This is a genomic window from Paenibacillus sp. strain BS8-2 (assembly GCF_054483835.1).
The window spans coordinates 2,581,371-2,696,713 of record NZ_CM137010.1 but is presented as its reverse complement, the minus strand read 5'-3'; the positions used below and the strand labels follow the sequence as shown (position 1 = coordinate 2,696,713).

90 protein-coding genes and 1 other annotated feature (2 of these 91 cut by a window edge) are annotated in these 115,343 nt (G+C 52.1%); of the genes, 22 read left to right on the top strand and 68 right to left on the bottom strand.

Features of this window, described 5'->3' with window-relative positions; all coding sequences use genetic code 11:
* A protein-coding gene (locus ACX1C1_RS11680; RefSeq protein WP_458957245.1) for an ABC transporter ATP-binding protein crosses the window boundary here: on the bottom strand, nucleotides 1-385 show its 5' end (the start). 1,352 nt of this gene lie to the left of the window's left edge; the window shows 385 of its 1,737 coding nt (coding positions 1-385); its start codon is at nucleotides 383-385; its stop codon lies beyond the left edge, outside the window.
* 216 nt (nucleotides 386-601) lie between these two features.
* On the opposite strand from ACX1C1_RS11680, the gene ACX1C1_RS11675 reads away from it, so the two are divergent.
* From ACX1C1_RS11675 to ACX1C1_RS11660, 4 genes are all read left to right on the top strand, one after another.
* Nucleotides 602-2,047 carry an ABC transporter permease gene (locus ACX1C1_RS11675; RefSeq protein ID WP_458957244.1) on the top strand — a complete coding sequence of 482 codons (1,446 nt, stop codon included), beginning with the start codon at nucleotides 602-604 and terminating at the stop codon, nucleotides 2,045-2,047.
* Between the two features lie 85 nt (nucleotides 2,048-2,132).
* Nucleotides 2,133-3,641, top strand: a complete 1,509-nt coding sequence (locus tag ACX1C1_RS11670) for an ABC transporter permease (protein ID WP_458957243.1) — start codon at nucleotides 2,133-2,135, stop codon at nucleotides 3,639-3,641.
* A 123-nt stretch (nucleotides 3,642-3,764) separates the two neighbouring features.
* The gene (locus tag ACX1C1_RS11665; protein ID WP_458957242.1) at nucleotides 3,765-5,594 is read left to right on the top strand and encodes an ABC transporter substrate-binding protein; all 1,830 of its coding nucleotides are present in this window, start codon (nucleotides 3,765-3,767) and stop codon (nucleotides 5,592-5,594) included.
* A 111-nt stretch (nucleotides 5,595-5,705) separates the two neighbouring features.
* Nucleotides 5,706-6,152, top strand: coding sequence for a hypothetical protein (locus ACX1C1_RS11660; protein WP_458957241.1), 447 nt, complete (start codon nucleotides 5,706-5,708; stop codon nucleotides 6,150-6,152).
* Nucleotides 6,153-6,207: 55 nt separating this feature from the next.
* Here the strand turns inward: ACX1C1_RS11660 and ACX1C1_RS11655 are convergent, their stop codons facing one another.
* Nucleotides 6,208-6,348, bottom strand: a complete 141-nt coding sequence (locus ACX1C1_RS11655) for a hypothetical protein (protein ID WP_458957240.1) — start codon at nucleotides 6,346-6,348, stop codon at nucleotides 6,208-6,210.
* Nucleotides 6,349-6,570: 222 nt separating this feature from the next.
* Nucleotides 6,571-7,509: a phosphotransferase family protein gene (locus ACX1C1_RS11650; RefSeq protein ID WP_458957239.1), complete on the bottom strand. Its 939-nt coding sequence runs from the start codon at nucleotides 7,507-7,509 to the stop codon at nucleotides 6,571-6,573.
* Nucleotides 7,510-7,753: 244 nt separating this feature from the next.
* Here ACX1C1_RS11650 and ACX1C1_RS11645 point away from each other — a divergent pair, with 244 nt between their 5' ends.
* A complete protein-coding gene (locus ACX1C1_RS11645) occupies nucleotides 7,754-9,502 on the top strand; it encodes a methyl-accepting chemotaxis protein (protein WP_458957238.1) in 1,749 nt (582 codons plus the stop codon).
* Between the two features lie 59 nt (nucleotides 9,503-9,561).
* Here ACX1C1_RS11645 and ACX1C1_RS11640 read toward each other — a convergent pair whose 3' ends face one another.
* From ACX1C1_RS11640 to ACX1C1_RS11570, 15 genes are all read right to left on the bottom strand, one after another.
* On the bottom strand, nucleotides 9,562-10,926 hold the full coding sequence (locus tag ACX1C1_RS11640) for a glycoside hydrolase (RefSeq protein WP_458957237.1): 1,365 nt from the start codon (nucleotides 10,924-10,926) through the stop codon (nucleotides 9,562-9,564).
* A 217-nt stretch (nucleotides 10,927-11,143) separates the two neighbouring features.
* Nucleotides 11,144-12,235, bottom strand: a complete 1,092-nt coding sequence (locus ACX1C1_RS11635) for a response regulator transcription factor (protein ID WP_458957236.1) — start codon at nucleotides 12,233-12,235, stop codon at nucleotides 11,144-11,146.
* Between the two features lie 25 nt (nucleotides 12,236-12,260).
* Nucleotides 12,261-14,045, bottom strand: a complete 1,785-nt coding sequence (locus ACX1C1_RS11630) for a sensor histidine kinase (RefSeq protein ID WP_458957235.1) — start codon at nucleotides 14,043-14,045, stop codon at nucleotides 12,261-12,263.
* A 177-nt stretch (nucleotides 14,046-14,222) separates the two neighbouring features.
* A complete protein-coding gene (locus ACX1C1_RS11625) occupies nucleotides 14,223-20,477 on the bottom strand; it encodes a fibronectin type III domain-containing protein (RefSeq protein ID WP_458957234.1) in 6,255 nt (2,084 codons plus the stop codon).
* Between the two features lie 79 nt (nucleotides 20,478-20,556).
* On the bottom strand, nucleotides 20,557-22,125 hold the full coding sequence (locus ACX1C1_RS11620) for an extracellular solute-binding protein (protein ID WP_458957233.1): 1,569 nt from the start codon (nucleotides 22,123-22,125) through the stop codon (nucleotides 20,557-20,559).
* 151 nt (nucleotides 22,126-22,276) lie between these two features.
* Complete coding sequence (locus ACX1C1_RS11615) at nucleotides 22,277-23,158, bottom strand: carbohydrate ABC transporter permease (RefSeq protein ID WP_458957232.1); 882 nt, start codon at nucleotides 23,156-23,158, stop codon at nucleotides 22,277-22,279.
* Nucleotides 23,159-23,174: 16 nt separating this feature from the next.
* Nucleotides 23,175-24,140, bottom strand: a complete 966-nt coding sequence (locus ACX1C1_RS11610; RefSeq protein ID WP_458957231.1) for an ABC transporter permease — start codon at nucleotides 24,138-24,140, stop codon at nucleotides 23,175-23,177.
* 503 nt (nucleotides 24,141-24,643) lie between these two features.
* Nucleotides 24,644-26,248, bottom strand: a complete 1,605-nt coding sequence (locus tag ACX1C1_RS11605; RefSeq protein WP_458957230.1) for a response regulator — start codon at nucleotides 26,246-26,248, stop codon at nucleotides 24,644-24,646.
* 19 nt (nucleotides 26,249-26,267) lie between these two features.
* Nucleotides 26,268-28,055, bottom strand: a complete 1,788-nt coding sequence (locus ACX1C1_RS11600; protein ID WP_458957229.1) for a cache domain-containing sensor histidine kinase — start codon at nucleotides 28,053-28,055, stop codon at nucleotides 26,268-26,270.
* Between the two features lie 13 nt (nucleotides 28,056-28,068).
* Entirely contained in the window at nucleotides 28,069-29,385 is a 1,317-nt protein-coding gene (locus ACX1C1_RS11595; protein WP_458957228.1) for an ABC transporter substrate-binding protein, read from the bottom strand.
* Between the two features lie 46 nt (nucleotides 29,386-29,431).
* Nucleotides 29,432-31,183 (bottom strand): family 43 glycosylhydrolase, encoded by a 1,752-nt coding sequence (locus ACX1C1_RS11590; protein WP_458957227.1) that lies wholly within the window; start codon nucleotides 31,181-31,183, stop codon nucleotides 29,432-29,434.
* 18 nt (nucleotides 31,184-31,201) lie between these two features.
* Nucleotides 31,202-32,035: a carbohydrate ABC transporter permease gene (locus tag ACX1C1_RS11585; RefSeq protein ID WP_458957226.1), complete on the bottom strand. Its 834-nt coding sequence runs from the start codon at nucleotides 32,033-32,035 to the stop codon at nucleotides 31,202-31,204.
* A 1-nt stretch (nucleotide 32,036) separates the two neighbouring features.
* Complete coding sequence (locus ACX1C1_RS11580; protein ID WP_458957225.1) at nucleotides 32,037-32,936, bottom strand: carbohydrate ABC transporter permease; 900 nt, start codon at nucleotides 32,934-32,936, stop codon at nucleotides 32,037-32,039.
* Nucleotides 32,937-33,069: 133 nt separating this feature from the next.
* Entirely contained in the window at nucleotides 33,070-34,347 is a 1,278-nt protein-coding gene (locus tag ACX1C1_RS11575; RefSeq protein WP_458957224.1) for an ABC transporter substrate-binding protein, read from the bottom strand.
* A 116-nt stretch (nucleotides 34,348-34,463) separates the two neighbouring features.
* Nucleotides 34,464-36,422, bottom strand: coding sequence for a glycoside hydrolase family 43 protein (locus ACX1C1_RS11570; RefSeq protein WP_458957223.1), 1,959 nt, complete (start codon nucleotides 36,420-36,422; stop codon nucleotides 34,464-34,466).
* A 252-nt stretch (nucleotides 36,423-36,674) separates the two neighbouring features.
* Here ACX1C1_RS11570 and ACX1C1_RS11565 point away from each other — a divergent pair, with 252 nt between their 5' ends.
* Nucleotides 36,675-37,559, top strand: a complete 885-nt coding sequence (locus ACX1C1_RS11565; RefSeq protein WP_458957222.1) for a pirin family protein — start codon at nucleotides 36,675-36,677, stop codon at nucleotides 37,557-37,559.
* Nucleotides 37,560-37,844: 285 nt separating this feature from the next.
* Here the strand turns inward: ACX1C1_RS11565 and ACX1C1_RS11560 are convergent, their stop codons facing one another.
* Both ACX1C1_RS11560 and ACX1C1_RS11555 read right to left on the bottom strand, forming a co-directional pair.
* On the bottom strand, nucleotides 37,845-38,045 hold the full coding sequence (locus ACX1C1_RS11560; RefSeq protein ID WP_458957221.1) for a type II toxin-antitoxin system RelE/ParE family toxin: 201 nt from the start codon (nucleotides 38,043-38,045) through the stop codon (nucleotides 37,845-37,847).
* A 32-nt stretch (nucleotides 38,046-38,077) separates the two neighbouring features.
* Nucleotides 38,078-38,326, bottom strand: a complete 249-nt coding sequence (locus tag ACX1C1_RS11555) for a type II toxin-antitoxin system Phd/YefM family antitoxin (protein ID WP_458957220.1) — start codon at nucleotides 38,324-38,326, stop codon at nucleotides 38,078-38,080.
* A gap of 884 nt (nucleotides 38,327-39,210) precedes the next feature.
* On the opposite strand from ACX1C1_RS11555, the gene ACX1C1_RS11550 reads away from it, so the two are divergent.
* Nucleotides 39,211-39,456, top strand: a complete 246-nt coding sequence (locus ACX1C1_RS11550; protein ID WP_458957219.1) for a hypothetical protein — start codon at nucleotides 39,211-39,213, stop codon at nucleotides 39,454-39,456.
* A gap of 7 nt (nucleotides 39,457-39,463) precedes the next feature.
* Here the strand turns inward: ACX1C1_RS11550 and ACX1C1_RS11545 are convergent, their stop codons facing one another.
* Nucleotides 39,464-40,609 (bottom strand): MFS transporter, encoded by a 1,146-nt coding sequence (locus ACX1C1_RS11545; RefSeq protein ID WP_458957218.1) that lies wholly within the window; start codon nucleotides 40,607-40,609, stop codon nucleotides 39,464-39,466.
* Nucleotides 40,610-40,890: 281 nt separating this feature from the next.
* On the opposite strand from ACX1C1_RS11545, the gene ACX1C1_RS11540 reads away from it, so the two are divergent.
* On the top strand, nucleotides 40,891-41,091 hold the full coding sequence (locus tag ACX1C1_RS11540) for a DUF378 domain-containing protein (RefSeq protein ID WP_458957217.1): 201 nt from the start codon (nucleotides 40,891-40,893) through the stop codon (nucleotides 41,089-41,091).
* Nucleotides 41,092-41,226: 135 nt separating this feature from the next.
* Here ACX1C1_RS11540 and ACX1C1_RS11535 read toward each other — a convergent pair whose 3' ends face one another.
* The 5 genes from ACX1C1_RS11535 to ACX1C1_RS11515 all read right to left on the bottom strand — a co-directional run bounded on the left by ACX1C1_RS11535 (nucleotide 41,227) and on the right by ACX1C1_RS11515 (nucleotide 47,559).
* Entirely contained in the window at nucleotides 41,227-41,514 is a 288-nt protein-coding gene (locus ACX1C1_RS11535; RefSeq protein ID WP_458957216.1) for a hypothetical protein, read from the bottom strand.
* Between the two features lie 144 nt (nucleotides 41,515-41,658).
* Entirely contained in the window at nucleotides 41,659-42,798 is a 1,140-nt protein-coding gene (locus ACX1C1_RS11530; RefSeq protein WP_458957215.1) for a toxic anion resistance protein, read from the bottom strand.
* 43 nt (nucleotides 42,799-42,841) lie between these two features.
* Nucleotides 42,842-44,536, bottom strand: a complete 1,695-nt coding sequence (locus ACX1C1_RS11525; RefSeq protein ID WP_458957214.1) for a vWA domain-containing protein — start codon at nucleotides 44,534-44,536, stop codon at nucleotides 42,842-42,844.
* Between the two features lie 12 nt (nucleotides 44,537-44,548).
* Complete coding sequence (locus tag ACX1C1_RS11520) at nucleotides 44,549-45,223, bottom strand: hypothetical protein (RefSeq protein ID WP_458957213.1); 675 nt, start codon at nucleotides 45,221-45,223, stop codon at nucleotides 44,549-44,551.
* Between the two features lie 386 nt (nucleotides 45,224-45,609).
* On the bottom strand, nucleotides 45,610-47,559 hold the full coding sequence (locus ACX1C1_RS11515) for an ABC transporter substrate-binding protein (RefSeq protein ID WP_458957212.1): 1,950 nt from the start codon (nucleotides 47,557-47,559) through the stop codon (nucleotides 45,610-45,612).
* Nucleotides 47,560-47,692: 133 nt separating this feature from the next.
* Here ACX1C1_RS11515 and ACX1C1_RS11510 point away from each other — a divergent pair, with 133 nt between their 5' ends.
* The 3 genes from ACX1C1_RS11510 (at nucleotide 47,693) to ACX1C1_RS11500 (ending at nucleotide 49,707) form a co-directional block, all read left to right on the top strand.
* Nucleotides 47,693-48,466 (top strand): DUF975 family protein, encoded by a 774-nt coding sequence (locus tag ACX1C1_RS11510; protein WP_458957211.1) that lies wholly within the window; start codon nucleotides 47,693-47,695, stop codon nucleotides 48,464-48,466.
* Between the two features lie 248 nt (nucleotides 48,467-48,714).
* Nucleotides 48,715-49,128, top strand: coding sequence for a hypothetical protein (locus ACX1C1_RS11505; protein WP_458957210.1), 414 nt, complete (start codon nucleotides 48,715-48,717; stop codon nucleotides 49,126-49,128).
* Between the two features lie 30 nt (nucleotides 49,129-49,158).
* Entirely contained in the window at nucleotides 49,159-49,707 is a 549-nt protein-coding gene (locus ACX1C1_RS11500) for a DUF1697 domain-containing protein (RefSeq protein ID WP_458957209.1), read from the top strand.
* Nucleotides 49,708-49,783: 76 nt separating this feature from the next.
* Here the strand turns inward: ACX1C1_RS11500 and ACX1C1_RS11495 are convergent, their stop codons facing one another.
* The 5 genes from ACX1C1_RS11495 to ACX1C1_RS11475 all read right to left on the bottom strand — a co-directional run bounded on the left by ACX1C1_RS11495 (nucleotide 49,784) and on the right by ACX1C1_RS11475 (nucleotide 54,003).
* Nucleotides 49,784-50,539: a YheC/YheD family protein gene (locus tag ACX1C1_RS11495; protein ID WP_458957208.1), complete on the bottom strand. Its 756-nt coding sequence runs from the start codon at nucleotides 50,537-50,539 to the stop codon at nucleotides 49,784-49,786.
* Between the two features lie 80 nt (nucleotides 50,540-50,619).
* Nucleotides 50,620-51,510, bottom strand: coding sequence for an ADP-ribosylglycohydrolase family protein (locus tag ACX1C1_RS11490; RefSeq protein WP_458957207.1), 891 nt, complete (start codon nucleotides 51,508-51,510; stop codon nucleotides 50,620-50,622).
* A 34-nt stretch (nucleotides 51,511-51,544) separates the two neighbouring features.
* Nucleotides 51,545-52,534 carry an AAA family ATPase gene (locus ACX1C1_RS11485; protein ID WP_458957206.1) on the bottom strand — a complete coding sequence of 330 codons (990 nt, stop codon included), beginning with the start codon at nucleotides 52,532-52,534 and terminating at the stop codon, nucleotides 51,545-51,547.
* Nucleotides 52,531-53,175 carry a nicotinamide riboside transporter PnuC gene (gene pnuC / locus ACX1C1_RS11480; protein ID WP_458957205.1) on the bottom strand — a complete coding sequence of 215 codons (645 nt, stop codon included), beginning with the start codon at nucleotides 53,173-53,175 and terminating at the stop codon, nucleotides 52,531-52,533. Before pnuC ends, ACX1C1_RS11485 begins: the two co-directional genes overlap by 4 nt.
* Before the next feature lie 57 nt (nucleotides 53,176-53,232).
* The gene (locus tag ACX1C1_RS11475; protein WP_458957204.1) at nucleotides 53,233-54,003 is read right to left on the bottom strand and encodes an NUDIX hydrolase; all 771 of its coding nucleotides are present in this window, start codon (nucleotides 54,001-54,003) and stop codon (nucleotides 53,233-53,235) included.
* 190 nt (nucleotides 54,004-54,193) lie between these two features.
* Between ACX1C1_RS11475 and ACX1C1_RS11470 the strand changes: the two genes are divergently transcribed.
* A complete protein-coding gene (locus ACX1C1_RS11470; RefSeq protein ID WP_458957203.1) occupies nucleotides 54,194-54,529 on the top strand; it encodes an ArsR/SmtB family transcription factor in 336 nt (111 codons plus the stop codon).
* Nucleotides 54,530-54,545: 16 nt separating this feature from the next.
* Nucleotides 54,546-55,052, top strand: coding sequence for an SRPBCC family protein (locus ACX1C1_RS11465; protein ID WP_458957202.1), 507 nt, complete (start codon nucleotides 54,546-54,548; stop codon nucleotides 55,050-55,052).
* Here the strand turns inward: ACX1C1_RS11465 and ACX1C1_RS11460 are convergent.
* On the bottom strand, nucleotides 55,049-56,479 hold the full coding sequence (locus ACX1C1_RS11460) for a hypothetical protein (RefSeq protein WP_458957201.1): 1,431 nt from the start codon (nucleotides 56,477-56,479) through the stop codon (nucleotides 55,049-55,051). The two genes, ACX1C1_RS11465 and ACX1C1_RS11460, sit on opposite strands and share 4 nt — an antisense overlap.
* A 131-nt stretch (nucleotides 56,480-56,610) precedes the next feature.
* Nucleotides 56,611-57,315, bottom strand: a complete 705-nt coding sequence (locus ACX1C1_RS11455; RefSeq protein WP_458957200.1) for an aspartate/glutamate racemase family protein — start codon at nucleotides 57,313-57,315, stop codon at nucleotides 56,611-56,613.
* 124 nt (nucleotides 57,316-57,439) lie between these two features.
* On the opposite strand from ACX1C1_RS11455, the gene pdxR reads away from it, so the two are divergent.
* Both pdxR and ACX1C1_RS11445 read left to right on the top strand, forming a co-directional pair.
* Nucleotides 57,440-58,849, top strand: a complete 1,410-nt coding sequence (gene pdxR / locus ACX1C1_RS11450) for a MocR-like pyridoxine biosynthesis transcription factor PdxR (RefSeq protein WP_458957663.1) — start codon at nucleotides 57,440-57,442, stop codon at nucleotides 58,847-58,849.
* Nucleotides 58,850-58,930: 81 nt separating this feature from the next.
* Nucleotides 58,931-60,520 carry a sensor domain-containing diguanylate cyclase gene (locus tag ACX1C1_RS11445; RefSeq protein WP_458957199.1) on the top strand — a complete coding sequence of 530 codons (1,590 nt, stop codon included), beginning with the start codon at nucleotides 58,931-58,933 and terminating at the stop codon, nucleotides 60,518-60,520.
* A gap of 221 nt (nucleotides 60,521-60,741) precedes the next feature.
* Here the strand turns inward: ACX1C1_RS11445 and ACX1C1_RS11440 are convergent, their stop codons facing one another.
* The 14 genes from ACX1C1_RS11440 to asd all read right to left on the bottom strand — a co-directional run bounded on the left by ACX1C1_RS11440 (nucleotide 60,742) and on the right by asd (nucleotide 77,581).
* Nucleotides 60,742-61,098 (bottom strand): nucleotide excision repair endonuclease, encoded by a 357-nt coding sequence (locus ACX1C1_RS11440; RefSeq protein WP_458957198.1) that lies wholly within the window; start codon nucleotides 61,096-61,098, stop codon nucleotides 60,742-60,744.
* A gap of 204 nt (nucleotides 61,099-61,302) precedes the next feature.
* The gene (locus ACX1C1_RS11435) at nucleotides 61,303-61,515 is read right to left on the bottom strand and encodes a hypothetical protein (protein WP_458957197.1); all 213 of its coding nucleotides are present in this window, start codon (nucleotides 61,513-61,515) and stop codon (nucleotides 61,303-61,305) included.
* Nucleotides 61,516-61,611: 96 nt separating this feature from the next.
* Nucleotides 61,612-64,161 carry a choice-of-anchor I family protein gene (locus ACX1C1_RS11430; protein WP_458957196.1) on the bottom strand — a complete coding sequence of 850 codons (2,550 nt, stop codon included), beginning with the start codon at nucleotides 64,159-64,161 and terminating at the stop codon, nucleotides 61,612-61,614.
* Between the two features lie 367 nt (nucleotides 64,162-64,528).
* The gene (locus tag ACX1C1_RS11425) at nucleotides 64,529-65,026 is read right to left on the bottom strand and encodes an SRPBCC family protein (RefSeq protein ID WP_458957195.1); all 498 of its coding nucleotides are present in this window, start codon (nucleotides 65,024-65,026) and stop codon (nucleotides 64,529-64,531) included.
* On the bottom strand, nucleotides 65,026-65,370 hold the full coding sequence (locus ACX1C1_RS11420; RefSeq protein ID WP_458957194.1) for an ArsR/SmtB family transcription factor: 345 nt from the start codon (nucleotides 65,368-65,370) through the stop codon (nucleotides 65,026-65,028). Before ACX1C1_RS11420 ends, ACX1C1_RS11425 begins: the two co-directional genes overlap by 1 nt.
* A 233-nt stretch (nucleotides 65,371-65,603) precedes the next feature.
* On the bottom strand, nucleotides 65,604-68,432 hold the full coding sequence (locus ACX1C1_RS11415) for a glycoside hydrolase family 2 TIM barrel-domain containing protein (protein ID WP_458957193.1): 2,829 nt from the start codon (nucleotides 68,430-68,432) through the stop codon (nucleotides 65,604-65,606).
* Nucleotides 68,433-68,465: 33 nt separating this feature from the next.
* Nucleotides 68,466-70,055 carry a response regulator transcription factor gene (locus ACX1C1_RS11410; RefSeq protein WP_458957192.1) on the bottom strand — a complete coding sequence of 530 codons (1,590 nt, stop codon included), beginning with the start codon at nucleotides 70,053-70,055 and terminating at the stop codon, nucleotides 68,466-68,468.
* A complete protein-coding gene (locus ACX1C1_RS11405) occupies nucleotides 70,052-71,845 on the bottom strand; it encodes a cache domain-containing sensor histidine kinase (protein ID WP_458957191.1) in 1,794 nt (597 codons plus the stop codon). The genes ACX1C1_RS11410 and ACX1C1_RS11405 overlap by 4 nt, the downstream gene beginning before the upstream one ends.
* Before the next feature lie 94 nt (nucleotides 71,846-71,939).
* Nucleotides 71,940-73,613, bottom strand: a complete 1,674-nt coding sequence (locus ACX1C1_RS11400) for a type 2 periplasmic-binding domain-containing protein (protein ID WP_458957190.1) — start codon at nucleotides 73,611-73,613, stop codon at nucleotides 71,940-71,942.
* Between the two features lie 97 nt (nucleotides 73,614-73,710).
* Nucleotides 73,711-74,604: a carbohydrate ABC transporter permease gene (locus tag ACX1C1_RS11395; RefSeq protein WP_458957189.1), complete on the bottom strand. Its 894-nt coding sequence runs from the start codon at nucleotides 74,602-74,604 to the stop codon at nucleotides 73,711-73,713.
* Between the two features lie 3 nt (nucleotides 74,605-74,607).
* Nucleotides 74,608-75,501, bottom strand: coding sequence for an ABC transporter permease (locus ACX1C1_RS11390; RefSeq protein WP_458957188.1), 894 nt, complete (start codon nucleotides 75,499-75,501; stop codon nucleotides 74,608-74,610).
* Between the two features lie 353 nt (nucleotides 75,502-75,854).
* Complete coding sequence (locus tag ACX1C1_RS11385; protein WP_458957187.1) at nucleotides 75,855-76,067, bottom strand: hypothetical protein; 213 nt, start codon at nucleotides 76,065-76,067, stop codon at nucleotides 75,855-75,857.
* Nucleotides 76,068-76,126: 59 nt separating this feature from the next.
* Nucleotides 76,127-76,429 (bottom strand): RNA polymerase alpha subunit C-terminal domain-containing protein, encoded by a 303-nt coding sequence (locus ACX1C1_RS11380; RefSeq protein WP_458957186.1) that lies wholly within the window; start codon nucleotides 76,427-76,429, stop codon nucleotides 76,127-76,129.
* Nucleotides 76,430-76,489: 60 nt separating this feature from the next.
* On the bottom strand, nucleotides 76,490-77,581 hold the full coding sequence (asd, locus tag ACX1C1_RS11375) for an aspartate-semialdehyde dehydrogenase (RefSeq protein WP_458957185.1): 1,092 nt from the start codon (nucleotides 77,579-77,581) through the stop codon (nucleotides 76,490-76,492).
* Nucleotides 77,582-77,718: 137 nt separating this feature from the next.
* Nucleotides 77,719-77,987: a binding site (T-box leader), on the bottom strand.
* 183 nt (nucleotides 77,988-78,170) lie between these two features.
* Here asd and ACX1C1_RS11370 point away from each other — a divergent pair.
* Nucleotides 78,171-78,896 carry an AfsR/SARP family transcriptional regulator gene (locus ACX1C1_RS11370; RefSeq protein ID WP_458957184.1) on the top strand — a complete coding sequence of 242 codons (726 nt, stop codon included), beginning with the start codon at nucleotides 78,171-78,173 and terminating at the stop codon, nucleotides 78,894-78,896.
* Nucleotides 78,897-79,103: 207 nt separating this feature from the next.
* Complete coding sequence (locus ACX1C1_RS11365; RefSeq protein WP_458957183.1) at nucleotides 79,104-80,528, top strand: S-layer homology domain-containing protein; 1,425 nt, start codon at nucleotides 79,104-79,106, stop codon at nucleotides 80,526-80,528.
* A gap of 79 nt (nucleotides 80,529-80,607) precedes the next feature.
* On the opposite strand, the gene ACX1C1_RS11360 is transcribed toward ACX1C1_RS11365, so the two are convergent.
* The 5 genes from ACX1C1_RS11360 to ACX1C1_RS11340 form a co-directional block, all read right to left on the bottom strand.
* A complete protein-coding gene (locus ACX1C1_RS11360; RefSeq protein ID WP_458957182.1) occupies nucleotides 80,608-81,342 on the bottom strand; it encodes an ATP-binding cassette domain-containing protein in 735 nt (244 codons plus the stop codon).
* Nucleotides 81,343-81,356: 14 nt separating this feature from the next.
* Nucleotides 81,357-82,676, bottom strand: a complete 1,320-nt coding sequence (locus ACX1C1_RS11355; RefSeq protein WP_458957181.1) for a hypothetical protein — start codon at nucleotides 82,674-82,676, stop codon at nucleotides 81,357-81,359.
* A complete protein-coding gene (locus ACX1C1_RS11350) occupies nucleotides 82,673-83,440 on the bottom strand; it encodes a hypothetical protein (RefSeq protein ID WP_458957180.1) in 768 nt (255 codons plus the stop codon). The genes ACX1C1_RS11355 and ACX1C1_RS11350 overlap by 4 nt, the downstream gene beginning before the upstream one ends.
* Nucleotides 83,441-83,536: 96 nt before the next feature.
* On the bottom strand, nucleotides 83,537-83,911 hold the full coding sequence (locus ACX1C1_RS11345) for a GntR family transcriptional regulator (RefSeq protein WP_458957179.1): 375 nt from the start codon (nucleotides 83,909-83,911) through the stop codon (nucleotides 83,537-83,539).
* Nucleotides 83,912-84,053: 142 nt separating this feature from the next.
* On the bottom strand, nucleotides 84,054-85,334 hold the full coding sequence (locus ACX1C1_RS11340; RefSeq protein ID WP_458957178.1) for an adenylosuccinate synthase: 1,281 nt from the start codon (nucleotides 85,332-85,334) through the stop codon (nucleotides 84,054-84,056).
* A gap of 103 nt (nucleotides 85,335-85,437) precedes the next feature.
* Between ACX1C1_RS11340 and ACX1C1_RS11335 the strand changes: the two genes are divergently transcribed.
* Complete coding sequence (locus tag ACX1C1_RS11335; RefSeq protein ID WP_458957177.1) at nucleotides 85,438-86,322, top strand: LysR family transcriptional regulator; 885 nt, start codon at nucleotides 85,438-85,440, stop codon at nucleotides 86,320-86,322.
* A 166-nt stretch (nucleotides 86,323-86,488) separates the two neighbouring features.
* Here ACX1C1_RS11335 and gdhA read toward each other — a convergent pair whose 3' ends face one another.
* The 12 genes from gdhA to ACX1C1_RS11275 all read right to left on the bottom strand — a co-directional run bounded on the left by gdhA (nucleotide 86,489) and on the right by ACX1C1_RS11275 (nucleotide 106,160).
* A complete protein-coding gene (gene gdhA / locus ACX1C1_RS11330) occupies nucleotides 86,489-87,856 on the bottom strand; it encodes an NADP-specific glutamate dehydrogenase (protein WP_458957176.1) in 1,368 nt (455 codons plus the stop codon).
* A gap of 97 nt (nucleotides 87,857-87,953) precedes the next feature.
* On the bottom strand, nucleotides 87,954-88,931 hold the full coding sequence (locus ACX1C1_RS11325) for a diaminopimelate dehydrogenase (protein ID WP_458957175.1): 978 nt from the start codon (nucleotides 88,929-88,931) through the stop codon (nucleotides 87,954-87,956).
* A gap of 761 nt (nucleotides 88,932-89,692) precedes the next feature.
* Nucleotides 89,693-90,493, bottom strand: coding sequence for an undecaprenyl-diphosphate phosphatase (locus ACX1C1_RS11320; RefSeq protein ID WP_458957174.1), 801 nt, complete (start codon nucleotides 90,491-90,493; stop codon nucleotides 89,693-89,695).
* 110 nt (nucleotides 90,494-90,603) lie between these two features.
* Nucleotides 90,604-92,328: a putative bifunctional diguanylate cyclase/phosphodiesterase gene (locus tag ACX1C1_RS11315; protein ID WP_458957173.1), complete on the bottom strand. Its 1,725-nt coding sequence runs from the start codon at nucleotides 92,326-92,328 to the stop codon at nucleotides 90,604-90,606.
* Between the two features lie 204 nt (nucleotides 92,329-92,532).
* A complete protein-coding gene (locus tag ACX1C1_RS11310) occupies nucleotides 92,533-94,128 on the bottom strand; it encodes an ABC transporter substrate-binding protein (protein ID WP_458957172.1) in 1,596 nt (531 codons plus the stop codon).
* Between the two features lie 75 nt (nucleotides 94,129-94,203).
* Nucleotides 94,204-95,112 carry a carbohydrate ABC transporter permease gene (locus ACX1C1_RS11305; RefSeq protein ID WP_458957171.1) on the bottom strand — a complete coding sequence of 303 codons (909 nt, stop codon included), beginning with the start codon at nucleotides 95,110-95,112 and terminating at the stop codon, nucleotides 94,204-94,206.
* Nucleotides 95,113-95,135: 23 nt separating this feature from the next.
* Entirely contained in the window at nucleotides 95,136-96,005 is an 870-nt protein-coding gene (locus ACX1C1_RS11300; RefSeq protein WP_458957662.1) for an ABC transporter permease, read from the bottom strand.
* Nucleotides 96,006-96,114: 109 nt separating this feature from the next.
* On the bottom strand, nucleotides 96,115-98,970 hold the full coding sequence (locus tag ACX1C1_RS11295; RefSeq protein ID WP_458957170.1) for a beta-galactosidase: 2,856 nt from the start codon (nucleotides 98,968-98,970) through the stop codon (nucleotides 96,115-96,117).
* A gap of 329 nt (nucleotides 98,971-99,299) precedes the next feature.
* Nucleotides 99,300-100,364, bottom strand: a complete 1,065-nt coding sequence (locus ACX1C1_RS11290) for a LacI family DNA-binding transcriptional regulator (RefSeq protein ID WP_458957169.1) — start codon at nucleotides 100,362-100,364, stop codon at nucleotides 99,300-99,302.
* A gap of 171 nt (nucleotides 100,365-100,535) precedes the next feature.
* Entirely contained in the window at nucleotides 100,536-103,022 is a 2,487-nt protein-coding gene (locus ACX1C1_RS11285) for a pullulanase X25 domain-containing protein (protein ID WP_458957168.1), read from the bottom strand.
* A 234-nt stretch (nucleotides 103,023-103,256) separates the two neighbouring features.
* Nucleotides 103,257-104,816: an ABC-F family ATP-binding cassette domain-containing protein gene (locus ACX1C1_RS11280; RefSeq protein WP_458957167.1), complete on the bottom strand. Its 1,560-nt coding sequence runs from the start codon at nucleotides 104,814-104,816 to the stop codon at nucleotides 103,257-103,259.
* A 96-nt stretch (nucleotides 104,817-104,912) separates the two neighbouring features.
* The gene (locus tag ACX1C1_RS11275; protein WP_458957166.1) at nucleotides 104,913-106,160 is read right to left on the bottom strand and encodes an MFS transporter; all 1,248 of its coding nucleotides are present in this window, start codon (nucleotides 106,158-106,160) and stop codon (nucleotides 104,913-104,915) included.
* A gap of 808 nt (nucleotides 106,161-106,968) precedes the next feature.
* On the opposite strand from ACX1C1_RS11275, the gene ACX1C1_RS11270 reads away from it, so the two are divergent.
* Entirely contained in the window at nucleotides 106,969-108,084 is a 1,116-nt protein-coding gene (locus ACX1C1_RS11270; protein WP_458957165.1) for a metallophosphoesterase, read from the top strand.
* On the opposite strand, the gene ACX1C1_RS11265 is transcribed toward ACX1C1_RS11270, so the two are convergent.
* Nucleotides 108,057-108,962, bottom strand: coding sequence for a helix-turn-helix domain-containing protein (locus ACX1C1_RS11265; RefSeq protein WP_458957164.1), 906 nt, complete (start codon nucleotides 108,960-108,962; stop codon nucleotides 108,057-108,059). The genes ACX1C1_RS11270 and ACX1C1_RS11265 overlap by 28 nt on opposite strands.
* Before the next feature lie 130 nt (nucleotides 108,963-109,092).
* On the opposite strand from ACX1C1_RS11265, the gene ACX1C1_RS11260 reads away from it, so the two are divergent.
* Together ACX1C1_RS11260 and ACX1C1_RS11255 are read left to right on the top strand one after the other, a co-directional pair.
* Nucleotides 109,093-110,082, top strand: a complete 990-nt coding sequence (locus ACX1C1_RS11260) for a Gfo/Idh/MocA family protein (protein ID WP_458957163.1) — start codon at nucleotides 109,093-109,095, stop codon at nucleotides 110,080-110,082.
* Nucleotides 110,075-111,061 carry a Gfo/Idh/MocA family protein gene (locus tag ACX1C1_RS11255; protein WP_458957162.1) on the top strand — a complete coding sequence of 329 codons (987 nt, stop codon included), beginning with the start codon at nucleotides 110,075-110,077 and terminating at the stop codon, nucleotides 111,059-111,061. Before ACX1C1_RS11260 ends, ACX1C1_RS11255 begins: the two co-directional genes overlap by 8 nt.
* Nucleotides 111,062-111,146: 85 nt before the next feature.
* Here the strand turns inward: ACX1C1_RS11255 and ACX1C1_RS11250 are convergent, their stop codons facing one another.
* From ACX1C1_RS11250 to trpB, 3 genes are all read right to left on the bottom strand, one after another.
* Nucleotides 111,147-112,142: a phosphotransferase enzyme family protein gene (locus tag ACX1C1_RS11250; RefSeq protein ID WP_458957161.1), complete on the bottom strand. Its 996-nt coding sequence runs from the start codon at nucleotides 112,140-112,142 to the stop codon at nucleotides 111,147-111,149.
* Entirely contained in the window at nucleotides 112,135-113,178 is a 1,044-nt protein-coding gene (gene rsgA / locus ACX1C1_RS11245) for a ribosome small subunit-dependent GTPase A (RefSeq protein WP_458957160.1), read from the bottom strand. The genes ACX1C1_RS11250 and rsgA overlap by 8 nt, the downstream gene beginning before the upstream one ends.
* Before the next feature lie 319 nt (nucleotides 113,179-113,497).
* Nucleotides 113,498-114,658, bottom strand: a complete 1,161-nt coding sequence (trpB, locus tag ACX1C1_RS11240) for a tryptophan synthase subunit beta (RefSeq protein ID WP_458957159.1) — start codon at nucleotides 114,656-114,658, stop codon at nucleotides 113,498-113,500.
* Nucleotides 114,659-114,839: 181 nt separating this feature from the next.
* On the opposite strand from trpB, the gene ACX1C1_RS11235 reads away from it, so the two are divergent.
* Nucleotides 114,840-115,343: the 5' end (the start) of a glycosyltransferase family protein gene (locus ACX1C1_RS11235; protein WP_458957158.1), read on the top strand. Its footprint extends 504 nt past the window's final position; 504 of the gene's 1,008 nt are visible here — the first part of the coding sequence; it begins with the start codon at nucleotides 114,840-114,842; its stop codon lies beyond the right edge, outside the window.

Genomic DNA, 115,343 nt, shown 5'->3' with positions numbered 1-115,343 from the left:
CCTCTGCTTTGTCCATCTTGCGATGTTTGACAAGGCTCTCCTCGATCTGTCTGCCAATACGCATCGTCGGATTAAGCGACGACATCGGATCCTGGAAGATCATCCCGATCTCCTTGCCGCGAATCGACTCCATCTCGGAATCGGTTTTGTCCGCCAGGTTCATCCCTTGGAATAATACCTCTCCGGCCTTAACAATAGATGGCGGGGACGGCAGCAATCGCATAATGGTGCGTGCCGTCACACTTTTGCCGCTGCCCGATTCGCCGACGATTCCAAGCGTCTCTCCTTTGCGCAGCTCAAAGCTCACCCCGCGAACGGCTTCAACCTCTTTATCTCTAACAAAAAATGAAACTGATAAGTTGTTCACTTTAAGCAAAGTATCCATGAGTTCACCTTTATTTTTTATTTTTTTTATTTTTTGCATTCGTGCATCTTTTCTGATTACTTGCAAATAGCTATAATACAATAATATAAGAAAATATTATTTCAAGCTATTATTTCATTCAATAATAAGTTTGTTGACATTTTACAACCCTTAAAATAAAATCTACTATATCGATCGGAATTATGCAAATTAAAATTGCTAAAGGAGTGGAATAGATTGACTGGCGATGCTGCTGCAACGGGATACGGCTTCATTGATCGTATTGCCGCTATCTACCACAAGATGTTTCTGAACCCCGCCTATCGATTGCTGCTTCTCATACTCGGGGCACCGGTCACGCTCATTGTGTTCTGCATTTATCAATATCGCAAATCAAGAGATGGAGCTCGCAGACAAGAGCAAGAGCTGCGCGCCACACTTGTAGCTTCGGGAGCCAAGGATCGACTGCTCGAGGAAGCACGAGATCAAGTGCAGCGCAAATATCGATTTTTTGGTCAGACGGTTACCGAAGATCAGATCATAAGAGAAGCTGGCCTTCTCACGGACAAACGCTTTGACGCGTTAGTCAAAGAACGTATGCAAGCGGCTGCTTCCGCTAATTCCGCTCAAAGCAATCTCACTTATACAGAAACGTTCGGGGACCTTCTTAACAATCCGTTATTCCTCGGCGCTTCAATGATCATTGGATTGCCCATGTATGCTTTGATGGCTATCTACTCCAATGCGTACATCAAATACACTGCAGAACGACTTTTTATGGCACTATTCGTCATTCTAGGCGTGTCGTTTCTTGTTTTTACGATTTTATACATCTCACCAATGAGCCCCGCCGCCAACATACTAGGTGAAACAGCGACGGACGAGCAGATTGCCGCCTTCAATCATTTGTACGGCCTGGATCAGCCTTATCTGGTGCAATTGTGGAACACGATTAAAGATATCTTTACCTTCGACCTGGGTCGTTCATTCGCAGGAAACGAAGATGTGACAGCATCGATAGCGAACAAGTTTCCTGTCACACTTACATTGACGGTCATCTCGACCTTGATTGCCGTCCTGATCGCATTGCCTATCGGCATTATTTCTGCGACGCGGCCTAATTCGTTTTTCGATTATACGTTTATGTTCATCGCCCTCTTGGGGCTGTCGATCCCGAACTTCTGGCAAGGCCTGATCTTTATCCTCAACTTCTCGATCAAGCTTTCCTGGCTGCCGGCAACGTACAATCCGAGTAACTGGCTATCGGCCATTATGCCGATTGTTGTTCTCGGCACGGCTCTTACCGCTGCGGTTGCCCGGATGACACGTTCGTCAACACTGGAAGTTATTCATGAGGATTACATCATTACAGCCCGCGCCAAAGGTCTGGCCCGTAGAAGCGTACTGTGGAAGCACGCTGTTGGTAATGCGCTTATTCCCATCATTACCGTAATCGGCTTGCAATTCGGCGGCATGTTAGGCGGAGCTGCCGTTACCGAGAAGGTATTCAACATTAGCGGTATCGGCAGCTATATCGTCGATAAGCAGTTTATCCCGGATATCCCCGCCATTATGGGCGGCGTCATCTATACAGCTATTACGATTTCGATTATCAATGTGATTGTTGACTTGCTGTATGCATTCTTCGACCCGCGGATTCGATCCAAAATGAAACAATATTAATGGAAGTCGATTCGTAGCGCACCCATCGCCTTGAATAAACATCGTGATCCAATATGTTGAATTACATTTAGAAGCAGGTGCTAACTTGACGACTACAACTTTAACCAAACAAGAAACCAACTTCAGACTGAAGTCTGCGCCTGAATACGGGCAAGCGAGCTTCGCCGGGATCATCACACTGGCGCTGGCTCTTGTATTCTTGGTGAATAGCTATGCACCGGACGAAGGAGCTTTCCGTCCCGTTACGCTAGTCCTGAGCATCGCTTACTTGGTATTCGCCGCGCTGCAGTTCATCGTATGGCTCGCGATTCGCCATAGCCTGATTAACAAAGGTGAGATCGGCTCCGGGACTAGGCGACTTGGATACGTACTGATGCTCAGCCTGCTGACCGCCAACGTATTCGTCGTTGCCTCCGCCTTTCAGCTTGTCAAACGCCGCAAGTCAGCGGCCTATACGTTAGCTGTCTACATGTTGCTCACGACTTTACTCGTATTTGCCGTATCGGCGTTAAATCTGTTCAAGCCTTATGTTGCGAACGGCTTCTTGCCCGGCATGTTCTTGCTGTTGATATCAGCAATCGTGCAGTTGATTGCTATGCTGCTTATTGCGAAGTTCGCAGACGGCAACACACTCCCCCGGTGGATGTGGTTCGTAGCCATTATGTTGATTGCGACTGCTGCGACAGGCAATCTGTTCGCACTGTTTCTCAGCCTGCTGCTGATAGCAAAGCTGCGCGACAAAGGTTATTCATCCGGCTCCAAGGTAAGCGATATTGTCGAGAGGCTGTCCAGAAGCTCGACTTCGATGCTGGGCCTGTTATTTATACTGTTCCTCTTCTCCTTGTCCGTAACGAGCTATATGACATTTGATTACGGTATGGCGATTGATAATAACTATGCGGCCATCTTCCAGTCGCCAAGCTTGGAATACCCGCTTGGCACAGACAATTTCGGTCGTGATCTCTTCTCTCGAATCGTATTCGGAGCAAGAATCTCGCTTATCGTAGGCCTGTTATCCACCCTTATTCCGGTTATCATCGGAGGAGCGCTCGGCGCAATCTCCGGTTATTATGGACGTCAGACGGACAACCTGATTATGCGTGCGCTGGATATTCTATACGCCATTCCCGGCATTCTGCTCGCGATCGCAATCATTGCCGCCTTTGGCGCCAGCACCACCAACTTGATCCTGGCGCTTAGCGTCGGCGCGATCCCTACTTATGCGCGGACGATGAGAGCCAACGTAATGCTTGTATCTACGCTAGAATACGTACAAGCCGCACGCGCTTTCGGCTCCAGCGACTTTACCATTCTGTTCAAACACATCGTCCCTAATTCTCTGGCGCCAATGATTGTAAAGTCGTCGCTCACGATCGGCACGGCCGTTATTTCGACGAGCAGCTTAAGCTTTCTGGGACTCGGCGTTGAGCCGCATATCCCCGAATGGGGCAATATATTGAAGCTCGGCAGCGCCTACCTGGAGACACATTCCTACACTGCTATTTATCCTGGTCTTGCCATAATCGCACTCGTACTGTCGTTCAACTTCCTTGGCGACGGCCTGCGCGATGCTCTCGATCCCAAGCTGGACTAAGCAGCGTCCCATCGTAACCTCATTCATATTCCATCGACTTCTATGTTACAAAACCATGAATGGACGATGAATGAATGTGAGTTAACATATATACACAATCATCTTTAGGAGGGGAACACCATTATGAAGAACACAGCAAAACTCGGCGCCATCATGCTGCTCAGCTTATCTGTCGTATTAAGCGGCTGCAAATTGACGACCAAAAATGATGTATCCGAATCGCCATCGCCTACCGAAGGAACGACTGTAGTCGATAACAATCCGGTAGATATCGAGTTGCTTGGCATGAGTGCCCAAGAAACCGATATGAACATTATTCGAGATCAACTGTCCAAGAACGGCTTCAACGTTAAGCTAAACCTTCAGGCCGACTACAGCAGCTTCAAAGCTCAGCAAGACGCAGGAAACTTCGACATATCTCTGTCGGGCTGGACGACAGTAACAGGCAACCCGGATTACGCGGTGCGCTCGCTATTCAAGACTGGCGGCGACTACAGTATCTTGTCCGATGCCGAGATCGACGCGCTGATCGATCAAGCCGCTACGCAAACGCCAGAAGAATTCGTAGCAACGTACAAAGATTTCGAGCAAAAGCTTGTGTTCGACAATGCCTACATCGCACCGCTGTACAGCTCGCTGAAATCCCAGGCGCTGAACAAAGAAGTACTGAACCCGGATTCTGTCCGTTTATCCAAGTCCCGTTCCCTCCCATGGGAAGAGCTGGACTTCAACGACACTTCGAAACGTGATACGGATGCGCTAGTGCTGCAATCCATTATGCCTTCACTGACATCTCTTGATCCAATCAAGGGCAATGACGGCTCGATCAATATCATCAACACCAACCAATATGTTCGTCTGGTTAACCTGACGGACGACGACAAAGTTACTTCTGTTGGCTCCCTGTCGCGTAATCATGTCATCGCCGAAGGCAACTCCGAGTACTACTTCATCCTGCGCGACGACATCAACTTCGCCGCTGTTAAGGACAAAAAAGCTGTAGATAGTGGCGAGCGCGTAGGCGCAGACGATGTAATCTTCTCGATGAACCGTGCAAAGGACAAAAACTCCGTTCCGGATCACCGTACGTACACGCTGCACGAGCATATCAATACAGTAGAAACAGTTACCGACATTGCCGCTCTCGAAGGTCTTAAGGTTTCCGGCAGCGACCAAACGGTAAAAGCCGCTCTTGAAGAAGGGCTGGATGCCAAAATTACCGAGCTGGTAGCCGACAAGGCGCAAGCGAACAACGCTTCCGGCAAATACCAAGTGGTGAAACTGACGACAACTGAGCCGTTCCCGCAGGTTCTGAACTATCTGGCTCACCAATCCGCAGGTATCGTATCGAAGAAACAGGTTGAAGCTATCAACACGTACGACGTTGCCAAGTTTGATCCGAACAAAGATATCCCTTACGGCGACCAAAACACCGTAACAGAAGGCGGCTCGTACAACAATACGCTCTACACAAGCGGTCCTTACATCCTGTCGTACAAAAATGATTACGAAGCGATCTTCTACAAGAACCCTGCTTACATGACTGGAACAGAGCATGCTCCGAGAATCGACAGCATTAAAGTGCGCTTCATCAAGGATGCGGAGAGTTCCCTTGCTGCGCTTCGCAGCGGCGAGATCCACATGTACTACGGCGTATCCGAAACGAAGTTCGACATTGTTAAGAGCGACGCCAAGCTGGAGCTCCAAACAATGCCGAGCAATGGTGTATCGTACCTGCTCTTCAACACCAAGAATCGTCCGGTAGCCGAAAGCGCGGATCTGCGTAAAGCAGTTTTGTATTCGATCAATCAAGACGACTTCATCACGTACTACGGCGGCAATAAGTTCAAAGCTATCTCCACGCTTAGCCCAATTGTTAACACTGGTCTTGAACTGAAAGCAGATGCTGACAAGGTGAAGGAATTCCTGAACGCTTACAAAGCAAGCAAATAATGCGAAAAAAGAGACTGCTCCCGTCCAGCCAACAAAGCCGATGGTCGGGGGCGTCTCTTTCGTATATGTCCTTATTTCTTTATTATCATAAATGACCAAGGAGTGATCACGATGTCGAATACAAAACTATCCCAGTGGGACGCTCTGCAGCTGGAGTCGCTTAAGGCACTAGGCTGGAGCAACGAACAAATTATCCAGCAAGTAGTTAGCGGTGATCTACCGAAGGACGAAAGCAAGTTCCAGTTCGACTATGCAGGCTTGCGCGCAGTCGCGGCTGATGAACCGGACACCTTCAAGTCCGCTGTGGAGAACGGCTATCAGATCAAATACAACACCATTCGCGGTATCCATAGCTGGATCTTGGTGGCGCTGAAGCAAGAAGCCGAGCTCATCCTTGAGCCGGGAGCAGAAGCAGTTCTCGTGGCGCTGACTGAAGCGGAGGCTGCTGCGCTGACAAACGTGTTGTCATTCGGCTGGGCCGTTAGCGCCGACTCCGCAGCAGAAGCGCCAGATGAAGAGGGACGCTCAGTGTATTGGGTTGCTCCTGCGGCGCAGTGATTGATAGGGGGATGATTCCCCCTCTCTTCTCATCCTATATAGGTTCCTGTGTCCATTACAACATACTTGCCACGAGACTTACCATCACCAGCAATCCCGCAACAAACATAATCAAGGAACCCAGCACATGCAGCACAACGAGTTCCGCCAGCATCTCTGCAATCGCAGCAACGCCTACTCTTCGTTCTCTTATCATACTTCTGACTCCACCATAAGCATCACGAAGACCATAACCGCCAATGAATAGACATACGATAGCCGCGATTCATATAACAACCGGATGCCCATGATGAATGACCATACCCACATATCCACCTCAACTTGTTTACATTACCGCATTATATACCTATATCTCCTCAAGTTAGGTTTTGTATACCCCTTATGCTCAACGTCCTCATTGGCTGTCCGGGGTACATGCTTAATACTCCGCTCGGGACAACACGCTAACCAAATATTCGTCCAGCCTCATCCTTACCCTTTCATCCGTCAGCCCCTCAAATCCAAGATCGATCCATCCAGGGTACACCTCCGGCGTCCCGTCGGCATAGTCCAGCAGCGTGACCAGGTCCCAATATGGATCATAATGAAAGCCAGCTCCTGCATAATGCCTGTATCGATGTAGAAAAACATCCGCCGCCTCCACGCCGTGCAACTGGCACAGATTGACGCGGCAATGGCCGAGATCAATGCCAGCAGGGCCTATGCAGCCGTTAACCCAGTCTACGATACCGCTAATTGCGCCATTCAGCCATAACAGATTTGTCGGGTGGTAATCGCGATGGATGAAACATGGGGTGAAGGTTGACACGGATCCTGTGACGATATCGACGGCATGCCGCCATTGATCAGGAACGGTGCTCCATCCCGAGGCATCAAACTTTGAAGCATCAGAGTATGAACCAAAGGTCCATGGGAATCCGTCGTCCCCCGCCTTAGCCTCAATCTCCTCCCCTTCATGCAGCTTCGCCAATGTCGCCGCCATTGCATCCAACCATTCATAAAGATCCATGGGCTCGAGCACGACTTCTCCTTCAAGATGGGTCATCAGGAGCGATGGTCGTCCACCACTTTCGCTGCCGTCGATATCATACGCGATGACGTTAGGCGCTGCTATCCCTGTTATCGCAGACGCTCGGCGCAGACACTCAGCTTCATGTCGCGCCAGATCCGGCTCGCTTCGTAGCCAGTCCTCGTTGTCATATTGGCGAAGCACATAAACGTTCAGCTCTCCTTGTATATCCACGGATACACGATAGATTGGCGTTGATACGCCTCCCTTGAGACGTTCGGTCAATACCAACCGACTATCGGGATGTATCATCTTCTCTACCCACCGTACGGCACTCTCTTCTAGCATCTCCGTTCATTCCTCTCTCGCATTCAGCGCTTGGTTCTACTACATTGTTTGCCCGTCGCCGGCACCGATCGTTATGTTCTACTTCCCATCAAATTACATGACAAATTAGCTATTGTCCAGATTGTAAAACCGGAAATCAAACACGATGTCAGCTTCTTTAATATAAAACAAATAATTTCCTTCTATTTAGCTAACAATTTGAAACTATGATGAAAGCATTAAATTTCCAGTGAGGTGTCCTTTGATGTTCAAATGGCTTAAGCAAAAAAGTTTGTTGCTAACGAGTTCAGTCATACTTTCGATTCTATTTCTCTTGATCATCGGCATAATGTCCTCTGTTCTGTACCTGGGACAAAGAAGCGCCGCCTATCACGAATTCGAACAACTAGGCACAACACTTAGAGCGCAAGCACAAGCCAATACCAGTCTGATCGAGCCGCTGGCAGCAGCTATTGATGCTGGACAAGCTTCTCCAGCCAACGAAGCAGGCATCCTGAAGCGCCTCTTGAACGGCATGACAGAAAACGATACCCTGACGAATGCGTATTATTTGTCCGCGAACTCCTCGCTCAAGGATGACGTCTTGCAATTAACGAATCTTCAAGTAAGTGATGCATTAAGCGATGCCGGAAGCTTGAGCGGTCAAACCTTTGAATCGCCCGAAGAGCTTGGCAAAGGCTATGAACTCGCTATTCAAGGAAAGCCTCGATTAAGCGACGTATACGAAGATGACTATGGGACTTGGATCAGCTATTTGGCCCCGATTATGGGCGCCGACGGCAAACCGATTGCCGTGCTTGGATTAGATTTTGATTATGACAAAGTGGAAGCGCGCATGGCTAAGCTGTTAATCCAATCGGTGTTAGTGGGTCTCATCGCCGCACTGATAGCGATAGGTCTTGTTATTCCGTTGCTTCGTATGGCGATCAAGCCTCTTATGCATCTCCGCGACCAAGCCAAGCTGGCCGCTGCCGGCGACCTGACGTTGTCGATCCCCGTAACGAACAACAACGAGATCGGACAAGCGGCCAAATCGTTTAACGAAATGATCGCAAGTCTACATGCCTTAACGATTAATATCAAAAATTCCTCTCGCGAGGTTGGCGAAGCCTCCGGCAGCTTGAAGGAAACAGCTAGTCAAACGGCGCTTGCTACTAATGAAATTACCGAATCCATCCAGAACATTGCCGTCGGTACGGAAACTCAGCTGATCAGCTCGCAGGAATGCCAGACGGCTATGACGGAGATGGCTGTCGGCATTCAGCGGATCGCGGAATCTACTGGTGTTGTATCTGATCTTGCTGTGGATACAGCGCTCCTGGCAGCCGAAGGCGGCGTTATTATTAACCAGACCGTAGAGCAAATCGATCGACTGGAACGCCAAGTTGTTCATGCCGCCGAATCGATGCATGAGTTGAACCAGCACAGTAGTCGCATCGGCGAGATTTTGGCACATATTAGTGAGGTTGCGGGTCAGACGAATTTGTTAGCTCTTAATGCATCTATCGAAGCTGCTCGTGCAGGAGAGCATGGCAGAGGGTTTGCCGTCGTCGCTCTGGAGATCCGCAAGCTGGCTGAACGCTCGAAGGAGTCCTCCGAGGAAATCGCCCACATCCTGCACTCGATTGGCGATCGTACGCAAACTCTGTCGGTTACATTGGATGCTTCGGCATCGGAAGCAAGGGCCAGCACCACCCTCGCTAACAACTCCGGCGAGTCGTTCAAATCCATCTTGGACGCGATCGGCCAAGTGAGCGCTCAAGTACAAGAGGTGTCGGCTGCGTCTGAGCAGATGTCTGCAAGCAGTCAACAAATCGCGGCTTCGCTGGAGGAGCTTGCACGCATCGCAGAGAGCTCCTCTGGTCACTCGCAGCAGGTCGCCGCTGCATCAGAGGAGCAGCTCGCCTCCGTCGAAGAGGTGGCCGGAGCCGCCGAGCAATTGCGATCGCTCGCAGGAGACCTAGGTGTCGCGGTTAGCCGATTCACGGTGTAACATGCAAAGGCCGTTCCTGCAAGTCGTCGTTGGACGATTTGCAGGAACGGCCTTGTGCCTTAATACTCCGTGTAGCTCGTAATTGACTTGCCCGGCAGCGTAACGGTGACCGACCCGCCGGATACAGTCAGGTCCGTCAGCTTTGCCATATCCTCAGTTGCGCTGGTTCGCCGCACCGCAAGACTCGGCATCGTCCACCCGTTAATGACGGTCGTGATCGCGGACGCGCTGTTATTGATGATGACGACAGCTCCTCGTCCCGAAGCATTAACGCCAGCAACCGACACCAAGTTGGCATCGCTCGACGATGCCAGCACTCGCGTGTCCCCGGGCCGCAAATATCGGCTGAACTGCCCCATGACGTACAACCTCTTGTTGACGGAGTAGGCATTGTTGCTGCCGAGATTGATAAGCCCCTCGCCCGAGCCGCTCGTTGCGGGGTTGACCGCCCACCAATACAGCCATCCCCTCTCCCCGCGCTTCAAGGCAGCCGCAATCATGTTGCCCCACTTGAGTCCGTCCGTGATGGAGGAGTCGTTGGCGCTTTGGAAGTTGCTTACCTCCGTGCTGATGAGCGGTTTGCCGAAGTGATTGACGTCGACGTACGCGCTATAATCGTGCACGGCGACGAAGTCAAGCTTGCCACGGGTAGTCGTGCTAAAGGCATTCATGTAATTGGCCGAAGCCGTTCGATTGGAGCCCTCTGGCGCCCCAACGAGCACGCCTTGGCCCAGGCCGTGGATGGCGTCCGCCACTTTGGCCGAGACGGCGTCCAGCTCGGCGTTCGTATATTGGGCGGAGGCGTAGGAGGTCGCGAGATCGGGTTCGTTCTGCACGCTCAGCCACTTGATGTTGATGCCGAACGTGTTGCGGTACTGATTGACGTACATCTTTAAGTAGTTCGCGAAAATATCGTAATGCGTCGTCTTCAGCTTGCCTCCGTTATTAGGCGAGCCGTTCGTCTTCATCCAGCCTGGAGGGCTCCAAGGCACCGCGTAGAACTGGTTCATGCCCCGACTGATCGCTTCTCCAGCGAACCATCGCTGATGCAGATCCGTATTCCAGTCGATGACGCCGTCCGCCGGCATAAACGTCGTCTGAACGGAATCTTGCGCGGACGTGTACGGATTGACCTCCAGCCTGACAATGGACAGCCCCGCGTTGTTCCCGTCGGTTCGAAACAGCTTGTCGAGGATGGCCCCGCGGGCGGCGCTGCCATAGTTGTTCATCAGCTCATTCACCGGATGGTTGGCAGCTGCCCCAAATCCCCAGATGCTCTGGTACGCCGTCGTTTTGTGCAGCGTTACCGTGCTGTTAGCCGCGTAAACGGCCGATCGCGGCGTTCCCGCGGCAGTAGCCGCTAACGCCAGCGCCAGCAGAAGGATCGCGACGATCCTGCCGCCGCTCTTGCCTTTCGTTAACACATCAAACACCTCTCTTTCGTTGATGATGAGCGGAAACCTAAGTCGCCGTTCCCTTTTATCATAATCAGAAAGCGCTTTCTTTCTAGTGAGGACAACGTGTTATTTACTGCAGGCAAACGATTTTTCGGCGGTGTGCGACATGAAAGAGCAACAAAATCGCCTTCTGCGATTCGAACGGACTAGCGTATGCCAACCGCTTACGCTGAAGAAGCCAGCCCTATCCGGACTGGCTGAACTTGTCTTTGTATTCCATGGGATTGATCCCGTGGTACTGCTTGAAGATCCGGGAGAAGTGGATGCTGTTGGCGTACCCGACCTTAAGTCCGATCTCGTAGCTGCGCAGCGAGGAGGTCAGCAGCAGCTCGCGCGCGCGGCTCATCCGGACGCCAACGCAATACGTCCAGATCGTCATGCCCGTCTCGTCCTTGAACAGCTTGGCCAAATACGATCGGCTGACGGCCACGTGATCCGCTACGTCCTGCAGGCCCCAATCCTCCGCGTAATGCTTCTCGATGTACCGTTTCGCTTGATCGACCGCGCTTTCGAGTCCTTGGGTCTTTGCTCTGCGCGCGCGATCCATCAAGGCGTTGGCCGCCTGCTCCAGCCTTCTGACGGCGCATATGCGATAATACCTCCTTGCTTCCGCAAGCGTCAGCACGTCCTCCCCGAGCCCGATGTCCTCCCCTTCCTCCACCTGAACCTCGATCTCCTGCTTCTTGAGTTCCTCGATGACTAGCGAGGTCCACGCCATCGCCAACTCGTTCAATATTTCGTGACGTCCGCCGGCCCAGCCTTCGAACATCGACAGCGTATCGACAATCAGCAGGGGCTGGCCATGCAAATACACGGACAACACCATCTCCAGCCAGCGATCCAGCATGGCTCTTTCGTTCGGCAGCTTCTGCAGCAGAAGCTGATTGGCTTCGAAACGACGCTGCTTCTTCAGCTTGTCCCTGGACTTGACGAGCGCTTCGGCCAGCAGATCGTGATCGATTGGCTTGAGCACATAATCGACGGCGCCAAGCAGCATGCTCCTTTTCGCGTATTGGAACTCGTCGTAGCTGGAGATGACGACGCTCGTCATCCACGGGTACATTGCGTTAATCTCGCCGATCAAGGCGAGCCCGTCCACGAGCGGCATCCGCACGTCCGTTAAACAGATATCGGCATGGTGATCTTCCAGCCATTCCAGCGCCTTAGCGCCATTGGCAAGCGTCGCCGACACCGATATGCCCTCCATCTCCGCGAGTTGGATCGCGAGACTCTCGCGAATGAGCTCCTCGTCATCCACGATGATGATCCGATACATGTCGCAGCCCCCTCTTCTTCCTTGTTCATTCTGCTTGGATTGCGCGCGGCAACGTAATTTCCACGACCGCGCCGCCTTCGGGATAATTGTCGAATACGACAAGCGCTTCCCCGTCATAGAAGCTTTGCAGCCTATAAATCATGTTGGACAGCCCCACCTGAGCGAACGGGTAATCCTTGGCGCCCGACGCGGCTTGTTCCAGTCTTAGACGGCCCAGCACTTCCGGCTTAAAGCCAGGCCCGTCGTCCCGAACGGTCAGCTTCAGCCCGCTCTCCCCGACAATTTCCCCGGAAATTTTTAACCGAACGGCCTGTCCCGTCGCTTCTCGCACATGCTTGATGCTGTTCTCGACAAGCGGCTGCAGCAGCGCTTTGCAGCACATGGCGGGCAGCAGCTCCATTGGCACGTCCACCTCGCAAGCGACTTCGTCCTTGAATCTGGCCTTCATGATTTGCAGATAACTGTCCAAATGCGCGAGCTCCTCGCCCAGCCGCACTTGCACGTGCTTGTAGTCCGACGTGTACCTGAGCATTCTCGAAAGCGAGACGGCTACCTTGCCGATATGAGGCTGCTTGGCGATGACGGTCATCGAGTTGATCGTTTCCAGCGTGTTGTATAGAAAGTGGGAGTTGATCTGCGACTGCAGCGCCGATATGACGGCTCGATGCTGAAGCGCTTTCATCTCTGTGTAATCATGAACCGATTGCTCCAAGTGGCCTAGCAGTCTGTTAAATGACAAGCTCAAATCCGCTACTTCGTCCGTTCCCTCCACCTCCGCTCGGATGGTGAAGTCGTCCTTGACCTGCATTGTTTTCATCGTTTTTCGCAGCGCGATGAGGCGTCTCGTTATGGATGACGCGGCAAAGTAAGTCAGCACGGCCGAAATAGCGAGCGCGCCGATTGCGATCGCGATCGTGACGTTGCGCATGTCGTAGATGCTATGGGCGATCTGCTCGTAAGGAAGAATCGCGACGATCTTCCATCCCGTTACGGGAATCGTCTGGAACACAACCAGATCGTCGCCCGTAGAGTCGTAATACGAACCCGCTTCCGAGCGAGCGACGGCTTCCACGATACGCGGCTCCATCTGTTCCATAATGCGGGCCGGGTCGGAGTGATGGACGATCGTGCCGGACTCATGCATAACGGCAGAGACGCCGGAATCGACGATATGGATTTGATCCATGATGGACTGCGACGGATTCAAGGACACGTCCATTTTGAGATAACCGTTGTAGAAGGGCTTGAACAGCGTCAGCACCGGCAGGCTCATGGAGCGATTATCCGAATTCATGTAATGCTGCGAGATACCCGTCATATATTTGACCTTCTCGAAGCTTCCGGTTTCTCCGAGATATGGCTCGTCTTTAATGCTGTACGACAAAGGAAGAGCGTATTTGTTCGAAAAATGCTGCTCCCTTCCGCCCGGCTTATATAGCGTAACCGACAGCACTTCCGGGTATTGCAGGAATAGCCGGTTCAGGTAATTGTCCTTGATGCGCGTATACGATTTGATCAGATCGGACGTGACGTCGCCAGAGGAAAACCGTATCCAGTCCCTGACATCCGTACTGTTGCCAAGCATCAGGAAAGCCAGCTCGTACTCCGAATAGTAGCGATTCAAGTTGAGGTTGGCCTGCTTGAGAATTTGCTCGCTGAGATGGTCGATATCCTTGCGCACGTAGTTCGTCGTTCCCGTATAGCTCAGAATGCCGATGGTCGATACCGTGAACACGAGAATCGTCACGATGATTAGAATCAGCTTCCACTTCAGCGAGTGTCTGTATATTTTGCCAAGCCTGCGTAACAATCCGTCACCCCCGTCAAGATCCGTTAACCCCCATAATAAGTCGAATCATGTCGATGCGCAATGAGGAAATAAGAGGATCTACTATAGCAATCGTACGATGACGGTACCCGCCGCCGTTTGCCCGTCCATTTCAAAAAACACCGCGCCTCCCGGGAGAGACGCGGTGCCTGTCATGCACTAACGAAATACATAGTTGAATAGCCGGTACAGCAGCACCGCGGCTTCCGCGCGGGTGGATTCGTTAGCTGGATAGAGCATGCCGTCGCCGTTACCTTGGAGCAAACCTTGCTCCGTCAAGGAAGCTGCAGCTTCCCGGGCATAGCCGGCGATGTCCGACGCGTCAGCGTACTCGGCTGCCGCCGACGAAGGAAGCTTCTTGCCTGCTTGCTCCAGCGCCCTTGCCAACATGACGAACATGTCTTGGCGGGTCACGTTCTCCTCCGGATAGAACTTGCCGTCTCCTTTGCCCCGTACGATGCCGAGCCCCGCGGCGATTCCGACGGCTTCATGATAGTAGTCGTCTTCGCCTACATCCGCGAACGATCCTGCAGAGGCCTTCTGCTCATTGAACCCGAACGCCGCCACGATCAGCTTGGCGAAGTCGGCTCGCGTGATCGCCGCTCCAGGGCGGAACGACTGCGCCGAGACGCCGTTGATTATGCCTTTGGAGGCCAGCGCTTCCACCGCTTCCGCGGCCCAAGGCGTTTGGGCCATGTCAGCGAAATCACGGATGAAGTAGCTCACCGCGAACGTGCTGTAATGATCGGTCTTGAAGATCATTTCACGGGCGGCGGCATCGTAGTAACCGGAAGGCACCAGCGACAATTTGCCGTCCTTTCCTATGTGCCATACGTTTAGTCCTTCGGAGTGTCTGCGTTCTTCGGCGGTTGCCTCGTAAGGAACCCGAACCTCTACAAACGCGCCAGGATGATCGAACGTCAATTCCCGTCCGCCAGTCGATGCGTTCAGCTCAAGCACCAGCTTGGCTGCGCCGGGGGCCCCCGTCTTCGCATTCGTAATCGAGAAGCTAAGCATAATGCGTTCCGCCGACTTCGCGTCCGCGTTGCTCGCCAACATATGGCCGGGCAATAAGAATGTGCCGAGCGGCGTAACGATTTCGATGAACCGCTTGACGCCGCTGCCGGTCAAGTACGACGACGGCAGTTCGACGGCGTATCCGCTCGCTCCGGACTTGGCGGGCATGAGCACCGAAATCCGGCGTGCGCCGTCTGCCTCCGGAGCCTTCCCGAAGGCTTCCGCCAGAACGTTGTCGTCAACCTTAACGCTGACCATCTCCCCGCTAACCGTCGCGAGAGCATCCAGAATCCGTATGCCGACCCCTCCGTCCCCAACTTCGATGACCGGCGCTTCTGATCCCGCAGGCGGCCCTGACGGGTATTCGATCGTTGCGCTCGGAGTCGTCACGTTCAGGCTCGGGCCGTTCGTCGTCCAATTGCCCGCTTGGTCTCCCGCTTCGATCTTGAACGTATAGTCCGTCTGCGGACTAAGACCCGTCGCCACCCAATTGCTGCTCTCCGTCGTCGCGACAAGCTCTCCGTCCAGATAGACTCGATAGGACACTTCGCTCATCCGGTCGATCGCTTCGCTCCAGCTGAGCGCGACCGACGTCGGCGACGTAGCCGTCGACCTTGCCGCGCTGCCTGCCGGCCATCCCGGCGGCGTCGCATCCGTCGGCACCGGGATGAAGGGATCGTTGGTGGCGGGGCCGAATACGGTGGCGTTGCCTGCCAGGTCGATCGCTTCCACCTTGTAGACGGCATCCCGATCCGCGCTTCCCTCTATCGCGTGCTCGTTCGCCTGTCCGCTCGTCGCAGCAATCGCGACACCGTTCCGGTAGATCGTGTAAGACGCGACGCCTTCGTTGTCGATCGCGGCGTCCCACCGCAGCAACGTACGCTCCGGCTCGGACGCGTAGTCGGCAATCAACCTCGAACCCGTCGGCCATTGCGGCGTTACAGTGTCGCGTTTCGGCGTGCGTACCTCTTCCAGAGCGAGCGGAGCGGAGACGTTGCCCGCGGCGTCCACCGCTTGGACTGTCAATTCGTATGCCGATCCGTCGTTTAATCCGTTCAGGTAAAAGCCGTGGACCAATCCCGGCAAGACGGCGACCGTTTCTCCGTCCAAATAGATTCTGTACCGACTTATCCCGGTATCGTCTACGGCGGCCGGCCAGCTAAGCGAGAAGCCCGACGTCGATGGTTGAGACGCAGTCAGCTCGCTGCCGCCGCTCCATGCCGGGGCGGACGTATCCGACGCGAGCGTAGTGACGTCGAGCGTCGGTCCGTCGGCTTCATTGCCCGCGACGTCAAGCGCTGCGACTTGGAAGCCGTACGTCGCGCCCGGAGTCAGCCCCGTTGCCCGGTAACTCGCCTCCTCTCCGCCCACCGTTGAGAGCAATGTCTCTCCGCGATAGACGGCATAACCAGCCACGCCGTAATTGTCCGTTGCCGGCGTCCAAGTCAACACGGCATCGTGACGGCCGATCGACGACGCTTGCAGCTCCGCTCCGCCTCCCCACGCCGGGGCTTCGTCATCTGCTTCCGGCGTCGTCACCTCTCTCGACGGGCCCGTCGTCGACAAGTTGCCCGCGCCGTCCTTCGCCTCTACGGCGAAGCCGTACGTTCGGGAAGCCGCAAGTCCCGACACGGTTAGGGTGCGCGCGTCCGCCCCCGTCTCCGCGACGGCGACTCCGTCCCGGTAGACGACGTAACCGTTTATGCCGCGGTCGTCGGCCGCTCCGTTCCAAGCCAGCTTAACGGAATACGGCGTAACGTCGCCCGTATCGAGCTCTCCGCCCGTCCAAGACGGAGCGTTGTCGTCGGAAGGCACTTGCTCCGAGCGAATGACCAACTGCGGACGATACGCCGCGTTCGCGCCGGACGCTTCCCTGGAATGGAAGTCCACGTTCTGGTCAAGCCAAGCGTCGTCCTGCAGCTTGAAGCTCGCCGCTCCGTCGCCAGCCGCCTCTCCGGAGACGTAACCGCCGACTTCGAGCTCTTTCCAATAACCCGCGTTCCGAATCGTCGCGGAGGCCAGCTTCTCGCCGTCGGCCGGCTTGTTATTCCAGAGGAGGCCGGTTTCCGACCAATCGTCTCCCGTCGCGTACAGATCCATGCCGATATCCATGTTCGGGGTCTGAACGGCAAATACATAAAGACGAAGGACGGCTTCGTAAACGTCGCCCGTTACCGATTCCAACGGGAACCGCAGGTAGGCTCTGCGGTTATTGCCCGTGTTTTTGTTCTGTTCGCTGCCGGATACGCCGGCGGCGTTCTTGTAGCGCAGATAGTTCGGATTGTTGTTCGTGCCCGCGCCTCCAAGGGTCGCCGGCGCTTGCACGAACGCGTCCGCGTCGGGATAGACGACGTATTCATTCCGCTCCACGCCCTCGAAAGCCGTCACCTCGACCGCCGGCCCGTCCGTCGTCCAATTGCCGGCATCGTCTCCGGCTTCCACAGAGAAGCTGTAAGCCTCTCCCGGCGTCAGCCCAGTCGCGACGAAGCTCCGTTCGTCCGATGCCAAGCTGCCTGCAAGCTCTCCGTCGCGATACACCCGGTATCCAGCCACGCCGACGTTATCCGTCGCCTCCGTCCAGTTAATCGTGACGGAGCGATCCGCCAGCGAGGCATAAACCAGCTTTCTGTCCTTCGGCCAACTAGGCAATTCCGCATCCGGACCCGCGCCCGTCGCGATCGTCGCCGCCAGTGCCGGCGACCAATTGCCCGCGCCGTCTCCCGCTTCCACGGTGAACGCGTAAGACGTTTGTGTGGATAGTCCTGCCACCTGATAAGAATTCTCCGCCGCCGGTACGACCGTCAACGCCTCGCCGTCCATCGTCAGCCGGTAAGCCGTCACGCCTCCGGCGTCCTGGGCGGAGTCCCACGCCAAAGTCAACTCGTTCCGGCCGATGGCGGATGCACTCAGCGCTGCCGTCCCGGACCATGCCGGCGGCGTCTCGTCCGCCGATCCCGGCGTGCGGAACGTCACGATGGGGCCTCCTGCCGACAGATTGCCCTCCCAGTCCTTGGCCTCCACGCGGACCGAATAGAGCATATTGTCCCGAAGACCGCTCAGCTCAAAGCCTAGCGCTTCGGTATCTCCCGCAATATTGCCGTTGACGTAGATCCGGTAGCCTTTCGCGCCGTCGTTGTCCACCGCGGCCGGCCATGCCAGCTTGACTCCGGAACGGTTCAAATCCGATAGCGACAGGAACGATCCCTTTGTCCAGCCGGGCAACGTCGAGTCGTCGGCCGAACTCGCTTCCGCGGCGATCGGCGGGCTCGCGAGCGATAGGTTGCCGGCTTCGTCGTACGCCTCGACCGTAAAGGAATATCGGCCGCCCGGAGCAAGCTCCGTCACGTCGAACCGGGTCGTGTCCGCGGGAAGCGTCTTCAGCAAGCCGCCGTCCCGGTAGACGTTATACCCCGCGACGCCGCGGTTGTCGTATGCTTGCGGCCACTCCAGCGTCAACGACGTCGGCGAGGCGCCTGACGCTCCGAACGAGCTTCCGTACGGCCACGCAGGGGAAGTGACGTCGGCCGTCTGCGATGGAATCGCGATCGGCACGAACGTTGTCTCCGGCTGTTCGGCTTCATCGTCCAGATTGACGATTACGGCGTTGTCTCCGTTTCGCGCTAGCGACGCTTTGACCGTTTTGTTCTTGCCTCCATGCGATACGGTAATGTCGTAATCGCCGTAGAAGCCTCGGGTCGCGAATCGCCCGTCCGCGTCGGTCTCGCCGGCCTCGTCGGTCCACCAGGTTTCGTAGATCAGCTTCCTCCACTCTTCCCCGGAAGGCTTGAGCGACCAGTCGCCGCGGAACAGAGGCGCGTTGTTCTGCCAGTGCGCGCCGTCCCAGAAGCCCCACATCGTGAACGAAGTGACGTTCGGATGGCTGAAGGTCGCGATCAGCAGGTCGCGCGTGAACATGGCCGCAATGTCTTCGCGCGGCGTGTTGAAATCGAATTCCGTTATAGCGATCTCCGGCACGTAGCCGGCGAAGTGCGTCAATTGGTCGTAAAAGTCCATCGGCGCGACAGGCGTGCTGCCGAAATGCGCCTGGATGCCAACGCCGTCGATCGGCGCGTCATGCTCCTTCAGCGTCTCCAGCAGATTCGAGAGATTCGCGATAACCGGCGCGTTCACGCCGAGAATCTGGGTCTCGTTCAGGAACAGCTTCGCCTCCGGATCCGCTTCCTTCGCCCACTTGAACCAATCCGCCATGTACGCGTCCCCGTGAACGCCGCGGATCATCTTGTTCAATACGGGCTCGTTGAGCACGTCCCACTCGAACAGCCTACCCTGAAAATAGCCGGCCAACTCGTGGAAGTGGTCCCGGATGCGCTTATCCAGCGCTTCCTTGTCCCCAAGCAAGCCGCCGATATCCGTCGGCATGCGCGTCGGGCCGTCCCAGAGCAACGCGTGGCCGCGGATGTCGAAGCCGTTCTCGCCGAGCCAGTTGTACATGTTCGCCGTACGGGCTTTGTCCGCTTCCCACCAAGCCCACTTCATCTCGTTCTCCATGACGACGGAGTTGAAATTTTCCTTCAGCTTCGCGCGGTACATCTCCGCGTCCGCCCCGTTGCCCATGAGCAGGCTGCTATTCACCGCCGTGCCGAACTTGAACGCGTGATCCTTCATCGCGACATGCACGTTCGCCCCGCTCACCGGCTGCCCGCTATTGTCGACGACGCGTACCTGCAGATCTCCTTTGCGGACTTGCTCGATGCGGACATCGGCTTCGGCGCGCCACGGCGCGTCCTCTTCCATTCCCTCGTAGTAAACGGGGGTGCTCGGCAGCTGGTCGATCGTGATCGACTTCTTGTAATTCACGACCTTTAAATCCGCGATCTCGATCGCCTGAGGCTTGAACCCAAGACGCAGCGCGACTTGCGGCGTGTTGGCTTCCATGGCGAGCGCGGCCTTGATCGGCACGAGAAAACGCTTCCATTCCGAAGGAACGGACATCGTCTCTGTGACCGACTTCTCCCAAGTTTCCCTCTTCTCCATCACGAGGGCCACTTTGCCTTCCGCAGTCTCGTGAGTCGAACTGATCGTGCGGGCGTAGAAGGAGGCCAGCATGACGTCGTCCTTCTCGATCGCGGCTTCGACCGGCATGACGTATTGCAGCAAATAGGTCCCTTGCGGCTCCGTGTTCGTAATGAACCGAATGCCGTTCGAGAACGATTGCCCCTCCACGGCGACTGGCTCCATCGCCCCATATGAGGGCGCTTCGGGATTCAGCGCGGCGCCCTCCTTGGCTAGGTCGGAGATCAGCACCTCGTAGCCCGGCAATCCTTCAAGCTCTTCTTCCGTTAATGTCTGCGCCATGACGGAGACGGCCTGCAACGGAGAAAGCAGCAGCAAGCCGGTTAGCAGCAAGATCAGCGCGCGGCCGGTTGTTCGTGTCAATGTCCTCATCCTTCCTAATCGTTATGCATGGGGCCCGCAGGGAGACGGTCGTCCTCCTGCGGGCGTTCATGCGCTTGTCTTATTTGCGGTTGGCGTTGTACCAATCCGTCAGTTCCTTGATTACGTCGTTGCCGCCTTGCGCCTTCCAGCTTTCCACGTACTCGTCGAAGTAATCGAGCGGTTTTTCGCCCAAAATAATTTTCGCCGCCGCTTCCTGGAACGAGCCCTTGTAGCTCAGATCCGCGTTTTTCGTCAGCGTCTCGGACGGCGGCATGCCGGCCGTCAGGTTAGGCAGCCCTTCCTTCTTCGACGTTTCAATCGTTTCGATCAGCTTGTTGTAAGATTCTTCGTTGTTGATCAGCACCTTCTGGGCTTGCTCGTGGAAGCCGTGCAGCATGAACACTGCCGTGCGCCAGCGCAGATCCACGTCCTTCTCCGCGTTGTACGTTATGGCGTCTCCCGACTTCGTGAACGTTTCGCCTTCGATGCCAAGCTCCGTGAACAACTGGCCTTCGTCGGAGATCAGCCAGTCGAAGAAACGAACAATCGCGGCGGGATCCTTGGCGTCCTTATGCACGACGAACGTCTTGAGCACGGACTTCTCCACGCGGCCGAGAGGACCTTCGTAGCCGATGCCGCGCGGCGTCGGAATGGCGACGACATTAGGCTGTTTTTCCGGAAGCAGGTTCGTCAGCTCCTTCTGCCATGGATCCCAGACTCCGAATACGACGTGGTTCCAAGAACCGACGAGATCGGATTTGATCTTCTGATCCCAGATCGTCCGCGTGTTTGTCAGCAGCTCCGTATCGATAAGCTTCTCCGCGTACATCGTTCTCAGCACGCCGAGGGCGTTCTTCATGTTGGGATGCACGAAGCCCGGCATGATTTGATCGCCAGACAAGATGTTGGCATCCAGGTTGACGCCGTACATGCCGAAGACATTGTCCGCCCACTCGAACTTCTCGCGGCTCGAGAACGGAATTTCGTCCTTCTTGCCGTTGCCGTTGGGATCGTTGTCGCGGAACGCGCGCAGCATGTCGAGGAATTCGTCCGACGTGGTCGGCGCCTGCAGGTTCAGCTTGTCCATCCAGTCCTTGCGGACGTAGATGACGCGTTCCGCCGGAGCGTTTCCTTGCGCCATTTGCGGAATGGCCAATATTTTGCCGTCCAGCGTCACCGCGTCCCATGCGGATTGCGAGATGTGTTTTTTCAGATTGGGACCGAATTCGTCAATGTACGGCTTAAGATCGATCGCGAGTCCGTTGGTCACGATGTCGGAGTTCTCGATGCCCCATACCATGTGCACGTCCGGGATGTCGCCGGAAGCGAAGTTTAGGCGCAGCTGCTCCATATAGTTTTCGTGCGGCAGAAAGGTGATGTCGAGATTCGTATTTGTTTTGTCGGCCGCGTATTTGATTGTGGGCAGATCCATCGATTTCCCCGCTGGGATTTGCTGGGCGTTGTTCGAGACGAATAACGAAATCTTGGTTGGCTCGGCCGGCTTCTCGCTCTGTACCGGAGCATTCGTTGCGGCTGGCGCCGACGTTTTCGGCGATTTGTTCCCGTCCGCGGCGCAAGCCGTCAAGCTTGCGAGCATGGCCGCGCCGCACAGCAGTGCGATTCCTTTAGTTGCTACCCTAACCCTCATCTAATATTGCCTCCCTTTAATATGTAAGTTTAAAAATCCGCTTCCCATTACGATGTTTGTTCAAGATGCTTCTCGGCGTCAAATATTGAACTCAGCCGAACCTTCCGCAACGCCTGCTCATCACCTCCACGAAGAATATCATCCATCCGAACTATTCCTTCACCGAGCCGAGCAGCGCGCCCTTGATAAAATGTTTCTGCAGAAACGGATAGATGATGACGATCGGCACCGTCGCGACGACGATCGTCGCCATCTGAAGCCCTTGCGGCGTAATGGCCATGGAGAGCTCCAGCATCGACTCTCCCCCCGCCGAATCCATGTCGAACTGCGAAATCAAGTTATACAAGTATAATTGAAGCGGTTGCAATGCTCTATCGGTAATATAAAGCAGCGGGCCAAAATAGTTGTTCCAGTGGCCAACCGCGTAGAACAAGATGAGCGTGACGTTGATCGGCATGATGAGCGGGGTCACGATACGCCAGACGATGCCGTACTCCGACATGCCGTCCACCCTCGCCGCCTCGAACAACTCCTCCGGCAGCGACCGAATGAAGGTGATGCAGAGCATCATGTTGAACGCGCTGATCGCGCCGGGCACGATAAGCGCCCATATACTGTTGAGCAGGTGAAGCTCCTTGATCAGCAAATACATCGGAACGATCGGAGCCTGGAAGATCATCGTGAAGATGATGAACAACATGACGATTTTGCGGCCTCGGAGCCAGCTCTTGGACAGCGGATACGACGTCAGGATCGTGAGCAGCATGTTGATCGCGGTGCCGATCAGCACGATCTGAATCGTAACGCCGAACGACCGCCAGAACACTTCGTTTTTGATGACGAACGCGTAGTTTTCGAAATTGAAGCCGACCGGCCACAACGTAACCTCGTTATGAATAATGGCTTCGTTGGAACTGAAGGAGCCCGCGATGACGTTCATCAAGGGAATTGCTACGGCTACACAGAACAGGAACAAAATCGTCAGGTTCGCCGTATCGAAGGTCCGCTCTCCCCAGGTTCGTTTGATTCTCATTAGCGCGTCCCTCCCATTAATAAAGCCCCTCGCCTGTCGTCGCCTTGCTTACTCGGTTGGCGATAACGAGAAGCATGAACCCGACTACGGATTTGAACAATCCGATGGCGGTCGTGATGCTGTATTGCCCTTGCAGTATGCCGGCCCGGTACGTGTAGGTGTCGAAGACGTCGCCAGTCTCGTAGGTTGCCGGATTAAGGAATTGATAGATTTGCTCGAAACCCGAATCCATGACGTGCCCGATCTTGAGCATGAGCAGGATCATGATGGCCGGCAGCAAACCCGGGATGGAGATATGCAAGAACTGCTTCCAGCGGTTCGCCCCGTCCATCCTTGCCGCTTCGTAGAGCGAGGGGCTGATGCCCGCGAGCGCGGCGATGAAGATAATGGCATTCCACCCCATCTCTTTCCATATTCCAGAAGAAATGATGATCGTCCTGAAGTACTCCGGCTTCTGCAAGAACGGGATAGGATCTCCGCCCGTCAGTGAAGTGATCACTTGATTCAACAATCCTTGCGTCGGAGACAGAATCATGTACGATAAGCCGAACACGATCGTCCAGGACAGGAAGTGCGGCAGGTACAGCACCGTTTGTACGAATCGTTTGTACGCCATCAACCTCACTTCGTTCAGCAGGCAAGCCAGAATAATCGGCAACGGGAAAGCGAACGCGATCTGATACAAACTGATCATCAACGTATTCGTCAGCAGCCTCCCGAACTTGTCGTACGTGAACAACTGGTGAAACCACTTGAACCCCACCCACTCGCTTCCCGCATACCCTTTGAAAATATTGAAGTCTTGGAAAGCGATCACGCTGCCTAGCAGCGGAACGTACTTGAATACCAGGAAAAACAGCAAGCCGGGAACCAGCATCAGGTACAAAGCCCTGTGGCGCAGCGCGTACTTCCAAAAAGACGTTTTTTTGACGGCGACGCTGCCAAGCGTAATGGCGGCTTCGCTGCCGTTTTCGAGTTTCATATTTTCACCTCTCTTGTGTCTGTCGTTCTGTTGGTTTTATTATAGGCCCAGCCCTCGAAGGCCAACAATGTGGCCGGATTTCGATTTACTGCAGTAATCGTCTTTTTGTCGTTTTATGTCGATCTTAATACAAATCAAACGTGTTCCTTCGTAATTCGCTAACATATTGAGATTACGATAATAGGACTACGCCTGATCGAGGTGTTGCGGACTGAACGTTACTTGCGCATGAGTCGAATTGACGTAAGACACTTGCTCGCAATACTGGGAAGTCGTTTCGAGATCATTTAATTGGAATCGCTTACAATAATAAGTGATAACCATTAGCACAACGTAGGCTGCCTTCCATTTTCGACGCGGACACACTTGCCATAAGCTATGGTTACTACCACCTTCACCATTCGGGACTTAAACGCTAGAGATTGCGCCCGTTCTGAGCGCACAACAAAACCCGCCTGCCATTAAACGGCAAGCGGGACATATGCAAAGAGCATGGCAAGACATTAGCGCCGACTACGCACATCCTCCCGATATTCCTTCGGCGTGACGCCCGACTCGTTCTTGAACACCCGGTTAAAGTGGCGGATATTGGAGAAGCCGGTCGTCTCCGCGATGCCGACGATCTTCTCGTCCGTCGACGCGAGACGCCGCTTCGCCTCCTCCATGCGCAGCTCCGTCAGCCTTTCGACGAACGTACTGCCTGTACGTTGTTTGAACAGTGTGCTGAAGTAAGCAGCGTTGAGGAACACCTTGTCCGCAAGCTCCTTGAGTGTCAGCGCCTCTTGGTAATGCTTCTCCAGATAACGCTCCGCTACTTGAATAGGATCGCGATCGGCGGGCGAGTTACCCGCTGCGATGCCTGCCGCCAGATTGCCAAGCAGCACACGGCACACCTCGATCAGCTCCGCGCTGGAAGAGATGGAGCATATCTCCACGAGTAGCGTCCGGATATCCTTATCCCCCAGCCAATCCCTCGTCATCCCCAGATCCTCCGACAGCTCGTAATACTGAATCAAAAGCTTGCAGATTTGCTGATGGACGAGCTCCGGCGTCTGCGCCTTGGCGCATAAATCCTCGATCGAGATGCCCACAAGCCTTTCCGTTTCGTCTTGCCGGCCTTCATTGATCGCTTGCTCAAGCGCTTCCCACGACCACTTCTTCATATCCGGCTTGATGAACTGACTCTGGACAGCATTGTGATAGTCGATGACCTTGTCTCCGCCGACGACAAGTCGGTATAGAAGCGCAATACCGGCTTCCCGGAACGGAATCGTCAACGACTCGAAGCCTTTGACCGGGCGGCCGACGCCAATCGTTACCGTCAGATTGGACAGCGACTTGATCTGCCGGCGAATCGATTCGGCCAGCTCCAGAAGCCCACTCGTACTCGTGTCCGGCAAGTTGACCAGAGCCGCTACCTCCGTCTCCGAATACACGAAGCTGAAGCCAGGCATTCGGTGATCGATAATTTCCTGGACGAACTGCTGAATGTAGAGTTGGAAGAGCGACGGATCGGATTGCCGGTAACGCTCCGTCGCCACCGATTCTTTGTCCAGCTTGATCACTAGGCAGTTGAAATACGGATCCGTTAGCTCGATGCCCAACTGACTCAGCAGATCCAGATCCTGCTGATGCAAGCTGCCGCGCATGATGCCGGCAGACAAGCCGTCCGACGCCTGTTGACGCAGCTGACGATCGTCCTTAATCGGCTCGCTTGCAGGGATTGCGCTTCTCGCCTTCAGCTCTTCCTTCATCCGATCGAGCACGCGGGTCAGGTCGCCTCTCTCCACCGGTTTCATGATGTAGTCCTTGGCTCCGCTGCGCATGGACTGCCGCACGTAAGAGAAATCCTCAAAGCCGCTGATGACAACGCAAAGCAGCTCCGGGAACTGCTCTCTCGCAATCGTCTGCAGCTGAAGCCCATCCATCTTGGGCATCCGAATATCGGTGAGCAGCACGTCAGGCTTTAGCTTCTGGAGCAGCTCCAGCGCCTCATGGCCGTCCTTTGCATCGCCGACGACCTCCCACTCGGGATCCCAGGAGGCAATCATTGCGCGAAGTCCCCGACGGAATATCGTTTCATCATCCACTACCAGGATTTTAGGCATTCGCTTGTCCTCCTCCTTCTCACTCGCCGCTTTCTGTCATGGCCGGAAGCGTCATGATAACCCTAAGCCCTTGATATGGCATGCTCTCCAGCATCAAACCATATGGATCTCCATAATGAAGCCATAGTCGCCTGTGCACGTTAAGCAGCCCGTTGCCCGTTTTCCCGCCCAAATCCTTGGAGCTTCGAAGCCGTTCCCGCAGCAGGTCCAGCTCCTCCGTGCCAAGGCCGATGCCGTCATCTTCGACGATAATGGTCAGCACACCTTCTGCTTCCTTGCCCGTGACCCGGATCCGCCCTTCCCCGACGCCTTTGTCAATGCCGTGATTGATCGCATTCTCTACAATGGGCTGGATCGTGAGGGGGATGACCTTGCAGCCTAGCGCCCTCTCGTCGATGTCGGTCTCGAAGACGATCCGTTCTTCGTAACGGATTTTCTGAATGCTCATATAACCGTTCACATGCACGAGCTCATCCCGTAGGGTCACTGTCTCTTTACGGCTGCTTAAGCTGTAACGAAGGAGCTTGCCCAGATTATTGGCCATCGTCACAATCTCTCGATTGCCCTCCAGCTCCGCGTACATGCTGATGGAGCCTAACGTATTGTACAGGAAATGAGGATTGATTTTGCTTTGCAGCGCGGCAATCTGTGCGTCCTTCTCCCGGATCTCGGTCTCGTAGAGCAAGTAGCCGAGCTCGCTGAGCTTGGATACCATCGTGTTGAACGTGCTTCCCAGTTGCCCGACCTCATCGGCCGACGTGACGGGATACGATACATTCAGTTCTCCTTGCTCCACCTTCCGCATAAGCCGGCTCAGCTTGCGCAGCGGCAGCGTAATGCGGAAAGCGAGGATTACGGTGAGGAGCATCGCCAGTCCGATGCAGATAAAGCCAGCTAACGCGATGGAGTTGCGGACGATAAGGCTGTCCTTCATCAGCTCCTTAACAGGTACTGCGCTGACCGTCGTCCATCCCGTCACGTCGGACGTGACGTAGGCAACCAGCCGCCGCTCCGCGTCGCCGCTACCGCTCAGATGAAGCGTCCCCTCACCTTGCGGAGCTCCGAGATCTGTTGCCGTCGGAGTCGAATCCCGCGTAATGACCGGCTTGCCGCTCCCGTCAATGATATACATCGATTCCTTGCGGCCGGGATCGGCTTGCAGCAGAATTTGGCGCACGGTCGCGGGGTCGATGTCCAGCACGATGTAGCCGAGTGTCTCCCCCGTATCGAAGCTGCGCAGCTCGCGTGCGATCGAGAAGGCTTGATACGTCATGCCGCTTGTCGCTTTGACCTCGTGCGTCGTGATGAACGTCGGCTGCCCGAATCGTTCCTTCGCTTTAAGCAGCCATTCTGCGCTTTCGTCCAACTTATAGGTTGTCACGTATTGGCTCTCCGGCAGAACAACATACGAAGCACCTTTCTCCCCGTACAACGAAATGCCCATAATATCGATTCGCCCATTAATGAAGATCGACGATACGAACTGGTTAAGCGATTCGATCTCTTTCAGCTCCAGCCGCTGTCCTGGGATTCTGGACGAGCTGATGAACGTCATGATGTCCTTGTTGGAGTATGGAGACAACGTCAACCGATTCAGCTCGTTCATATACGTATCGATATTAAGCGTAATTTGTTTCACGGTCTGGAGCTGGAAGCTGCCGACGTTTTTCTCCATTGCCTTCTCGAAGCTGCCGAAGGTGTAGAGCCCCATCGCCGCGAGCGGCACAAGCACGAGCAGGCAGTTGATCCAGATCAGCTTCCTAGCCAGCTCTTGATTTTTGAATCCTTGCGTCAGCCTCCGGATCATCCCTTCACCTCTCCTATCCGTCCGCACTCGCATCAACTTTTCTCGCCGCGTTCTTAAGCGCCTGCTCCGGGGTCTGCTCCTTATAGTTCATCTTCTCGAATTCCTGGATCAAATATTCGATCGCCGACCATTGCTTGACATGCCTTGGCCAATAAGCGACGTAATCGGCAACGGCGGCGTAATCTCCCCGGTACTCTTGATCCGTGAAGGCCTCGCTGTCTACGACCTTCGTCATGCTTGGTACATGGCCAGCTTGCGACCATAGATCCCCGTGATCCACCATCCACTTGGAGAAGATCAACGCCGCGCGGCGTTTCTCTTCCGTCATGCTGTGTTTCGTAGGGATAGCAAGCGTGTGAGAATCCCCCCACGCTGCAGAATGATCGTATATGACCGGGATCGGAACGACGCCGAAGTCAAGCTCCGGTGCATGCTCGAATGCGCCTGTCCCCCACATACCCAGCATGATTACAGCTGCGTTGCCGTCATGGAACAGCTTGAACGAATCGTTTATATCAGGCGGGATCAGGCCGGTCTCGTACAGCCCATTAACGAACTTCAGCGCTTCCAGCGCTTGGGGATTATCGAACTGCGCCTTCGTGCCTGAGTCGCCGTAGAACGCTCCGCCTCCCTCCATCTGGTTGTACAAGCTCCACCAGAACCACACGGAATCGATTCGCGTGCTGGGCATCGCGAGCGGCGCCACATTCCCTGGTACGGTGGCTTTTAGTTGTTCGAGAAATTGACGGAAGCCCTCCGGTCCGGGACCGATAATCGGCTTCCCGGTCGCTTCGTCTAACACGCCAGCGGCACGAAGATGCTCTTTGTTGTAATACATGACAAGCGCGTGTGTATCGAGCGGAATGCCATAGGAGTGCCCGCTGTATTCGGTCGCCTTGCGGATATTAGGCGTGAATTGGCTCCAGTCGAGTCCGATTTCCTTCGCGGCTTCGGTCAAATCCTCGATATATCCGTTCTGTACGAATTGTGGCATGCTCGTTGTATGGATAATGGCGATATCCGGTGCATTGCCCGCAAGAATAGCGGTTCTAAGCCGCGAATAATAATCGTCGAGCCGTGAGTTGGTCTGCTCGACCACGATCTCATCCTGCTCGGCGTTAAACTTCTCCACCATCTCAGTCATAAACTGATTGTCGCCGCCGCTGAAGGGGGTCCAATAATTCAAGCGAATCGCATCCGCCTTGGTCTCCGGTTTCGGCTGCTGCTCCGCTTTCCCTGAGCAGCCTGCAAGCGTTGACGCAATCAAACATATGGCGAGAAGGCTTGCCGTCAACCGGCGAAAACTTGTGCCCCGGTGAGTGTCCTTCATGGTTTGACCCCCTTTCTCTGCTCGGAAACATGATCGGCTTTGTGTGTTAACGAACCACGTCGATATAGTCGATCGAAATGTCGCCCGCGGCAGGCTTTAGTGTAATGGAATTTGTTCCCCCGCGCAACGTGAGCGTAACCTCGACGACGGGATACTCGCTCCGTCCGCTCGGTGGAATCTTGACGGTTTTTTGGTCGCCCGCCGTTTCTACGACGATCGCCGTCTCCTTCTCCGCGCGATTGCTTGCCGCAATCCGCACTGTATATTCACCGCCGGCAGGGACACCGATATTACCGAACGATAGCTTGCTGCTCCCGCTTTCACCGTTCATGACGCCGGTGCCGGACGAGAACGGATTGTCCTCGGCGAGCATGCCGCCGCTGCCTTGCGCATATTCCGCTTCGTAACGCGGAATTTCGATCGCGTCCACCGTCACGCCTTGTGCTCCAGCGAACGTGATCTCCACGCTGTTGCTTCCTTCTGCGAACCCTAAACTCGCGTACGCATATCCCGTCTCACCTTCGGCTAGCGGAGGAAGCGCCACTTCGACCGGCTCGCCGCCGGTCGAATGCAGCCTCGCGACAGCGTCTTCGCCGGATGCGTTCCGGTAATGCAGCAGCAGCGGCGATTGCAGCGACGCTCCCGTTCCGAGCGTTAGGCTGTCGAACGACAACCCGCCGTCTGCCGTCTTCGCCGCATGCTCCGCAAGGAAGAGCCCGCTGCCCGATGGAACATCGATCGCGGTATCCAGTGATATCGGCTTGCCGAACACCGGCAAACCGTCCTCCCCCCACTCCACGAGTTGGGCACGCGCACGCCGGTTGTTCCAGCCATCGGTAATTCCGCTCGTCGCATGATAGATATTCCAAATTTGCGTTCCGTCTGGCGATTGCGCGAACGTATTATGACCCGGACCGTATACGCCAGCTTCGTCATCCATGGACATCAAAGGCTCCGCCGACTTCTCCCAGTCTTCCGGTTCAAGCGGGTTCCCGCCTTCTTTAAGCGCCAGCACGCCCAAACTGTAATGCGGCGTCCAGCTCCCTGCTCCCGAGTAGACAAGGAACGTGCGTCCATCCTTCTGCAGGATCGCTTGCCCCTCATTAATATAAGGAGGGCCGCCGGCTCTCTCCCACTCCTGATCCGGCGAGCTTAACAGCACGCGCGGACCGCTGATGGTAAGCGGATCGCTCATCGGCGCGATGTAGGAGTTCTGCGCGATGTTGACATCCCCTTCCCAGCCAGACCATACGAAGTAGAGCTGCTCATCGTGCTCCATCACAAGTCCGTCAATCGCCCAGCGGTTTGATTCGTCCGTGATTTGCCCCTTGAAGGTATAATCTCCCATTGGGTCGTCCGTATCCGCCTCCAAGGCGTACATCCGATGATTTTCGTTCGCTCCGTCGTCCGCCGCGAAATAGATATACCATTTGCCGCGCACATACTGGATTTCCGGCGCCCACAAATTCGCCGAATAAGCCGTATCGACCGGCGGATACCAGACGACCTTTTTCTCCGCGTGCTTGAAGTCCAGCGTGCGCGACTTCATCACCATGACGTCCGCCCCGTTATGCGTGAACGTCATATAATAGAAACCTTCGTGGTACGCGATGCTGGGATCCGGCGTATCCATGCCCGCCAAAGTATTCCTGAACGTTCCGCCATGCCCCGTATACGTTGTGTTTGCCAACTCATTGTCGTTCATTGTCCCATTCACCGCCCATATCGTAACGGCTGCAAGGGCGGCCACAATGACCGCCCCAAGCCCGAAGTATAGTTGTACTTTCCGTGTCCTCATCCGAGCTCTCTCCTTCCTTTACTTCACGCCCGACTGCGTAATCGCCTTGACGAACGAACGTTGACCAAGGATAAACACAATCAGAACCGGCAGCGTCGCGATCGTCGTCATCGCCATCAGCTTGCCATACGCTTGGGTGTAGCTGCCTTGCGCCATTAGCGCAATGCCGGCTGTAATCGTGCGCATCTCGGGAGATGTCGTTGCATACAACGGCCATACGAAGTCGTTGTAGATACCCATAAAGGTGAAGATGCCGAGCGTAACCATGATGGACACCGATGCAGGCAGCAGAATGCGTGTGTAGATATGCCACTTGTTCGCGCCGTCGATCCGCGCAGCTTCTTCGATTTCCTTAGGGAACGAAGCAAAGAACTGATACAGCAGGAATACGCCGAAAGCGCCGGCTGTATAAGGTAGAATAAGCGCCGAATACGTATTGATTAATCCCAGTCCGTTAAACTCCATGTACATTGGCAGAAACGTCAATACGCCCGGAATCATAAGCGAGGCCACGAACATTGCGAACAACGCGCGTTTGAACGGCAAGTCGGACAGACGAGCCAGCGCGAAGGCGGCCATGGAGTCGATCACCAGGACGATGGCCGTGCCGATGAGACCAACCGACAAGGAGTTTCCGATCCAGCGTACGATCGGTACGTTCATCAGCTCTCCGGCTAGACCCTCCGCGTAATTTTCGAACGTCGGTTTTTTCGGAATGAAATTCATCTGCCCTGCCAGCGCCTCGAAGTCGTTCTTGAACGAGGTCGAGAGCATCCAGATCAAGGGCATCAGGAAGATGGCGGCCATGATAATCGCCAGCAGAATAAGCAGAAATTTGCGCGTCCGTACCATGTTACACGCCACTCTCCTTTCGTCCATAGGTTAATCGGTATTGCACGACCGAGATGATCATAATGATCAGCGCCATAATGATCGCCATCGCAGACGCGCTGCCGATCTCCTTGCGCATAAAGGCTTGGTCCAGCACGTTAATCAGCAGCACCCTCGTCGAATCGCCGGGACCGCCTCTCGTAAGCAAGAACGGCTGCGCGTAAACGTTAAACGAAGCAATCGTCGACGTGATCATAACGAATAACATGACCGGTCTGATCGATGGCAGCGTAATGTGCGCGAATTTCCTCCAGGCACTCGCTCCATCGATCGAAGCTGCTTCGTAATAATCCTCGGGAACCTCGTTGAGCGCGTTGATGAAAATAATCATGTTGAAGCCGATCGTCCACCAAAGCGTCGTCGCGATCAACGATACCCAAGCCCAAGGCGTGCCCGTCAACCACGGAATGGCATCCATGCCAAGCTTCATTAGCAAGCTGTTAATAAAGCCCGCATTTGTGTCAAACATCATGAGCCAGATAACAGCCATGACGGATGCCGATATGGCATACGGCATAAAGAAAAACGTCCGGAACAGGCCGCGAATCCGGCGGGGCAATCCATTAACGAGCATGGCCAGCCCAAGTCCAACAATGATCAACAAAGGCACGGAGAAAATAACGAACTGGGCCGTAGCCCACAACCCCCGAAGGAAGACGCTGTTCTCATAGGTTCCTCCGGTAAAGATGGCGATATAGTTGCTAAGTCCAACGAACGGATGCTCCTCGGACAACAATTCGAAGTCATGAAAGCTGATATAGACGCCGTACCCGATCGGGAACAGCAGGAACATTACAAAGCATAGCGTATACGGCAGAGCGAACAATGCCGATGTAAGTCTGGACGTCCAAGACGTTCTCATATCCGTGATCCCTCCAACGAAACTGGCGTGTCTCTCAAACGTGCGTGTCTAAATTCCTTCTTCCACAAAAGAAGGACGGGCGCCCATTGTCGTCCCGTCCTTCGCCACTAACCGGCGGTTAACGACTGTTACTTTACTTGCCGATCGCTTGCTTGGATTTCGCCGCGGCGTCATCCATCGCTTTCTGAGGATCTTTCTTGCCGAGCAGCGCGTTGTTCAGCTCGCCCCAGATCGGCTCGGAGATCGTTGGCCAGTTCAGCACGTTCGGAGCGAATTGCACGTAGGAGAAGCTGTCCGCGATTGCGCTTTGCGGCAATGCTTTGAACTCCGCGCTATCGATCATCGGCTTGGCAGCCAGCGCTTGACCTGATTCCGCCCACTCCAGCGAGTTGGTGGACACGTATTTGAGGAAGTCGCCGATGCCTGCGATAACCGCTTCGTCCTTCACGTCCTTCGGAATCGCGAAGTTATGGGAGCCGCCGAATACCGCTTGCTTGGCTTTGCCGATTTGCGGCATTGGCGCCACGCCGTAATTGAGACCCGCTTCGTCGAATTGGGATTTCATCCACGGACCGTTGAATTGAATCGCGTTTTTGCCTTGCAGGAACAATGTGTTCTCGCCGTCCTGCTGCACGTTGCCAGGCGATACGCCTTTGTCTACCATGCCGCGCAGCCACTGGATCATTTCCACCGCTTCGGGAGAGTTGTATCCAACATCCGTGCCGTTCCACATCTCGCCGCCGTTCTGCCATACCAGCGTAGGGAAAATGAATTGCTGCGGCCACAGCGTCGGAACGACGTAACCGTAGATGCCTTTGTCTTTGTTCGTTACCTTCTCCACTGCCGCATCGAACTCTTGGCGGTTAGTTGGAGGGCTTGTGATGCCCGCTGCTTCCAGCAGATCCTTGTTGTAATACATAACAAGCGGATGGATGTCGAGCGGGATGCCGTACAGCTTATCCTCGATCGTCGCATAATTAACGGCTGCTTCCACGTAATCCGTTTTGTTGATGCCAGCTGCGCCTGCCAGCGTATCCATCTCTTGCAGCTGTCCCTTGCTAACGTAAGTCGGAATTTGATCCAAATGCATGATCATTAGATCAGGGCGTTCTTTGCCTGTGCTGAGCGCCACGTCAAGTTGCTTGTAATATTCGCCGTTCGGCTGAATGACGAAATTGATTTTGTAGCTGTCTTGAGAAGCGTTATATTTGTCTACGATTTCCTTCATGAATGGACCATCTGCGCCAGAGAACGGCGTCCAGAACAGGAACTCGGTTTTCTTGCCTTTGCTGCCTCCCCCGTCCGCAGCGCCTTCCGAATTACCGCCTGCGTCTCCGCCGTTGTTGCTGCATCCGGTCGCGACCATTGCGAATACCGTCAGTACCGATAGCCATGTCGTAGCTTTTTTCATCTCTTCGTTTCCCCCTAATGAATGGTTGGAAAGACGTGATATCTTTCTTGGTACCCATCTTACCTCAGGGCGTCGAGACGAAAAATGTCATCTTTTTGTATGCTATGGACAAATTTTTAGGTACCTAGCGCCGTCCATTCCAGATTGCGCAGCGTTAGCTTGCGGCTGGAGGAGAGCGTCAGCGACTCCAATCGTTCGTCCGTCGGCTCGGATAATGCGAGCGTGTCGCCTGTCCATATTTGCAAGTCTCTAGCATCGTGCACAATATGCAGCGTTGTCGATCCCGCCAGACTTATCGAGATGGCGCGCGAACCGTCGCCGTCCCGCTTGCTAAGCGTAAATTGAAGTGCTATAGTATTGCCTTCCGCTTCGAATCGGCAAGAAGTCGCGGACGCGAACGGATTATGCAGCTGGAGCGAAGCAGCACCCTGCATCGGCATGCCGATCAGCGCTGCGCCGTCTGCGTGCCAATCTCCGGACTCGGTGTGGAAGTCGGCGTGAGCCATGCAAGCGGCCGCTCCAGATGCCAGGAAGGATAACGACTCGGTCAGCGAGATGCCCGCGAAGCTGGCGGATGTATAATGCGTCGTCAGCCCATATCGACGGAATGGCGCATACGTTGTCCCGTCCAAGATAGCTGAGCCGTCAAGCTCGACCGCGATTCGGTTGCCGGCCGCGCGAACAAGCAGCTGGTGATAGACATCGAACTTGAACCCCTGCGGCACAGCTGCGCTGACCGTCTCCAGTTTAAGTCCTAGAATCGTCTCGTAGATGCCGATTGTCCCTTTGCCGACATCGAACATGACCTCAACGAAAGTGCCGTCCCCGGACTCCAGTATCGCTCCATACAAGCCTCCCATATGGCTGCGCTCCCAGCGGACGTTAATCTCGCATACAGCATGCTGGGCAAAAGAGCCCAAGTAGGCGCGGCCGATGCCGACCAGCCCAGACTGCAGCAGCGCTTCTCCGCTGATTCGCCAATCGCCGCCGACAGTCGCCCACCCTTCGCCGATCGCAGCGCCATCTGCTGTATCCGTACGATCAAACAGATCACGGAACGACGGCATCGCTGGTGCGCTCTTGGCCTCATACGTCGGCCCGGATACCGTCATTTGTTCGCCATGCCACCGAATAGGGTCCATCCGCATTTGACGGCGCTCGCCTTCCTCCGGCCCCTGCTCCCGCACTTCGCGGCCGTGATAGACGATCCAATCGTCGATGTTGTTAGGCGCCTTCGCCACGCTGTTATGGCCGACTCCTTCTACCTTCTCGTTTTGTCTTAGCAACGGCTCGTATGAATCGTCATCGGGATATTTGGTCCAGTCGAGTTCGGTCAACGACTTGTCTGCCGAATGGTCGGCCATACTGAAGCCTACATAATAATACGGACTGGTGAACGCATTGCCGCTGTACATGACGTAATGCTTGCCGCCGCGCTTCAGATGGAAGGCGCCTTCGATCGTATGCCAATCCCTGCCGTCGCCGAAACGATTCTCGGCGAACACTTCTTCGTCCAGCGTTGGTCTGACGATAAGCTTCGGCTTGCCCTCCGGCGTGAGCGGATCCAGCAGTCTATCAGCAATAATGACCGTTCCTGCCCGATGCGCATCAATACCGTACGTCTCGTTGGTCGAATAGAAGAGCACGAGTCCGCCATCCGTATCCCTTACTACATGAGCGTCGATTGAGAACGTATCAAATAACGTCTTGCGATACTCGAATGGACCAGTCGGAGAGTCCGACACGGCAACCCGCATAAACTGCAGATGAGCATCATCTTCCCCCACCGGCATATTGGACACATAGAGATAGAACAGCCCATTGACGTATATGACCGCAGGAGCCCAGTAGCCATGCCTTCCTTCTTCGCGATATGCGTATCCGCGATGCGTCCATTCCGTCATGTCAGGGGATGTCATAACGGATACGCCTTCTCCAGCTGTTGCATAAGCATAATAACGTCCATTCCACTTCATGACGTATGGATCCGGATGATAAGGCGATACGCCGAGCTTCTCGGTGTCCGGATCAAGCTTGTCCGTAGCGACTGGCAGTGGATTAATGTACTTTCGCATGTTTGTTACCCTCCATTAATGTTATTGGTCAGCCACATTATAGCCGACTGACGGTTGACGCGGGATAGCTCCCTTTTGGACGTTATGGACATATTTATAGACGATATAGCGATCATGCGGAAAATGCGTCCACTTTGCAAGGCCTCCGTATTGACAATGATCGCAATCCCTGTTATCTTTAATTTAAGATAATTAATTTAAAGATTAAATACCAAATTAACTACCATCAAATCACAAAGGAGCGTGTTATCCATGACCACCACGTATAGACCAATTGAAGAGGTCCGCAGCGGCGCGCCATTCCATATGGTTGGCGACGGCTTCCGCGTATCCAACTATTTCCCTACGGGCAACGATCTTGGTCAACGGATCAGCCCCTTTCTCTTGCTCGATTACAACGCGCCCTTTCATTTCGCGCCAAGCGAATCCACAAGAGGTGTCGGTGCGCACCCGCATCGAGGCTTCGAGACCGTCTCTATCGCGTATGAAGGCTACGTCGAGCATCATGACAATCACGGCAATCATGGCATTATCGGCCCCGGCGACGTGCAGTGGATGACAGCGGGATCGGGCTTGCTTCACAAAGAATATCACGAGCGCGAATTCGCTAGGCGGGGAGGCACATTCCATTTCATCCAGCTCTGGGTCAATCTCCCTCGCGAGCACAAGATGCATGAACCAAGGTATCAGGAGCTGCCGAAGGCGGAAATGGGACGTGCGCAATTGCCTGATGGCGGCGGCGAGGTTCGCGTCATTGCTGGCGATTACCTGGGTACGCACGGCCCAGCTCAAACCTTTACGCCCATACATCTATTCGATATCGCGTTTAACGCGGGAGGCGTCGCCGAATTCGAGCTTCCAGCGGCCTATAACGCCAGTGCGATCGTGCTTAGGGGCAAGGCTCGCATCAATGGCGAACGCGAGTTCGAAGAAGGCGCGTTTATCCTGTTCGGCAATGCAGACGGAGCCATCCGGATTGAAGGACTTACCGCAGACACCCTGGTTCTTGTGCTTGGCGGAGAGCCAATCGATGAGCCGGTGTTCCAATACGGACCGTTCGTCATGAACACACGAGAGGAAGTCATCGAGGCTTATGCCGACTTCAAGGCTGGCAAAATGGGCAACGCCGATTTCTAATATCTAAAACTCACCTGCCAAGCACGTAACAAACAGGGTTGTCATGAGGTCATCACGAGTGGATGACTTCAGAGACAGCCCTTGATTTTACATGCGTTGGGGCCTCATAGGCGGGGCGGAGTGCATTATGTGTAAAATTTTGTAAATTCTGATCTAAACATGTCGACAAACAGAAGAAAATGCTGTTGGATACCTGCAAGTGGGTGAGTTTTTACGAACGTAGAACGAATGAGAAACTGCTGAGATGAATAAAGCCAAAAAACCGCTTATTGGCATAATCATTGATTATTCTATATCGTCCTGCAATTCACCAAACAGGATTCGCATGTAATCTCGCCTGCCATACAGTATACGATAGATGGAAACATATTCGACTTCAACCCTGTAAAATATGAGATAATTGCCACTTGTGAGGTAGCGAAAATTTGTTTTCACATTAATTAAGGCAGACAATTCTTTGCCCAACAACGGAAATTCCCTCAACATGCAAGGGGATTAACCCGAATTCTGTACATAACCTAGACTCCTAAACGGTTTTTCACATCTTCCGCAGACAGCCAATCCCCGTCTTTCACCGTAGTTTCGGCTTCGGATAGTTTGGACAATAACTTAATGGTTGCTTGAGTTTTTTCATACTCCTCTATATCTACAAGTACATAACGTCCTCTTCCATTTTTGGTCAAAAAAACAGGCTCATCCACGGCAATATCACCCAGAACTTCGTTATAGTTCCTCAAATCAGAAATGGGCTTTATATTTGGCATCATAACAACTCCTTTCTTCATTATGATCATTATATCTATATTATTCGTAAAATAACACATCAAATTCACCCTAATATTTAATCGAAAACTTCGAAAAACCAATCTTCTTAAAGTGAAAACGGATGCTGCTGATGCATATCTTCTGGGCGAGGCTTAATATGCGTTATCTAACGCGACAACACGAGTCCTTCTCCAAGATGTGCGTGCAGACGAAGCTTCTATTCCAATCCTTCCTGGTTCAGTTTTCCCAGCGTACAAAGGTGTTTTCGGGGCTATGTATTCTAACGTGTCCCTTCGCTTCTTACATGAGTTTCCGACTGCATCCTCCGTTCTAGAAGTCAGTGAAGAGACATTAAAAATGACAATCAATGCTCTTCTAACTTCAAAACGTGGCTCCAGACAGCTTAGATACGCACTAGTTATGGCGGTGCAGTGTGGCCTAATCCGATCTCACAACACGCGGATCAAAGAGTTTTACGAACGTAAAAGAGCTGAAGGAATCCTGACAAAGTGGCTTTATTGGCGTGTGCGAATAAGTTAGTTCATTGGTTGTACGATATACTAAAAAGCAAGAAATCATTACGTCCAGTGTAGCAAACATTAAAGGTATAACCTTCCAATACAATTCAAATTAGAGGGTTATTTGGCATGCTCAATAATCAATATAACACAAGTTTTAGAGTTGTTTTGCTGGTAATGTTGACAAGCTATTAGCTGGTATAGCTTAATCCCCCTCTCCAGTCTAATTAAGATGACTGACAATCGGCTTTACTTGGACAACCTGTAATTCTTACATTCCCCTCATCCTTTTATTGCACAAATTTAACAATTGTTTGTTACATTCATGTCATCAAGGTGCTTTGACGCCTACAAAAAGGAGCCCGCCCATGTCTTCCGAAACTATCGTAACGTATACGCCACGCCTCAGCGACAATGACACCATGACAACCAAATTGATTTATCGCATCCGAGAACAACAATTAAGCCCATCCGAGTTGAATGAGCTTGGTGCACGCTGCAGAAACGAGCTAAGAGAGTTAAGGCATGAATTAAATATGCTGCTGGACGAGCTTCGGGCTACACTTAGGGATGATGCTGCAGCCCCAATGCAGAGCAGCAATTATGCTGCCTAGCAGGTCTCTACCCCTCCGCCAGCTCACACTTCCGTCCCGGCTGCAGCTTCAAATATAAGAGGGCTGACGATCCGCACACAACAAACAGCAATAGATACATAAAGGTGACCCCCCGCATCTCCACAACTTGACCTCCGATCAAATTGCCGGCAATGCCTCCGAGTCCCCATATGATGGCAGCATAGATCGTCTGAAGCGTCGCTTTTGTTTTGTCGCTGGCTAACATATTGACCAGCTCGACCGCAACGCCGGCGAAGAAAGCAAATGCGATACCGTCAAGCAGCTGCGTCGCAAGCGTGACATATACGTTGCTTGTCAGGAACAAAACAATATACTTCGACGCATATAACGCCGCGGCTACCGCAAGCAGCCGGGATCTCCCGAATCTCTCGCCAAGCCGTCCCGATACCCAGAACAACGGCACCTCGATCAAGGCAGCAATCGCAAAGGCTGTCCCTAGTAACCTTTTGTCGAAATCATGTTCGTCAAAATATAACGGGAGAAACGTAGCACTCGCGGTTACGGACATCATCGTCAAAAACGAGACAAGACAAAGAAACAAAAACTTGCGGTTGCGAAGGACTTCCCCCATCTGCTCAAACACTGTGAATCGTAGCGGCGCCGTCTGCACCACGGGGAGAAAGAATTGAACTGCGATAATAGGCAGCGCCAGTATCGCATATAGAACAAACGTCGCTTCGTACCCATGCTGCTCGTAATAGAATCCCACCAAAAATGATCCAATGGCATAACTGAGCGCTCCCCACAACCGTACACTGCCGAACGAGAAGCCTTGGCGTGCGCCGATCTCTACAGTCACCGCATCGCTAAGCGACGGCAATGCCGATTGAAACCAGGCGAACAGGAGCGAGACAGCCACGATAACAGCAAACGTGTCCGAGAGGTAGAACATTAATCCTGCGGCCGGGGTTGCGATCGCTGCCAGAATGAGCATCCCCTTGGGACGCTGGATCCGGTCGTTCAGCATACCCATGACGGGCTGAGCCACCACGCTGACAAAAGCCCATATCGATAACAAATAGCCGATCGAAGAAGGACTGAAACCCCGATCATGGAAATGCAGGCTAGTGTAAGGCATTAAAGTGCTAGTCATCAAATATAGCAGGAAATAATACAAGGATACGATTCTCACGGCAAGCTCCCTCAGTAGATGTAAGTACGTTCAATTTTATGTATAGCGCGAGCTCTTTCATGTACATCTTCATTTGTAGTTATTATACTATGAATCTCATTCTTGCCTAGCCTCGCCTTGTGCAATTTGGTATTCGTTTTCTCTTCTTCCGCTTCATTTAATTGTGCATATTCTACAAAAGACCCTCATACGATTGTAATGTCTAACCAAGATTCGGCGCCGGGGCGTGCCGTTCGTGCAATACGGCTCCCTGCGACCGTCCAAGGAGGGTATGATTCGTTATGAAGTCGCTTAACCTCATTAGCTTGGTGCTTATTATTATCGGTGGATTGAACTGGTTATCCGTCGGGCTGTTCGAGTATGACGTCGTGAGCGAGCTGTTCGGCGGATCGACAGAGATTGGCTCCAAAATCGTATATATCGTCGTAGGTGTAGCTGCTCTTTATGCCATCTCCCTGCTTCCTAAAGCATCCAAGGATTAAGAGATTTCCATATGGAACCCGGCAGCCGCGCCTATAGCGATTGCCGGGTTTTCTTTTGCCCAAATGCAAGCGCATACAAAAGAGCAGGATCTCCGAAACTCTCGTTTCTTGACCCCGCACTACGTTTGTATGCGATTACAATTTGGCCTTCATGTCCATGAGATATTTGACCACCACGGCGAGCGCGCCGAGATAATAGCCGACGAGCACGATCCATCCCGTCGAGTCCATAGCTGAGAGCATTGCAAGCATCATGAGCGGGAATACGTAATACACCATATCCTTCAGGTAGCCCAGCACAAGCTCTAGCGAAAGTTTACCTCCCGACATCGATTTGAACAGCCCGATCATCATGTCGAGCGCCATCGAACCCATTACGACCCACATTGCCACTTCCATCCAATGAGTTAGCGTACCAAACATTTGCTTCACCTCCTCGCTATATCGTATGCCGACGCTCGCGAGGTTGTACCTTAAGCAGTGTCACGATTATTACGGGATCATTATAAATGGAAAAGGCGATGCGACAGATGAAAGATCCCGCATCGCCTCTTTATGCTGTTGTCGTTATAGAGCTAACCGCTGCCCCCGCTCCAGCCGCTCGATCTGCCGCTCGCCGGTATCTGCCAGCTCCCGGAATTGATTGATCGTCTCGCGCATTCTCGGCAGCGCCTCCTGCTTGTAGACACTGATCGAATCCAGTGCGGCAATGACATCGGTGAAGGCCTGCTTTAAGGTATCCACGGAGATGCTGGTCTCCAGCGATTGCTTGTGAATCGCCGCCCCTTGCTCCTTGAGCATCCGCGATGTGCCGCTGATGAGACTATCGGTCGTTTGGTTCAGCAGCTCGATCTTATGAAGAACAATGCGCTGATTATAGAGCGCTCCTGCAACAGTAACTGAGGTTTTAAGCGCGGATACCGTAACGTTGCGTGCACGGTCGACTCCCCGAATCAGCTCCTTGTTATTGCGCATGACGACCTCAATCGCCATAATCCCTTGCTGGTTCACGACCATCATCTGCTGCAGGTCCATCACTCGCTGTCGCAATGGGAACAGCACCTCCTCCGCGATGAAACGGATTCGATCCTCGGCTTCCAGCCGCAGCCTTGCATCTCCAAGCTGGGACTCGATCTCCTCGTCCATCAGCATGCCCAGCTGGATTTCTTTGCGGAGACGTTTCGTCAGCTCCCTAAGCGCCTGCTGCTCGAACTCCAGCGTCGTATTATCGTTGCGGAGCACCGCCTTGCCTTTGTCGAGCGATGCGATAATATCGGAGATTACGGCATCCGCCTTTTGATACTTGGCAAAATAGCTTCTGAGCGGATTAAACATTTTGCCCAGAAGACCGCTTTTGGCAAAATCCACTGCGCTTGGGTCCAAATCCTTCAGCTGAAGCTGAAGCTCTGACAGCCCCTTCGCGACTTGCCCGCCATCGTCTCCCGCTCGGGAGAGCTGTGCGACCGATATCTGAAGCAGAGCGTTCTTGTCTGCCGAACTACGCATCGATGCCATGCCGAACTGTTCGATCGAATTCATGATCTCCTTGCGCTCTGTCGGTGCCTCCGGCTCCATCGCAAGTATCGCCGCGACATTGTTCCTCGCCAGCAGCTTGAGCTGTGCTACTTCCTCCGGGACAGGTTTTACTTGCTCGGCAATCGACGTACGGATTTGCTCCTGGCTTGCGACTTCCATCGAAAACGACATCTCGTTTCCTCCCCTTCGCATCTATTGTTAGGCTTGCGTATCCCTACATTTGAGCGTTGAGCAAATTGCCAATCTTGTAGACGACGTCGTCAGTGTCCGCATTGATACTAGCCGCTTCGTTGATTGCGGAGATGCGCTTAAGCGCTTCGATGTTAGCATTGTACCCGATCGTATAAATGGGGACGTGATACGTCTCGATCAAATCGCGAATATCGTTAAGCGAATGTCCCGTGTTCGTTTCTCCGTCGCTCAGGACAAAGATGACCGGTTTCACTGCGGGATCGCGAGCCACCTCTTCCCTCAGCAGCTTCATCGCCACCGCAATGCCGTCGAAGGTGGCCGTCTCTCCTCCTGCTTGCAGCCCGCTCACCGCTCCAACGAACATAGACTGCTGATTCGTATCGTAGACGCCGATGGGAAGCTCGATCGTCACTTCACTGGAGTAGGAAACCAGTCCGATACTGTTCTCGCGGCCCAGCACCTTCTGACCAGACAGCAGCGACTCCTTTAGTCTATTGAGCGGCTCCCCATCCATGCTGCCGGAGATATCCGTTACGAATACGGCCGCGATTCGTTTATTCCCGTTTTTCTTCTCCTTCCACAGCTTCTGTGCCGGCGAGAGCAGCGACCCATCCACAGCCGAACTCTCCGGCATGTAATCTTCCAGATCGTTGAACCCTTTCTCTGTCGCCTTTCGCTGCCACTCTGCTCCTGTCACGAAATCGGCGAAAGCTCGCAGCAGCTCATCCTTCTCCGGTGTAATACTGCCAACGGCATATAACGGACTATCATGCCTGACGCCGAATGGCGTAAATATGTAGCCGCTTCTCAGATCAGGGGCGTTCATATAGGTTTGATATTCTAGGACAAATGCGTCGAGCATACCTGATTTCGCCGCCTCACGCATCTGTAATGTCGTTGATGCGATAAACGGTACATTGGCTTGAAAACGCTCGAAGCCTTCCACACCGCTTGCGCCCAGCGGATCGGCGCCACCGTAGGTTTCTAGCAGCGAGACCAGGAAGTTTAATCCCGTCGAGCTTGCGAAAGGGTCCGTGTAGCCCATCGCCAGCTCGTTCTCCGCTATGGCATCGGTTATCGTCTTTACCCCGACGAAACCATATTTGGCAACGAGCTCATCGTATTTCTTCTGCTCCGTCACGATACCCGTCACATTGCCGACGAGCCGCGGCGTCAACAGCTCGATGTCAACTCCATCCTCTCTGATCATCTCCCCCCATAGCTCATTGGATGGCGTGAACGCATCCGGCATATATTTGCCGGATCGGATATATTCGGCAGCCGTACCTGAAGCGATGTTGCGCAGCATCACCGATACAGGCTCACCGTCAACCATAATGCCCGCCTCGTTAAAGGCAGCAGCCGCTTCCGACAACCATCCATCAACACCAACGCCAGCCTTCTCCGTCGAAGAAAAAATCTCCACGTAACGATTCGTGGTCGGCTCCACCGTCACAGGAAACTTCGAAATATCCGGCAGCGACTCGCCCACCTCTACGGGATCAAGATCGATTGTCCCTTTGACCGGCTCTGCGACCCTTAATCCAATGCGGCGTACAAGCTTTTCCAGCTTGCCGTCAGCATCGTTTGCCGACACTTTAGCTGCCGGCTGCCCCCAATTCGACGTTGCCGTGACGCCATAATAGACCGCTCCGAACACAAACAAGGTGATGCCAAGAAGTACAGCAGCCGTCCTCCCCCCGTTTCGACCGGCCATCCTCATCCCCCCTCATGGTTTGTAATATTTGGTCTGACTGATTAGGGCGTCGATGTCCTTCATGCAAGGCATGCCCAGGGCATCACGGTAATTTGCGCTCCCAAGCCGCGATAGCTCCGAGAGGAGTTGGTCCAGCTTCAGCAGAATTTCTTCATTCGCGCCAAGATAACCTGACGCTTCAGCCGCAACGCCGGCTGACATTGCTGCTGACTGTTTAAGATGAAGCAGGTTAATGAATCCCCGAATATGCCCATAGAACAACTCCTCTACCGCGGCGACCACCGATATGAACCTCCGATAGCTCATCTCCGACTGGTTGAAGCGCTCCCCCAGTAATTGAAGCAATGCCTGCTTCTTTTTCTCCATTCGCTCGAGCTGTGACAAGGCGAGCTCCGTCTCTTGTCTGAGCGTCCGCATACCGCGGTGGCGAATAAGCGCCAGCTCGAATTGCTCATGATTAAGCGGGGGCGAGTGTTGTCTCGATAGCGGAGGGCGGAATAGCAGCGCATGGCTGCCGACCAGCAGCGTGATCAGGCTCATAATAAGCAGCGTCGCGACGGCAGACGTTGCAATAGCGCTGCCTCCCATAAGCTTGGCGCCGATCAAACCTGGCGACAGCACCACGATATTGACGATGATGATGCCGATCACAAGCATCAGCAGCTTGAATACTCTGGCTCCGTTCAACGCCCGCACCTCCTCCGTTACTACTTAACTTATTCAGAGTATGAAGAAGGATATGCCGAGCATAACAAGCTCTGTTGTTGTACAAGCTTCCATATTTTGTATTTTATTTTGTTGTTTACGAGGCAAATCGAGCTCGCGTTTCATTCTTTTTTTAGGCAGTCGGTCGGTCGGCCGGACTTCAAGCAGGGCCATGTAAAGGCACAATCGATCCCGATCCCGATCCCGATCTCGATCTCTACGAAGGTCGAGTTGTTCATTCATATCAAAAAAAGAGTTGCGACGGAGTGTCGGCAACTCTTTGTTATAGGCCCAGTTGCAGTTACTGGTGGAAACATCGCTTTTCTTCTTCGCTGCATACATTGTGTATTGTACGTGATGGGATGTGTTTACTTCTTATGTTTCTCAACAAGCAAGTCCGCGATCTCTTCTGCTTGGGCAATTGTTGTCATAGGGTCCCAATACGAATAACGCTCCGAGTCAAACCAGTATACCTGATCGTTTTTGACCGCATCTTGCAAATTCCAGACAGGATCGTCCTTGTAGTTAACGTTACCTTCGGAGCTGACGATGAAAACATGGTCGCCCACGTATTGATCCAGCACTTCAGACGATATAACAATCTGCTGTTCCTCGCCCCATAACTCCTGCTTCACTCTATCTGGCGGATTCAATCCCAAAATATCGTAGATTGCTTGTCCGCCCCTGCCCCATCTGTTACCGAGCACGCGGAACTCATCTTCCCACCGCATCAACGTAAACGTTTCATCCGGACCAAACAATCCTTCAACCTTCTTCGCCGCTTGCCCAGCTCTACGATCATAGTCCTGCAGCCAGGACTCCGCTTCCTCTTCGCGTCCAAGCAATTGACCGAAATAACGAATTTCCTCGTGATCGTTCTTGAACTTCCCGAAAGGTACGACGACTGTTGGCGCTATCTTCGCATATTGCTCGTACTCATCTTTGTTCTCGATATCAATAATGATTAGATCCGGCTCTAATGTCACAATTGTCTCAAGCGATACCGTCCATTCTGCACCAATACTCTCAATCCCTGTCTTATCTTCTGTGATATAAGGATTGTCGATGTACGGCTGCAATGCGCCCACTGGCTTAGCACCTACCGCCAGAATGGAGTTCAGCATATTGTTGGTCACGATCCGCTCGGCTTTTATGGGAATCTCTACATCCCCGAAGATCGTATTGACCGTTTTAACGCCTCTTTCTTCCACTTGCTCCCCGTTCGTTCCCGTCGCCGCGGAATTATTGTTATTCGCTGCTCCGTTCTCAGCCCCCGAGCCGTTACCGCATGCGGAGAGAATCAGCATCAAACTTATCAGTCCGCTGATTGCTAATGAAGTTTTGTTCTGCTTGTTCAAAGAAATACGTCCACCTTTCGCCTCATATCGATCGTGATAATGACTATCATTATACAAATCAATATAACTTTGCGTTGCATCAGGAGCAATAGATAATGCTAACGCAGCCGATGGATTATACTGATCTCCATGTTTGCGGTACACAAGCGGCGACATTCCACTCATTTTCTTGAACACTCTTCCAAAATAATACACATCATCATACCCTACGCTTGCTGCAATTTCCTGCAAGCCGGCAGCCGAATTTCGTAATCTAGACTTGGCATGTCCAATTCGCGTCTGGATCACGTAATCGATCACGCTCGTCCCCGTCGCACCTTTAAACAGTCTTGAAAGATGGCCAGCGCTTATGCCAAGCTTCTGCGCCAGCATCTCGACCGTTATGGCATCCGCATAATGCTCATGGATATATGTCATCGCAAGCTCAATCGGCCCAGATTGAATATCGAGTGTACGCTGCTCGCTTAATTCGGTCAGCACCTCGTTCACAAAGCGATAAAACATCATTTTCATCCTAAGCAATCCCGCAGCTCCGCTTCGTTTGGACAACTGCTCCATGATTCTTACATCCTCAAGCATGGAGATTGCTTGTTTGGCCTGCACATGATACCGGACTTGGAAAGGCTGTACCCGCTCCAATATGCGATGAGCCTCGGCACCTGCATTCTCGGGCAGATTCGCTTTGTAGAAGAGCAAATAATAGACGCTATCCTCGCTTGCCAGCACCAAATCAAAGCATACTCCCTTGCCCCCATGGATAATTTGAAACCGCTCAGTCGACTGTAGTTTCCCGTTAAGAGCAATGATCATGCTGCCGCGTTCGACAAACAAAAAGAAGCTGGCTGGCATTGTATAGCCTAGCCTTTGCTCCCCCGTCACTGCTTCCAAACGTCTAATATCCATGATCTTTAGTTGTGCCAGACCCCACAAATAAAAGTGATCATTCGAATGAATATCCATCGGAGTCCCTTCCCCATTGTTCTTTGTTTTTATTGTAGCAAATGTGAACGAACGCAGTTGAAATTTATATTCTCTATTTATGTAAATTATAATAGTATAAGGTCATAGGACTAAATACAAGGAGGTAATAGGCATGTGGACACGTTCCGAGCTCAAAAGCAGAGCCAAAAGCACACTCCGAAATAACTACTGGAAGGCATTTCTCGTCAGCTTGATTCTGGGCATCGCTGGAGGGGGATGCAATTCCGGAAGTGCCAATTTTAATTTGGGATCAGGAGGCGGCACATCTTCTGACGGTTCCGGCTGGAACGTATTCGGCGACATCTCATGGGCGGAACTTGCTCCTTTCTTAATTATTGGATTCATCATCTTTCTTCTTGTTCTTGCATTCGCGCTCGCCCTGCGCATTTTCTTATTGGCTCCTCTGGAAGTAGGCGGTTTACACTTCTTCAAACGCGCGGCTGAAGAGGAAAGTAATATGGGACATCTAGGTTATGCTTTTGGCAACGGCAGATATGGCAATATCGTAAAAACGATGTTCTGGAGAGGCTTGCTTCAATTTCTGTGGACCTTGCTATTCATCATTCCGGGGATTATCAAATCGTATGCCTACAGCCAAGTACCGTACATATTGTCAGACAATCCCGGTATCAACTATCGGAGAGCCGTCCAGCTAAGCAACCAAATGACACGTGGGCACAAGTTCCGCATATTCGTACTCGATCTCAGCTTCTTAGGCTGGATTCTTCTGGGTATCCTCGCTTTGTTTGTCGGCGTGCTGTTTGTAATGCCGTATATTTATGCTACTAAAGCTGAGCTATACCTCGACCTGCGCCAAGAAGCGCTGCAGAGCGGCATCACAACACTTACGGAGCTTCGGTTAAATGATGGACCTACTCCCTTATAAGTAAATGCGCTGTATGACATGAACCGCAGCATCCACAATTATGTGGATGCTGCGGCGAGAGCTCGATAGCCCGTTCTTTGCGGGCTATTCGCGCGTGCGCGGCCGGCGGGAGCTCGATAGCCCGTTCTTTGCGGGCTATTCGCGCGTGCGCGGCCGGCGGGAGCTCGATAGCCCGATTTTTGCGGGCTATTCGCGCGTGCGCGGCCGGCGGGAGCTCGGATAGCCCGATTTTTGCGGGCTATTCGCGCGTGCGCGGCCGCCGGGGCGGCGATAGCCCGATTTTTGCGGGCTATTCGCGCGTGCGCGGCCGGCGGGGCGGCGATAGCCCGATTTTTTCGGGCTATTCGCGCGTGCGCGGCCGGCGGGAGCTCGATAGCCCGATTTTTGCGGGCTATTCGCGCGTGCGCGGCCGCCGGGGCGGCGATAGCCCGATTTTTGCGGGCTATTCGCGCGTGCGCGGCCGGCGGGAGCTCGATAGCCCGATTTTTGCGGGCTATTGGCGTGTGCGCAGCCGCAGGGGCGGCGATAGCCCGATTGTTGCGGGCTATTCGCGCGTGCGCGACCGCCGGGGCGGCGATAGCCCGATTTTTTCGGGCTATTGGCGTGTGCGCAGCCGCACGTTAACCTTGCAGAGTTGTGTTAAAATAAGTATGGTCAGCTAACATGGACATGAGGAGGTTACCTATTAAATTATGATATACGTAGCATTATTAAGAGGCATTAATGTCGGCGGCAATAATAAGATTGATATGAAGGCGCTGAAAGCCACATTCGAGCGGCTGGAGCTACAACACGTGACAACCTATATTAATACAGGCAATATCATATTCGAAGATCGTGCTCATTCTGCGAAGAAGCTATCCGAACTGCTCGAAGAAGCGATCTCCGCCGATTTCGGTCTCACCATCCGAGTCATGGTCCGTACACTGGATGAAATCTCAACAATTATGACCGCACTGCCTGAGCACTGGGCGAATAATCAAGAGATGAAAAGCGACGTTCTATATCTATGGGATGAAATCAACCATGCGAACGTACTTGAATCTCTCACAATCAAACCAGATATCGATAGAGTCATCTACGTTCCCGGCGCAATTCTTTGGTCTTATGATAGAGAAAACGCCGGTCGCAGCGGCATGAACAAAATCATTGGCTCGAAGGTATACGCTCAGACTACCGTTCGCAACGTCAACACAGCACGTAAAATATTCGACCTAATGAAGACTGCCGCAGAGCGTTGAATGCCTTATACCGGACGATGCGCACTACACACTTTTGTCGACTTCAAAATGATCACAACAAGCAACTAATTGAGCGTCAACCTTTACGCCCGTATTGCTTGGCATAAGACACAATACGTCGATAAAGCGCCTTGTTTTTCATCTGCTTTAAGGGATAAAACTGCGGGCTTGTGTTGACCTCAAGGATCCAAGCTCTGCCGCCCTGCTCAAGCGCTACATCCAGTCCAAGCTCCCTGAACCCTTTTCCATGCTGATCAAAAACGTGTCCGACTTGACGTCCAAGCCGCTTCAGCTCCGCTTCCTTGTCCTTGATACGATCCGCTCCGAATCCAGCGCCGCCCATCGTCGGAGCAAAGAAGCCGACATTGCCTCCTTGATTATAATTGGTCGCTACCATACCCGGACGGCCAATCTTTGTGAACAAGGCCGTACTTACCCATTTGCCTCCGTTAGTCTTCTGCACCATCACTCTTATGTCGAACGGATTGCCTTTGGTCTTGGCTAGCGAAATACCTTTCTGCAGCAAATACGAGCGGTTACTTATCCGTTTTTTCATATGCTCATAGAGCGAATCTATCGTCCTATGCTTGCTTTGCCCGGAGCTGCTTTGGAGCAAGTAGTTGTTTCCTTGCTTCTTGACCCTCAGGATGCCTTTTCCACCAGAACCGGCTGTCGGCTTGCAATAAACAGTCGTATAGCGTGCCATCATGCTGACCAAATGGCTTCGCTTAAACTGGCTGGTATGAGGCACATACGCTGCCACTGTTCTACTGCTTCGCAACCATTTGGTCTTCACCCACTTACTCTTAATTGTACGACTTCTGTATTTCATCTCCCGATCAGCTCCTTTACTCTCTTAACATACGAGCTGATCTGCGAATGTGCGCGTGCTATAGTCTAGTAAAGCTCTGACTATGCACCAGTCCCCAATCGATGACTAAACAAATCTGCTGCCGCCGAATCCAGCCGTTCGCGGATCAATATCGCCTCCGCGTAACGCCTCGGCAAGCTGTCGAAGCCGCAATGGATGCCGGCTAGGCCACCGGCAATCGCGCTGATCGTATCGGAGTCGCCGCCGAGGTTGGCTGCCCGCTGCACAATATCCTCGAAGTCAGCACCGGCCATCAGCAAGTAGACCACCCACAGCATCGTATGGACAACAAAGCCGGTTGGTCCGCAAGCAGGCTCCACCGTTAGAGCTGGCTCATATTCGGTTCCCGTCACTTCTGCTTGAACAGCCGACCTCAATTCCTCGCCTTGGAGCAGCCGGTAGGCAATACGCGTGTAGATGGCACATGCCTCGTCGCATCTGGGATCATAATGTGTCATACGTGACTGTATACGAGCGATACGCTCCGCTTCTTCTACTGTCCCATATGCAAGCGCGGCAGGCAAACACCGCATCAGCGTGCCATTGCCGCCGCTTTGCCCCATGGCCTGATCCGTGTTTAACGCCGCTTCGAACCAGTTTCCCTCGTAATGCTCGATGACATGACGGATAATATTGCCCACATCCTTTGGCCGCGTACGATACCAAGCCAGGAACTTCTCCCCGATCGGCTCCACAGGCTGCAGCGGATTAAGTAATATGCCATCCGCCACACATAACGTCATCATCGTGTCGTCTGTCACCTCGCCCGGCGCAAGCCGCCATACGCCGCCGCCGATAATCTCGGTCAAATAGCCATGCGCCGCCTTGATCTCCTTTACGCTCATAAATTCCGTTGTTCCGCCAAGCGCATCGCCAATCGCTACGCCATATAGCCCTCCCTTTATCCGGTCAGACAAACTAGCTTTCTTCATTATCGTCAACCTCCTCTTTGTCTACCTCTTCGAACTAATCATCCAGCGAATCCATCACCTGCTTTACCTGTTTCGCCCGCTCCGTAATCGATCCTCGGAGCATTGTGTAGGACACGCCTCGGCGTTCCAGATCCGCCAATATCTCCCGTTGGAAGGACACACGTTGCACCTCGCCGGACCGATCCCATGTATCATCGTAGGGAATATCGATATCGCATACAAAAACAAAATCATAGCGGTCAACCGCTTCCTGCGCGCGACTCATAAGTCCTTGTGTTGCCATCCCATGATAATCCAGCGAGAACATGTATGTCGTGATCGCATTCGTATCGACGAACAACACATCCCGTGCCTCGAGCAACAGCCCCTCCTCCCGCTCCATATGACCTTGCGCAATCTCTTCGAGCTGCTGAGGCGTCAGCCTTCTGTCGACTTGATGCAGCGCCCAATATTCCCTGCCGTACTCCGGCATCCATACCGTGTTGTATTGCTGGGCCATATACGCAGCAAGCGTAGACTTCCCCGTCGATGGCGCCCCTAGGAATACGGCAGTTTTAATCATGTCACGATAAACGACTGGATTCAGAAACTCCCTATTCTCATAGGGCACTCTCCGTACCTCCGTACCGGATATGGGTACCGCTAGCCGTTCAAGATCAACCACACGATTGACCGCTTGTAAGGCAACGCTCATATGATCCCCATACGGCTCGCTGGAGTAGAAGTGGGTAATATTGCGCTCCCCAAGCAGCCCCAACACGTAATCCTCCTGAGTCCGCATAATTTCCGGTGTATAGCCGGTTTCCTTCGGTCCATCCCAAGCTTCGATTACCTCAGCGTTCGGGTACAGCTGCCGAATCCATCCGGCACGCACGTCCAGCGGGATATCGATCGTTTCCGGGCAATCGTAAATGATAATCATAACGTGATCCATCTCCGCCAATGCCGTCTCGATCATGAGCTGATGGCCGCGATGAAGCGGAGCGAACTTGCCGAGCGTTAGTCCTATCAGACGCTCCTTCATGTTACCTCCCTCCCACCAGTAGCGCGGTATTCACGTTTCCATGAGAAGTAGCCGCTCGTCGCGATCCCCAAGAAGATGACATATAAGAACGCCAGCGCATACAACTCCTTGTAGGCATACAAGCCGATCGACAATACGTCGACCGCAATCCATACAAGCCAGTTTTGCAATATTTTGGATGAGAGCAGATATTGAGCCATTAAGCTAAGCGTAGCGACAAAAGCATCGGCGTAAGGGATAGAAGCATCCGTATGCGTATGGAGCAAATAACCCCAAGCTAGCGTAACGGCGATCGCCATTATACCGAGAATAATCGCCAGCCTTTTCTTGATGCTTTGCGTTGGACGGACCTTCTCCCCTTCCCTCTTCGTAAGCCACACGATCCAGCCGTACACGCTAAGTACGAAGAATACGACCTGCAGCATCATATCCGCGTACAGCTTCACTTCAAGGAACATAAAGAAGAAACAGCCAACATTCACAAGTCCGATCGGCCATGCCCAAATATTCTGTCTCGCGGTAAGCCATACGCAAAGCAAACCAGTCATCGTCGCAACAATCTCGAGCGTCGTTGACGACGTCAACCATGCGATCGCAAGCATCGCGGCAACAAGTAGCAGCAACGTCCCCTTCTTTACCATTTCATCCCCACCATTTATATTGTCATTATGAAAGTATCAACGCCGAAGAAAAAGCGCCTAGCTGTAGATGGACAGCCCCGGCGAATAATCTGTAAACCGATACAACTGCGCGGCCCGCTGGGAATAACGATTGGACACCTTGGGCTCTCCCGATCGATCCAACACTTCTTCGATGATACCTTCACGGCTCTGCGTAGACGTAATTTTGCGGATAAAGTTACGCTCCTCGAAGGTCGGCACAACCGTCTGGATAACCTGATACAGCTCGCTGATCGTGAACTCTTCTGGCAGAAACTCGCGGGCGATCGTCGTCGTTACCATTTTCGCTTGAATTCGGCCAAGCGCATCACGAATCATCTCGGCATGGTCAAAGGCGAGCTCCATACGCAGCGCCTCCTCAATCGGGAACAATTGCACATCTGCCGCGTCGGTATCGGCCCGCCGTCCGATCAGCTTATGCTCGTGCACGAGCGCGAAGTAGGCATGGGAAATCATCCACCCTCTAGGATCGCGTCCAGGCTTGCTGTACACATTAAAGTACTCCATATGCACATCCGTCACGCCTGCTTCTTCACTTAATTCCCGCATCGCGCAATCGTACATGCTTTCCGTCTCTCTGCAAAATCCCCCAGGCAGCGCCCATTGACCTTCGTACGGCCACTGCTTGCGCTGAATGAGCAGCACCTGAAGCTCGCGTGTCGGCAATGCTTTCTTGGCCGTTGTCTTCTCTGTGGATGTAATCGTAAATATAACAATGTCACTCGGCGCGCCGTCCGGCGTTCGGAACTGTGCTGAAGAGTAGTTTGCGGGTTCTTCTGCTGACAACATGTTCACCTGCTTTGTCTAGTGCTTGATCGTTAATTTTAGGTAATGTCAATTTGATATCATCATTATGACATAATTAAATGAAATGTCAAGCGGTCTGTTGAATCGCAAATGAAAGTCTTATAGGTAACATCTACTTAAATTCTAATCATATGCCTTTACGGGAATATTCCTTTGGAGGTATACTTACGACATGAACGAAATACTACAAGCCATCTCAGAGCCTAATCGGCTTCGAATCGTTGAATTACTGCGGGACGGAGAACAGTCCGTCGGCGATATCGTTGAACGACTAGGTCTGAATCAACCACAGGTATCCAAACATCTTCGCGTGCTGCAGGAAACAGGCATCATAGAGATGATACCTGAGGGCAACAGGCGGATTTGCAGATTGCGCCCGCAGCCGCTCCGGCAAATGCTCGACTGGCTGGATTCCTTCCGGCGGATTTGGGACGAGAGACTCGACCGCTTGGATGATTATCTGCAGGAGCTCCAAGATTCACCGGACAATGAACATCGATCAACATGAAACTGGAGGCAATGACATGACAATGGAAGGACAATTGGAGATTATTCGCACATTCAACGCGCCGAGGGATCTCGTGTTCAAAGTTTGGACGGAGGCTGCTCATCTCATCAAATGGTGGGGACCAAAAGGATCGATAATCCATGTCGCGAACCAAGAGCTGAGACCGCAAGGATTATTTCATTACAACATGACTCACCCAGACGGCAACGAAATGTGGGCGAAGTTTATTTATCAGGAGATCGCAGCACCAGAGAAGCTTGTTTTTCTTAATTGCTTCTCCGATGCGGATGGTCGAACAGTCCCTGCACCATTTGGTCCGGAATTCGCAGACTTCCCGCTGGAAGTTCAAATTACGGTTTTGTTTGAAGAACAAGGCGGGCAAACGACTGTGAGGCTCATCGCTGATCCGCATATGGCGACGCCTGCGCAGCAAGCTTTCTTCAGAGGTATGTTCGATTCTATGCAGCAAGGCTATCGCGGTACGTTCGATCAACTTGAAGAATATTTGCAGGAGCCACACTAATCCAATACCGACACCTCGGGATAGTTCTCCTCCGAGGAATACCATGTCAGCAAGTTTCCATCCCTATTCCAGCCAAGCACAATTCCTAATCCTGCTCTTGTTACCGATTTGGTTTGCACGTCGATTAAGTATGTGCCTTGACTCGGGATATGCCCCGTAATGTAAGCGGCGTAATAACGCCCGGCCTCGTCACCTGGTCGCGGCAATAGTCGGAAAATATCGATTTCGTCTCCCGGCCAACCCGGCAGCGCCTCTTGGAGGCAGCTGATTACTTCCTCCGGTCTTACGCCGCTCTCTTGCTCCGTAACGGTTCCCTTCTTCGTGTCGTAAATCAACTTCCCTCGAAGGTAGTTCATATCAGAGCGTCCCATGTTCAGAAGGGCAACCCGATCGTTATCGAGCCAACCTGCCGGATAGACAAAATGAAAACCATCGCTATGTCCAATATAGGTCGCCTTCTCGTACAAGGACAACTGGTTTCCCGAAGCGTCAAAGATCAACATATCCGCATAGGTCCCAAGATTCCTGTTCGAATCAATCAATACAGCAACCTTGCTCCCATCTGGCGATGACGCGAGTCCGTATATCGCAGCATCCTGTGATCGATAAATGGCCTTTCGAGACTCCGACTCGGGATCGACCAGATATACATATTCCATTCCTTTGGCGATATAGTAGCTTTCCCCATCTGCCGGATAGGCATACAGATCCCTAGTGCCGCTGTCGCTCCCCCGACTAACCTCAATATCTTGCCAGTTCACGGGCTTCGTTCGGGAGACATCTCCCGTATCCGGATCGAGCTGATCCAGGTTTCCGTCCGAAAGATAGACGTTGATTACCCCATCGCCCCACTCACAACATGCTGCCTGAATGAACGATGCGTTAGGTATAGGCTGCTCCTTGACCACTTGCCCCTCTACATTCGTCCATCTGACGCCGCTCCACGGCTCTCCCGCATGAACGGTAATAACACGCCTTCCCTCTTCGGGCAGGGTGATCGCGAGTGTTTTTCCATCCTTTGTTCGTGCATCATCCAGCATGAAACCAACAGAAGCTTCCGGAGGTAATTCCTTGAATCGTACGGTTGCATGACGGTCATCCGACCATTCTACAGCGTAGAGATAATCCAGCGCTCCGCCTGCTCGTACATCGTGAATCGTCGTTTGAATACTTAATTCGATCGATGCTCGCTCCAGGTCACGATTCGCGGTTAGACTGACGGTATCCCTCTCTTCATCAATCTTCACAGTTATCGTTGGCTCTCCAACTTCGATCGTAGGAGCCGCTGTTTCAAGCACGGCTATAGCCGTGTCGGTAGCAACCACGATGTCATCCGATTGTCCTTCTTCCAAGGTCGACTTCGTGCATCCCGTTGCCACTGCAAGCAAGATACACATGACCGCGATCGTACGCGATAAGTTGATCATTTGTATGTCAAGCCCCTTCCCCAGCTTCATTCGCCTAAAGTGTTCATGTTAATTAGACGTAATGAGCGTGGCCGAAGTTGCTTTATATTTCCAATCCCATTCCACAATCACCTAGGTTTGCGGTTATCAGATTATGCAACAACTTCCACTTCAAGAGCAAATTCAACTGCTGCTTCCGCATGGATGCGCGTCGTATCGAACAGGGGCATTTCTACATCCGATTGTTTGAGCAGCAGCGGTATTTCGGTGCAGCCTAGGATGATGCCTTGCGCGCCCTGCAGTCGCAGCCGTTCGATAATCGCTTTATACTCCGCTCTCGAGGAAGCCTTAATTTCACCCTTGCACAACTCTCCAAAAATAATATCATGCACCCGCATACGATCGGCCTCATTCGGAATAATAGCTTCGATACCATGCTCGCGCAGGCGATCGGTATAGAAACTCTGCTCCATCGTGTAACGAGTGCCAAGCAATCCGATGTGCGTCATCCCACTTTTTTTGATTTGTGCTGCGGTTGTTTCCACAATGTGAAGCAATGGCACGTTTACTGCCTCCTGCACTTCGGTTGCCACCACATGCATCGTGTTGGTACAGATTAATATCGTATCGCAGCCCCCTGCTTCCAGCTTCCGCGCAGCATCCGCGAGCAGCTCCGCCGCTTGCTTCCATTCTCCGGCTTTCTGCAATTGGACAACCTCTTCGAAGTTGCAGGAATACAGCATACACTTGGCCGAATTCAGCCCTCCCGCTTGTTCGCTCACGCCTTGATTAATGTATTTGTAATAGTCGGCCGTCGACTCCCAGCTTAGCCCGCCAATCAATCCAATCGTTTTCATAATGAAACACACGCTCCTCTCGATTCCTTGCTGACAGCATAACATGCTATACTGGTATCCATTAGATCCAGAAAGATCGAAAGATGATAGTACCAGTTGTACTGCCATAAGGAGAGTGACCACCATTCTTTGGTTACCGGTCGATCGATCGCTGACGACTTCGCTGACGGTCCAGCTATATGATCAAATAAGACAACGAATCCTGCATAATGAAATGGTCGAAGGAGAAAAACTTCCTTCCAGCCGGGAGCTAGCTTCTTCGGTAGGCGTATCTCGCAACATCGTGCTGGAGGTATATGACCGTCTGCTGGCCGAAGGTTATCTGGAGGTTCGACCACAATCCGGAACTTATGTCGCTGCCGGCTCTACCTTCCTAGCTTCGGAAGCGGCTCAGCCTGGCAGGGAGACACTTGCTGCATCATCCACGAAGACAGTCAAACGATCAGAATCCGCGATCGACTTTCGTGCGGCACATCCTGCCGCCGACTACTTCCCACGCGCCGCATGGGGGAGACTTGCCAAGGAGGTCTGCCTGCTCACGCCCGAGCGGACCTTTGGTTATTCCGCTCCCGAAGGATCCTATGAGCTTCGGACAGTACTCGCTCGATACTTGCTGCAGGCTCGCGGCGTGCGTTGTCACCCGGAGCAGATCGTGATTACATCCGGCGCTACGCAGGCGCTTCATCTCATCACCGAGCTGCTATCCAAGGATAAGCCGGCTCGAATCGCCGTAGAGGATCCCGTCACGGACGAGATGCGCACGATTTTCACCTATGCCGGCGCACAGCTGGTACCCATTCCCGTGGATGACAAAGGCATTCTTCCCGATATGCTGCCTACTGACGAAACGCCCGATTTTGTTTTTGTCATACCTTCGCATCAGTTTCCGCTTGGCGGAACGTTACCCATTCAGCGTCGCATCCAGCTCATCGAATATGCGCGTCGAACAGATAGTTACATCGTCGAGGACGATTACGACAGCGAGTTTACATACGAGGGCGTACCTGTCCATTCGTTGCAAGGTCTGGATCCCGATCGCGTCATCTATGTCGGCACCTTTAGCAAAATATTATCTCCTTCGCTCCGGATCGGCTATGCCGTCCTGCCTACTCGCTTCGTTGACGACTATCGCCGGCTCAAGTGGTTCGCCGACCGCCATACCTCTACTCTGGAGCAGCTTATTCTTGCGCGTTTCATGGATGAAGGTTATTTCGATCGCCATATTCGGCGGATGAAAAAAATCTATCGCAAGCGCCGAGAGACGTTAGTATCCAGCTTGCGAAAGCAGCTTCCGCAAGCTCGTATACTGGGCGAGTCGGCTGGGATGCATCTCGTCGTGGAGTTGGCTGACGTCGATTTCACACCCGCTCTCATCTCTCGTATTCAAGAGGAGGGAGTCCAGGTCTACGCAGTGGAGCATTACGCCATGATACGAGGTCGCCACAAGAATCGGATCGTTATGGGGTACGGAGGTTTAACAACCGAAGCGATCGCAGAAGGCGTCGGACGGCTGGCCAGGGCTATTCGATCATAATTCATAAAGATGGTGCAGGAAAAATGGATATTATTGTCGAACATTGTCACCTATATTGATCTTGGATAAAGGGTGTGTACGATGGAACGACGACGAAACCGCTTGATGGGCAGGCGGTTCAAATTTCATAGCTTGCTGGCGGGACTGCTGGCCGTTACGCTAATCACCCTGACCTTCGTCCTAATCACGACGTCAGTTCGCAAGCAACACCAAGCGTTAACCGCCTCCATGCTGCAAAGCAATTTCGAAGGCGCAAGAAATCTGACGATCTCGGTCAACACGATCAAAGACATTATGTTCCGCGAGCTCGGCAGCACCGCACGATACATGGCGGAGGAACAAATCCCGATGGAAAATAGCTCCAAAACGCTTGGCGCGTTGCTCGTCGGCAACCGCTTGTTTAACGGAGCGCTGCTGATCGACAATGCCGGCCATGTCCAGTCCGCAACGCCGGAATCGGGTTACATTGCTGGCGATTCGCTCGAAGCAGTTCTGCTCGTGCAGAAGCCCAGAGCACGCGAGAGCGGCCCACAAGTTACCGGGACGTTCGAGTCGCCTACCGGCAAACTTCTGATCATGGTTTTGCATCCTGTGGGGGCGCCGGGCCGAGAACAAAGCGGTTTCCTTGCCGGTCTCATTAACTTGTCGGAACGGAACATATTCTCAGACATGTTCGAACACGCGATGAAAAGCAGCGCTGGGTCGTTTGCTTATCTGGTGGACAAACAAGGCGAGCTGTTGCTTAATCCGGATAAGAGCAGACAATCTCGCATTTTGCCAGCGTCCATTATCACAGAGACATGGGGAAAGCCTAACGTTAGTTCGGCGATAACGCATGATGCTGAGGGAGAAGAGCTTTTTGCAGGATACCTGCAAGTAGCAGACGCAGAATGGGGCGTCGTCTTCCAGTCGCCGGTATCCGCCATCGACAAGGCCAAAGCAGCGATTTGGAAAACACAGCTGAGCTGGAGCCTTCCCTTCGCCGCTCTCGTCCTTGCTTTGAGCGTATGGGCCGCCCGCAGACTGGCGAAGCCATTCGTAGAGCTGACGGCGACGGCACGCTCCATCGCGGCGGGAGAGAGGCTCAACCGACCTCCGTTCGAGAGCCATTGGAACGACGAAGCGCATCACTTAGCTCGTGCCATGATAACCGCGATGCAAAGTTTGCAGCACGAGGCGGATCGCAACAGCCTGCTGGCTCGTACAGACCGTTTGACGGGGCTGGCTAATCGGGCCGGTCTCGAGGAGTGGCTGTCTGTCCCTCATCATGTGTCCCGCGGATATGCGCTTATCGTGCTGGACATTGATCACTTCAAAAGCGTCAACGACAAGTACGGTCATCACAAAGGGGATGAAACGCTTGTCCATCTTGCGCTCCTCTTGCAATCCGAATGCCGGGAGGACGAGCTTGTTTGCCGCCTGGGCGGTGAAGAATTCATTGTGCTGTTGCCAATGCGGGACCTGCGGGAAGGGACCGAATTCGCCGAGCGCCTGCGCGGGCGCGTCGAACAGACGATCAGCCCGACAGGCAGGCCGATCACGGTGTCGATCGGCGTCGCGGTTCATGGCGCGAACGGGGGCGGCTTCGACGAAACGTTCCGTTTGGCCGATGAGGCGCTCTTCGAAGCGAAGCGCCAAGGCCGCAACCGCACGATGGCATCGGCGGGTTGAGCGAGTTCTAGCGGAGGCGTCCTAGCGTAAGGCAGCTCGGGCTATCGGCCCCAGCTGCCTTACGCTAGGACGCCTTTCTTCTTGTGACAAGGCGCGTTCTGCCCCGATACAGACTAATAAATGCTTAGGCACACCAAAAAAAGAAGCAGCCCGCACAACGTCGCAACGTTGGCTGACTGCTTCTTTTTCCATTTGTACCGCGTGAATCCTGCGTTTACAATTTACTTGTAGAACGCCTTTTCCACGTTGTATTTGGCTCTTTGCCGGTTAAGGATGTACGTTTCGTAGATGTCCCGCTCCACGGCGTCTTCGTTCACGAATACGTCGATCCGTGCAACCTCTTCGCGATGGTTTTTCATCTCGGAGACGGAATCCTCGAAATGTTTTTTGATCCGCGGTCTTAGCTTGCGGGCTTTTCCCACGAACAACAGCTCATCTTTGTCGTTGTAAAACGTGAAGAAGCCGCCCTTCTCGCGCGTGATCAAATGAAAATCGGTAAAACCAAAGATGTGGCTGAGCTGCGGGTTCTCCTGCTTGCGAATGGACACGTCCGGCTCAGGGATCGTAATGTTAATCATGTTCCGTCACTTCCTCTTCTCGATTGGACAGAACCATACTATCACATTTGGAGCCGGATGTTTAGCATAACCTGCTTTTCCGAAAGTTTCTGAAAGCTTCCGTAAGTTTCTCGCGCGCCCCGAGCATTCATTCCCCCAAGAGAGACACATTAGCCTGAACTAACCGCCGCTTGCTTGTTTCGAAAATGACCGACGCCGGGACGCTCAAGTCCCAGATGCTCGCGCAGCGTCGAGCCCTCGTAATTCTTGCGGAGCGCCGGGAATACGGCGTCCCAGTTCCAGCATCGACAGCTTCTCGCTGCGAGCCATGTCCATGATAAGCTGCACGCGGCTCTTCATGCCGCCAGATTTCTCCACGGGATCCGGGATATCCGGCAGCTGCTCCTCAAGCGAATATCCACTTAGATCGAACTGCAAGAATGCGGTCAGGCCCGCGAAGGTTGCGCTACAAGAAACAGCTGCAAAGCAAAGAGAACCGGGAGCAGCATCTGCTCTCGGTTCTCTTTGTGTTGCTTATTCTACAAACGCCGCGATAATCTTCGCGATCTCTGCGCGTGTGATCGTGCCTTGCGGATTCAGCTTGCCGTCCGGCGAACCTTCAACGACGCCAGCTTCGACCAAGGCCGCAATCGCTTCTTGCGCCCAGTCGGATACGTCAGCGCTATCGTCGAATGTTGGAGCAGCTCCGCTTCCTTCAGGCAACGAATCCTTCACTGCGCGATACAGAAGCACGAATGCTTCCTCGCGAGTCATTTCTTTGTCCGGCTGGAAGCTGCCGTCCGGGTAACCTGTCGCGATACCGAATTCGCTCAGCGCATTCACATATGTGCTGTACCAAGCGTCGTCCGCTACGTCATTAAAGCCTTGCGACGAGTCTGACTCTTCGAGACCTAGCAGCCTGAACAGAACGGCCATGTATTGTGCGCGCGTCATTTGGCTGTCAGGCTGGAAGCTGCCGTCCGGCATACCTTCCAGAATCTTTTTCTCAGCCAGCTTGTTGATCGGCTCAGCTGCCCAGTGACCGAACACGTCCGAGAACTCAGGCGTTTCCGGTGTTGGCGTTGTAGTCGGCACAGGTGTTGTCGTTGGTGTTGGAGTCGGTGTTGGCGATGGCGTCGGCGTTGGGTCTACAGGATAGTACGGGTTAGAAACGGATACCGTCGTCTCCGCAATACCATAACCGTCTTCGCTAATCGCGGTAATAACCGTGCTGCCTGCTTTAAGCGGTCTTACGTTGCCGTTCGCGTCAACTGAAGCAACCGTCGCGTCGGAGCTTGTCCATGTAACGGTTTCCTCTCCGTCGCCCATCGCATCGACCGTAGCTGTCAGTTGTGTAGCTGCGTTACCTGTCGTGAGCGACAGCATCTTATGGTTCAGCGTCACTTTCGTCACGCCGAGCTCATAGACGCCTACACGTCCGCCAACCTCGAACGCTACCAACAGAAGCGGCAAGCCAGTCGGGCTTTCAGTAGCCGGAATAAATTCGATACCTTCCGGACCTGTGTCGGTACTTAAGTTCAGTTCTTCATCATCGACTACATCAATTACTTCAAAGTCCCGAGTATTCGTGTAATTCATGAATTGAGGTTCAACAGGATTGGTGACGTCATACGTCATGACGCCGCCAATGCGCTCCAAACCGATAAACGCAAGAGCTTTGTTACCCACGGTGCCGACTTTAATATCTTCAGGCTCTGGACCTTTTTTGGTGCTGCGCCCGTCCATTTCCGCTTTATCGTTGCTGACATTGAAGTAATCCGGCAATCTATCTGCGGTAATCGTCTCGAAGTCGCTGCCGCTATCGTACACCTGATCCATTGTATCCGCGTTCCAGATCGAGAACGAACGTCCGCCAAAGAGGTAGATCCCGTCGTTGCCGCGGTCCGTCAACACTTCGACCTTGTTGTACGTATTGACGTTGTGAAGGAAATCATACACGGCAGTGCCAACTGTCAGATCGCCTTTCACATCTTCGATTTTTGCAATGTTCTCGAGATTATCCCATTCCGTTGCATCGCCTTCGTTCGCCGTGAACAGGTATGTCGTTTCGCCTATCGTGTAGGAAGCCATGCCGTCCGGCATGTACACCCCTTTGAAAGGTGCGTTTTGAAGTTGAATCTCGCTGTTTTTGAGCAGATCAAGCTCGTTGCCCGGCAAGCTGTGATCCTTGAAGCCGAGGCTCTTCACCGATTCGACGGTTTGACTTTCGATGTCAATTGTCGCGATTGCGTTATTTTCTTGCAAGACGACATAAGCCTTCATGTCTTCCTCGTCTTCAGGATCGGAGAGCGCGATATACTCAGGTTCGAAATCGAGATAAGCGTGGGATTTGGGCCCCTTACCCGTAATGACCTTACCATCCGGCTCCAGCGTATTGCGAATATGAACATCATCATCGATCACTGCTACATCTTCAAAATAAACTTGAGTGCTGTCGCCTGTAGATCTGTCAACGATCGTGACACTTCCCGGCGCGTCCTGCAGTCCTACTTCCGGATCCTCCGAAAACCCAAGACGCGGCTCCGCTTCGTCGGCCGTCATGACGTAACGACCGTCCGGCGTGGATTTGATCATGTCCGGTTGAACGCCTGCCGCGTATGCCCGGATCAGATTCCCCGCATAATCAAGCTCCAAAATCTTGCCTTGCTCTAGCGCGCCTTCCGCTTGTACCGCCACAAAAATGCGATCGATCTCCGTATTGACGTCGACGCTGGTCAAATCGCCGAATACGAATCCTTCCGTTTCGGCAAGCGTCTTGACCATAACAGATCTTTCTTTCGTCAAGGCGCTCCCGTTGCCAAGGGTAACGATATCCAAGCTCGGCGGATTCGCCGCTCCGTTAACCAAATAGAATCTGCCGTTGTCTTTGTTGAATTTGACGATTTCAGCCACGCCGCCGTCAGCGCTGCTGCCAACGACATATTCGCCGATCTTCTTGACTTCGAAGCTGTCGCCGAATGGCTCCGGCTCCGCGGATACGACCGGCGCTCCGACCAATGTTCCGCCTAGCGCAAGCTGCGATGCCAGCACGACGGCCAGCGTTTGTTTACCATACTTCTTCAAACAGAATCACTCCGTTTCTTAGGTGGCTTGTCTCATGATGAGTTTAAGGTCCGAATATCAAGAGATTATTATGATAATATGGATCTATTGTAAAGCCCGAACCCACGGTTCCCGTATAATTAACGAATCATATCGGTAAAACGCTAGATTTGCTTGATGCAGGCTATCGAGGAATGTTACGTACAGGCACAAGGTGAAACGGCTACGCCGTCCTTTGGTAGCGGGGCGCGTTTCATTCCGAGAATTCTAAGTCCAGATAAGGTGCGAAACTTATAAATTCTTAGAATTCAAAAAAGACCAAGCTTTAGCCTGGTCTGCCTTGTCTCTGAATATAGCGAATCCGCTAGCATTCGATCTTTATCCGCACTTATTTGGTTTGCAATTTCTCTAAAAGCTCTCCAAGACGAAGGAAGGAATCGTTCATGCCGCCCTCCATGCCGGATTGCAGCATGCCGTCGCGATCGGCATTAGAGCGGAACACGGATTCCATAAGGATGCGCGTACGCCCGCCCGGCAGCTCTACAAACTCCGCCGTTTCTAACGTGACATGCCCTCGCTCGGGCAATCCTTCGAACTCGAACGTCTGAATAATGCGTACAGGCGCCGTCACCTCGTGAAACGAGCCGCGGAATGCATAGCCGTTGCCATCGTCGTCGCTGTGAACGTAGCGCCACGATCCGCCGTCCCTGGCGTCGAACGTCTCGAGATTCATCTTCAGCGTGCGGGGACCCATCCACTCGACAAACAGTTCAGCATCGGTAAAGGCTTGGAATACGAGCTCTCTCGGCGCCTCGAACTCCCTTTCGATGATGATCATCTGCCCTCCTGGCTCGGCGATCAATTTGATTTCGTTAACGGTTGTCATCACTCATCGTTCCCTTCGGTTTGGTTGTGGTCTTGCTTCAGCATACGCGCCTCCAACAAACGGTCAAGCTTATCAAATCTTCTGTTCCACATCGCGCGGAACTGCTTCGCCCAGTCCTCGACCTCGGCTATAGCCTCCGGATTAAGCCGGTAAATACGCTGCTGCGCCCGCTTCTCCACCGTCAGCACGCCTGCTTCTCTCAGCACCTTCAAGTGCTGCGAGATGGCCGGGGCGCTAACCTCGAAGCGGCCGCTAATGTCCGTAGCCGACAGCTCGCCTTCGGAGGCAAGCAGCTCGATAATGCGTCTTCTCGTCAAGTCTGCTATCGCTGTGAATTTATCCATGCACTCATTATAAACCAATCACTTAATTAAGTAAATACTTAAATACAACTTCAAACTACACCACTTAAGTGATGTCAGGATATAATTTCTCCTGCTTGCAGGTCACTTACTCGCAGTAAGCTTCGTCCTAGATAACAAAAAGACCGGAAGAACCTGTCTCCCGGACTTCAAATCATGACTTCCCGTTATAGTAACTATCTTTTCATTGCAACGCTCCGCCTCCCGCAAGGAGGCTATACAAACAGCCCCCGCAGCGCGGTCAGCTCCACCGTCGTTTCCGGCTTGAAGTCGTCCAACTGGATGTAGCTCGCGATACTTCGCAACAGTTGTCGTCCCTCCGGCGTCTCCGCCAGATCACTTACTGATGCACCGCACACAAGCAGCTTGCCGCTCGCGACCCGGCACTCGAACAGCAAACCAAGCTTATGGTTGCGCTCGACGTTGTCGATCGTCGACACGATCGGGCTAAGCTCCTGCGGCAAGTCGTCCAGGATGAGCGAACGCGAACGGGAGACGATGCTCCACCATGGGTACGTGGAATACGTATCGCTTGGGAAACCTTGCAGCGCTGGATGCCCGTTATCGATCAGCAAGCCCATCGTACCTACAGGGACGGGCTTGTTCATACTCTCCGAGATGGAACGGAACATCGGATAATTCCAGAAGTCGGTGCAATACGTGCCTTCAATGCTGCTCGCCAAACCATCCGGCCGCGCGAATAACACCACGTTCTCGCCTTGCTCCAACAATGATACCGCTTCGCCCGTCAGTCCGTCGTATACATGTACACCGTCAAGTTCCCCGCCGGCTTCGATATGCGGGAATATCCAGAGCGGATATGATTTGCGCACATCCGTCCCTTCGATCCACAAGCGGAGTTCAGCTTGACCAGCCGTATCAAGCGAAGGCAGCATGGCTTCAAACGCACCAAAGTCTACATAAGGTTCCCCAGCTCCAGCTCCTGCTCCAGCTCCTAATCCCAATCCGACTCCCGCTCCACCTGCTTGCAGACCTCCAGACGCCAACGTTTCTCCGTCTAACGCCACCTCCCAACGCGCCTCTAACCCTTCCATCGGCTCCGGTCTGAACCATGCCAGCTCCACGCTCGCGCGGAACGTATCACCCGACACCCATACGTACGATTCGAACCGTGCCAGCAGCACCGCGTCCGCACAGTACGTCCGCCACTCCTCCGGATCGACGAGTCCCTTTGAGTCCATGAATGAATCCAGTACGCCTACGAGCGCCGTCCCTTGGCCGTTAAAGTCCTGCAAGTCGAGAAGCTGGAAGCCTGCCAGACGCCGAGACCGGAACGCCGCCTCCAGCTCTTCCTTGTAACACTCCACAGCGAGCTTACCGGAGCTTCGGAAAAATTGGTCCGCGAGATGCCCCATGCCCTTGCTCTCGAGACGCTCTCGGAACAGTTCGAAGTTTCGCGCCTTCAGCGGTCCTTCGTACTTCTCGATCTCATCATAATTCGGGTACATGCCGAATTGTCCAATCTCGTGCGATACAACAGGGATACTTGGAATCAGCTCATCCGCAGCCTCCGCCTTCACCGTTATCGCTTCCGTTCCGTACTGAATCTGCAGCTCTCCGCCTGCTGAACCCGCCACCGTGGTGCTGCTAGGCACGATCTCCTCATCGTAGTCCTTCATCGTGCTTGGTTTATCCGTCTGGATATGTCCCAGCGGTGCGTCGCACATGGCATACGACCCGCGGAACAACCGATCGCGCGAGAATCTGACCCCGCAGTAGAAGTCGTCTTCTTCAAGAATGTCTGGAACGAACTGGAAGTTGTTTGAGCCTTGCGTGTACAACGGACGATTGTCGTATTCCTTGTAACCCCTCATAATTTCCGCGATTCGTTTCTTGCTCCCCCATAACTCGTTGCCAAGCGACATCATGACGAATGACGGGTGATTGCCGAATGCACGCAGGATGGCGTAACCTTCTGAGATCAAATATTGCTGCTCCGCTGCTTTATGCTTCTCATCGCCCACCTCCGTCACCGTTCCCCAGAATGGCAGCTCCGGCTCCATATAGATGCCTAGTCTGTCCGCCGCTTCGAATGCCGCTTCGGGCGGGCAACAGGTATGGAAGCGATAATGATTAATGCCATAAGATTTCGCAATACCAAGGATCCGCATCCACTCCTCTAGTGTTGTCGGTGCGAAGCCGGTGAGCGGGAAGATTAGGCCATCGTGTTTGCCCCGAAGGAATGTTTTGTACCCGTTAATCGTAAACTTGTCGCCATCTGCCCGGAAGTCGCGCAGCCCTGTCACGATGGTCTGCTCATCCACAAGCTCGCCATGCCCACCTGTCACCTGCAGCCTCAGCTCATACAGATGAGGAGCGTGCTCACTCCATAACAACGAATCTTCGCCCATGACATAAACAACTTCGAGCTCATCCCCTTCAATGGCATTGGCAACCGGAGCCACGACATGATCCCCGGCTGTAGACACAGCAGAGATGATCAGATAGCCCTGAAGCTTACCGTTCACTTTGGCCCGAATCGTGAACGTTCGAGCTGCCGTATCCGGATAAACCTGCACATCGGATAGATACGTTTCTCCGAACAATCGGAGTTCCAGCTTGCCCGTTATGCCGTTCCAGTTTGTCTGTGTATCCGGCGATGTCATATGTCCGCCCTTGGTCGGATAATTTGTGTTGTCGACCCTGATCGTAATCCGATGCGTGCCCGCCGTCAACAGCTTGCCAAGCTCATACACATGTGGCGCGCACAAGCTGTTCTGCGAACCAATCCATACACCATCCACCCAAACAGTCGTCACTCGCGTACGCTCCAGATACAACGAAGCATGAAGCCCCGCTTGTGCCTCCGTTACGCTCACCACGCGCGAGAACCAAGCATAACCATCGAATTTATATGCATCCGTAAGCGATCCCGCAAGCGCCTCTGTGTTGATCGGACCTTTGCGCGCGTGTGATGTCGTGCCAGGAAGCAGCATAACATCATCGAAGGTTTCCCCCGTCCCTTGTTTCTCAGGATCTAACTGCAGCTGCCACTCGCCTTCCAAGCTAATTGTCTCGATCATAGCAAGGTCACTCTCCCATTCTCCCAATATTCCTTAGTGATAATCTCTATATTCTTGGGGCGTGTAGCCCGTTGTTTTCTTGAATAAATAAGTAAAATAGGCCGCAGTCTGGAACCCAACCTGCTCCGCCACTTCGTAGATACGAATATGCGGATCCCGCAGCAGCTCCATTGCCTTGTTCATACGTGTTTCCTGCATAAATTCTGTTACGGTTTTCCCGGTTGATTTCTTGAATAACACACTAAGATAACTTGCATTAAGGTGATGCAGCTCCGCCAACTGCTTGACGGTAACGTTCTCATGAATATGCGATTCAATATAGTCCGCAATACGCTGAATCAAATTATGCTGGTGAGAGTTTTGTTTGGATTGCTCCGTCTCCGCATATTGCGTCAGAAAGTCCATAATGGCGTCCTTCACCTGCGACACGGTCGTGCAATCTATAAGCCGCTGCCATACGGGAATGGTGATGTCGGCCGCGTTATCTTCTTGGAGCTTCCGCTTGCGAGCGAGCTCGCTTAGCAGACCGAAGCCGAAGGCTTGAATGTAGGTGAAGGGATTCATTGCAATGAGCATATCCAGCACGCTGCTTGCATATTCCACCGCCTTCTCCGTCTCGTCAGGCTTCTCCAGCATGCGGACAATCTCCGGGATATATTCTACGCTAACCCGGTATTCCAGAAATTCGCTTTCGTCCAGCCGTTCCTCGTACAGCACTTGTCCGCCATCAATCAGCCTAGCCTTTGCCATCATAAATTTCATTCGCTTGTAGGCAAGAGGCACTTCATTCCAATCCTTGCAGATGCGGCTTATCCCTACCGTAACGGATGAACCGTATTGCTCGCGAATCCATTGCTGCACGAAGGCAATCCCTTTCTCCAACCGTGCCTGCTCGTTCGGCGAGGGATTCAAGTGCACGGCCACCACTTCCTCAGGGCCCATACTTGCCGCGATTATGCCAGGGTAGTCAGCCAGACTGACCTTTACCGACTTCAAGAATCCGCCACCTCTTACAACACGGCTCCGAGCGTCGCGACCGCCATCCATAAATCGGTCATAGCCGAATGAGATCAGACTGATTCCTCGCTTCAATTCAGGCAGCTCCAGCAGCCGCAGCCAAGATTCCTTGGTATCCTCGTCTGTCAGACCATCTATGATTAACTCGTTGACAAACCGTTCCTTCACAACATCGAGACTTCCGGATACCTTCTCTTGCAGCTCATTCGTCTCCGTCTCGATATCCTTTTGTTTCTTAATTGCTGCACCGAACGCAGTCAGCTTGGCCTCGACTTCCTCAATCTTGATCGGCTTTAGCACATACGCCTGTGCCCCGACATGAATGGCCTCCTGCACGAATTCAAATTCGTTGTAGCCGCTAATAATAAGCACCTGAAGACGATAACCAAGTTCCTTACAGCGTGATACGAGCTCAATCCCCGTCATAATGGGCATCGACACATCCGTAATCAATACATCGATGTGATGCTCCTGCAAGATTCGGAGCGCCGCCTCGCCGGATTGTGCCGTCAGCGGCGGCGCGTAGCCTAGCGTTTCCCAGTCCACATGCCGGACCAGCCCTGCGATATGCGTCGGCTCGTCATCAACAATTAGAACCTGTATCATAGAACATCTCCTTTCTTGATTTCCGGTTGCTCCAGACAAGCGGGCATTTCGATCGCCACGATCGTCCCTTCTCCAGGAGCGCTATCAATGGTCATGCTGCTGTCGCCGCCGAAGTACAGCAGCAGTCTCTCCCTTATATTCGCCGTGCCGAAGCCATTACCAGAGCCTGTTCGCTCCCCTGCGCGCAACGCCTCCAGTGTTTCCTCCGACATACCCGCGCCGTTATCCTGAATCTCGAAGCGGATACGATCCTCTTCCATCCGTGCCGAAATACGTATAAACGCGCCTTCTCTTTGCATAATGGCGCCATGTACATAACAATTTTCTACAATGGGCTGCAGCAGCATCTTGATTGTGTAATAAGGCTTTGCCTCTGGATCGATATCCCATTCGATCATGACCTGATTCGGGTAACGAAGCTCCTGTATGTCCAGATATGATTCCACATGCTGCAGCTCTGTCTCGATACGCGTCACGTTCACTCTGTTGTCTAGCGCCAAGCGATAGAACGTCGTTAAGGCGTCTATTGCGCGTATCTGGGTTCGATCGCCTTGATCCATCGCCCGCCATCGGATCAAGCTGAGCGAATTATAGATAAAGTGCGGATTAATTTGCGCTTGCAGTGCCCGGAACGAATGCTCCCGCTCCTTGAGCTTCGAATGGGTGATATCTTCGACCAAGGTCCCCAGCTTGCCCGTCATCGAGTTGAACAGAATCTCCAGCTCGCCCAGTTCATCCTTGTCCCTGCTCGTGACGGTGACATCGAATTCTCCCTCTGCGATATCATTCATCCGGCTTCCAAGCTTGCGGATCCTCCAGACGATATTTTTGAGCACAGTAAGCACCATGAAAGTGGATAGCAGCAAGAAAAATGCGATGCCTCCCACGATCCCATACACAATCCGCTTGGATTGCCGCTCCAATTGGTCCATATGCAACACCGCCGCCACGCTCCAGCCGGAGTCCAGCGTCTCCACAATAATCTGCTTGTCGTCTAGGATGACGCCTTCCGAGATAGGTGCCCCTGACATGGCCCCCTCCAGCTCCGGTATTCGCGCAACCGAACCCAATTCATCCTCTCGCGAAGAAGCAATGATCCGCTGATTGTGATCCATAATGTAGATATCGCCCGCACCGTTGAACGGACGGTCCAGCAAATCACCGAAAACGATGTCATAATCGAGCTGCATGAAGATCGCCCCGACTGTGGCCCCGCTTGCGCTGAACACTTTATGCGATACCATGATCAGCTCGGGCTTTCCCGGTACGTTAATCCATCTTAGAGACTCACCCGACTCTAGCGTCTCGTTATACCACTCCGACTCCGTGCGTCCGGCGAAAAGCCGCTGCTCCGGCTTCCATAACAGCCGGCCGTCTTGAACCAGCGTCTCGTTGGTGTGATAAATCCGGAACAGTCCAATGCCGGGCAGCAGCTCGTTCGTGGAGAGAAATGAACGATCCACGTATTCGAGCGTCAACAACTGGTCGGACATATCCGCATGCTCTCGAGACAGTCTGGTCGACAGCTCCCCGTCGGTTGCTGTACGAACGGCAAGGAGATCATAGGCCTGCTTGCGGAATTCGATATTTTGCGTCGTCTGGCGCACCGCCTCCTGGATCGTGACCATATAGTTATCACGAACACTCTTCAGCGAGAAATAACCTGCCCCAATGCCGAGAAAGACCGTAGGCACAAATACGATCAATCCGTATAGAAGCAGGATTTTCCCACGCATGTTCAATCCGCGTGTCACCCTAATGACGTTTCGTTCGATAAACCGCAGCAACATCTCTTTACCACTCCCGGCCGTCCCTAATTGAGAAATGAAAAAAGGCAAACGGAGCAACCCCCACTACGGGATTGCTCCTGCCACTATCCTGTCATTACTTGATCATCGCATCATACGATGTCTGCCATTCCACCTTCAGTTCACTCCAGTGTGCGCGTTTCTCGAGCGCATCCTGGAACTGGTTCCATGCCGTCTCGAAAGCCGCGGAGTCCTTCGCCATAATCAGCTTCGCTCTGTACTCCTTGCGCACGATCTCAAGCTCCGGTCCGTATTTCTCCCATAGACCGCCTGGCACCGCTTTAACCATATCATAAGGCTGGGCTCCGCGTACGCCGCCCATTGCGCCAACTTCTGATGTGAACTCCGAGGTGCGTTTTGCCCCTGCTTTGTCAGCCTCGCCGTAGTTCCACCACGGATACCAATCATTATTATACGACGAAGCCATGTACAGCTCTGGCGTTACCGTCGATTTGCGTGCTACGTCGCCGCTGTTGCGCTCGGCTTTGTATGCATCGTCGACATATTTCCATTCGCCGAGCGGCTGGTCAACCCAATCCCAGAACACGCCTGCCGGACCTTCATTAATGACTTGCTGTTGCTCAGCCTTCGGTTGCAATGTGTAATCAAAGAACTTCAGAATGGCTTCGAGATTTTTGGAATCCTTGCTCACATATACGTCATAACCCGGATACGGGTTAACGACTTGGTTCGCGCCAACTTTCTCTACGCCGTCCACTTTAGGGAACGGTACAACTTGGTAGAACCAGCCCGGCTCCGTCGGTCCGTCGAGCGTCTCCCACAATGTCGCATCGACATTGAAGAAGCTGCCTACGTTAAGCGCGGTTCTTCCGGATTTATTTTTTTCCTTGTAACGCTCCTTCTTGTCCGTTACGACTTCGGGATCGATCAGATCGGATTGATACATCTTGTTCAGCCATTCGTATGCCGCTTTGTACTGAGGATCATCATACAGCAGAACAAACTCGCCGTTCTTCTCCTCAACCGGAATGACGCCGCCCGCGCTGCCTGTCGTTACGCCGAAGGTGCTCAGAATCGCGTTCTCATCGTTCCAGCCGATCGTATCGCTCGGATCCATCAGGAAGCCCATCGGATTAAGCGATTTGCCGGAAGCATCCTTCACGCTTGCCGCTTTGGTCAAATATTGCTCCACGCCTTCCAGTGTAGCAAGATCCTCTAGCTTCATGCCAACTTGTTCGAGCACATCCGTCCGCACAAGCCATGTTTGCGAAGCCCAGCCCGGCCATGGATTATCCGGGTTCTGATCGAACCAAGTCGGGATGGACCAGATATGCCCGTCTGCATCCTTCATCTCTTCCAAATATTCTTTCGGAATCGAAGCAAGTCCCGGATATTTGTCCGGCATATCAAAATATTGCTCCAAGGATTGTACCTTCTTGGATCTCAACATCGCGCTCTCTACCGTCTCGCTGCGGCTAAAGATCGCCGCGTCCTTGAAGCCGCCGGTATTAAGCTTCAGATTAAGTGCCGTAGCTGCATCACCTTGTGTCGCTTCAAGCGTCACGCCTACGCCAGGCTCATTCTCTTTCCAATACTTTTGTACGGAGCTGTCGTTATTGATTGTAGCCGACCATCCGAGCCACAAGTTAAAATCCGTGCTGCCGCCCACCGCTGCGTTGTTACCAGTCGTATCCGACGGTTCGTTGGCGTTACCAGAGCAGCCTGCCAATACAAGCGTCGTTGCCAGTGCGGCAGCGATCGCGCCTTTGCTTCTTTTTCCCCACTTCATGTTGATGTGCCTCCCCCTGCGATTGTGTAACTGTGTATTGGTATATGGTTGAATCATTATACCCGCTATTGTTTGGATTAACCTTTAACCTCTAGCCTTAACCTTTGACAGAACCGATCAGCACGCCCTTGACAAAATACTTCTGCAAGAACGGATACACGCATAGGATCGGCAGCGCGCTTACCATTACGACAGCCATCTTAATCGACATCAATGTGATGTTCTGCTGCGAGCCGCGTGCGAGTGCTTCCTGATTGTTGTTCGAGCCCATAACGGCCGACAAGTCGGATGCGTTAAGCAGTTGCTGCAAGAACGTCTGCACGGGGATCAGCGATTGATCCGAGACATAGAATGCGCCGGCGAACCAGTCGTTCCAGTGTCCAACCGCGGTGAAAAGTCCTAATGCTGCAAGCATCGGCTTGGAGAGCGGCATGATGATCTGGAACAAGATGCGCACCGGACCCGCGCCATCCAGCTCAGCAGACTCAATGAGCGCTTCCGGGATACCCTGCAAAAACTTCAGCATGACGAACATGTTCCAAGCCGAGAAGGCCGCCGGGATGATGTACACGAGGAACGTATTCGTTAATCCCAGGTTAAAGAGCTGAATGTAGAGCGGCACAAGTCCGCCACTGAACAACATCGTAATCAGAATATAAGCCAGGATGCCTTTGCGGAGCGGTAATCCCCGGTAGGACAAGCCGTAAGCTGCAATCAGTGTCACGAACATCCCTACGATCGTTCCGATGATCGTTCTGGCGATCGTGATGAGATACGCACCTCTGATAACCTCGTTACCGAGCACGATTTCATAATTAATCAGCGTAAACGATCGCGGCCACAAATATACGCCGCCTCTTGCCGCGTCCGCTCCCTCATTAAGCGAGATGGCGAGCATATACAAGAACGGATAGATAACGCTTAAGCATAGTAGCGATAATAAGACGATGATAATGGTCTGACCGACCTTTTCTGAAGCTGCAAGTTTCATAAGTTACCAAAGCCCTTCGCCGTTAATTTTGCGCGACAACCCATTCGTTAGCAGGACAAGAATCAAGGCAATGATCGACGATAGAAGTCCTACCGCTGTCGCCATGCCGAAGTATCCTTGCTGCAAGCCGCTTCGGAGTACGTACGTGTCCAGAACATCCGCTACCGACATATTCGCCGAGTTCATCATCGGATAGATCTGATCCATGCCTACCGTAATCAAGCTTGGGATGCTTAGGATCAGCACGATCGAAATAGTCGGCATAATACCCGGAATCGTGATGTTGCGGATTTGCGCCCATTTGCCCGCTCCCTCAACCTTCGCTGCTTCGTACAGCTGCGGGTCGATTGCGGTAATCGCCGCCAGATACAAGATTGTATTCCAGCCGACTTCCTTCCACAAGCCGCTTCCGACGATCATCGGCCGGAACCACTCCGTCGAGCCAAGGAAGAATATCGATTCGTTGCCGGTCTTCTGGATAACATCGTTGACAAGCCCTCCATCGAGCGTCAGGAACGACTGCAGAATGTACGCAACGACGATCCATGAGAAGAAGTGTGGCAAGTAACTCACCGATTGCACGAATCGTTTGAAGCCGGAATGTATAACCTCGTTAATCATTAATGCTAGCAATATTGGAGCCGGAAATCCGAAGATAAACTTCAGCACGGAAATATAAAGCGTATTGGTCACAACGACCCAAAATTGAGGTTCCTGCAAAAACGAAAAGTTATCGAAGCCTACCCAAGCGCTGTTCCATATCGACGAGCCGATCTGAAAGTCTCGGAAGGCGATCTGAATGCCTGCCATCGGTACGTAATTGAATAGAAACAACAGCACAACGGCCGGCAAAATCATGGCGTATTGCCAACGGTATTTATAAAGTCTTCCCATCATGTTCCCCTCCTGAACACAATGATAAGGCTTTCGCGAAAGCGGAACCATACAACAACGATTGGTTATCTATCACATCTATTTGATGTTTCGGAATCATTAGCATGGTGACAAGGTTATGCTGTCTTTGGGTGAATAGGAGCGTTTCGTTTCGAGATTACTGAGATTAGAAAGCCGCGAAGCCTCTACAACTTGGGAGTTGAATGGATTGAGGGCGGAATTGACAATCCTGCTTAATATACATCTTTCTAGTCTCTAATCCTCGAGAAGCTGAACATTCCTGCACCCTGTACATCATTTTCGCGCCGTTCCCTCTGAATGCTCTTCCTTATCCCTTTTTTCCTGTACCGAATACATCAATCTTCCCTAACTGGCTTCCATTCACGAGATATTGCTGTAAGTAATACATCATTCGTCATATCATTCACCTCATCAATCACCACGTCAATCACCACGTCAATCACCTGATGCAAGCGAGCTTTGAGCACCTTACTGCTTTCGAGCACCTCTCTGCTTTCGAGCACCTTGCTGCTTGCTGCCAGTGGAACTACGGTTTTTTCGCATGCCAAAAAAAGCCGCGCCCTCCACCTTTCGGTGAAAAGTCGCGGCTTACAGCCCATATAATGATTTACTTTTGGGGAGACTTAAAGGACAGACCTTGCTCCGACAACGCCTCACGAAGTTTAGGCAGACAAGACGGCCCTACACCGTGGAGCTTCAGGAGCTCCTTCTCGGAATATGCGGATAGCTCCTCCAGCGTTGAGATGCCCTCCGTCTCTAGCGCACGTCTCACTGGTGCAGATACAGTTGCCATAAATCCGTTTGTCGTCGCGTTTAGCTGCTCGCACTTCGGGCAAGTGGGACAGTCGCTGCTTTTGTAATAACGATGTCCTTTGTCGCAAATTCTTAGCGTCTTAGTTGTTTCGGCCATGTCTGGTTCCTCCGTTTCCGCCTTTAACAAACGTGATATGATCAACTTTGCGAATTGAGATTAGACTTGCTTAGCCGTGATATAACCTTCAGCCTTCAGCAATTCAGCAATCAATACAGCACCGCCGGCAGCGCCGCGAAGCGTATTATGCGACAAACCGACAAACTTGTAATCATACAACGAGTCCTGGCGCAAGCGACCAGCGGAAACGCCCATACCGCCTTCGATATCACGATCAAGACCTGTCTGCGGACGATTCTCTTCTTCGAAATACGTGATAAATTGTTTCGGCGCGCTTGGCAGTTCCAGCTCCTGCGGACGACCTTTGAAACTGCTCCAACGCTCGAGAATTTCCTCTTTGGAAGGTTTGTTCTCAAAGGATACGAATACCGTAGCGAGATGACCGTCCGTTACCGGAACGCGAATACATTGTGTTGTAATATGCGGCTCGCTCGCCTTCACGATCTCGCCGTTCTCTACGCTGCCCCAAATGCGAAGCGGCTCTTGTTCGGACTTCTCTTCTTCGCCGCCGATATAAGGAATGACGTTATCGAGCATTTCAGGCCAGTCGGTAAAGTTCTTGCCGGCACCGGAGATCGCTTGGTAGGTCGAAGCGACTACCGTCTTGGGCCCGAATTCTTTGAGCGCGTTCAACATTGGAACATAACTCTGAATCGAGCAGTTCGGCTTAACTGCGATAAAGCCCGTCTTCGTACCAAGACGCTCGCGCTGAGCGGCGATAACTTCAAGATGCTCCGGATTAATCTCCGGAATAACCATAGGCACGTCTGCCGTCCAGCGATGAGCCGAGTTGTTGGAGACAACTGGCGTCCCTGTTTGGGCATAGGCTTCCTCAAGCGCCTTAATTTCATCCTTCTTCATGTCCACTGCACAGAAGATAAAGTCCACGCCCGCCGCAACCTCTTCGACCTTCGAAGCGTCCTGCACCAGAATCGACTTCACATTCTCCGGAATCGGTGTGTCCAGCTTCCATCTGCCTTGTACGGATTGCTCGTAAGTCTTGCCAGCGGAGCCCGCGCTTGCTGCAATCGCTGTTACCTGAAACCATGGATGTCCGTCCAGCAGCTGCACGAAACGCTGTCCTACCATTCCTGTACCGCCAACAATGCCGACCTTCAATAATTGTGTCATGTGATACATTGCCTCCTCTATTATGTGTGAATCCTAATGGTCGATCGAATTTTATTGAACTTATCTATCTTATATTACATGGAAGTCGCGCTTGTTCCTAGAATCAAAAAAATCCCACCCCCAAGACTGTCTACAGTCTCAGGGGCGAGATTGGACTCTCGCGGTACCACCCTAGATTCGCGAATATGTCGCCATATCCGCCTCTTCAAGTACGACAGGGTCAAGCCCATGCTTATACTCTAGCTCTGTAACAGGAGCTCCTGTCGCATCACCCCCCGTTCTTCTTGCCGGGTTCCGACGCGCTGCTCGGAGTCTTTCTTCGATAACGTCTTCTTTGCCCCTTTTCACCAACCGGGGCTCTCTGCGAAAGAATCCATTTACCTACTCATCTCTTCGTCGCATTTCTTTGTCATTTATAATATCAATTTCTTGCCCCGAGGTAAACCATTTTCTTCGAATTTTTTTCTATAATTCACCCTGTCAACCCATGTCGAATGAACACGAATTTTCACTTGGCTGCAATAAGGGTGCGATGTTAAACTGTGGAAGAATATGCCGCACTTAATCTGTCGCAGAGGGGGCTCTCCGCTTGATTGCATCAACGAAGTTACACATCCATTGCTTCGGAAAATTCCGTGCACTCCATGCTGACGGTTCTGCAATCAAGTGGCGAACTGCCAAGACGGAAGAACTGCTTGCCTTCCTTATCCACCATCATGGTGAAGCCGTTGACCGATTCCGCATCATGGATGCGATCTGGGGGGACGATTCCAAACGAATATCCCAATATTTCAATACGACGGCTCATTATTTGCGCAGAAATTTGTCTATGTCAGGATTAGATGATGTGCTGGAGCATAACCGTGGTTATTATCGTCTTAGAATGGACGTCTTGGACAGCGATCTGCACACCTTCGAGCAAATAGTAGCTGTTGAGAATCTTGTTGAAGAGTCTGACGTTCGTACAATCCAACATGCAATAGCTTTGTATGCTGGAGGTTATTTGGAGGGGAACGATTATAATTGGGCGGAGCATCATCGCCAAACGCTAGAGAATCGGTATCTCGAGCTTATCCAGGGACTGAGTACTCATTATATGAAAAATCAGCTATATGACGCTGCCGTTAAACTGCTTAAGAAAGCGATCAAACATGTCCCATGGAGCGAAAATGTTCATGTTGCACTCATACGAGCACAGCTCGCGAGTCACGATCGACTTGCCGCATTAAAGCAATACGATTCACTCAAACGTATGCTGCGCCGGGAATTTAAGGAAGCGCCAAGCGAGGAGATCCAAAGGCTCTTCTATCTTTAGAACTACCTCCATCGTCAGCAAAGTCGAAAAGTCTTGTTTTTTCGACTTTTATCAAATTGTGGAAGTTTTAGTTAAGATATTTGAATAACCCAATCATAATGCGGGTTTCACCTGTTTTTTTATTCCGATTATCGAATATGTTGTTTATTTGTCATTTGCTAGAATAGAACTAGATTTGAAGACTATTACATAGGAATAGGAGATTAGATGATGAAGAAAAAATGGATCATGTTAGGTCTTGCTGCTGTGCTTAGCGCCTCCGTCCTCACGTTAGGGCAGCTTGATTATGTCGAAGCCAAAACATCCGCCGACTTCAGCGACCTTAAGGATCTGGATGCTGCAACCAAAGCTAAGTTCGATGCGCTGATTAGCGCTGGTGTTTTTGACGGGATTAGCGAAGGTACTTTCGGTGTGAAAGACGAAATGAACCGTGCTCAATTCGCAAAGGTAGCCGCATTGATTTTCGGATTAAAGGTCGATGATTCTTTAAAAAACTCGAGCTTCTCGGATGTTAAATCGGATGACCCCGCCAACGGCTATGCACTGCCGTTTATCGAAGCAGTCAAAAAGGCCGGCATTACGGACGGATTTGGAGAAGGAACTTTTAACCCGGCAGGCAATGTAACGAAAGAACAGCTGGCTACCTTTCTTGTTCGCGGTCTCGGAGAGCGCGATGCTGCTGAATCCAACCCAGGCGTAACAGACGATACGGTTTCCGACTGGGCAAAAGGTTATGTCGCTATGGCGTTAGAACTCAAGATTCTAAACAATGGCGCCGATGGCAAATTCGGCGGCAACGTCAAAGCAACTAGAGATTTGTTGGTAGTTGGAGCTTACGAAGCCAAAGAACAATACGTAGCGACGCAACCTTCTCCGTCGCCATCGCCATCGCCGACACCTTCGCCTACGGCTACACCTGCACCGATTCCGATTTATACGCAACCGCCGGCGACACAGGAACCAACGGCTACGCCTACAACGACGCCTACTGCTACTCCTACAACGACGCCTACTACAACGCCTACTACAACGCCTGCTTCGACAGAAACGGTGCCTCCGATTGTTTATGAACTTTCGGTAGATATAGGAACAAGTTCAGCATCTATAGATATTCAAGAATTTAACGATGCCAACACTTTAAAAATAGTTAGAAGTGAGACAACTATTGCACCTCCTATTGTTGGATCTTTGGCAACATCTCTAGTTAATTCTAGCGATTACGAGCTTGAAGCAGACATTACAGGTATTACTTTATATCATTATTTAGGATTGTATGAAGTAAATAGTGATGGTGTTATCGTGAAATTCAGTAACATTTATATTGTCCCAACTGGCACTGGTGGTCCTGGTGGTCCTGATGGCACTGGTGGCACTGGTGGTACTGGCGGTCCTGGTGGTACTGGTGGTACTGGTGATCCTGATGGCACTGGTGGTACTGGTGATCCTTATGGCACTGGTGGTACTGGCGGTCCTGGTGGTACTGGTGATCCTGATGGCACTGGTGGTACTGGTGGCACTGGTGGCACTGGTGGCACTGGTGGCACTGGTGGCACTGGTGGCACTGGTGGCACTGGCGGTTATGATCAGGAACTTTGCTCCTCTGAAAATCCTCCTCCATTTTGTTATTTGTAATATAATCGAATCATTCTAACAAGAAGGCCTGACCTTAGCCAAGGTCAGGCCTTCTTGCTCACCTTGATGTCCGCACCGTTCATCCATCCTGCCCTTCACCCAGAAACCGCCGGTACCTCTCGCCATCGTAGCCAACGATATCGGCCAGCAGCGACTCCAGCTTCACTCCGTCGTTCTGAAGGTCTTCCATCTGGACATCCGCTCGAACATTTCCTTCATGCAGCACGATTGCCCGATCAATGACATGTTCGATCTCATCCACCAGATGCGTCGTAATGAGGAAGGTTTCATCTTCACGCAGGCTCGTTACCATTAGCTTCAGGAAATCCCTCCTTGCAAAAACATCCTTGCCAAGGAACGGCTCATCCATCAAAATCAGCTTGGCGCCTTTGGAGAAGCCCGCGCAGATTTCCACTCTGGAGCGCTGCCCTCGCGACAGCTTGCCGATTCGAACCGTGTCATCGAGCTCGAAGAAAGCAAGCAGTCGATCATAACGATCTCTGTCGAATCTATCGTAGAAGGTCTCAAGAAAGTCGGCGAATTCGGCCGCGTTCATCCGAGGCGGACAACTGCCCTCCTCTGTAATAAAGGCGATCTCCCCGTACTGCTCCGGAATCGGCCTCCCGCGCCATAATACCTCGCCTTCCTGCAGCTCGCCGAGCCCCGCAATCACTTTGAGCAGCGTTGTTTTGCCTGCTCCGTTCAGACCGAGCACGCCAACAATTTCTCCGGCACCGATCGTAAGGTTGCCAATCGATAATGCTGCGGATTGCCCTCTGCGGAACGACTTGTATAAGTGATTGATTTGCAGCATATTGTGCGCCCCCTTTAGTCTGCGTTGCGGAGCCGGAATCCGCCAATCTCGCGATACTTGCTATCATCCACCGTGCCATGTGTAGAGGCGAAGTACCGCGCTTCGATCAGATCATCGTTCACATCCGTTCGAAGCTCGCCGCGATATAACCGTACTCCGGCTTCATACACCTCAATCAAGACTTGCTTATCGTACAAGCGTTCAAACAGCGTATACATCTCGGGCGCAACGGAAGTGCTCATGATGGCATATAGCTTGCCATCTCGGAAGCTGAACAGGTTCATCTCCCCTGCTAGAGCCCTATCTCTCCCCTCATAACGGAGCTCTTGCTTATTAAGCAGCTTGACTTCGTTACCCAAGGAAATACTTGCAACCAACAGCTTCGACTCTGCTTCATCAGACTCCGTGCTATAAAATTTCAAATTAAGAACCCCGATATCCTCGTCGACAGACGCTTCATATTCCTGATAATAACCTCCATTGCTGGTTACAGCGGCTTCACCGGACAGCTTCACGATAGGTTCGTCCAATGCAACTTCTCCGAGTAGAGTACCCTCATTACTATCATAGACTTGAATGACAATCTCTCCGTTCACGACGGCAACCAGCGCCAAATGCTGGCCTACCGCTTCCAGCCCTAATACTTCTAGTCCGATACCATCCTTCGGAGAATTACCATCCATATTTAGTTTTACCAAAGGATGTGTTTCGGCTTCCTCCGGCATCTGCATCGAGCCCCGGTCGGCGAAACGCAGCACCTCGTATATTCCGCTTTCCCCCGTATAATCACTTGTCGTCGGCGGCACAAAGAATACACGATCCCCGACGAATGCTAGCCCCTTCTCTTGATAGTTGGAAAACGTATACCCGTCTGAGTCGCCCCGATATTGCAACGAGGTTTGTACTAATGCTGTTCCTAACACATCTGTTCTGTACCCTTCACGATTATGCCGCGCTCTAATCTCAAACCCGACGCCTCCGTAGAAAGCGGGATAGATCTCGTAGTCATATTCTCCATTGGGCAAAGGACCGCCTCTAGCATAGGACGGCGCATGTCGCAAAGGTTTATCGTAGATCGTCGTTGCCTTCGTTAATGAATTTTGCGCCCATTCAAAGTCCATGATGTGATAACTATCCCGGATATACCCTTCGATGATCACATCGCCCAGAGCGGCTTTGTCTCCCTCGAGATCGACTATCTCGATCGACCCATCATCTTGGGCATCATAGACCTGAAGCGATAGGTATACCACAATAATCACGCTGATGATAAGCAAGGGCAGAACAGCATGAGCCCTCAGCCCCCGAATAATCTTAGTCATCTTGCTGCTCATACGATACCTCCCCGTTTCACAAGTCTAAGCCCATGTCCGGCAAACCAAAGAGCAAATCCGATCAGAATGAGGCTCGACAAGTTCAAGTTAAAATCCGTCGGATAGGAGAGCGGCAAGCTGAATCGATATACGAGCACCCGGATGATAAGCAGTAACGCCGCTGCTGCGACAACGAATCCCCAATAACGTTTGCTCCGCTCGCACAATGCGGCATAATAGATCCCCGTCGTGATCACAACAAGAATGCTAATCGTCGATAGCAGTTCATTCATTCGAATCGGCATGATAAAGCTGAGGAATTCGGAGCGGAGAACGGTCAGAAACATTCCGTTTTCCGGTACTCCGAGTCCATTGGTCGCACGAAGCACTTTGTAATCAAGAAGCCCAAAGCCCAGATGGATGCTTAAAGCGGCAGCCCCCCAAATCACCGCGATCGCAACCATAAAGGATGTAAGTTTGGCCAAATATAAGCGCTCCCTTCGTACAGGGAGCGTTAACATCGTATAGATGCTCTTACCGCCCCAATAATCGGCATACACCGATTTCAGAAACAAGACCAATAAAGCTATAAAATAAATGAACAACACAAGGAGTGCGCCTGATTCCTCAAACAAATGCTCGTAACTCCGAACCTCAGCAAAATCTTGCTCCAGCATGACGTTCAGGAACAGCAGAGGCGTAACGATGGACCCTAACGCAAGCAGCAACGTTCCACGAAGCATCAAACCAAATTCATATTGCAGCAGCCGATAAAATGATCTCAAGTTTCGTCCCTCCATGTACTACTCGTATAATACACATTAAACATGACAAATACGTTTCACCAGCTTAGGCAAAGCTATGCATGAATCAATCAGGCATTAATCTTCCCACCTCTCGCTGATGAGGTCAATCACTTTCTTAAACGATAAATTAATCTCTTTCGCGGACGATATAAAAGACAGCACCAGCCCTTGAGTAAGTTCGTTCTCCAGCCGCGCCAACAGCTCCGCATCTGTATAGATCATGCTGCCTTGATTGCCGCTCGTATGCACGTAGCCTTCGTCCTCCATCAGCTTGAACGCCTTCTGCACCGTATTGGGATTAATATTGAGCTGTGCAGCAATATCCCGTCTGGATGGCAATCGATCACCTGACGACGTATGTCCGAGGATAATCCGGCGCTTGACGTAACTGGCAATCTGAACATACACGGGCTCCTTATCGTTCAGCGCAAGCTCGTTGAATGAAATCACGAATTACTTCACCGTCCCCTTCTTATCATGTATTATATTAATAATACACAGATTTTGCAATCCGCCGGAACTACACGTTAACAAACAGGCTCAAGCAACCATCCAAACGACACTTCCACATGGCTTTGCTGGGCACGCAGCTTTAACCCAACTTAATAACCTGCTCCCGCTTCGGTCCCACAGAAACCATCGTAATACGCACGCCAATAGCGGTCTCTACAAACCTAATATACTGTTTCGCCGTATCCGGCAGCTCCTCGAACGTGGTCATATGCGAGATGTCGCATTTCCACCCCGGCAAATACTGCCACACGGGACGAGCCTCAGCCAGCTTGGAGGTAACGGGGAACTCATAGCTCTCACCATCCTGCAATTGATACGCCACACATACAGGGATCTCATCGAGGTATCCCAATACATCCAGATTGGTCAATGTAACCGCAGTTGCACCTTGCAATCGGCAGCCATAACGTGTCGCCACCGCATCGAACCAACCTACTCTCCTCGGTCTGCCCGTCACAGCTCCATATTCGCCAGCGTCGCCGCCAAGCCGTCTAAGCATCTCAGCTTCATCCCCCTCTAGCTCCACCACAAATGGTCCAGCTCCTACGCAGCTGGAGTACGCTTTGGTCACTGCGATGACTTCCCCGATCGCGTTCACCGGTATCCCAGCCCCGACAGGTCCATAACCAGCCAATGTAGACGATGATGTCGTGAACGGATAGGTGCCATGATCAGGATCTCGGAGCGCTCCCAGTTGTCCTTCCAGCAAAATATGGTCCCCTCTGCCTATCGCATCATGCAGCAAGGAAGTCGTATCCCCTACATATGGCGCAATACCTTCCGCTTGCTCTTGTAGCTCCTTCAACATGTCTTCCGCCTCGACAGGAGGAACTTGGTACAGATGCTGGAGTAGTACATTTTTTGAAGCGAGCAGCATGTCCAGTCGTTCACGAAGCCGATTGGCATCAAACAAATCCGATACCTGAATCCCGATTTTGGCAAACTTATCCGCATAGAATGGGGCAATCCCCCTTTTGGTCGACCCGAAGCTTCTTTCGCCAAGCCTCTCCTCTTCGAGCCGATCCAGCAGGCGATGGATCGGGAGCACCACCTGTGCGCGCTCCGAAATCATCAGCTTGGGCGCCTCTACCCCTCGCTCCTTCAACATCTGTACCTCTTGCAGGAACACCTCCATATCCAGTGCCGTTCCTGGACCGATCACATTGTGAACATGGGGGTAGAAGACGCCCGATGGCAACGTTCTGAGCGCAAATTTTCCGTACTCGTTAATGATCGTATGTCCCGCGTTACTGCCTCCTTGATATCGAACCACGTAGGAGGATTGTTCGGAGAGCACATCCGTCAGCTTCCCTTTTCCTTCATCTCCCCAATTTGCCCCAACGATTGCCGTTACTGTCATATTTAATCCCTCCGCACCATTATTTTCTTACAAAACTAATGATAACGGATGACATATCCATTAGAATAATCGATATAACTAATATCCGGCATAAGGAGAAGTAATGAGCATGGTAAACCTCGAGTGGTATCGCGTTTTCTTCTGGATCGCCAAAACAGGCAGCCTCACCAAAGCCGCCCTGCGCTTGCACATCACACAGCCCGCAGTCAGCCACACCATTAAGCAGCTTGAAGGCACGCTCGGCGGACCGCTGTTCTTCCGAACCCCCAAAGGCGTTTTATTAACCCACGAAGGACAAATTCTGTACCGGCATCTGGAGCAGGCGTTCACAGCTATCGAGATCGGGGAGAAAGCAATTGCGGAGATGAACGAATTGCATGCGGGCGAGGTGACGATAGGAGCAAGCGACACCTTATGCAAACATTACCTTCTCCCTTACATGGAACAGTTCCATGCGCAATACCCCGGTATCCGTATCGGCGTCACCAATCGAACGACGCCTGAGACGCTTGACCTGCTCAAGAATGGCAAAATAGATTTCGGACTTGTCAGCATGCCCGTTTCCGATCCTCAGGTCGAAATTAAAAAAAGCTCTGTCCTGCAAGACTGCCTAGTCGGCGGACGAAAATTCGCGGAGCTGGCGGCAGGTCCTCCCCTTGCCCTGGATACGTTAAACAACTACCCTTTGCTTATGCTGGAATCGGGCACAAGCACGAGACGTTCGCTGGATGCTTATACGGCGGAGCATGGCGTGTTGCTGCAGCCAGAATTTGAGCTTGGGAGCATGGACTTGCTTACGCAGTTCACCCAGAGCGGCTTTGGACTAGCCTTTGTCATTCGAGAGTATGTGCAGCGTGAGCTAAGCAGTGGCGATCTCGTCGAAATCCCGCTTCTTCTCTCGCCCCCTACTCGTCACATTGGCATTGCAACACTGCGCGGAGTCGCTCACTCATCGGCAAGCCGCGCTTTCTTGGCCATGCTGCCATAGCCAGAGCCAGCGAGCGAAGCCAATCCACAAGGGTGACAGATAGGAGATCATGACAAAAACACCCCGCGCTTGCATTGCATCCAATGCCTGCGGCGGGGTGTTCCAATTTCAATTATCTATTATGGATAGAATTGCTATATAGATAGATCAAGCTCGCCCTTAGCTATTACACAACGCCCTGAGCAATCATTGCATCCGCTACGCGGACGAAGCCAGCAATATTGGAGCCAACAACCAGATTGCCTGTGTGACCGTATTTGGCCGCTTCAACCTCACTGTTGCGGTAGATGTTGCGCATAATGTCATGCAGCTTCGCGTCCACTTCATCGAACGTCCAGGACAACCGCATGCTGTTCTGAGCCATTTCCAGCGCAGATACGGCTACGCCGCCAGCATTGGCCGCTTTGGCCGGTCCGAACAATACCTTGTTATGGATGAATACATCGATTGCGGCCAAGGTAGACGGCATATTGGCGCCTTCACCGACAGCGATAACGCCGTTAGCTACAAGCGTAGCAGCCGCTTTCTCGTCAATCTCATTCTGCGTTGCGCATGGCAGCGCGATCTCGCACGGAATGTTCCAGATCCCCTCGCAGCCGACCGTGTATGTAGCATTGGGACGGGATGCAACATAATCGCTGATCCGCTTGCGTTCTACTTCCTTCAGCTGCTTAAGCAGCGCCAGGTCGATTCCTTGCGGATCGTGCACGAAGCCGCCCGAATCGCTGCAAGCCACTACTTTTGCGCCAAGCTGCTGCAGCTTCTCGATCGCGTAGATCGATACATTGCCGGAGCCGGAAACAACCACTGTTTTGCCTTCGAAATCAAGACCTTTGGCTTGCAGCATCTCATTCACAAAGTAGACGCAGCCGTAACCGGTTGCTTCCTTACGCGTCAGACTGCCGCCGTATTGCAGCCCTTTTCCTGTGAGCACACCAGCCTCGTTGCCGCTTCTGATCCGCTTGTATTGCCCGAACATGTAGCCAATCTCCCGAGCGCCTACGCCGATATCACCTGCCGGCACGTCAACATCCGGACCGATGTAACGGTAAAGCTCCGTCATAAAGCTCTGCGTGAAGCGCATAACCTCTTGCTCGGATTTGCCTTTGGGATCGAAGTCGGAGCCGCCTTTGCCGCCGCCGATCGGCTGGCCAGTCAGTGCGTTCTTGAAGATTTGCTCAAAGCCTAGAAATTTAATGATGCTGGCGTTAACCGTCGGATGGAACCGAAGTCCGCCCTTATATGGTCCGAGAGCGCTGTTGAATTGAACGCGGAAACCGCGGTTCACTTGCGCCTTGCCCTTGTCATCGACCCAAGGCACACGGAAGGATACGACGCGTTCCGGCTCCGTAATCCGCTCCAGGATATTGTGCTCGATGTAGTGCGGGTTCGCTTCCAGCACGGGAATCAGAGAATCCAGAATCTCTTTTACCGCTTGAAAAAATTCCTTTTCGCCTTGATTGCGGCTAATAACCGTTTCGTAAACCGATTGTACGTATTCCTTAGCGGATTGCTTAACCAATAATTCGTTCACTTGAGAGGACGCTCCTTTAATCCGCCGCGACCCGGGCATGACTAGCATGAACCCGTCGCTGGCGTTATGAGTAGGGTGGACTTTCGGGCAGACTTATTTACAGCAGCTCGCGGCGAAGCTCCTCGCCGGACTTAGGGGACAGATAGGCGTATGGAATATCGAATACTGTCTTTGCTCCGGATTGTCCTTCGCGACTCATACGGTTAGCCGCTCTTGCATAAGCGACCAATACGCTTGCCGTAAATTCCGGGTTGCTCTCGAGCTTCAAGCCAAAGTCGATAATTTGTTTCGTGCCTGCTCCGGTAACGCCGCTGCGGATAACAAAGCCTCCATGCGGCATACCTGAGTGTTGGGACTTCAGCTCTTCTTCGGTAATAAATTCAACCGTCGTGTCGTAATCCGCGAAGTAGTTCGGCATGGTCACGATCGTCTCCGTGATCTCATCCTTATCGGCGCCTTCCTCCGCCACGATAAAGCACTGGCGAAGATGCTTTTCCCGCGTAGCCAGCTCCGGTGTTTCTCCCCCGCGAATACGTTCGATAACCGATTCGACCGGCACCGTGTACTGCACGCCAGCCTTCACACCCGAAACACGGCGTATCGCGTCCGAATGGCCCTGGCTAACGCCTTTGCCCCAGAATGTATAATCGACGCCTTCTGGCAGAATAACTTGTCCAAGCAGTCGGTTTAGCGAGAATAAGCCCGGATCCCAACCGGTCGATATGACACTCAATTTACCGCTTTGCTTCGATAAAGCGTTAACTTGGTCAAAAAACGCTGGAATTTTTGCATGTGTATCAAAGCTGTCCACTGTGTTGAACAAACGCGCCATATCCGGTGTCTGCTCCGGAAGATCCGTTGCCGATCCGCCGCATAGAATCATAACGTCGATCTTGCCGATATATTGCTCCGCTGCCGAGATGTGCTCGAACTTCGCTGCTTCCGAAGCGAATGCCTCAGGCTGTCTGCGTGTAAAGACTGCCACGAGCTCCATGTCTGGATTTTGTGCGATTGCTTTCTCGACGCCTTTGCCAAGGTTGCCGTAACCTACGATGCCAACTTTCACAGTTTCCATTTGTTCCTCCCACAAATAAAGCCAACGCCCCTTTGATCGAACTCAGAAGCATCAGCCAAGTTTTTGCCGACTTCGTCGAAAACTAGCCGATTTCACTCATAATATCGATTTATTTTAAATACTTTAGTCTAATAATGCAAATAAATATTTATATAGTGCAAACGCAAGTTAGTTGACATGAAAGAAAAGCTTTGATTCGAGCTTCCCTCTATCAATTGTCAATTTTTTAAGTGCGTAATCACTCCTATATAACGCTACCAAAAATCGATATGCTCCCTTCCCTCAGCTAACCTCTACGACCCATTCCAAACAGCCTAATCCTCGCCATTTATCCGCTTTTTCCCGCTTCCTGTTTTTTTGATTTCATTTGCTTTTCTCCCGTCTTTTTGGTTAATCCGATCCCTGTATCCGCGAACAAACCGGCTACTCAATAACGTGAAAATAGATACCCAATTCGCAAGATTCATGATGTTATCTTCGTTTCCTTTTTAGGATATTTAATATCACATCAATACCATTTTCTGAAAACCTTATCGTTAATTCTGTTCAATCCAATATTATCTAACATTTAATGTTCGGATTTCGCGTAATGAGCTTGCTATTTTTTGAGAAAAAAAATAGCAAAAATAGAGTTGTCCGTTCTATCTTTTATAGAATGAGGATGCCTCCAGCGTCAAAACACCCCTCCAAACGTAAAGAAGGTCGTCCCCTGCCGGGTGACGACCTTCTCAAAAAAACATACATGCCAGATGGCACTCGTATTAACGCATAACGAAAATGTAGAACAAAATAGCGATGACGAACCGATAGATGGCGAACCATTCTAGACGGAGTTTCTTAATCAGATTAAGGAATGTCACTACGGCAATCATTGCCACGATAAATGCAGCGATAAAGCCGATCAAGAATAGCAACAGATCGTCAGAAGTCAGCAAATCGCGACTATCATAGAGATCCAGTACTGTCGCGCCAAGCATGACAGGCACCGAAATCATAAACGTAAAGTCCGCTGCCGCCTTCTGGCTTGTACCAAGCAGCAACCCCCCGGAGATCGTCGAACCCGATCGCGAGAATCCCGGCCACAAGGCAAGACACTGGAACAAGCCGATTCCAAGGGCTTGTTTGTATGAGATATCGTCGGTCTCTTCGGCGGTCACTTTGCGCTTCACCCTTGCAGCTACAATGAGCAAGATACCTCCCGCAACGAGACTGATTAGTACCGGTCCTGATCCGAACAGCACGCTTTTGATAAAATCACCGAGAAGCAGATAAACAATTAAAGCCGGGATCATAGCCAAAATCATATGTATCGCATTTAACTTCTTTTTCTTGAAGTCTAGCTTTACCATGTCTTTTAGCATCGCCATATACCGCTTCCAATACAATAACAATACTGCCATAACCGCACCAAGCTGGATCACGATCATAAACGTCTTCTTCGCTTCCCCGTCAAAGCCGAGCAAATCACCGGCTAATATGAGATGCCCCGTCGACGAGACCGGAAGAAACTCCGTCAATCCTTCTATGATGCCTAATATTATCGCGTTAATAAAATCCTGCATAACATCTATCCCGCCTTTCTTTCAAACTTACCGCTACCTTTATTAGTTTAGTGCAATTCATAAGCAATAATCAATCGATTGCCATTACATCTTTCTTACATTGTTGAAAGTTAACCGTTGTTCCCTGTAGTGGAACGAAGCAGCTTTTCCATCTCCTCGGCACTCATTGGGCGGCTGTAGTAATACCCCTGCAGGTTGCAGCACCCTTGTTCGCGCAGCAAGGCCACTTGTTCCTCCGTCTCCGCTCCTTCGGCAATCACTTCGAATTTCAAGATGCGCGCAAGCTCGATTATCGTCTTGACAATAGCCAGATTTGCCTCCGACCTCGTAATGTCGGAGATGAAGGATCGGTCGATCTTAATGGTCTGCAGCGGGAATTTCTTCAGGTAGCTGAGCGATGAATAACCCGTCCCAAAGTCGTCCATAGCGATCGAGATACCCCGAGAATTAAGCTCCTTCATCATGTCGAGCGAATGTTGTTCGTCCTGCATCGCGATGCTCTCCGTCAATTCGAGCTCTACAAAGCGTGGCTCCAGTCCGATCTCAGCCAGCATTTGTGCAAGCTCCTCGGCAAACCCTGGAGACTGGAATTGCAATGCTGAGATATTAACCGCGATCTTAACGAGCGGAAGTCCTTGGCTCTGCCATTGCTTCACCTGCTCGAAGGCGGCTCTCATCACCCATTGCCCGATCGGCACGATCAGCCCGGTGGATTCTGCAACAGGGATAAATTCTGCAGGAGACACGAGTCCTGCATGCGGATGCTTCCAACGGACTAACGCTTCCAATGCCGTAATCCGGCCAGTTACGCTGTCATATTGAGGCTGGTAATGCAACACAAACTCATCGTTTCCGAGCGCTTCGTGCAGCCCCGCCTCCAGCTCCAGTCCTCTCTCGAAGGATGCACGCATCTCTGTCGAGAACACTTTAATCATGCCTGCTCCCTCTTGCTTGGCTTGATGCATGGCTGCATCGGCATACGTAAGCAGTAATTCCGCCTGCGAGCCGCTCTCCGGATACTGGCTCACTCCGATGCTAGCTGTGATCAAAGCTTCCTGTTGACCAAGGATGTAAGGCTCGGACAGCTTGGACGAAATAACCGCCGTCAAGCGCATTGCCTGCTCCTCTTCCAGATCAGGCAACAAGACTGCAAATTCGTCACCACCTAGTCGGGAAGCCGTATCCTGCGGCCTCATACACGCAAGCAGTCTGCGGGCAGCTTCCCTCAGCACGAGATCGCCGGACATCTGCCCCAGGGAGTCGTTCACAAATTTGAACCGGTCGAGGTCGATGAACAAGACGGTAATTCTTCTGCCCTCAGCCTCTGCACGCATAACCGCCGCAGTAAGCTGCTCCTGGAAGCTATGACGGTTGTAGAGACCCGTTAGCGCGTCATGATCCGCAATATGACGGATCAGCTCCTGATCACGCTTATGCTCCGTAATATCTGTTCGGATCGAGACGTATTGATAAGGCTGATTATCCCGCAGGAAAGGCACGATGACCGTCTTAACCCAATAATAGGAGCCATCCTTCGCCCGATTCCTGACCTCACCGGTCCATACCTTGCCAGAAGCAATCGTTGACCACATGTCTTGAAAAAACTTGGGAGGATGGTATCTAGCGTTGACGATGCGATGCGTGTTGCCAATTAGCTCTTCTTTAGTATATTGTGAGAGCTCGCAAAACTTGTCATTGGCATACGTAATGACGCCCTTGGCGTCGGTAATAGCCACGATCGAGGACACATCCAGCGCAAATTTAATATTGGCAATCTCGTTGCCTGGACCCGAATGTTCTGCAGTACCAGGGTTCACTAATTCATTGCTGTTCACTAAGGTCGCACCTCGATTTGCTAGTTTGACTGTTTCGTCTACTATTCTGACACGCTGCGTTCCGTAATTCAATCGTTGTCTCACAACGTTCACCAGTGACGCGGTTTCCAGGTAACGGCCGGCAAGCGTGCACATGCAGCTAGAAATGCCAAAATAGCGGTGCAGGGATGATCCCCTGCACCGCTATATAGACTATGGAGACAATTACCCCTCCATCAGTTTCTTGTATGCATCCATTTGCCGTTGAAGCTCAGCAAGCACCTTCTCGTAGCCTGCCGTTTTCAGCTTATTGCGGAATTCCTCCACGGCTTTGACTGGATCTCCTGCTTTCCCGTAAGTGATAGCTGGGCCCATCTCCCCCGAAACCTGGGTGACGGCGGTTAACTCTGCCTCCACCGGCGTTTTGTCGAAGACGAATTGGCCATACGGATACGTTTTTTTGATCGCATCGTATTCGGCATAATACGTTTCCTCGACTTGATCCCATACCGTCACACTCGGTATTTCGAATTTATCAACCCTACCACCCCAGAAGTCGGCGTAGAAGCCGTGTTTGGCCTCGTCATACCCTTCGGGCTGCATGCGTTTGCCGTCCTTGATTTCGTATTGAACACCTTCGAGCCCGTAGTTGATGAGATGATAGATCTGTTCGTCATTACGGATGAGATCATATGCCATTAACGCACGCTCCGGATTATTACTATGCGCGCCGACCGAAGTGCCGCCATGCGTAATCGACAGCTCAAGCAGATTTGTGCCTCGCGTACGTGCGAACGGGAACATCTGCAGCTCGGAGCCCGGCTGATCATTGTCCATCTGGACGCGCAGCGACGCGAATGTCTGTGTATGATGCTGATCCATGCCTGACAAGCCTGCACGCAGAGCGACGCGAGCATCGCCTTTGTTGTTAAGGACGTCCTCGCGCCAGAAGCCGCGATCCGCCCAGTCCTTCATCATCGTGGCAAATTGAACGAAAGTATCCTCGAATACGGGGCTGTTAACCGTATATTTGTCGTCGAATGATTTTGTCGCAAAGATCGGCAAGTAGCCTGTCGAGATCGGTAGCTCCAGATTGTCGCTGTTCGAGGTGAAGAAACCTCCGAATGTGCTCGTCTGCGCCGATGCATCCCATGGGAATACATCCGGTTTGTTATCCTTAATGTATTGCAGGTACGTCCCGAGCGTCTCCCAGTCCTTGATGGGATCCGCGATGCCCGCTTCCTTCGCCCAGTCTCCGCGGTAGAAGAACCCGTGGTTGACCCACTGCGTGTAATCGTTCTCCGGGATAAGGACGATGTTGCCGTTGTATTTGCTCTGTGCCCAGTCCTCTTCGGGAATCGAATTCCAGGTTTGCGGCGCATACGTAGGCAGCAGCTCATCCAGATTCATGAAGGCTCCACGCTGTGCGTTGCCCCAAGTGTCCAGCCAGTCGGTACCGATCGTAATCAGATCGATGGCTTCTCCTGAAGCGAGCGTCAAGTTGTATTTGGTTTGCCAATCCGCCCATTCGACCCACTTCCATTCCAGCTCGGCGTTTATTTTCTCTTTCATCAGCTTATTCACCTCGGCCAGCACGCTTTCGAACTGTCCATTGGTCGGCTTGTTCCCTAGCACTAGATAGCTGATTTTCACGAACTTGGATGTATCGATCCCATCTGCCTTATCCTCTGTTTTGCCTTTGCCTGGATCTCCTTTGTCATTTCCTTTGTCGTTCGGATTGCCCGCATTATTCCCTCCCGTACATGCCGCTAACGCAAACACCATCACAACCGCGATGATCCAAGCTCTCATTCTCGACATCGATAATCTCCCCTTTGCATGCCATATTCGGACGATCGCCCGTTATGTGAAGAGGCGCAATTGGCCTCGCGCACATCAGCCTTTGACGGCACCCACCGTAATACCCTTAATGAAATAACGTTGCACGAATGGATAAAAGAGAATGACAGGACCTGTAGCCACGACTGCTGTCGCCATCTTCATCGACTCCAGCGGCACATCCCGCAGCTCAACGCTTGAGGCAGCTGCTGAATTCCGGATATAATCAGCCTGCGTTACGGTATTGTAGAGAAACAGCTGCAACGGACGATACTTCACATCCGGAAGAAACAGCATGGCGTGGTACCATTCGTTCCAATACCCTAGTGCAATAAACAATCCAATCGTGGCAAGTGCAGGCGTCGTCATGGGAAGAATCAGCTTGGCAAAGATCGTGAAGTCGCCCGCGCCGTCGATCTTCGCCGATTCTGTAATGGCATGCGGAATTGACCGAACAAAGCTTTTCATCATAATGATCAAGAACGGGCTAAGCAATCCGGGCAGCAGCACAGCCAGATAGCTGTTCTTCAAGCTCAGGTATTGCGTCATCAATAGATAGAACGGGACAAGTCCTCCGGAGAATAATGTGGTGAAATAGATAAAAAACGAGATGCTGTTTCTGTAGCCAAAGTCCGGTCTCTGCAAGGCGTATCCCGTCATCGCGACCAGAAATAATCCCGCTGCGGTACCGAGAACTGTTATAGAGATTGTAACGAGATAAGAACCAGCCATGTATTCGGGGTTTTCAAAAACGATTTTGTAAGCAAAGGTGCTGAAATCTCTGGGCCAGATGTTAAAGCCTTGACGCTTGATCGATATCTCCGATGTCAACGATGTGCCCAGAACCAGCAAAAATGGAAGCAAGCAAGCGAGAGAGAATAACGAGATGAACACATAGGCGAAAGTCTTGACCACGATGCCGCTCGTATCGGTTCGTATGCTTCGTGATTCATCGTAACTATCCATGTCCGCAACCTCCTTTCGGTGGTTTAAAATAACGAATTTTCAGGCGAAGCTTTACGCACAAGCCAGTTCGCAGTAATTACCACAACAAATCCGAATACGGATTGATATAAGCTGACAGCGCTTCCAATCGAGAAGTTGAAGTTCGTCATGAGGGAGCGGAATACATACGTTTCGATAATATCCGTCGTGGCGTACAATGCAGTGTTATTGGCGCCCACAAGGTTGTAGAACAAACCGAAATTACCCTTGAGGACTCCTCCCAATGAGAATAGGAGCAAAATGATGAAGGTCGGCTTGAGCCACGGCAGAATAATATAAACAATACGCTGGAACGCATTCGCCCCGTCGATCTCCGAGGCTTCTATAATTTCGTTATCGAGGCCCATAATTGCCGCAAAGTAGATGATGGAGCCGTAACCCGTCGACTGCCATAAGAATGTAATGACGATGATGAAAGGCCAGATCACGGGGTTGGAGTACGTCTTGACCGGCTCCATGCCAAGCGCTTGCAGTACGCCATTTAATACGCCGTAATCGTAGCTGAGAATGTTGTAGGCGATTAGACCGATCAAGACAGCTGAAATGAAGTGCGGGAGGAACATAAGCGTCTGGGCGATTTTCTTAAACCATTTGCGCCGTAGCTCGTTCAGCAACACCGCCACAAAAATTTGGAGTACGTTGCCTAGGAGGATAAACCCGATATTGTACGCAACCGTATTGAAGGTCAGCCTCCACAGATCCCCGTTCATGACAAGGAAACGGAAGTTATCGAACGCGACGAACGGGCTCTTGAAGATCCCATCAGAGTAGTTGTACTGGATAAAGGCTAGATATAGGCCGGGCATTGGCATGTAGGCAAATACGATAAAAAAGGCGATCGCCGGCAAACACATGAACAGCAAAGTTCGGTTGTTAAGCAATCTCCGCAGCTTGCCGGACGGCGCTCTGGCGGGCTTGAGCCTAGGTTTTTTCTTGAGAACAGTTTCCATCGCTGCTTCCCTCCTATTCTGGTTGTTGGACGGGGTGGAATGTAATGGCATCCAGTCGACCATTCGTAGATGGATCCACCGCTTCTACCATAATTGCAAGCCTTGTCGTCCCTTCTTCAAGCCAAGCTCCCGGCACATACCCCGATTGTTGACTGCCTCCGGTCACTACGGGGCGCTCTACTCCTCCCGGCAACCATATCCGGGCAATGATCGTTTCCTTCAGAAATACCGTGAGTTTCAGTCCAGTTCCTTCAAACATGATGCGCCAGCCTTTTCCTTCCGAGGAATTTATCGCTTCTCCGAACAGCCACGCGACCGCTCCGGGCTGCAGTAGCAGAGGAAAATGTACGACTTCTGTATCCGACGCTTTGTCGTCTGCATCCTGAAGCAGCTCGGTCTCCTCTGCCGCCGAAATCCGCCAGCCGTTAGCTTCCACACCTTCTAAGAGCTCCACAACTCCAGCCGGCAACCCTAATGCGGATTCTAAGAATACGGTCAATTCTACTTTCCCGCCTGGTGTTACGAAGGAAGTAATGTCCACAAACGGATCAAATGGATTAACGTCGCAAACCTCAACTCCACCTACAAACAGCTTGGCGCGCGCTTGGAGCCCTTCGAATCGCAACGTCCACGCGTTCGCATTGGGCGATGCAGCGAATGCGCAGTTGTACAGCTCGAAGGCCGGATGGTCCGGCGACAGCCACCCGCCGAAGGACACGACCGGCCATAAGCTTCGATCGGCATCGACACTAACAAGCTCTGGCGAGAAGCTGTGGTCCTTGCCATGATGGACTCGCCACTGATTAAGCGAAGCAACCCGCGTAATGACTGTCGCCCCTCCAAGCCCTTTGCCAGCGTTTAATCGAAGTGCAGGCAACCGAATATCATCAAAGTTCGAATGTCCCCATATCTCGACCCGTGCCCGTATGCTCACGTTTTCTTCATTGTGCTCCATTCCGCTTAAGAAGACAGACTTGTCGTCGATAACCAAATATCTGCTGCCGCCACCCGGTGCGGTTGTCCCCATATAGCTATTGCCTGCATATAGCGAGACGACATCACCGGCTTGCCGTACAAGAATTCCTTTAGCTTGCTCAAGGACTGCGTACCCGGCACTTCCCTCATACCAGGCATAACCGCGATAGACGCCAAGCTTCTCCAGTCGTTCAAGCTGTGCATTCTCTCCCGGCTCTGCATCTGAAGCAACAAGCACGTTTCGCGTAAGGGATGGCGTTTCTGTACAAGGCGGGCTCTGTCTCCACTGCTTGACAGCAGGTTGCTCCACCGCCGTATATCGCAGCCGTTGACCTAACTGCGGGATACCGCTAACGTCCAGCTTCTCGGCCAACAAAGCATCTTCCCTGTTGTGCACGATCAACGTCAGCTCATTGCCCGCCTCATTCTTTAACGTGATACGAGTTTCCGTTCGGGCAGCGTCGTATTTGAAAACAATCTCCTTTTCGGCTCTCTCCAGCTCTCCTTGCTCGCCATGGAGCATGATCGACTCTTCCGTGGATAACCGAATTTCTCCCGGACCTTCCTTATGGAAGAACAGGACCGTACCGCCCGATGGCAAAGTCTCTGAACGATACAGCTCTGATGTCGATGATCGCAACACCCCCTCCATCCCCCAGCGATTGAGCGGTACCTGGACGGGAAGCGCCAAGGATCTGCCTCCTGACAGAATGAAGCTGTCGCTGTCTGCCAGATCGATCACTTCGTACAAGAGTCGAATTTGTTTATCACTGTCGTCCAGATTAGTTACAAACACAAGAGACCCGCCTCCGTGAAGTGCCAACGTGAACGGTCCTGCGATCCCGTCCGACTCTCCGCCAATCCGGCATTCGCTCTCCTGCACCTTCGCCTCCGCAATCGCCGATCCATACGCATCCATCAAGCGCCGAAGAAGTCGTCCTTCATAGGCCTCCTCGCGAATGTGACCTTCCGGAGAGATCATCCCGTGGAAATCATAATCGGAGGTCAAGAAGGCTAGCGGCTTACCCCAATTGTTTGTTGCATTGTTAAAGCCGAAGTCCGTGCCCGATACTTGCAGGTATGGACCTAGCAGCTTCGCGCCGCATGAGAGAAGCCGGCGTAGAAGATAATGAGATCGATTCGTCTCCGTCACCAGCAGCGGATAACCTAGACTGCTCAGCAGCTCGCCGTATCCGCGTACCTTGTGTTCGAACGCGGGGTCGCGATCATTCGGGTAGAAGTTGCAAGTGGGCATCACGCCTTCGACTAATCCACTCGCCTCCCTTATCCCTCCTTGACCGGCGCAGGCGAAGAGCGGCACTGTAATCCCACGCTCGATCGCCATGTCTCGCAGCGCAGTCATATATCCTGCCGGATCCATGCAGCCATAGAAGTCCAGCTCGTTGTCGAGCTGCATCGCGATGATCGTTCCCCCGTGCCCAACCTGGTAGCTGGATAGGATAGGGAGGATCGCATCCATCCAACGAGAAACGGCGGCAAGAAACCTGGGCTCGTTGTCGCGTAGTCTCATGGTCTCATCCGCAAGCAAGTAGGCGGGTAGCGCACCTCCGTCCCATTCGGAGCAGATGTACGGTCCCGGTCTTGCTACCACCCATAACCCGCAGTCTTTGGCCGCTTGCAGGAAGGCGGCGACATCCCTCTCGCCTTGGAACTCCCATATCCCTTCCTTACGCTCGTGATAGTTCCACGGAAAATAAACGTCAATCGCGTTGTAGCCGAAGGCCGACAGCTGCTCCATCCTCTCCCGCCAATCGGCTCTAGGAATGCGAAAGTAAAATAAGGATGCGCATAACAATAGCTCCGACTTGCCTTGTATTCGGATACCGTCGACCTCGAAACTTACGGATTCTTCTACTCGTACATTGTCATTCATTATTCTTCCTCCCCTGTGGCGTCTTATCGAAAGAGAATCATGAAAAAGAAAACGTTGCATTGCTTTCGGGTCATTTATGTAACCCGTTTCATGAAACCCGTTAATATTTGAGAATAACAAAAACACACTCCTATACCTAACTATTCAAACATCTGCCAAAATACCGAAGCTCGGTCCTCTGAAGTATGCTTGCGCTAGAATCTAGAAGTGTGTTGTTATGTAAGGTTATGTCTGTAACGGGTTTCACAATCGACCAACATGTATCGGCCTCTTTTCAATTCCGATTGTAGGTGATCTTGTAAGCGTTGTCAATTACATTTTTTTATGTATTATTTTTTGGATGTTTGTATGATGAGAGGCGCAGTTGATTCCCTGACCACTAGCTCTGGCTCAATGACAGTCGTTCTGCGTACCTTTGTTTTGGAGATAAGACCATGCATTAATTCGGCAGCTCCCTTGCCTACGTCGTAACATTTGAGCGAAACGGTTGTCAGCTCTGGTGTACTGTGCGAAGCAAATGGAATATCATCGAAGCCGATTACGGATAAATCCTCCGGAACTCGCAGTCCTGCCTTAAAAGCCACCTTCATGACGCCGATTGCCACTAAATCATTCGCACAGAAGATGGCGGTTGGGCGTTCCTTGCCCGCAAGCAGAGCGAGCATCAGTGCCTTGCCGCGCTCCACGGAAAATCCACCGTCCAGCACCCATTCCGGTCGCACTTCTATCCCATGCTTATCCATCGTTGATTTGAACCCTTGGATGCGTTGCAACGTATTCGACATCTTGCGATACCCGCCGACAAATGCGATTTGGCGATGCCCTAGTTCGACCAAATGCTCCGTCGCCAGCACTGCCCCTGCTTTCTCGTCGACATAGATACGGTTCAGCCTCTCGCCTTGCAGTTGCCCGTTAATGAGCAGCAATGGCAGCCGTTTGCTTACTTCGGCAACCTCCTGGACGAGACGTTTGTCTGGCTTCGCCAAATTGATGCGGCCCCCGATCATAACAAGACCATCTACCTGTTTCTCTAGAAGCAAGTTCAGGTACTGAGACTCTCTTACATATTGCTCCTCATAGTCAGCGTTAAGCGAAACAGTGTCGCACAGGAATATCGTATAACCTTTGCTTCGCAGCTCCTGCTCCAATCCTGCCAATACTTCTGGGAAAAAGGGATTCGTGATGTCTGGAAGTATAACGCCAATCATACTGGTTTCCTTCTTAAACAAGCTGCGTGCGAGCGCGTTCGGCTGGAACTGGTACTTATCGATCAAATCATTGATCTTGTCCCTCGTCGACTTCTTGACGGGCGCCGTATTGTTCAGCACCCGCGACACTGTTGCGACAGATACGCCTGCTTCTCTAGCAATATCGTAGACCGTAACCGGTTTCATATTGCACGCACCTCCTCCCTGTTGATTCATTTGTAGGATATCAAATTTCCTGAATATTGCAATTAATATTTTAAGTTATGGTTGTCACTATCACGCAGATCCACCGCGACCAATCACCAAACAAACAAGCTCACCAGCGACTGAGTCACCGGCGAGCTTGCACCAGTCTTATTATTCTGTGTCAGACATCCGAATAATGACTGCGGTTAACGGATCGAGTGTGATCGTGTTCGTCGTCAAGTGGAAGCCTGCAGGCGCCATAACTTCAGTTACTCCCGCCGACTCTCCGTCCGCAAGCACCTCTCCTGTGCTGAGGTCCTCTGGCAATGACTCCAGCGACAGCGTCCGCTCCCGTTCATCGGCGTTGACGAATACATAATAGCTCCCCATGCCGTCCGTAGATTGACAGCGGTAGGCGATGGCGAGATCAAACTCTCCGATTTGCGGCACATCCACCATCGTCACGTTGCTGTTCACCGTATCTATATCCCTTAACCGGAATGCGTCCGTCGACTTCCTGAGTGCGATGAGGCCAGCCGTGTAGCGGCGGGTCCGCTCATGCTCGGGATACCGGGCACTGTCCGTCGCCTTGCGCCAGTCGAACATGTTGATGGCATCCGACGAATCGTAAGAATTGTGAATATAGTAACCAATATTCTCTCCGTTACGGTTAAAATGCGGATGGGCATGCGCGCTGGGCGCTCCTTCCCCGTTCCACCGTTTGGTCCTGCCGAATTCTTGGCCGGCTTGCATAAAGACCGTACCCTGCGCTGTGAACAGCAGCACATGGGCTAACCTCAAACGACGATGTATATGCCGCTCATCGGCAGGGTTCGATGGATCTGCCCTTAACGTGACAGCGATAATGTCGTGAAGCGTCAAATTATCGTGCGCCTCCAGGTATTGCACCATATCGCCAGGAGCGTCAGCCGGCGTGTTGTAAGGCTGCGCCTTAATATTACGGAACAGCGTGTGGATATGTCTGGCTCCTCTCGTCAAGAAACGGGGTTCGCCTTCGCTGCCGAAGCCGGACTTCAGCTCGTTGCGGAACTCGTCGGAGAAAACGCCAACATCGTCCGTCTTATTCATCCAGTCTTGATCCGCGCCTAAGCCCGCGAGTGCAGGCTCCCCTAGATGGCCCGCGAATGTCCGCCAGCCTTCGCCGATAAACAGCGGGTTCGGATGAATCGCCGCCGCTTCATCATAGGCACGCTGCACTGCCGGATATGTCGCGTCGCCCATCATGTCCCAGCGCATACCATCGATCTTGAATTCGCTGAACCAATATTTCACGGAATCCACCATAAGCTTCTCCGCCATCTTGTGGTTGGTCGCCAGATTGCTGCCGAAGCCGCCAAGCAGCTCGCCCGCTCCGTTGCGATAGAAGTAGTAACCCGGCACGATATCCTCCAGCAGCCAGGCTTTCGCCATATGTGTGTACACAACGTCCAAAATCACACCCATGCCCGCACTATGGATAGCCGCGATCAGCTCCTTAAGCTCCTTGATCCGCAGCACGGCATCTCGTGGGTTCTCCGAATAAGCGCCATCCGGGCTGAAATAGCTATGCGGATCATACCCCCAGTTGTACTGGTTATTCTCCGTGGAGTGAACCAGCTCCCGCTCCGACATCGCGGCTTCATCGCCGTAATACCAAGCCATAACAGGCAATAGCTGTATGTGTGTCACACCTAACGAACGAATGTAGTCCAGCTTATTGATGAATGCGCGAAAAGTCCCCCATCTTGCGTGCAGATCCCCCTCGATCTCCGGGTCGGATGTAAAATCCCGAATATGCGTCTCATAAATAATCGCATCTTCTCGTCGCTCGTAGCCTTCGATTACCGCGTGTGCTAATCCGCCTGCTGGATTCGTCCCTTGCAGGTCAATGATCGCCGCTTTGCCAACAGCGTCACGGTCTGCTCCAAGCGGCAGTCCTGCCGGACTAACCCGAAATTCCGCCATCGATTTGGCGTAGGGATCCAGCACCCTGCGCGTCGTCTCGCCGTGCGTCACCTCGTACTGATAGTAATACCCTTTGGTATCCGCGATACCAAGTTTCTCCGGCGTGACGGTCACCGACCATACACCTTGCCCGCCTCGCTCCAGCAGCATGAAGCCGAGTTCACATTCGGCATCGTCTTTATCATAGAATCGGGCGGTAACTGCGTCAGCCTTCGGCGCCCATAATTTCAGCGTGGTTATACCATCGTTGTAAACTGCGCCAAGATCGTCACCGTCATAATAAAAGGTTGCATCCAGTTCGGCCCATGTAGCTGCCGCGGCATCGGAGTCCGGTTTGCCTTCAACCCACTGCGCCACTCTCTTGGATGCGGCATCGTCGTGAAAAATAAACGTTACCTCCTTCGGGGCGTCAAGCCTGAACGTAATATTGCCGCCTCCCCGTGCTCCGTTAACGCCATAGTTTTCGCTCCAGTTGCCGTTAACGGCAACCTTGTATTCATAATGGCCGGGATTCAGCGGTACTTTCAGGATATGCATATTATTGCCGATGTTGATCATGCGAAGCTTTTCATCATCCGTAGTCCAGTCGCTGGCGATTCCCGCTTGCGTCCCGAAGTTGCCGGAAACAAACGCTACTCTATGAGCAGAAACCGGTCTTTCCGTTCGTTTCGGCGTATTGATGATCGTTGGCATGGCTTCACAACCTTCCGGTAGATATCATTCTATCACGTGTTGATAGACGATTATGATCTAGTATGAGCGCATCCAGCGGCTTTTATAACACAGAATGCTAGACCGTTTCAAAAACTCTCTTTAACCATATGATCGTCAATCTAGCAATGATAGTTTAGTCCTATACCGAAAGATTCGGAGGAAACACAAAAACTGGATCAGGCCTCATAGGCTCGATCCAGTTTTACAGCTAATTTACCGTCCCACGCTCTGCATCGACCAAGCTTCAACATCCCAAGTTTTGGTCACCCAGTCTTCGTAGAAATCAGGTTCGTGCGACACCAGAACGACAGTGCCCTTGTATGCGGTAAGCGCCCGCTTGAGCTCGGCCTTGGCACGGATGTCCAAGTGGTTCGTCGGTTCGTCGAACAGAATCCAGTTACTCTCTCGCATCATCAGCTTACAGAGACGAACCTTGGCCTGCTCGCCGCCGCTGAGCTGATTAAGCGCGCGCGTAATATGCTCGTTCTTAAGTCCGCAACGAGCCAGCGCCGCTCTGACCTCATGCTGATTCATGGAGGAGAACTCATTCCATACATCCTCAAGCGGCGTCATTGTAGGCGCTTTGGCTTCCTGCTCGAAGTAGGCTGGCGAGAGATAATCGCCGAGATAAGTCGTGCCGTCTAGAGGAGGAACAACGCCAAGTATCGTCTTGAGCAGCGTTGACTTGCCGACCCCGTTGCAGCCCACGATCGCGATCTTGTCGCCGCGCTCGATCACCATATCCATCTTCGGCAGAAGCGGTCGATTGTAGCCGATCACCATTCCGGCTGCTTCGAATACAACCTTGCCGCTCGTTCTGGATTCTTTGAAGTTAAACGTCGGTTTCGCCGCTTCCTCCGGCTTGTCGATCCGGTCGATCCGATCAAGCTGCTTCTCGCGGCTCTTTGCCCGTCCGGAGGTCGAAGCACGCGCTTTGTTTTTCTGAATAAACTCTTCTTGTTTCTTAATATAATCCTGCTGCTTCTCGTAGGCGTCGATATGCTGCGCCTTGTTCAGCTCGGACATCTCCAGGAACTTCTCGTAGTTAGCCGAGTATCGCGTCATCTTCGTAAATTCGAGATGATAAATCACGTTAACGACTTGATTCATGAATCCTGTTTCATGGGAGATGAGAATGAAGGCGAAAGGATAGTTTTTCAAATAATTGGTCAACCAATTAATATGCTCTTCGTCCAAATAGTTCGTAGGCTCATCGAGCAGCAGCACGCCCGGCTTCTCTAGCAGCAGCTTGGCAAGCAGCACCTTCGTCCGCTGTCCTCCGCTTAGCGCCGTGACATCACGGTCAAGCCCAATAGCGTTAAGCCCCAGACCGTTAGCCATCTCGTCCACTTTGACGTCAATGAGGTAGAAATCCCCGATTTCAAGCAGCTCTTGGATCTCGCCCATACGAACCAGCAACTGGTCCAGCTTATCTGGATCAGCGTCGCTCATCTGCGACGTGATGTCGTTCAGCTCCTCTTCTAATACGAGCAATGGAGCGAAGGCATCCTTAAGCACATCCCGAATTGTCTTGCCTGCTTCCAGCTTCGTATGCTGGTCCAAATAACCGTATTGCACGCGCGGCGTCCACTCTACCTTACCTTCATCCTTAAGCAGCTTGCCCGTCAGAATGTTCATAAGCGTGGACTTCCCCGTGCCGTTCGCCCCTACAAGTCCGACACGCTCGCCCTCCAACAATCGGAAGGAGACGTTTCTAAACAATACCCGATCGCCAAACGTATGTGATAATTGCTCAACAGTCAACAAACTCATAATTGCTATCTCCATTCTTTCAATGCCCTGCAGGGAAGCAGAGCTCGCTCAAATCACTCGTATCATTGTAACACATTAACGTTCAGAGATAATTGGCTATTCCTGTGATACTGCCTCGGCGGCTGGTTTGCCCGCTTCGATCAATCGTTTGTTGAAGACGAACATGAGTGCCAGCAGCAAAATGAATATGCCCGTTCCGACCAGCAGCCATTCAATCTCGATCACATCGGCGAGCGGTCCAAATATCATCATTCCGATCGGCATCATGGAGGTCGAAATCATCCCAAACACGCCGAAGATCCGGCCCAAATAGTTGGGATCCACCTTTTCCTGCAAGAGGACGGTAGTCGGCGTATTCGCCATCGGCATACCTAAACCGAATAGTCCCATCACGAATAAGTAGAACCAAAAGTTCGGCACAATACCTAACAATAACGTACATGTACCCATAATAAAATTAGCGAACGCCATTGTGTATACTTTGTTGCGGAAGCCTCCCCAGGATGCAATGATCGCTCCACCAGCCATCATCCCGACGGAAAAGGCAATTTCGATGGCCGTTAATCGCCAATAATCATCTCCGAAGCTGCGCGTCACTTGCAGCGGTGTCAAGAAAGCCGCCGGTGCCATCAATACGAAGAAAAAGGCGAAGAAAATAAAAAACGGTTTGAGGAAGCTATGATTCTTAATGTAAGTCAGACCCAACTTAAAGTCATCCATATAGCTTGTTGTTTGCGCATCCGAAGCCTTCTGGTGAATGGGGATTTTCAGGAAGAACAATAATACAGAAATCGCAATAACAGCCGTAATCACGTCGATAAACAGAATAACCTCCAAGGTGGAGAAGCTAAGCAGCGATGCGCTGACGATCGGCGCCACGAACATCATTAACGCCTGCAAAGTTCCATTAATGCCGTTAACCTTCGTTAGTTTGTCTTCAGGAACGATCTGTGGCAATATCGCACCGACTGCAGGTGTCTGTATCCCTGCTCCAAGCGCACGAACGGCGGCAATCACAAATAGAAGCCACGGGGCATCATAACCAGATAAGAAGGTGACAGCCAGCAGCAACGTCACGGAAGCAATCAACGTATCCGCAATCATGATCAGATATTTGCGATTGAAACGGTCCGCCCATACCCCTGCGAACGGAGATAAGAGAAACGTAGGGATGAATCCGCAAATAATAAATAAGGTCATCATCAGCCCTGATTGGGTCGTAAGCGTTACATGCCACATAATCGCGTACTGCACTAACGCCGAGCCGAACAACGAAATCGTTTGGCTGCTTAGGAAAAGAATAATATTACGTTTCCAGTTTTTTTTGTCATCGGTAAGAGTCATGTCCAACACCCTTCTAATACGATTTGTACACATCGCTACTCTAGTTGCAACAAGCACCCTAGTAATAGTCATTGCCAATTTTCATAGAACTAATTCTTTACGCTAGTTTCAGATCTCGGTTCCATATACTTCATATACTTCGGCTTCACCCATACACAGCGATATTGGACTGCTCAAGCTCGAGCTGGATAGCAGCCCAACGGATTTAAGAGAATACGGCAGGATGTTTCCGACTGCACCTCGCTCTGCAAACCTCACACCTTCTGACAGCTAGATATGGAGACATTTGCTCTACCTCGCTGTTTTTCATACGAATTTTCATTTTATATAATGGAATAGACCGATTGAAAGCATGATGAAAGGGTGATTGCACTGAATTATGTAGACATGTTGGGGCGTAAGAGCACGATACTGAAACACAGGATGAACGCTATGCTCAAGAAGCAGAATTCACAGAGCTTGAGCACGCAAGAAAAGCACCTCTACCAATCCATGATTAAAGAATGGCATCAAGTCGAGAACGAGCTCTCGACGAACCGTCAAGATTCTTAAGCGTACTTATTCCTTCTGCCTTATTATACTTGCAAGCGGAGCTGCTTCAGCCAGAAGCGGCTCCGCTTGTTTGTTAGATAGATCCCTCCTTAGACGCCGCGAAGTCACGCCGTTACATTCGGCATCGGATTGGGGTATCATATTTGATAGATGATCCAAACAATTCCGGCTGCTCCCATATGGAACGATGCTCGGGGCATATACGTATGGATTGAAGCTCGGCAATTCTGGCTGTCAGGTTGATAAGGAGGACATCATGTTTATTGTCTTGGGGATCGTATTCATCGCGTTGTATGGTTTAATCGTATTCTATATCGGATGGAGCGGCTGGAGATGGATCAAGCCAGCGGTATCTCACAGATTCCGTCTATTCTACATCATTACGCTCGTTTTCCTCGCGAGCTCGCTAATCTTGTCCAGAGTCGTTGCAGGTTCCGCTATTCTAAGCATTATCGGGAGCTATTGGCTCGCCGTGTTCAGCTTATTAGCGCTCTTATTGCCGCTCGTTCACCTGACCGTCTGGATCACAAGGCTGACCCGCCTTCCTCGGCATGCCGTCCAGAAGTGGTCCGGGATCACCACGTTGATTGTACTGGTCGCCCTGCTGGTTTACGGAAGCTTCCAAGCATTCACTCCAACCGTTCGTGATTACAGCATAACGATCGACAAGAAAGGTCCAGAGAAAGGCGAGCTTCATATCGTCATGGCATCCGATATGCACTTTGGTTATTTGTCGGACAAGCGTCACGCCGAACGGATGGTTAAGGAGATTAATGATCTTAGCCCGGATATCGTATTGCTCCCTGGCGATATCGTGGATGATGACATCGTTCCCTATAAGCATCAGGGCATCGGCAATACGTTATCCAAGATTCAAGCTCCACTAGGCGTCTACGCTTCATTAGGCAATCACGACAGATTCAAAGGCGATACGGAAGAGCTGATTAGTCTGATTGAGGAAAGCGGAATCGATGTGCTCTATGATGAGACTATTGACGTCGGGGGCTGGCTGAAGCTTGTTGGACGCAAGGACTACAGCGATACGGAGAGAGCCGAACTCGCTACCTTACTGAATGGTCAAGATTTATCTAGTCCCGTCATTATGCTGGAGCATCAGCCCGTCGAATTCGATATAGCAGAGCAACATGGCATTGATCTGATTCTGTCCGGACACACGCATTATGGACAAGTTGCACCAGGTAACTTGATCACGGAGATGCTGTTCGAGAACGATTGGGGTCACCTGCAGAAGGGGCGGATGCACTCCATCGTGTCCTCCGGTTTCGGCTTCTGGGGACCGCCCATCCGGATCGGCTCACAGGCCGAGATCGTATCGATCCGCGTTCACTTCTCCGGATCCAACAATGAATGAGCCGGATTCGATCCTTGCATCCGCGTCTTATATTGTTTCGGCGTGCAGCCGACATAACGTTTGAACAGTTCATAGAAATGAGCCATATTCTCAATGCCGATTTCGCTTGCGATTTCGGCTATATTTTTGTTATCGACCGCCAGCAATCTCTCCGCCTTCGCAATACGTTTACGATTGACATAATCAACAAACGAGATACCCGACTTCTTCTTGAAATACTTTGAAAAATAAGCGTAACTCATCCCCGCTGCTTGGCACACGGTAGACATTTCGATTTTCTCCGCCAAATGACTCTCTACATAGTCGGTGACTTTACGAAGAAGCTCCGCATCCATTACATCATAAGCCTGCAGTCGTTCCTGATCGTCGTTCCGAAGCAGCGTCAACAGGAGTTGTTTGATCGATATGCTGATTGCCAGCTCATACCCTTTCTGCTGCGTGGCAATCTCGTGATGAATATCGAGCAGAATCGCAGCGGTCTCGCTCTGCACCTGACTTGACTCCCGAAAGATATAATTTAATTCTTCAAGGGGATTGATCATCTCCATGAAGTGCCGAGAGTAGTTCATCGTCGCGGGATCAAAATACGGTTCGAAGTTGACATGAACGACTAGGTAGGTCACTTCCCTGTTGGCCGGATATCGCGGTCTATGAATCTGAGAGGAGCCGATTACCAGCACATCTCCCGTATTCAGCACATGCGAATGAGCAGGCATATCGATTTCATGAACACCATCGAGGACTAAAATGAATTCAACTTCCTTATGATAATGCCACAATGGCACGAACGTATTCTGTTCCACAGGCTGCGTGAAAATGCTGGCTTTCAGGCAAAGTTGAGGGTTCTGATAATAAATGGGCTCTTGAAAAAAATCCACGATAACTCCCCCCATCTACGTAATGATAAATTTGGATACAAACAGGTTAAATACCCGCATATACTTCTGCCCATCCAAAATGTATCATCTTTTCATATACAAGTATATACGAAGCGAAGGAGCTATTGTGATGAAGATTGCCGTATTAGGCTGTGGCGGCATGGGACAAGTCCATGCAAATATTTATGCGAATATGAACGGAGTAGAGCTCACTTGCGTCTGCGATGACCAGTTGTCCAGTGCCGAGCACTTGGCTTCCATTACAGGTGCCAGCGCTTATTCCAGCTTCGAGACCATGCTTGCACAAGCCGATTTTGAAGTCGTTAGTATTACGCTTCCTAGCCATCTGCACAAGGCATATACCCTGCTCGCCGCCCAAGCTGGCAAACATATCATCTGCGAGAAGCCGATCGCGCTGACGCTCGAAGATGCCGCTGACATGATACGCTGCTGCGAAGAGAATGGCGTTCGATTGTTTATCGGGCATGTCGTTCGGTTCTTCCCCGAGTATGTGAATATGAAGCAAGCGCTGGAACAAGGCCGTATCGGACGGCCAGGCGTCGCACACGCTAGTCGTATCGGTGCACATCCCGGTCCTTCCAAGCCTTGGTTTGCCCAGATGAACAAAAGCGGCGGCGTAATCGTCGATCTTATGATCCATGATCTGGACTTCTTGAGATGGACGCTCGGCGAGGTATCGACAGTCTATGGCTTGAACCGTAATCAAAAAGGACTCGATTACGCCCTGGTCACACTTCAATTCGAAAGCGGAGTTGTCGCGAACGTAGAAGCGAACTGGGGATTCCCTGGCCCCTTCCATACCAAGGCCGAAATAGCGGGAAGCGAAGGCATTGTCGTTGCCAATAGCTTAAAAAACAGCTCGCTCCAGGTATTCAAAACAAACCAAGACGGCGCTTCCGATTCCATATCGAGCAGCCCCGGCTTCCATAGTCCATACGAGCTGCAACTGAACCATTTTGTACAATGCATTCGCACCGGTGAAGAAGCGATCGTTACGCCCGAAGATGCCTATCGGGCATTGGAGCTGGCTCTAGCGGCACTCGAGAGCGTTCGTACAGGCAAAGCCGTTCATCTGCAAGGAGGACAAAACCATGCGTAAACTGAAAATCGGAATGATAAGTTTTGCCCACGGACATGCTTTTTCGTATTTTGAACAGCTTCACGCTCTGTCAGAGGTCGAAATATCGGGTATCGCCGACTCCGTTTACGATCGGGTAGAATCGCTTATCACCACTCATCAGATCCCCTTCTACGCAGATTACCATAGCCTTCTGGATACGGATATCGATGCGGTTGTCATCTGCTCCGAGAATGTCTATCATGCGGAGATGACGATTGCGGCAGCTCGTAAAGGAAAACATGTGCTGTGCGAGAAGCCGCTTGGCATTACGACAGACGAAATGCAGGCTATGATCGATGCTTGCCGCGATAACGAGGTCCAGCTGATGACGGCTTTCCCTTGCCGATATCTGGCTTCCGTTATCGAAGCCAAGAAGGTAATCGATCGCGGAGACATCGGCGAGATTGTTGCGATCAAGGGTACGAATCGCGGCTCCTTCCCTGGCGGCTGGTTCACTGATCCCAAGCTTTCCGGCGGCGGAGCACTCCTTGACCATACCGTCCATGTCATGGATTTGATGAACTGGTTCATCGGTTCGAAGGTGGAAGAAGTCTACGCTTATGCAGCCACATTGTTTAACGAGAGCAGCGCCGTGGATGATGCCGGCATGATCCATATGAAATTCGCTAACGGCGCATTCGGCGTTATCGATACGAGCTGGTCCAGACGCCCTCCCTTCCCGACTTGGGGCGATGTAACCATGGAGATTATAGGAACTGCAGGCGTGATCTCCATTGATGGATTTGGTCAGAAAAATGATCTGTACAGCAGTGGGATCGGAGCTGGACAGTGGAGCTTCTGGGGTGACAACATGGATGAGCAGCTCGTTCGCGACTTCGTAGGAGCATTGTTAAGCGGCAAGAACGTTCCGATCAGCGGCGAAGACGGCATGCGCTCTGCAGAGGTTGCGCTCGCAGGATACCGTTCGTTGGCGGCGAAGCAGCCCGTTCAGTTGTAATCATATCTGTAATCCTCAAAGCGAGAGACCGTTGCCCCGTGGGACGGTCTCTCTTCTAATGAAAGGATACGCGTCCGCACTCCCTCTATCCAAGCTCCAGATCCATGCAGGGCTCACCGTTTGCAATCCCTTCGATATTCCATCGCAGCCAATGTTGCTGCGCTTCCGTCCCTTTTCTCCATTCGTTCAGTAAGATCATACACAAATCGATCCGTCGTTTCTCAACAAACAGCGACAGTTGCTCCAGCTCCTGCGAACTCACGGAGCGTTCCTTTGCATACCCCTCCATGAAATGGGCAAAAAATCGTTTGGCCGCTTCGGTCGTCTGCTCTCTCCCTGACGCCGGCGTGCTCCATTGCGGGAATGTCGCAGCGTAATACACAGCCATGGCCATATCCTGCACGAAATAGTCGTCACCGCAATCATCAAAGTCAAAGGCATGGATGCGGCCTTGATCGACATAGAAGTTGCCATGATGCAGATCCCGATGACACATTCCGTATCGGTAGCGGCTTCTAGGCAGTCGCAGAATCCGTTCCTCGTACAGCTTGAAGGATTGGGATAACATCCGCTCCTCTTCAGGCAGATCTGGCGCCGGCTCGTACGGGGGTTCATCCTGCGTCATTCTATTCGGGCCGCCTTCCCGACTGATATAGTTCAAGGCGCATTGATGCATGCGTCCCGTTATACGCCCCCACTCTGCAAACAGCGAATCATTCCACTCCGTTTGACCTCCATAGATATGCCCTCCAGGCGCCCTCTCGAATGCCGTTGCCAGGAACGTTCCACTCTCACCTGCTATTCTTTCGATTAATCTCCCGCTTGGCGAAGGCAGCGGCTTACAGACATTGACCTCACATTCAGCCAGATAGAGAACGAAGTTCAGCTCCGCCTGTACCTGCTCCTCTGTTCGGTGTGATGTGTGTGTGATCCGCAGGATGGTATTGTCGCCCTGTTGATTCATGCCATAAATCAAATTCTCAAATCCGCCGACTTTGGCAATCTCGTTCCCACGAATCCCGTAACAAGTCGCTGCCTCCGCTAAACGATCATCAGTAAATCCCTTATGCCAACTATTCATTCGTCCGCTCCCTCCCCCCCGACTTGCGATTCCTTTTGTTTAACTGTCTATCCTTCTGCTGTTCCCTGCGCATCGCGTAAGCCAGCTCCTTCTCCATCTTGATATAGTTCTGATACCTTTTCATATCCAGCTCACCGGCAGCGATAGCGCTCCGAATCGCGCAGCCCGGCTCGCGCCGATGCTGACAGTCGCGGTATCGGCATTGCTCGCTAAGCGCTGCAATATCCTCGAACGCAGCTCCAGCACCTTCGTCCGAAGCGTTCAGCTGAAGCTCTCTCATGCCCGGCGTATCGACGATAATTCCGCCCTGAGGCAATACAATGAGCTCGCGATGCGTCGTCGTATGTTTGCCACGGCCGTCCCCGTATCGGATGTCATTGACCCTCTGCAATGCCTTATTGGCCAGGGCATTAATAAGCGTCGATTTGCCTACGCCCGACGAGCCGACCACCGCCATCGTATGGCCATGGATCAGATAAGGCTCCAGTGCCTGCACCCCTTGCGTCGGTGCACTGACAGCATGCACGGGGACGCCAGGCGCGATCGCCTCCACTTGCGCAACTTGCCGATCCGCATCATCGCTAAGATCCGACTTGCTGAGGACGATAACCGGCCTCGCTCCGCTCTCCCAGACAAAGAGAAGATAACGTTCCATTCTGCGGAGATTATAATCCTGATTCAGCGCCATCACAATAAAGACCGTATCGATATTGGCTGCCACAATCTGTTCTTCCGTCTGCGATCCCGCCACATTACGGGCTACCTTACTTGTTCTCGGCAAGACGGCATGAATGATCGCACGGTCCGCCTCCTGCTTCATCACTACCCAATCGCCGACAGCAGGAAGATCGGTACGTCTCGCTGCCGCAAATCTCAGCTTGCCAGCCAGCTCACCAAGCGTCTCTCCGTATGCCGAGGCAACATGGTACAATTCCCGATGCTCCATCGTTATACGTCCTGCCTGATAACCACGATCCTTGAACGGCTCGTAGTGTTGCTGGAACAAGTCATTCCAGCCTAGTTCGGTTAATTCCAAATGTAATTCCTCCAATAATTGTTTTGGATAACACAAAGAAGCCGCAATAGTGTCATTACTATCGGCAGCTTCTCCATGTCGGCTATAAGTAAAAAAGACATAGAAAAGCCCCGGAAACCATCCTTTGGATTCCGGGGCAATTCGCTCATAAACTCAAACGTTTAGCACATTGAGCCGTGAGGAGCGCCGCCGTCAACCAAAGCCTTCACCATCATCATTGTCGTCATTGTCCTCACTCCTTCCAGTCTTTGTGCTGTAAATATAACATGCAGGTCGTGCTATTGATAGTCCAAGAACAAGTATAACCAATTAGTTGGCACTACTTGATCATCTGGTACACTTGCTCAACATCCTTGTCGCCGCGACCCGACAGATTCACAATCAGAATCCCGCCCCGATCCATCGTCGGCGCCAATTTCTTGGCATAAGCCACCGCATGCGCGCTTTCCAGAGCCGGGATAATTCCCTCCGTACGGGAAAGCTCTTGGAATGCCTGAAGCACTTCTTCGTTCGTAACGGTGGCATATTCAGCCCGTCCCGTCACCTTCAGATGGCTATGCTCAGGTCCGATACCAGGATAGTCCAAGCCGGCGGCTATCGAATATGTCTTCCGAGGTTCGCCGTTCTCGTCCAGCAGCACCAAACATTTGAAGCCATGAATGATACCAGGAACACCTTCGGTTAAAGTAGGCGCTTGATCTGGCTCAACGCCAATCAAACGAACGCTCGGCTCATCGATGTAGTGGGCGAACGCGCCAATCGCATTGCTGCCGCCTCCTGCGCAAGCGATTACCGCATCCGGCAATCGACCTTCCTTCTCCAGAATCTGCCGCTTCGATTCTTCACTAATGACGGCTTGGAAGTGCTTGACCATCGTCGGGAACGGATGCGGCCCAACTGCGGAACCTAGCAAATAAAATGTATGTTTATAATTGCGTACCAGATCGCCTAGTGCTTCATCCACTGCATCCTTTAGTCTGCCTTGACCTTTATCGACCGGGACAACAGTAGCGCCTAGCAGCTCCATCCGGAACACATTCAGTGCCTGACGACGCGTATCTTCGGCTCCCATATAGATGACACAATCCATATTGAACATCGCGCAAGCGGTGGCCGTTGCAACGCCGTGTTGGCCAGCGCCAGTCTCGGCAATAATCCGTTTGGCACCCATTCGTTTAGCGAGCAGAATCTGGCCAATCGCATTGTTAATTTTATGTGCGCCAGTATGATTCAGATCCTCGCGTTTTAAGTAGATCTTAGGACCACCCCACGCCTCGGTCAATCGCTCTGCGTACGTCAGCGGGCTCTGGCGTCCCACATATTCGCGCAGGTAATAACTAAGCTCTTCCTTAAATTCCGGATCATCCTTGAACTTATTAAATTGCTCACTCAAATAACCGAGCACTTCCTGCAACTCTGGCGGAACGAAACTTCCCCCGAATTCTCCGAAGTATCCCTCTTGCTGCAATTGTTCGTTCATACGTACGCCCTCCATAAATGGATTTAGTAGTTTACCTCTATTATATTAGCATATATTTCATATTCGTCTCACTACCGGGTGTTCGTATATTCTGCCCCATCGTCCAAGCTCATAACGAAAAGGTCGAATATAGTAACTTAAGAAGAGGAAATCGGGTTCTACTAGAGGAGGAGGGTTTCATTTGAAGGTTCTGCATCTGCCATACGGTATTGGCATGAGCACGTTAAGTCAAGCCTTACGGAATTTAGGTGTTAACGCTACTTCGCTCAGTTTGAGAGACAATCGTTACTCATACCTGGCTGATCTTCAAGTGTACTTTACCGATTATCCAGCGAGCGAAGCCAAAGAAAAGAAAAAGGCTTTATTTGAGGAGGCAATGGAAAAATACGATATTTTCCACTTTCATTTTGGCGAAACCTTTTACCCCGATAAAAGAGATTTGGATATGCTCAAAACACGCGGCAAAAAGCTGGTTATGAATCATCGCGGGTCCGAGGTTCGTATGTTATCCGTTGCACAAGGTTTTCATAATCCCTATGTGAGGGTAAAGTCCTCATGGAGAAAAGAAGATAAGATTCGTAACAATCTCTCCTATCTCTCACACTATATTGATCATGCCATCGTGAACGATCACGAATTATTGTCATATGTTGAGCCCTATTATAAGAAGGTTCATATTCTGCCG

What these genes read in the sequence shown, in the direction of transcription:
- ACX1C1_RS11280 (WP_458957167.1), bottom strand. Translation starts at nt 104,816, where the DNA reads ATGAGTTTGTTGACTGTTGAGCAATTATCACATACGTTTGGCGATCGG.
- ACX1C1_RS11665 (WP_458957242.1), top strand. Translation starts at nt 3,765, where the DNA reads ATGAAGAACACAGCAAAACTCGGCGCCATCATGCTGCTCAGCTTATCT.
- ACX1C1_RS11445 (WP_458957199.1), top strand. Translation starts at nt 58,931, where the DNA reads ATGGAACGACGACGAAACCGCTTGATGGGCAGGCGGTTCAAATTTCAT.
- pnuC (WP_458957205.1), bottom strand. Translation starts at nt 53,175, where the DNA reads ATGGTAAAGAAGGGGACGTTGCTGCTACTTGTTGCCGCGATGCTTGCG.
- ACX1C1_RS11540 (WP_458957217.1), top strand. Translation starts at nt 40,891, where the DNA reads ATGAAGTCGCTTAACCTCATTAGCTTGGTGCTTATTATTATCGGTGGA.
- ACX1C1_RS11595 (WP_458957228.1), bottom strand. Translation starts at nt 29,385, where the DNA reads ATGAAGGACACTCACCGGGGCACAAGTTTTCGCCGGTTGACGGCAAGC.
- ACX1C1_RS11455 (WP_458957200.1), bottom strand. Translation starts at nt 57,315, where the DNA reads ATGAAAACGATTGGATTGATTGGCGGGCTAAGCTGGGAGTCGACGGCC.
- ACX1C1_RS11295 (WP_458957170.1), bottom strand. Translation starts at nt 98,970, where the DNA reads ATGAATGACAATGTACGAGTAGAAGAATCCGTAAGTTTCGAGGTCGAC.
- ACX1C1_RS11320 (WP_458957174.1), bottom strand. Translation starts at nt 90,493, where the DNA reads ATGCAGGATTTTATTAACGCGATAATATTAGGCATCATAGAAGGATTG.
- ACX1C1_RS11275 (WP_458957166.1), bottom strand. Translation starts at nt 106,160, where the DNA reads ATGACTCTTACCGATGACAAAAAAAACTGGAAACGTAATATTATTCTT.
- ACX1C1_RS11530 (WP_458957215.1), bottom strand. Translation starts at nt 42,798, where the DNA reads ATGTCGTTTTCGATGGAAGTCGCAAGCCAGGAGCAAATCCGTACGTCG.
- ACX1C1_RS11470 (WP_458957203.1), top strand. Translation starts at nt 54,194, where the DNA reads ATGAACGAAATACTACAAGCCATCTCAGAGCCTAATCGGCTTCGAATC.
- ACX1C1_RS11380 (WP_458957186.1), bottom strand. Translation starts at nt 76,429, where the DNA reads ATGGCCGAAACAACTAAGACGCTAAGAATTTGCGACAAAGGACATCGT.
- ACX1C1_RS11390 (WP_458957188.1), bottom strand. Translation starts at nt 75,501, where the DNA reads ATGATGGGAAGACTTTATAAATACCGTTGGCAATACGCCATGATTTTG.
- ACX1C1_RS11425 (WP_458957195.1), bottom strand. Translation starts at nt 65,026, where the DNA reads ATGACAACCGTTAACGAAATCAAATTGATCGCCGAGCCAGGAGGGCAG.
- ACX1C1_RS11360 (WP_458957182.1), bottom strand. Translation starts at nt 81,342, where the DNA reads ATGCTGCAAATCAATCACTTATACAAGTCGTTCCGCAGAGGGCAATCC.
- ACX1C1_RS11395 (WP_458957189.1), bottom strand. Translation starts at nt 74,604, where the DNA reads ATGAAACTTGCAGCTTCAGAAAAGGTCGGTCAGACCATTATCATCGTC.
- ACX1C1_RS11650 (WP_458957239.1), bottom strand. Translation starts at nt 7,509, where the DNA reads ATGCTAGAAGAGAGTGCCGTACGGTGGGTAGAGAAGATGATACATCCC.
- trpB (WP_458957159.1), bottom strand. Translation starts at nt 114,658, where the DNA reads ATGAACGAACAATTGCAGCAAGAGGGATACTTCGGAGAATTCGGGGGA.
- ACX1C1_RS11365 (WP_458957183.1), top strand. Translation starts at nt 79,104, where the DNA reads ATGATGAAGAAAAAATGGATCATGTTAGGTCTTGCTGCTGTGCTTAGC.
- ACX1C1_RS11550 (WP_458957219.1), top strand. Translation starts at nt 39,211, where the DNA reads ATGTCTTCCGAAACTATCGTAACGTATACGCCACGCCTCAGCGACAAT.
- ACX1C1_RS11475 (WP_458957204.1), bottom strand. Translation starts at nt 54,003, where the DNA reads ATGTTGTCAGCAGAAGAACCCGCAAACTACTCTTCAGCACAGTTCCGA.
- ACX1C1_RS11610 (WP_458957231.1), bottom strand. Translation starts at nt 24,140, where the DNA reads ATGAAACTCGAAAACGGCAGCGAAGCCGCCATTACGCTTGGCAGCGTC.
- ACX1C1_RS11645 (WP_458957238.1), top strand. Translation starts at nt 7,754, where the DNA reads ATGTTCAAATGGCTTAAGCAAAAAAGTTTGTTGCTAACGAGTTCAGTC.
- ACX1C1_RS11300 (WP_458957662.1), bottom strand. Translation starts at nt 96,005, where the DNA reads ATGTGTTTGCCGGCGATCGCCTTTTTTATCGTATTTGCCTACATGCCA.
- ACX1C1_RS11600 (WP_458957229.1), bottom strand. Translation starts at nt 28,055, where the DNA reads ATGATCCGGAGGCTGACGCAAGGATTCAAAAATCAAGAGCTGGCTAGG.
- ACX1C1_RS11510 (WP_458957211.1), top strand. Translation starts at nt 47,693, where the DNA reads ATGTGGACACGTTCCGAGCTCAAAAGCAGAGCCAAAAGCACACTCCGA.
- ACX1C1_RS11590 (WP_458957227.1), bottom strand. Translation starts at nt 31,183, where the DNA reads ATGAGGACACGGAAAGTACAACTATACTTCGGGCTTGGGGCGGTCATT.
- ACX1C1_RS11660 (WP_458957241.1), top strand. Translation starts at nt 5,706, where the DNA reads ATGTCGAATACAAAACTATCCCAGTGGGACGCTCTGCAGCTGGAGTCG.
- ACX1C1_RS11500 (WP_458957209.1), top strand. Translation starts at nt 49,159, where the DNA reads ATGATATACGTAGCATTATTAAGAGGCATTAATGTCGGCGGCAATAAT.
- ACX1C1_RS11565 (WP_458957222.1), top strand. Translation starts at nt 36,675, where the DNA reads ATGACCACCACGTATAGACCAATTGAAGAGGTCCGCAGCGGCGCGCCA.
- ACX1C1_RS11355 (WP_458957181.1), bottom strand. Translation starts at nt 82,676, where the DNA reads ATGAGCAGCAAGATGACTAAGATTATTCGGGGGCTGAGGGCTCATGCT.
- ACX1C1_RS11465 (WP_458957202.1), top strand. Translation starts at nt 54,546, where the DNA reads ATGACAATGGAAGGACAATTGGAGATTATTCGCACATTCAACGCGCCG.
- ACX1C1_RS11420 (WP_458957194.1), bottom strand. Translation starts at nt 65,370, where the DNA reads ATGGATAAATTCACAGCGATAGCAGACTTGACGAGAAGACGCATTATC.
- asd (WP_458957185.1), bottom strand. Translation starts at nt 77,581, where the DNA reads ATGACACAATTATTGAAGGTCGGCATTGTTGGCGGTACAGGAATGGTA.
- ACX1C1_RS11615 (WP_458957232.1), bottom strand. Translation starts at nt 23,158, where the DNA reads ATGAGAATCAAACGAACCTGGGGAGAGCGGACCTTCGATACGGCGAAC.
- ACX1C1_RS11335 (WP_458957177.1), top strand. Translation starts at nt 85,438, where the DNA reads ATGAGCATGGTAAACCTCGAGTGGTATCGCGTTTTCTTCTGGATCGCC.
- ACX1C1_RS11460 (WP_458957201.1), bottom strand. Translation starts at nt 56,479, where the DNA reads ATGATCAACTTATCGCGTACGATCGCGGTCATGTGTATCTTGCTTGCA.
- ACX1C1_RS11405 (WP_458957191.1), bottom strand. Translation starts at nt 71,845, where the DNA reads ATGTTGCTGCGGTTTATCGAACGAAACGTCATTAGGGTGACACGCGGA.
- ACX1C1_RS11525 (WP_458957214.1), bottom strand. Translation starts at nt 44,536, where the DNA reads ATGGCCGGTCGAAACGGGGGGAGGACGGCTGCTGTACTTCTTGGCATC.
- ACX1C1_RS11575 (WP_458957224.1), bottom strand. Translation starts at nt 34,347, where the DNA reads ATGAAAAAAGCTACGACATGGCTATCGGTACTGACGGTATTCGCAATG.
- ACX1C1_RS11490 (WP_458957207.1), bottom strand. Translation starts at nt 51,510, where the DNA reads ATGAAGAAAGCTAGTTTGTCTGACCGGATAAAGGGAGGGCTATATGGC.
- ACX1C1_RS11260 (WP_458957163.1), top strand. Translation starts at nt 109,093, where the DNA reads ATGAAGATTGCCGTATTAGGCTGTGGCGGCATGGGACAAGTCCATGCA.
- ACX1C1_RS11410 (WP_458957192.1), bottom strand. Translation starts at nt 70,055, where the DNA reads ATGATACAGGTTCTAATTGTTGATGACGAGCCGACGCATATCGCAGGG.
- ACX1C1_RS11560 (WP_458957221.1), bottom strand. Translation starts at nt 38,045, where the DNA reads ATGTTGAGGGAATTTCCGTTGTTGGGCAAAGAATTGTCTGCCTTAATT.
- ACX1C1_RS11285 (WP_458957168.1), bottom strand. Translation starts at nt 103,022, where the DNA reads ATGCCAACGATCATCAATACGCCGAAACGAACGGAAAGACCGGTTTCT.
- ACX1C1_RS11535 (WP_458957216.1), bottom strand. Translation starts at nt 41,514, where the DNA reads ATGTTTGGTACGCTAACTCATTGGATGGAAGTGGCAATGTGGGTCGTA.
- ACX1C1_RS11325 (WP_458957175.1), bottom strand. Translation starts at nt 88,931, where the DNA reads ATGGAAACTGTGAAAGTTGGCATCGTAGGTTACGGCAACCTTGGCAAA.
- ACX1C1_RS11620 (WP_458957233.1), bottom strand. Translation starts at nt 22,125, where the DNA reads ATGAGGGTTAGGGTAGCAACTAAAGGAATCGCACTGCTGTGCGGCGCG.
- ACX1C1_RS11250 (WP_458957161.1), bottom strand. Translation starts at nt 112,142, where the DNA reads ATGAATAGTTGGCATAAGGGATTTACTGATGATCGTTTAGCGGAGGCA.
- ACX1C1_RS11400 (WP_458957190.1), bottom strand. Translation starts at nt 73,613, where the DNA reads ATGAAGTGGGGAAAAAGAAGCAAAGGCGCGATCGCTGCCGCACTGGCA.
- ACX1C1_RS11635 (WP_458957236.1), bottom strand. Translation starts at nt 12,235, where the DNA reads ATGTATCGGATCATCATCGTGGATGACGAGGAGCTCATTCGCGAGAGT.
- ACX1C1_RS11555 (WP_458957220.1), bottom strand. Translation starts at nt 38,326, where the DNA reads ATGATGCCAAATATAAAGCCCATTTCTGATTTGAGGAACTATAACGAA.
- ACX1C1_RS11515 (WP_458957212.1), bottom strand. Translation starts at nt 47,559, where the DNA reads ATGGATATTCATTCGAATGATCACTTTTATTTGTGGGGTCTGGCACAA.
- ACX1C1_RS11310 (WP_458957172.1), bottom strand. Translation starts at nt 94,128, where the DNA reads ATGTCGAGAATGAGAGCTTGGATCATCGCGGTTGTGATGGTGTTTGCG.
- ACX1C1_RS11270 (WP_458957165.1), top strand. Translation starts at nt 106,969, where the DNA reads ATGTTTATTGTCTTGGGGATCGTATTCATCGCGTTGTATGGTTTAATC.
- ACX1C1_RS11655 (WP_458957240.1), bottom strand. Translation starts at nt 6,348, where the DNA reads ATGATAAGAGAACGAAGAGTAGGCGTTGCTGCGATTGCAGAGATGCTG.
- ACX1C1_RS11255 (WP_458957162.1), top strand. Translation starts at nt 110,075, where the DNA reads ATGCGTAAACTGAAAATCGGAATGATAAGTTTTGCCCACGGACATGCT.
- ACX1C1_RS11415 (WP_458957193.1), bottom strand. Translation starts at nt 68,432, where the DNA reads ATGATCGAGACAATTAGCTTGGAAGGCGAGTGGCAGCTGCAGTTAGAT.
- ACX1C1_RS11305 (WP_458957171.1), bottom strand. Translation starts at nt 95,112, where the DNA reads ATGGATAGTTACGATGAATCACGAAGCATACGAACCGATACGAGCGGC.
- ACX1C1_RS11585 (WP_458957226.1), bottom strand. Translation starts at nt 32,035, where the DNA reads ATGGTACGGACGCGCAAATTTCTGCTTATTCTGCTGGCGATTATCATG.
- ACX1C1_RS11570 (WP_458957223.1), bottom strand. Translation starts at nt 36,422, where the DNA reads ATGCGAAAGTACATTAATCCACTGCCAGTCGCTACGGACAAGCTTGAT.
- ACX1C1_RS11485 (WP_458957206.1), bottom strand. Translation starts at nt 52,534, where the DNA reads ATGAAGGAGCGTCTGATAGGACTAACGCTCGGCAAGTTCGCTCCGCTT.
- ACX1C1_RS11340 (WP_458957178.1), bottom strand. Translation starts at nt 85,334, where the DNA reads ATGACAGTAACGGCAATCGTTGGGGCAAATTGGGGAGATGAAGGAAAA.
- ACX1C1_RS11290 (WP_458957169.1), bottom strand. Translation starts at nt 100,364, where the DNA reads ATGAAACCGGTTACGGTCTACGATATTGCTAGAGAAGCAGGCGTATCT.
- ACX1C1_RS11605 (WP_458957230.1), bottom strand. Translation starts at nt 26,248, where the DNA reads ATGCCTAAAATCCTGGTAGTGGATGATGAAACGATATTCCGTCGGGGA.
- ACX1C1_RS11580 (WP_458957225.1), bottom strand. Translation starts at nt 32,936, where the DNA reads ATGAGAACGTCTTGGACGTCCAGACTTACATCGGCATTGTTCGCTCTG.
- ACX1C1_RS11440 (WP_458957198.1), bottom strand. Translation starts at nt 61,098, where the DNA reads ATGATTAACATTACGATCCCTGAGCCGGACGTGTCCATTCGCAAGCAG.
- ACX1C1_RS11495 (WP_458957208.1), bottom strand. Translation starts at nt 50,539, where the DNA reads ATGAAATACAGAAGTCGTACAATTAAGAGTAAGTGGGTGAAGACCAAA.